The following is a 115343-nucleotide window of genomic DNA, read 5'->3' as shown; positions in this document are numbered from 1 at the left end:
CACGAGATGTGAGTGACACCAGTAGTGAAAGCGCTCTTATTATTTTTTTGTGAAGTTGCATTTTATTTACTTGCTTTTTTAAAAAAACTATATAAAATAATCTTGTAACTTCATAAAAGGGAGCAGCCAAGGCAAGTTCGAACAACGAAGCCAGAAGTATGCTTTCGTTACAACTATTCTTCAGCGGTCTGAAATAGGAGGAGGAATGTAAAGGTGCTCAAATTTCGTGAGCTTACCGACTGCGCGGAGTTGTTCGAACTGATGCAACACCCAGATGTCTTTCCATATGTCCGTCAAAAGACGGTCCACTTTGACGAGTTTTTATTTAGCACGAAGCAAATCATCGAGCTAGAAGAGCAAGGAAACATCATCTCACGTACCATCACGAACGAGTTTGGTACCCCAATCGGGACAATCAGCTTGTTCGATGTGGAATCCGGCTATGGATTCCTCGGGACGTGGCTTGGCAAACCGTATCACGGCAAAGGTTACAATCAAGTCGCGAAAGAAGCGTTTTTCTCAGAACTTTTCTTCGAACTTGACATTGAAAGTGTATTTTTGAAAATCCGTCAATCGAATGAGCGTTCAATCGCGGCGGCGGAAAAACTGCCGTACGCTTTCTGCGCCAATGAGATTCGGTCTGAATTACTAACTGAAATCAATCAAGGTGATGTCGAATACGTGCTGTATGAAGTGTCGAAGTCGAGTTTCCAACTTTACTTGCACTCACTCCATGCGCCTGAATTCGACCATACGTACGAAGCCCAGCTCGAAGCATAAGCCAATTCTGACAAAGAATTGGCTTTTTTGTGGCGTTTTTGTGTGGATTTCATGAGGACAACTTTACGACAATGAATATTTCTGTTCTAATTCGGAGAGATAGGTATGATAGAAGTATGAGGGAATTATCACACGTCCTCGTTAACCGTTTTGTAAAGGAGAATGCCCAATGTCAGAACCAACGTTTCGCATCTTAGTGACCGATGATGAAGAGCAAATGCGGGATTTACTCGTTTCGAACTTAGAGAAGGAAGGATACGAGACCGTCACAGCAACGAACGGTCTCGAGGCAATCGACTTATTGAAAGAACAGTCGTTCCACCTCGTGCTGCTCGACGTGATGATGCCTGAACTCGACGGCCTCACGGCATGCATGCGCATCCGTGAGTTCTCGAACGTGCCGATCATTATGCTAACGGCCCGCTCAGAAGAACTCGATCGCATCCACGGCTTGAAGATTGGCGCGGACGACTATATCACGAAGCCGTTCAGCCCCCGCGAGTTGCTCGCTCGAATCGAAGCGACGCTTCGTCGGACGCATAATTTCTCGAAAGAACAAGAAGCGACGTTCGATACCGGAGTCTTGTCCATCGATATCGATGGCCGTGCGGTCAGCGTGAAAGGCAAAACGGTCAACTTGACCCGGAAAGAGTTCGATTTGCTCTACTTGTTCATCACGAACGAAGAGAAAGTGTTCTCGCGTGAACAATTGCTCGACCAAATTTGGGGTACCGAGTATCACGGTAACCTCCGAACGGTCGACACCCATATCAAGACACTTCGTCTCAAGCTCGGCGAAGCGGGTGGCTACATCCAAACCGTCTGGGGGATCGGCTATAAGTTCGAGGCGACCGTATGAAGCAATACACGATCCGGAAGCGGATTTGGATCACCATCTGGACCGCAAGCCTCTTCTCCGCGTTCGTGTTCATCATCATGACGTTTTACTTGTATGACAAGTTTTATATTCAGACGCAAGAAGAACTGCTCATCAACCGCGGAGAGAAGCTCGTCACCATCTATAAGGCGGACGGCTTCTCTGACGCGTTTTCCGACAGTATGACGTACACGAACGAACTGACCGAGACGAAAGTGTTTCTCTCGTCCGTCCGGGAAGACAGTCTCGGATCGGGCAAGACGTTTTTACGGGAGCAGGACCTCGCCAAGTTGCAAGACGGCTATGCGATTTCTGTTACCCGCAAACACCCGACCGAAGACGTCGACATCCTCATGTCCGCCTTCCCGCTCATCCGAGACGGCGAACTCGATAATGCGCTCATCCTGTATATGGAGCTGAGTAAAATCAGTGAACCGTTCCAACCGATTCGGCTCATGATCACGTTCTTGCTCATCTTGATGATCGTGAACTTACTCATTTTCGGCACTCAGATTATCGATACAATCATCCAACCGCTGATTCAAATGAAACGAGCGTCCCAAGTGTATGCCAAAGGTGATTTCTCGCACCGCATCCCCATCTATTACGATGATGAGATTGGTGAGCTTGCCGAGACACTGAACCGGATGGCCGAATCGCTCGGTCTCGTCGAAGAACAACGGAAAGAGTTCTTGGCGAACGTGAGCCACGAATTGCGGACGCCACTGTCGTATATTCGTGGTTATACCGAGATGCTCCAAGACCCGTCGCTCGATGAGAAAACGAAAAATCAATATTATGAGATTATCGAGAACGAGACCGAACGGTTGCAACGACTCGTCAACGATTTGCTCGACTTGGCCCAACTCGAGCGTGATTCGTATCCGATGACGAAAGAACCAGTCGTCTATTCGCAAGTGCTCGAAGACGTTCTCTATCGCTTCGAGCCGATCGCGCGGGCGAAAGGCGTCACCATCGAGACGGACCTCGACTTCGACTTGATTATTCTCGGGGACCACGATCGACTCGAGCAAGTCGTCGGGAATTTGCTCGATAACGCGCTCCGCTATACGGAAGCCGGCAAATCGATTCATGTGAAGACGTATGCGACCGCGAACAATGCCGTCACCGAGATTCATGACGAAGGCCGGGGCATCCCGAAAGAAGACCTCGATCAGCTGACGAAACGATTCTATCGCGTCAATAAGTCACGGACACGCGAAGACGGCGGGACCGGACTCGGGCTCGCCATCGCCAAACATATTATGGAGCGCCACGGCGGCTCGATGCACTTCGCCTCAGAAGTCGGCAACGGGACGACCGTCACACTCACGCTCCCCCTTTTACCGGACGAAGATATTTAAAAAACAGACAGCCGCGATGGCTGTCTGTTTTTAGATGTCCTTCCCTTTATAGGCATCATCTGATTCATTCATGAGACGCTCCCGCTCAGCGTGCGTCTGCGGAAAGCCGTTCGCTTGCCACTCGGCCCGATAGTTCGAATCGAGCTGAGTGAGTCCAGCCTCCGCCTCATCTTTATCCGAGTCGACACTTTCCATGCGATCCATTTTGCTCCATGTATCCTCATCGCGGTCTTGCGTCAAGAGCGCTGCCACTTTTGGCGCGACGAGCGCAGCTCCGGCTACCCCGAGTACGATGCCCATCAATACTTTCTTATCCATCCGAATACCCCTCCTTAGTCACTATGTACCGATAATTCCACTGTTCCGCAAAATCGAAACCCATTTTCTAAAGCGTTTACACAATTTAACAGAGTGGAATAACAATCAACACAAGGAGGCGATGAGGATGAAGAAATCACAGAACCCGTCAAAGCGACCGTTCGATAATCCGGATGCTGTCGATACCGACAAGGAGAGCATCTTCGACCAGGAGGGCATGGAGACCGTCGACCCGATTCCGGTGGAAGAGCTGAACCAAAAAGTGAAGGATGAAAAACAGAAACGACACTCGAAGGACGACTCAGCCAGCGAGAAAAAATATGACGGCAACAAATAAAGATGCGGACGAATTCGTCCGCATCTTTATTTCACGTTAAATCTTTTGGCGAGAAGCCGTATGGTAGCATCTCTTCTTTTGTCATCACTTTCGTCTCTCCGGCCATGTTCGCGAGAATCAACGTAAAGTCGTCACTCGCAAACTCGGCAATGACTTGACGGCAAGCGCCACACGGCGAGATTGGGCCCGCTGTGTCTCCAACGACAACGACCGTCTCGATTGCCTTGCTGCCTTCCGATACCGCTTTAAAGATGGCGGTCCGTTCTGCACACATCGACAACCCGTACGAAGCGTTTTCGACGTTGCAACCTAAAATTTCTTTGCCGGTCTCATCAATGACGACGGCCCCGACATTGAATTTCGAATACGGTGTATAGGCACGCGAGCGTGCATCAATTGCTTTATGGACAAGCTCGTTCACTTTTTCTTGTGGGATCATCTGATGTTCCTCCGCTTCTTAACGTTTATCAAAAGAAGTCTGACATCTGAACTATAGTGTGAAAACACTGTTTTTGCAAGCGTTTTCACAACCCCGTCAATACTTTTTCTTTTTCTTCTTCTCGAAGACGACGATTGACTCGACGTGCGCCGTCTGTGGGAACATATCGTACGGCTGGATATAGTTGATTTTATAGTCGGCTTTCATGAGTTGGTCCGCATCCCGTGCGAGTGTCTGCGGGTTACATGACACGTAGACGATGCGTTTCGCTTTCGATGAGATCATTGCGTTAAGGAGCTGATGATCCACACCTGTGCGCGGCGGATCGACGACGATAACATCTGGAATCCAACCGTCCTTGACCCAGCGCGGAATCCAGTGCTCGGCCCGGCCTTCAACATAGGTTGCATGGCTGAACCCGTTCTCGCGCATGTGCGCATTCGCATCTTCGACTGCTTCTGGGACGACTTCCATCCCGCGAATCTCTTTTGCATGTGGCGCTAGCCATAGCCCGATTGAACCGACACCAGCGTACGCATCGATGACCCGTTCTTCACCCGTCAGTCCAGCCGCCTCGACGACTTCCCGATACATGACTTCCGTCTGGGCCGGATTGAGTTGGAAGAACGCACGCGGTGACAAGTGGTAATGGACGTCGTCAAGCTGTTCGTCCATCTTGTCTTGCCCGGCGATATGAACCGTGCGGTACCCGAAGATGACGCCTGAACGGTTCGAGTTAATATTCAAGTGGAACGACACGACGTTCGGCAACGCCATGATGCGGTCACTCAGTTCGTCCAAACGCGGGACATCTTCATTCCCGACGACGAGTACGACTTGAACGTCATCCGTCTTATAGCCCGAGCGGACGATGACGGTACGGGCAAAACCGACGTCACGGCGCGCATCGTATACTGGGATATCAAGTTCATTTAAAATACGGACGATGGCGTTGTTGATGTTCGTCGTGTCGCGTTGCTGCACCATGCAGTGTTCGATTGGCACGAGCTCATTCGTGTTCGGCTTGTAGAGCCCTGACACGATTTCACCGCGGCGCGTCGAGAGCGGGAATTGCGATTTGTTGCGGTAATACCAAGGTTTGTCCATCCCTTTCGTACCACGGATATCCGACTTGTCGACGTTCAATTTCGTCTTTTGACGGAACGCGTTGCGGACGATTTCTTCTTTATAATCCATCTGCAGGCTCGGACTCATATGTTGAATCTGGCAACCGCCACACTCGTCATAAATTGGACATGGTGGCTTGACCCGGTCCGGTGAATCATTGTCGCGCTTGATGACGCGTGCCTCGGCGTAGTTCCGCTCGACGCGCGTGATTTCAACTTTCGCCTTCTCTCCTGGCAATAAGTTCGGGATGAAGATGACCATACGATCAATCGTCGCGATGCCCTCTCCGTTAATGCCTAGCCGCTCGGCTTGGGCGCTTGTGTATTCTCCTACGATCAGTTTCAATGTGTTTCATCCTTTCGAGATACTTGTTCTAAATCTTTGGCGTAACGTACGACTTTCGCACGTAAGGAATCAATATCAGCTAACAATCGATGCAAATCCTCTGGCGTCGTGAATTCGTCCAACGTATTGACTGATAAGCACAGCAATTCCGTTCTCGATTTTAACACGTTCATTTTTCCTGCCGTATCTGTTCGTGATTTACCCATCTCGTGATCGCTCCTTTGGTTCGTGACAAAGAGTTGTTATTATAGCATACTATTTCGTGTGACTTGATGAAAAGGTGGAATTGATATGCAAAACATCTCGACAACGTTTGATCCGTGGGAAGCATACCTCGATCAAACCGAGTTCGGTCGCCTCGTCCTTTCGAATGTCGAAGTGACGACGACCAAGCTATGCAACATGCGCTGCGAACATTGCGCGGTCGGCTATATGCTCGACCAGACGGAAGAGCCCGAAGTCCCGCTCGAGCTACTCATCTCGCGTCTCGACGAGATCGAGCACTTGCGCGCGTTCTCGATTACGGGTGGCGAACCGATGCTGTCGATGAAGTCGGTGCGGAACTATGTCGTCCCTCTTCTGAAATACGCGAAGGAACGGGGAGCCCGCACGCAAATTAACTCGAACTTGACACTCCCGCTCGCTCGCTACCATCTTATTACCCCTTACCTCGACGTTTTGCACATTTCGCATAACTGGGGGACTGACGCCGACTTCTTAGAGGGCGGTTTCGCGATGATGGACCGGAAACCGAGCGCGGAGGCACGTTTGAAGATGCTTCAGGCGATGAAAGACAACGCCCGTGCGCTCACGGCCGAGGGTGTGATCGTATCGGCCGAGACGATGCTCAACAAACGGACGATTCCGCACTTGAAGGAAATCCATGAAGAAATCGTCGCACTCGGCTGTCAACGTCATGAAGTGCACCCCATGTACCCTGCCGATTTCGCAAGTGCGCTCGAGTCGGCATCACTCCCTGACACCCGCCAGGCCATTCACGACCTGCTCGACGTCCGGGACGAGAACGTGTGGATGCTGTTCGGGACGTTACCGTTTTATGCTTGCTCCGACTTGCCGGAAGACCGCGCTTTATTGAAGCGGCTCCACGAGGCGAAGAACGTCACCGTACGAAATGACCCGGATGGCCGCTCGCGCCTCAACACGAACATCTTCGACGGCCAAATCATCGTCACCGACTTCGGTGATGAGCTCGGCACGCTCGGGACGTTGTATGACACTTCGTTCCAGGACGCGTATGAAGCATGGACGAACAGCAGTTTGAACGCCACGCTGTCCTGCCACTGCCCGGCCGTGAAATGTCTCGGTCCGAACGCGCTCGTCAAGCAAGCGTATTATCCTGACGTGAACTTCCGAGAACGCGTGGCCGAACCGTTTTAATTGCTTCGATTCGGGAAATATTCATTATATAAACCGAATCGAGGTGTTTGAAGATGACTGCCATCTATGTATTTATGATCACCGTCATGGCCATCATCATTTTCGGTGGTGTGCTCAGCATCTTATTGACAGCCGCATTCGTTTCAGACAAAGTAGACCGTGATGAAGTATTCAGTCAAGGCAGTTGGGACGATGAACTCTTACACTTGAACCATGTACCCCAACCGATTGACGAGCCAAAAAGCTGAGACTCTTCTCAGCTTTTTACTATGCAATCAATGATGAGGTGAACTATGCAACGCTTTCGATTTTCGATTTTATTACTTGTCGTCTTTATCTCCGGCTTGATTCAAGGTGCGCTCATCCCGCTTTTGTCGACACTTATCGAACGGGATGGCAACCCGGCCTGGTTGAACGGGTTGAACGCGACCATGCTCTATCTCGGGGTCATCGTCTCCGCCCCGCTACTCGAACGGTTCGTCCGCAAGTACGGGTTTCGTCCGACCATCGTCCTTGGCATCATCTTGACGGCGCTCGCTACGTTCTTCTTGCCGCTCTGGCCGTCACTGCTCATGTGGGCGCTCATGCGTTTCGTCATCGGCTTCGGTGATTCAGCGCTCCATTACGGATCCCAAGTGTGGGTCACATCCGCGAGCGACAAGCGGAGCCTGGGTCGGGCAATGGCGTATTACGGGATGGCGTTCAGCCTCGGTTTCGCGGTCGGTCCGCTTATCGCGCCGCTCGTCGACCTTCACTTTTGGCTGCCGTTCCTCGTCTTAATCATCTTTTGTCTCGCATCCTTGTTCTTGATCTTCAAGGTTGACAATGAGTATCCTGAGGCCGAGAAAGTGAAGACCGACTCGAAAGGACGCATCCGACTCGTCCTCATCGGCGGCGGGTATACGCTCTTACCTGCTTTTACATATGGGTTCCTTGAAGCGAGCTTGAATGCCAACTTACCGATTTTCACAGTCCGCAACGATATCGGGCTCACGCAGACGAGTACGCTTATCACGACGTTCATCGTCACCTCGATTATCGTGCAATTACCGCTCGGTCGGCTCGCCGATCACTTCGGGAAAAAGCGGATCCTTCAAATCGTTTTAACACTCGGTACACTCGTCTTCGCGATCGCCAACCTGGCCGTCGATCATTATGCCTGGCTCCTCGTCTTGTTCGCACTCGCCGGCGCCGGGCTCGGCTCGACATATTCGCTCGGACTGGCCCATATGACGGAAGTATTGCCACGTTCGTTGTTACCGACCGGCAATATGCTCTATAGTATCTCCTTCAGCGTCGGTTCGATTAGCGGACCGATGATTGGCGCGTTTTGGATCGCATTACCAAAAGAAGTGTATTTCTTGATGTACGCGCTCATTCTTGGAATTTTGGCCGTCAGTTTGTTCACGGCGAAAGCCAAGCCAATTGACGTCTAAAAGGGAGGGTCTCGGCGGAGACCCTCCCTTTTTCACGTTATTCTTTCACCGGACCGAGCCTGACATCGTTTCGTTCGAACGCCCGCATGAACACCTCATCGAGCGCGAACGGTTCCGTCTCGAGCGAGGCCAACACGTCGGACTTGATTGTGACTTCAATGACTCGGTCATTGATTTGCCATTTCGTCTGAATGTCTTCGCCATGCCTCATAGCACGCGCGTCCACTTGCTCATGATGTTCCTTCAACCCGCGACTTACGCACTTCATCACGTATTTGACATACTCGTCTCGCGGTTGGCGAGAGATGAGTATGTTTCGGACGATTGGATTTCTTGCCACGGTAGCACCCTCCTTTCTTTTCGATTCGCACGCAAGTCTTTACAACGAAGACCGATTTCAACTGAAAGAATTCAGAATTTTTAATATATTTTGCCATGGGAACAAGATTCCGTCAACCATGCCTCTCCCTCACTTTGTCATCGCACTCCTCGATTCGCTCGTCCTTGAAAATATGTGGAGAGATAAATCCCAGCGATGACGAACAACAACCCGACGAGCGCGTTCCATGGAATCGTCTCCCCGAGTAACACGCTCGATAGGACGACACCGAATAAGGGAACAAAGAACATATAGAGCGATACCCGGCTGACCGGATTATATTTCATCAGCGTATTCCATAATGTGAACCCGACCGCCGACAAGAGGGCGAGATACAACAAGAAGAAGAGGGTCGTCACGGTGTAAGGCAGGAACACATCCCCTGGCGCAAGCACGTAACCGACGATGAGTAGTCCGAGCGAGCCAATTACCATCGCCCAAGCCGTCATCGGAGCGACGTCATGCGAGCGCGAATAATCTTTTGCAACCAAATTCCCGAACGCACCTGAGATCATCGCCAGAATCAGCAGAATCTCTCCAATCCCAAACCCGACTTCCGTGCTTGCCGTCGGCCAGTTGGCGATGACGATTCCGGAGAATCCGAGCGTAAGGGCAATCCCTTTCAAGCGATTCAAGCGATCATCCTCATAACGAAAATGAGCGAGTGCCATCTGGAAAAATGACGTCGATCCCGCGATAATCGAGCCCTGCACCCCCGTCGAGATGGAAAGTCCGACATAGAAGAACAAATATTGTAAGAACGTCAGAAATGCCCCTAAATGCGCATACGCCTTTAGCTTTTCAGCAGTTAAGCGAATCGGGCGCTTGAAGACGAGTCGACTGATGACGAGTAAGAGCAGACCGGCCAATAAAAAGCGCTCCCCGGCAAAGAACAGCTGTTGGCCGTATTCGTGTTCCTGGATATCGAGCGCTTCGTAGCTCAGTTTGATGAACGGAAAGGCGCTCCCCCATAAAAACGTGTTGAACAGGGCTAAGAACGTGACCGTCCAAGGACGTTGAAATACATTCGGCATGACACAAAAACTCCTTAATCTTTTAGTTTGAGAGTGCTTACGTTTGGTGCTAAAATAGACTTACACGATAATCATTATAAATAAGGTATTCACCTTTAAATCACGTTAAACCTAATAATATCAACAACGGATAATGATAATCATCCTCATTCATTATCATTTAAATGATATATATTCTCAATTAGAAAGAGGTGCTCACATGAACACATCAACCGTCACACACGAAAAAAGCCACGTCTTCAAACGGGCCAGCTGGGTCGAACATATCGAGCTCATCATGGCGCTCATCAGTGGTGTATTGATTGTACTCGCATATATCGCGGAAAGACAAGACGGAGCTCCTGCGCTCTACGTCACTCTGTATTTGACTGCCTTTTTAATCGGCGGATATGCCAAAGCCAAGGAAGGCTTGACCGATACATGGGAGACGCGCTCCTTGAACGTCGAGCTACTCATGATTATCGCCGCCATCGGTGCCGCTTCAATCGGGTACTGGATGGAAGGCGCCATCCTTATCTTCATCTTCGCGTTATCAGGCGCTCTTGAGACGTATACGATGAATAAAAATGAGCGTGCTCTTGAATCGCTCATGGAACTCCAACCTGAGCAAGCGACCCGATTGAACAGCTCGGGCGGCCTCGAGGTCGTCCATATCGACGAACTGCGCGTCGGTGACCACATCTACGTAAGACCCGGCGAGCGCATCCCGGTCGACGGTCGGATTTTGAAAGGTAGCGCCTCGATTGAGGAAGCCGCCATCACCGGTGAATCGATTCCAGTCGACCGAAACGTCGGCGATGAGGTATATGGATCAAGTGTAAACTTGAACGGTGTCTTGACGCTTGAAGTGACAAAGCTCGCCACAGAGACATTGTTCCAAAAAATCATTCAAATGGTCCAGCAAGCTCAAGAAGAAAAATCACCGTCCGCCCAGTTCATCGACCGGTACGAGGGACGCTACGTTCAAGTCGTGCTCGCTTCCGTCACGGCAATCATCTTGCTCGGCCCGGTATTGACGTCATGGTCGCTCGAGACGAGCATTTACCGCGGGATGATCCTTCTCGTTGTCGCTTCGCCGTGTGCCCTCGTTGCCGCCATCACGCCGGCCGCACTCGCAGCCATTGCCTCGTCTGCTAAACACGGGATTTTATTCAAAGGCGGCGTCCATATCGAAAATATGGGACGTTTGAAAGCCGTCGCGTTCGATAAGACCGGTACGCTCACAATCGGTAAACCAGAAGTCCAAGCGGCGTTGATTCATCCCAATACGACACAAGAACACGTGTATCGCATTGTCAGCTTGATTGAAGAACATTCGATGCATCCGCTCGCCGAGGCGCTCGTTCAGTACACGGGCAGTTATACGGGGGCGATGGAACACTTTAAAGACGTGACCGGGTCTGGGATTGAAGCGACCATCGACGGTGTCGCTTACCGGGTCGGTAAACAGAAATTCGCCGATCGCAGCCACGACTTTTTCAGCGACGAAGTCGAACGTTTGAAAGCGGCCGGCCATACACTCGTATTCATCAGTGACGAAGAGAAGACAATTGGGGCGTTCGCGCTTCGAGACACGTTGCGTCCCGAGGCCAAGCAAGCGATCGAGCGACTCAACCACCTCGGCATCGCCACCATCATGATCACGGGTGACAACGAGGCAACAGCACGCGCCATCGCCTCCGAGGCCGGCTTGACCCGCTATATCGCCGAGTGTCTTCCGGAAGAGAAAGTCGAGCACATTAAACGATTGAAACAAGAGTATGGCAGCATCGGCATGATTGGTGACGGGATTAACGACGCCCCTGCCCTCGCGACGGCCGATGTCGGGATTGCGATGGGAGAAGGGACGGACGCCGCTCTCGAGACGGCCGACGTCGTCTTGATGAAGAACGACTTGAACCGCCTAAGCTCGGCCATCAAACAGTCGCGTAAGTTGAATCGGGTCGTCCTCCAAAACGTCGTGTTCGCATTAGGGGTCATCCTCATATTGATTGCGACGAACATCTTCGAATTGCTCGTCATGCCATTCGCCGTCGTCGGGCACGAAGGATCGACCATCCTCGTCATTTTGAACGGCCTGCGCTTGCTCAGCACATCATGGGACTGACAAAATTCGACATTTTCCGAAACCGTCATTGAAAGCCGTTGGCGATTTCGCTATAATTGAAACAATGTGTCTAATTAGACCGGAACTGATTAGGAAGATTGGCTAAAGGTGGTACAGTGTATGAATACGATAGCAGTAATCGGCAAAGTGTTTGTCGATATTAAAGGAACCTCGTTCGCCCCGCTCCATAAAGATGCCAAGAACGTCGGTGACATCGCGTTCTCAAACGGCGGAACCGGCCGTAACGTCGCTCAAAATTTAGGTGTCCTCGGCAATGATGTCCGTTTCGTGTCGACCGTGACGAACGATCAAATCGGGATGGGTGTCCTCGAGGAACTCCGCGGTTTGAATGTGAACGTCGATCACGTCGATTTGCTCGACGACAACGGCATGGGCATGTGGCTGGCCGTCATGGATAACAACGGCGATCTTCAAACGTCAATCTCGAAGCAACCGGACGAGGCGATGATGGAAGAATGTATCCTTCGTCGCATCGATACGGTGTTCGCCGAAAGTCAGGCGGTCGCCATAGACCTCGACTTGTCGGTCAACGTGCTGAACGAGACGATTGAACTGTGCCGCGAGATGAAACTCCCGCTTTACGGCGTGTGCGGCCATTTGTCTGTCATCGAACGGAACCGCCACTTGCTTCAAGGCTTCACCGGCTTCATCTGCAGCCGTGAAGAGGCGGAGATTTTGTCTGATATGTCGATTGTCACGGTGGACGATGCGTTACGCGTCGCTGAAGTGCTCGCCATGAAAGGTGCCCCGCTCACAATCGTCACGATGAGTGAACTCGGTGCGGTCTATGTCGATTTGCGCACGAACGAACAAGGACACGTCCCGACGACGAAAGTGAAAGTCGCCGACTCGACCGGTGCCGGTGACTCGTTCTTCTCCGCTGTCATTTCCGAATTGATGAAACGTCATCCGATTGAGGATGCGCTCCGACTCGGAATGCGCGTCGCCGGGAAAGTCATCGCCTCACACGATAATGGCCTGACGCCTGATATGTATGCATCACTCGAACAACCAGCAGCAGATTAACCAAAACGCATCGGCCGCGAGTCGATGCGTTTTGTTCACGATTCGAAATCGAAAGGAACGATTCCATTGGTCAGAACGAAATTACGCAGTGCCATCATCCTCGTGAATGAACATGACGAAGTCGCGCTCATTCGCCGAGAAAAAGAGAACCTCTTGTATTATGTCTTCCCAGGTGGCGGAGTCGAATTCGGCCATACCGCGGAAGAGACGGCCGTCCGTGAGGCGTTCGAAGAGCTCGGCGTCCACGTCGAACTCGAAGGGGTCGCCGCTCACGTCGCTTTTAACGGTGAGTTGAACCCGTATTATTGGGCCCGCGTGACCGGTGGCGAATTCGGGACCGGCACAGGCGAAGAGTTTCAAGCCGAACAGACGAACGGTTCATACACACCGATGTGGGTGAAACGCAGCGCGCTCAGCCATTTGCCGGTACGACCGCCGTCACTCGCCGACTTGCTCGCGAACGAGACCGAGCGCTTTTTCAATAAAACGCTGGCCGAAGACTGATTTTATGTGTAGCCTCCTGACATTTCGGGAAAGAAAGTTTCTAACGATAACATTCAGGAGGCTCATACATGGATACTACAGAAGTGAAAGAAAAAAAGAATTGGTTCGCCTTCGGGAAGGAACTGCTTCGTCGCTTCAAAGAACATGATGTTCAAGATTACGGCGCGACGCTCGCTTTTTTTTGGTTCTTATCGATTTTCCCGGGCATCATCTTCATTCTCGCGTTGCTGTCGTTCTTCGACATCTCGCAGGCGTCGTTCCAAGAACAGTTGAACAACTTGGCGCCTGGGGCGGCTGCGACTGAATTTTTGACCGGGATTTTTGACGCGATTGGCGAACCGCGCGGCGGACTCCTCTCAATCGGTGCGATTTTGGCGATTTGGTCAGCCGCTAAAGGGGTCGAACGTTTGATTAACATGGCGATTCACGCATACGGGGAAGACAACGAACGAAACTTCTTCGTCAGCAAAGGCATCGCGCTCGGCATGACGCTCTTGCTCGGTGTCGGCGTACTGTTGCTCATCGTCTCGAACGTGTTCGGTTCACAAATCATCGACTTTTTGATGCGCTTCATCCCCATCTCAGGGGCTGACGTCATCTTGATTAACGTGTTCCGCTACGTGTTGACGACACTCATCTTGATTTTGACGCTCTCGATCTTTTATAAGATTGCTCCTCAACAACACGTGTTTTGGAAGAGCACGATTCCAGGCGCGATCTTCGGCGTCATCGCCTGGCAGCTCGTCTCGCTCGGATTCAGCTTGTACGTCTCGAACTTCGGCAACTACGATTCGACGTACGGTTCACTCGGGGGGATTATCGTCACGTTGCTCTGGTTACAATTGACCGGCATGATCATTTTGATTGGGTCAGAAATCAACGCCACATGGCAACGTTTCTTCAAAACGCCGAGCGAGCGTGAGTACGAGAAAAACTTTAAGAAAAACAAAAAGTCCAAATCGAAAGATTCGGACGAGGACGAGTATAAAGACATTCCCGTCAACACATACGGGTAACCAAAAAAGGCGGTCTCTGCAGAGACCGCCTTTTGCGTTATGCTTCGACGACATCGAGACGTCCCGTCGCCGGATCGATAACGAATCCGTGGACGTTCGTGCCCGGTGGCAAGAGTGGATGGTTTTTGATGAGACTGACCGAGTTGACGACGTTCGCTTCGACCGAGTCAAACCCGTGTAACCACTTCTCCAAATCCATACCCGACGATTTGAGCGTCTGGAGCGTTTGCGGTTCGATTCCGCGACGCTCCATTTCGCCGATGACCGCGTTCGGGTCGATGGCCGCCATCCCGCAATCATAGTGCCCGATGACGATGACTTCTTCCGCTCCGAGCGCATACAGCGCGACAAGAATGGAACGCATGACCGAACCGAACGGATGCGATAGGACAGCACCCGCATTTTTTATGATTTTAGCATCCCCGTTTTTCAAACCGAGAGCTTTCGGCAGTAACGCCGTCAGACGTGTATCCATACATGTTAAAATGACAATTTTCTTATCGGGGAACTTGTCCGAGACGAACTCTTCGTATTGTTTCTCCGAGACGAATTTTTCATTGAACGCTAACATTTCTTGAACGACTGACATATGGTTCCCTCCTTTTATTTACGCGTTGAATCGCGCGACCATCAAACCGATGACCATCCAAGCACCGAACAACGTGTTCACTTTTGCGGTCATCGCCATCGCTGGCATCAATTGAGCCGGTTCCTGTTTGACCCAAAAGCGTTTCACCGCCCGAATCATAATCGGAATGGTCAAGAGTGACAACAGCACCCAAGGCGTCACGCCAAACCCGACGACAGCGACGATAATGCCAATCAACGCCGCGATAAAGAATCCGGCTAAGACGAGAACCGCACGTCGATGTCCGACGAGACAGGCAATCGTTTTGCGCCCGTTCACTTTGTCGTTATCTAAGTCGCGAATATTGTTCGCGAGCAAGATGGCCCCGATTAAAATCGCCATCGGGAACGACACGAGCAACAGCTCCGTCGTCACCGTTCCGATTTGGAGGTATCCTGAAATCCCGATAATGACATACCCCATGAACAGACCGGCGACGAGTTCACCGAACGGCGTATAGGCGATGGGAAGCGGACCTCCTGTATAGAGGAACCCGACGACCATCGACAACACACCGATCCAAATCAAGTGCCAGCTCGTCGAAGCGGCGATATAAAGACCGAGCACGGCCGCTACCCCGTACATCCCAAGGGCAATCCCGAGCACTTGGCCCGATGTGAATCCATCGCGTACGATTGAACCGCCGATTCCAATCGACCCTTCATGGTCGAGCCCGCGCTTATAATCGTAATACTCATTGAATAAATTCGTCGCGATTTGAATCAAGACCGAGGCGATGAGCATCGCCAGGAACAGTCCCCATTTCAATTCGACTTGCCCGAGGACGATGAACGTCCCTAACAGCACCGGTATGAAGCTCGCCGTCAATGTGTGCGGACGAATCATGCGCCAATAGGCACCTTTCTCTCTCTTCTTCATGCACTTCCCTCCCTTCGTTAGTTTACGTCTCTTTAAAAAAATCTGTCAATGCCCGTCGCTCGAACGGTTCCCTTCACTTTCCCGAGCATTTGACGGCCAGTTCTGCCGTGAAGTCATGATACACTAAAGAATGAGAATTCCATTGGATTGAGGAGGCTTTTCTTACATGCCAGATACTCAAACACACATTAAACAACGAATCGAGCAAGCCCATAAACGGGCACGTGCTTGGCAACGGCCGGTCTTGGCCTCTTACACGTGGGAGATCCCTTCGTTCGATGCGTTTCATATCATTCAAAACACGGAAACATCCCATTATTATTTTTCGACACCCGACCGCTCCCTCGAGATGCTCGGATGTGCCGATGCGCTCGTGTTGACGGCTTCTGGCCCGGAACGGTTCCAACGGTTGCAATATGATTGGAGCCTGCACCGCCGGGACGTCGATGCGGTCATTTATGCGTTCTCGGGCTTCTCGTTCGACACGTTCATCCGCCCCCAGAAAAATATGTGGGAAGCGTTCGGTGAAGCGTCATTGGTCGTGCCTAAATTTTTATATCGCCGTTCGGGTGACAAACATACGTTGACCGTCTCGACGCTCGTCTCCGCGAAACGTTCGGTCGAACAATATTTGATTCAATTGGCCGATCAGCTCGCCCAGTTCAACGCGTTGCACGCTCCCGACGAGCAGGCACCGACCTACTCTCAAGTGAAAGATGGCGTCGACCACTTCAAGTCGAGCTTCCAACAAGCCAAACTGAACATCTCGGAAGAACGCGTCGAGAAAATCGTCATCGCCCGTGAAGAGATTTATCAAACATCAGAAGAGCCGTTCCCGTTCGCGACGACGTTACGCCATTTGTCAGAACATCAAACGGGCAGTTACGTCTTCTTATATCAACCGAAGCGAGAAATCGGCTTTTTCGGGGCGACCCCGGAGCGCCTCGTCAAAAAACAAGGGCCGTACATCGAAACGGCAGCCATCGCCGGAACGATTAAACGACCGGACACAGAAATCGAGGCGGATGTAGCCAAACAGACGCTGTTGCACGATGCCAAGAATTTAGATGAGCATCAAATCGTCGTGAAGGACATTAAAAACGCCCTCACTCCATACGCGGCTACTATCAAAGCACCCGAAACGCCGCGTATATTAGAAAATCGCTCGGTGTTCCATCTGCATACACCGATTCAAGCGACACTCGATACGAACGCGTCCTTGCTGTCCATCATCGAGTCGCTTCACCCGACCCCTGCGCTCGGCGGTTCACCGAAACGGACGTCTGTCCGCTTATTGCGTGAGATTGAGCGGTTCGACCGCGGATGGTACGGTTCGCCGTTCGGTTGGTTGAATACAGAAGGAGAAGGCGAGTTCGTCGTCTCGATCCGGTCCGCCCTCGTGCATCACCAATTCGTGGCGCTATACGCAGGCTGTGGAATCGTCCAAGAGTCTGAACTCGAAGCGGAACTCGCCGAGACGGAAATCAAGCTCAGTCCAATCAAGCAAGCACTCGGATTGGACAAAGTAAGCGCAGGAGGCAATCAAGCATGAATGAAACGTTAACGGATTGGGTCGCCCAGATGATGAACCGGCTCGTCGAACAAGGCGTCGAGGATATCGTCATCAGTCCCGGTTCGCGCTCGACCCCGCTGGCCATGGCCGCTTATCTTCATCCGAGCGTCCGTCATCATATCATCGTCGATGAACGTTCGGCCGCCTTCTTCGCTCTCGGCTTGACCCGCTCCACCTCATCGTTACGACCGGTCGCGCTCATCTGCACGAGTGGCACCGCCGCGACCAACTACTTTTCCGCGGTGGCCGAGGCGAACATCTCGCAGTTGCCGCTCATCGTATTGACGACAGACCGTCCGCACGAGCTCCGGAACGTCGGCGCTCCTCAAGCAATCGATCAAGTCCGACTATACGGGGAGCACGTCAAAGCGAGCATCGATCTCCCAGTTCCTGAAGTCACCAGCCAACGCTATATGGAACAAGCGGTGACCCGGCTCGTCCGGACGAGCCTGCATGCACCGTTCGGACCGGTCCACATGAACATCCCGTTCCGTGAGCCGTTAGTGCCGGATATCGAATGCTTAACATCACTGCTTGAGGGGAAGGCCGCCTTGTCTGAACCGACTTATCTCAAGCCGACAGCCGGTGATGTAAACCTGTTCAAACGAAACATTTCTGTCGAACGTCTCGCTTTCGTCGTCGGTCCCGGCACACCGGCGTCATGGCTTGAGCCGATTTATGAGACAGCACGGACGTATCACATCCCGATTTTTGCCGACCCGTTGAGCGGGATGCGACGGTTTGACCACGTGCTAACGAACTACGACACGTGGCTCGCGAGCGAGCATCGGACGGAATGGACGCCTGACACGGTCGTCCGCTTCGGTGCCGCTCCCGTCTCGAAACGATTGAATCAGTGGCTCCAGGATGTCCCGTGCGTCTTGATTGAGCAACCGGGTTCGTTCCGCGACCCGTCAAATCATGCTACGGTCGTGTATGGCGATGCGATTGATTATGTAGCCGCCATCAACAAAAACTATGACGCCGACTTATTCGATCGGTTCGTGTTGTTCGAACAGATCACTGAATCCGCGAAACCTGCTTTGAGCGGAGAAAGTGCATTGACGCGTCATTTGCTAGCGTCACGTCTCGAACGCATCTTCGTCAGCAATAGCATGCCGATTCGTGATATCGATACGACACTTTCAGCCGGTCAGTCGATTGACGTCGTCGCCAACCGCGGGGCGAATGGGATTGACGGCATCATCTCGAGCGCGCTCGGTGCCTGCCACGATACGGACAAGGCCGCCCTGTTGATTGGCGACTTGGCATTTTATCATGACAGCAACGCGCTCCAGCTCGTCAAATCGCATCCAGGTTCGTTCTCCATCGTCGTCGTCAACAACGACGGGGGCGGCATCTTCTCCTTCTTGCCCCAAGCTTCGATCGCACCGCAAATGTTCGAGGACTTGTTCGGGACGCCGCTGCAGTTGAATCTACGTGGATTCGCTGACACATACGGGCTCAGCTATCAACGGCTCGAGCAGCCTGAAGACGTCACGGCCGCCATCGAGGCGGGCGTCCAACTCATCGAATTCCCATCCGACCGTACGACGAACGTGGCGGAGCACCGTCGTTGGACTGCTTCGCTCACGGACCGCTTGGCGACGGGGAATGAGTCGTGATGCGTTCGCTGCGAGGCGTCTCATACGAGGTGCTCGAACGCGGCAACGGCCGGCCGGTCTTGCTGTTGCACGGCTTCACAGGAAACGCGGGATGGCTTTCCCGCTTCCCAGAACTACCCGTCCGACTCGTCGCCCCGACACTGTTGCAACATGGTGAAACGGGCCATCAGCCGATCAAGCGTGCCAAGATGAGTCAACAGGTGAGGGACTTGTCGACGCTACTCGATACGGACAAAGGTCCGTGGACGGTCGTCGGTTACTCGCTCGGCGGACGTATCGGCATGACACTCGCCGCCCATGATGATCGGGTCACCCATTTCATTGGGATCAGCACGACGCCCGGGCTCAGTGCGGCCGAACGTCGACAACGCCGGCTTCAAGACGAACAACTCGCCGAATTCATCGAGCGAGCAGGACTGGAGGCTTTCGTCGACCGTTGGGAACAGCTTCCACTTTGGCATCAGACTGATGAGATGCGTGCCGCCCTTCGTCCTGAGCGGTTGGCCCAACATCCAGCCGCACTCGCGGACAGCCTCCGCTCTATCGGGACGGGTAGCATGCCGTCGCTTTGGTCGTGCCTTGACCGTTTGCCCCGCACCGATTTAATCGTCGGGGAACATGACATTAAATTTCAACAGATCGCCCGGAATATGAGAGTCATTCGTCCCGATATTGAAATTCATGAAATTTCGGACGCATCTCATGCTCCACATGTCGAGAATGCCCAAAAATTTGGTACAATGATAGAGAAATTGATTTTAGGGGGAATTTAAATGGAATCAGTAGCAAACTGGACATCGGTCCGCACGTACGAAGATATCAAGTACGAGAAGTGGAACGGCATCGCCAAAATCACCATCAACCGCCCGGAAGTACGGAACGCGTTCCGTCCACTCACAGTCAACGAGCTCATCGACGCGTTCGCACGCGCCCGTGACGATAAAGAAGTCGGTGCCATCATCTTGACTGGTGAAGGCGATCAAGCCTTCTGCTCAGGCGGCGACCAAAAAGTACGCGGCCACGGCGGCTACGTCGGTGACGACGAGATTCCACGCTTGAACGTCCTCGACCTTCAACGCTTGATTCGCGTCATCCCGAAACCCGTCATCGCCATGGTAGCCGGTTATGCGATTGGTGGCGGACACGTCTTGCACGTCGTCTGTGACTTGACGATTGCAGCCGACAACGCCCGTTTCGGTCAAACCGGACCAAAAGTGGGCTCGTTCGATGCCGGTTACGGTTCAGGTTACTTGGCTCGCATCATCGGCCACAAGAAAGCACGCGAAATCTGGTACCTCTGCCGTCAATACGACGCACAGCAAGCACTTGACATGGGACTCGTCAACACGGTCGTCCCACTCGAGCAACTTGAAGCCGAGACGATTCAATGGTGCCAAGAGATCTTGCAACACTCTCCGACGGCACTTCGCTTCTTGAAGGCAGCGATGAACGCCGACACGGACGGACTTGCAGGACTTCAACAGCTTGCCGGCGACGCGACGCTTCTCTACTACACGACAGACGAAGCGAAAGAAGGACGCGACGCTTTCAAAGAAAAACGCGACCCAGACTTCGGTCAGTTCCCGCGTTTCCCGTAAATCGACAAAGAGTAGCGACTTCGCTACTCTTTTTTTGGAGGTCCTGATGATGAATCGTTATGTGACACAACATCGACGTGACGCCATGGCACTCGTCACCGCGTCCGTCAGTTTGACCTGGGCCGAGTTAAGCGCGGAGAGCGCCCGTTTGGCCCACTTCCTCGAACGGGTCGCACCCGAAGCCCGCCATATCGGATTACGCGCTGCGAACAGCGCTGATTATGTCATCGCTGTCCATGCCATCCATTTACTCGGAAAAGTGCTCATTCCGCTTAACACACGGTTGACGATGAGCGAACTGTCAGGACAAATCGAGACGGCCGATATTGATGTATTGCTCGTCGATGAACCGATTGACCTGTCAATCACCCAATTCGAGTTGACGTCACGAGATGAGGCGTCACTCGCCACACCACACGAATGGGCAGACGATGAAGTCATGTCGCTCATGTTCACCTCGGGCACGACCGGACGAGCCAAGGCCGTAAAGCAGACGTTCGGCAATCACATCGCGAGCGCCGATGCGGCCAAGACGCGCCTCGGATATGGGATGAGTGATCAGATGCTCATCGTCACGCCACTCTTCCATATGAGCGGACTCGCCCAAGTGTATCGGAGCGCCCGTTTCGGTTCGACATTATACGTCGAACCGAAGTTCGATGTCGTCCGGACACTCGAGTTGATTGAGACGGCACGAATCACCCACATCTCGCTTGTCGCCGTCATGCTTCAGCGTCTCCTCGACGCAGGTCTTTCCCGCCAGCAGCTACGACTTCTGCTCGTCGGCGGCGGTCCCGTACCGCGCCCGTTGCTCGAAGAAGCCGAGCGGCGGCAGTTACCGGTCGCCCAGACGTATGGGATGACGGAGACGTGTTCGCAAGTCGCGACACTCTTGCCATCCGAGGCACTCGCCCACATCGGTTCGAGCGGTCAAGCAATCTCCCCGACCCAACTCCGCATCAATGCGAATGGGGAGATTGAAGTGAACGGACCGACGGTGACCCCTGGTTACTATAAGCAGCCAGAGGCCGATGCCTGGACGCCCGACGGCTATTGGCGGACGGGCGACCTCGGCACAATCAAGGATGGTTACTTGTACGTCCATGACCGTCGCAGTGATTTGATTATCTCTGGCGGCGAGAACATTTATCCGGCCGAAATCGAGAGCGTGTTATTGCGTTGCCCTGGCATTCAAGACGTAGGGGTCGTCGGTCGTCCCGACCCTACTTGGGGAGCGATACCTGTCGCCTTCACGGTCGGTACGTTCGATTTCGATGAGGCGATTCAGCTGTTGCACGACCATCTGGCGTCTTATAAACATCCGAAAGCATGGATTGCCGTCGACGAGTTGCCTCGTAACGCCAACGGTAAATTGATGCGTCATCGCTTAAAGGAGGCTGACCATGATTCGTCGCGCTGAACTGTATATCGTCCCCCTCACGTTCAAACATCCGATTGTCACCGCCCACGCCGTGTTGACGACGAGACGGACGGTCATTCTCCGTCTGGAGACGGTCGACGGCGTTGTCGGCTACGGGGAAGGTGTCGCGTTCGAGACGCCATGGTATACGGCTGAGACCGTCCGCTCCGTCATCGATACGTCCGCTTTGATTATCCAACTATTGAAAGGGAGGACGTTGTCCGCCGCCTCGTTCGGTACCCATGTCAGCTCCATCATCGGCCACCCGATGGCGAAAGCGATGTGGGAGAGCGCTCTATGGGAGGTGGAAGCGGCCCGCGCGAATCAGACATTAAAACAATACGTCCAAGCCGGCGACGCCGTGGCCTGTGGCCGGACCATCGGCATCGGTCTTCTCAGTCAAACGTTGAACGCCATCGAGTCTGCGCTCGCGTCTGGATTCGATCGAATCAAGTTAAAAGCGTCCCCGCATGAACTGCTTCCAGCGCTCAGCGAGATTCGGAACAATTTTCCGGACGCCCCGCTCATGATTGATTTGAACGGAAGTGGCTCCGAGCAACCGCTTGACTGGTTCGAGGCATTAGATACCTACCGTCTCTTGATGATCGAGCAGCCTTATCCGAGCACACATTGGGTCGAGACAGCAGACTTGCAGGCACGGCTCACCACACCGATTTGTCTCGATGAATCGATCAGTTCGGCTCAAGACGTGGCGACGATGCATCGACTTCGAGCCGGTCGCATCGTCAATATCAAACCGGCCCGCGTCGGCGGCTTGAGCGCGGCACTCGCGATTCGCGATAGCGGCACCCCCTACTGGGTCGGTGGTATGTATGAGTCCTCCATCGGCCGTTATCACACACTCTTATTCGCCTCAATGAGTGGAGCCGCCTACCCGGCCGATATGGCCGGGACGAGCGCTTACTTCGAGACCGATTTGCTCGATACTCCGCTCGAGGTCGAGAATGGACAGTTGATCCTTCCCGACCAAGTCGCACCAGATTGGACGACCATCGAGCAACTGAGCGAACAGACAGTTCGACTCCTGTAAAAACTCCGCAAAAAAAGCGGCAGACCTCGCGTCTGCCGCCTTTTCATCGTTAACGGAATGTGCCCGTCAACACTTCATAGCCGTCTTTCGTGACGACGACCGTGTGCTCGAATTGAGAGACGAGGCTGTTGTTCGGGGTGAACAACGACCAGCCGTCTTCTTCCGATTGATAGACGATTTCGTCTTGCGTCGAGATGAATGTCTCGACGGCAATGACTTGACCTTCCTTCAAAATGTCGTTCTCTTCACGACTATAGTAGTTCGAGATCGTCTCCGGCTCCCCATGAAGGGTGCGCCCAAGACCATGGCCCGCTAAGTTGCGGATGACCGTGAAGCCGTTCTTCCGGGCATCGGCATAAATCGCCTTGCCGATTTGGTTGACCTTGACGCCCGCCTTCACTTTGCTGAGACCCGCTTCGAGCGAGGTCAATGACACTTCGACCAAACGTTCGTGTTTAGCCGATTTCGGTGTGCCCGCGATGACCGTACGCCCAGTGTCGGCATAGTAACCATCCTTCACGGCCGAGACGTCGACGTTGACCACGTCCCCGTCTTGGATGACAAGCTCGCCCGGAATCCCGTGGGCTGCGACTTCATTGATAGAGATGCACGTGTAGCCTGGGAACTCGTACATCGTGATTGGGGCCGAGGCGGCCCCTTCCGCTTCCAAAATACGTTGTCCAATCTCATCCAACTGTTTCGTCGTCATGCCCGGTTCGACCGCTTTCGCCATCTCGTCGCGTGCCAAAGCGACGATTCGCCCAATCTCACGTAAGGCATCGTAATCATAATCTAACATCGTTTTCCCTCTCAATCTAATAATCGATTTTGATATAAGAACTCTTCTGATAAATCCGCAAACAAGAACATGCCGTCCGGTAACGGATAACTGAACGTCCGCGTCACTTCGTTCGAGCTGAAGTCACGATAATCCTCAGACAAGTAGCCGCGTCCACGCACGTCCATTGCCGCCATCGTTCGAATGAAGTACGGTCGGAAACTCCAGTTATAACCGCGATACGTATTGTCGACCGCCCAATCCGACTGCGCCTGATACACGTTCGCGCTCGTCTGGAACCCGGTTTGGTCCGTCAAATAGTAGCGGACGAACGTGCCTTCGAGTTTCGGCGCGATATGGAGCAACCATTCATCTTTCTTATCGCGCGACCACTTCCCGCTTTGGACGAGGTCGTGGATTTGTTTATGGAGTTCGAACTCCAATTCATATAATCGCTTTAATCGCTCTTGATCGTGTAAGAAGAACGACGGTACTTCTTGCGTCAATACGCTCATACCTTTCGCTTCGCGCGGCGGCATCGCATCGCTTTGCCCGAGGAGACTTCCCATATAATAACGTCCGCCATGACGCCACGCATAACGCAACTGTCCGAGATGGTCGATCGATTTATAGAGGAGCGGAGCCCCGAGACGGGAAGCGATATATTCCATCGTCTGAAGCATTTGCGGATACGTGACCGATAACGTCTTCTTCTCGACCATCGTCGCCAAATCGACGAGCAACATCTCAGGCGCCACCGTCATGATGTCTTCGATGCTCGTTGATTCTGCGAAGTCGAGCGCGACTTTAACACCAGATGAACGATAATATTGGACGACTCGTGACAAGCGTGACACGTCAACGAGATCCGTCCCTTGAAGCGTCACATAAATGCGATGGAGCGGGAAGTTCAATTCTCGAAGCGGGGCCAAAAACGCCTCGCCTCCTTGTTCGAGAATCCACTCTGACCGACATCGGAACGTGACGAATTGCGTCGCATCCCTTAACTGTTCGGCCGCTAAACGCTCCATCCGTTTGGCGATATCGAGCTGATACTCGAGCGGAACGTCATCGTCGTAAAAGAATGGGGTGAGCGACTCGCCCCTGAACTGTCCATGGACCATATAACCTTCTACTTGGAAGGTGGCGGCTCCCAGGATTGGTTCAAATGTCACTTCGACTTCTTCTGGATTCATCATCACATCCACTGCGTCCAACTTGATCACCTCGTCTTTTTTCTAAACACGAAAGCGAGCTGGGTTCAGCTCGCTCGTGTATGCACATACATATAGGCACCGAAACAAGCAATGAAATATACGATACTCATCACACCGTAGCCGATTCCCATCTTCCCGCCCACGCCGATGGCCATCACAAGCCAAATCATCGCGCCGAACAGGAGCGTGGCGACCGGGATATATCGGAAATTCGGACGCTCGGTCCGCGTTATAATCGGTTTCAAAGCCAGGACGCACGCCACTAGTATGACGAGACCAAAACCTAGTTCAATCATCCGTTGACACCTCATTTTTCTGTCTCTACTCGTTTAGTGTAGCATGACACCAAAAAAAAAACCGCAAATCCACTTAAGGAGATGCGGTTTTAGTTATTGATTAGTCACGCGGACGGCGTGGGCCACGGTCGTCTGAACGACGACGGTCGTCTCCACCCGTGCGTTTGCCACGGTATCCACCGCCGCCACCGCTGCGTCCACCACGGTCACCGCCGCCACGACGTTCGCCGCCGCCGCTGCGATTTCCACGGTATCCACCACGGTCGTTACGTCCGCCTTGACGTTTGACGCGTACTGGTTCTGCATACGAGATTTCAACCGGAGTTGAATCTGGCTCTTTCGTCAATCCACGAAGTGCCGCTGCAAGAAGCTCGACTGCTTCGTATTCTTCAAGAAGCTCAGTCGCAAGTTGCGTGTAAGCTTTGAAGTCGCCCGCTTGAACACGTTCGATCAATTCTTCAGCTGATTGCTTTTGGTTGCCCTCGAGCACTTCTGCGATTGTCGGTACGTGACGACGGTTCATTTTCTTGTTCGTTACGCGTTCGATTGCTTTGACTTGACCGAATTCACGTGGCGTGATGAACGTAAGGGCTGTACCTGTTTTACCAGCGCGGCCTGTACGTCCGATGCGGTGCACGTAGCTTTCCGGATCTTGTGGGACGTCAAAGTTGTAAACGTGAGTAACACCTGAGATATCAAGACCACGGGCTGCAACGTCTGTCGCGACCAAGATGTCGATCGTGCCGTTTTTGAAACGACGGATGACTTGGTCACGTTTGGATTGCGTTAAGTCACCGTGAAGACCATCAGCCGTGTAACCACGTTTGATGAGTGCTTCTGTCACTTCGTCAACACGTTTCTTCGTACGAGCGAAGATGATGCTGAGTTCTGGCGAGTCGATGTCGATCAAACGGCAAAGCGTATCGAATTTTTGACCTTCGCGCAATTCAAGGAATTGTTGGTTGATATTCTCAACTGTCATTTCCTTCGCTTTTACTTTGATGATCGTCGGCGACTTCATGAAGCGCTCAGCAATCTTCTTGATTTGTGGTGGCATTGTTGCAGAGAAGAGAAGCGTTTGACGTTCAGCCGGAAGGCCTTTCAAAATCATCTCGATATCTTCAACGAAGCCCATGTTGAGCATTTCATCTGCCTCGTCCAAGATCACAGTTTGGATCTCGTCGAGTTTGATCGTCTTACGCTTCATGTGGTCCATGAGGCGGCCCGGTGTGGCAACGACGATTTGTGGGTTCTTTTTCAAACCACGGATTTGGCGGTCGATTTGTTGGCCACCGTATACTGGAAGTGCGTAAACGCGCTTCGCTTCACCGATTTTGTTCAATTCTTCTGCAACTTGAATCGCAAGTTCACGTGTCGGTGCAAGAACAAGTGCTTGGACTTGACGTGCCTTTGTGTCGATTCGCTCAATTGTCGGAATACCGAAAGCTGCTGTTTTCCCTGTACCTGTTTGCGCTTGACCTAATACGTCCACTCCTGTGAGTGCGACAGGAATTGTCTCAGCTTGGATCGGTGTAGCTTCTTCGAAGCCCATTTTGAGTACACCTTTTACTAATGCTTCACTTAACTGTAAATCTTGGAATTTTGTCAAATTATATTCTCCTTTTTTCATACAAAAAACGTCTGAGGTTTTGTTCTACAGACGTTTTTCCAATGTTTCCTCGTAGTCAACTTTACTAACTATAACGTATTTGTTTCTAAAATGAAAGAAATACATTCTAAAACTTTTCATAGCCACCTGGACATGAGTTATCTTATTTCAATTTATAGCCGTTGTCGAGTTTTTCAACTTGCTTTTCTTTCAGCAGTTTCCCGAGTGCGCGTTTGAACGCCGCTTTACTCATCCCGAACTCACGATCGATCACGTCCGGCGCCGTCTTGTCGCCATAAGGCATTTGGCCGCCGCGTTCTTCAATATAAGCACGGATACTTTCCGCGTCCGGGTCGATCGCTTCATATGCCCGTGGTTTCATCGAAACGAGTACCGTCCCGTCTTGTTTCACTTGCGTCACACGCACGGTCAATTGCTCACCGAGACGTGGCCAACGTGTCATCTCTGCTTCATGTAAGAAACCGAGTGATTCATTTTCGACCCAGACGTTCACACCGACGTCGCGTCGATTGACGACGATTGCCTGCACATCTTGGTTGCCCCACTCTTCTTTGGCGGGACGCGCCAATAAGTTCAAGTACGCATAATGAGCCGGTTCGCCGAGGAGGCGGCTCTTTTGATCGTACTTGAGACGAATGCACAACTTGTCTCCTTCTTTCGGCCAATACGACCGGTTCTCAGGAAGATCATCTAATGAGACGAGTACATCTTTTTGAATCCCGATATTGACGAACACACCCGTGTTATACCGGACCCCTGTCACTTCATACCATTCATAGTCATCGAACGTGACACTAGGAATCGTCATCGTCGAAGCGAGACGTCCTTCCGAGTCGTGATAAAGGAAGACGCGTACCGTCTGTCCGACCGCAACTTCTTCTGTTTGTTCTTTTCGATGAAGGAGTACCTCTTCGCGACCGTTTCCGATAAACACTCCAAAATCAGCTGAACGTTCCGCGACCAAGTCTACTACTTCTCCTGCACGTAATGCCATACAATCCACATCCTTTTTCATCTATTACTGTCAGTATACCTACCTACACACGTTCCTAATCATATCATGTTCGATTTCATTGCTCCGCTTAATTGTGTCTAAATTGTGAACGAGGGACGAAGACGCATATGACCGATTGGCGAGCATTCTAACGTCTTTATTTCAAATTTTGTGACAATTTTGTGAACGTGCATTTTCCATCTAGTATCCACATTTTGAAAACGTTATTATTAAGGAAGTGTTGTTTAACGAATTAGGTTTCAGCCATGGCCGAACGGGGGATAATAAATGTTTGATGTTCAATCTCGATCATTTGCGAAGCGCTTTATGAAAGGCTTATTGATTGCTTTCTTCGCGCTACTCGCTTCACTTAGCTTCATTTTCTCAAACGGAGTCGATACAAACGTATCTTCATCCGTCACGATGGTCCAAGAGTAAACGCCCTCTCCTGACAGAAGGCGTTTTTTTGTTTTGTTCCGACAAAAAAAGGGATTTTTTGTGCAGCTGTCGAACGAACATAACGTTCGGCTTTTACTATTGAATCATCTGGGAAGGGAGAGCCACTCATGCTATTTTATTTTCTCACCACGATTCTTTCGGTCGTCGGTTTGTCCGTCTCGCTCCAAACCGGTTTTTTCAAAGACCCGATCGGTACATTCCTGTTCGCCGTATTGCTCGCCATGGGCTTATCTTCATTTAAACAGTTAGTCGCACAAACGAACGTCTTATTGATTGAACGCCGCAACCAGAAAAAAATCAAACGCATCGTGGCACGTATGCATTCAAGTACACGTAAACGTTCTACATAACACTCGTCTTCACCCTCCACTTTTGTTATTCTATTGTAGACAGAGAGCAAAACGGACTCAACCCGTAGGAGGCACAAACACGTATGAATGAAATCCCTTTATCGAACGAATGGCTATTACGTTATTCACCTGTCATGGAGCTATGGCTGAAAGAAGACGGCATCTTGCTCGTCGACGATGACAACCGGATTCGACTCACCCTCGAAATCGGCACTGACCACGTCATGCAGTTCAAGAGCATCGATCAAGACGGGGCTTACTTTGCCGTGGACCCGGTGAATAAACGAATCACGTTCGAACTCGAGGAAGAAGAAGAGGAAAGCGAATCTCGCTTCTGGGAATAAGGATTCATGCCGAAGAGTCGGATTCTCGCTTAGAGAAGAAGACTCTTTCTTCGTGTCCAAACCAACAGTTGTACGATTGAAAGGAGAATGACTCATGATCCGCACCGCCATCTGGTTTATCACCTTTTTTGCCGTCTTACCGCTGACGCTTCCGTTCTATCCGAAAGCGAAACGGCTGACGCCGCCCGAACGTTACGCATACGTTCAAACCGTCGCCTATACATGGGCAAGCTTTCTACTCCGGATTGCCGGCGCTCGCGTCCGCGTTCACGGGCAAGAGAACATTCCGAATGAACCGGTCGTCTACGTCGCGAACCACCAAGGGAACTTTGATGTCCCGATCATGATCACGGCGACGAAACATCCGAAAGCGTTCATCTCAAAAATCGAAGTTCAAAAGTTCCCAATCATCCCACGTTGGATGGAACTGATGGGTTGTATCTTCATCGACCGCAGCGACCGCCGCCAGTCGATTAAAGCGATCCGCTCCGGCGTTGAGACGATTCAATCCGGCCAATCGATTATCGTCTTCCCGGAAGGCACTCGTTCGAAAGGCGGGCCGATTAAAGAGTTTAAAGCCGGCAGTTTGACGCTCGCCACATCAAGTGGCGCCAAGATTGTCCCGGTTGCCATTAAAGGCAGCCATCATTTGCTCGAGACGAAAAACCGCATCACCCCTGGGACGGTCGACGTCACCTTTTTACCGGTCATCGATCCTGCCGACGTCCCGAACAAAGAAATCGCCGCGCTTGCGGAGACGATGATTCGCCGCGTTGTTGAAGGAGAAGAGTCATGAGCTTATTAACGATTGAAGGTATCCATAAAGAATTTGCAGATAAAGTGTTATTCGATGACGTCACGATGACGATTCATCCAGGCAATCGCATCGGTGTGATTGGAGTCAACGGCTCTGGAAAATCGACGTTTTTAAAAATCGTCGCTGGCGTCGAGACGGCAGACCGCGGTTCGATGCAACACCCGAACGACTATCGGATTCGCTATTTGACGCAAACGGTCGATTTCGACTCGGGTCAAACAATTTTGGACGCCTTGTTCACAAGTGACACCCCATCCGTTCAAGCGTTGAAGCAATATGAACTGGCCCGCCAAGCACTCGAGGCGAACCCGACAAGTGAACAGTGGTTGGAACGCTTTATGAAAGCCCAACAAGCGGTTGATGCCGCCGATGCATGGGAGACCGAAGCCAAGTTGAAATCGATTTTGAACCGGCTCGGCCTTCCGGATGTGACGGCAGAAATCAGCTCACTCTCCGGGGGACAACAAAAACGGGTCGCCTTGGCCGCCGCCTTACTCGACGAAGCCGACCTGTTATTACTCGATGAGCCGACGAACGAACTCGACGCCGATACGATTGCTTGGCTCGAGACGGTCCTGGCCGATTATCGAGGTGCCATCTTACTCATCACCCACGATCGCTATTTCTTGAATCGGGTCACGAACCACATTCTTGAAATCGCCGACGGGACGAGTTATTTTTATGACGGCAACTATGAACTCTTCCTCGAGAAACGGGCCGAGCGTAAGGCCCGGTCGCATTCGATGGAGCAGAAGCGCCAAAACATTTTGCGCCGCGAGCTCGCTTGGTTGCGCCGCGGCGCCAAAGCCCGGACGACGAAACAGAAGGCGCGCATCCAACGCGTCGAAGAGTTGAAACATCAAGAGACACTCGCCGAGGATGAGGCGCTCGAAGTGTCTGTCGGGTCACGTCGTCTCGGGAAGAAAGTGATTGAAGTGGAGAACTTATCATTCGGCTACGACGACAAGTTGCTCATCCAAGACTTCACGTGGTTGTTCGGACGACGTGAGCGATACGGCATTGTCGGACCAAACGGTAGCGGGAAATCGACGCTCATGAACTTGCTCGCCCATCGCCTTCAACCGACGCAAGGGACGGTCGTCCATGGCGAGACGGTCCATCTCGGGTATTACGGGCAACAAGTCGAGTTTGAGGACACATCGCGCCGCGTCATTGACGAGATTGAACGGATTGCCCAAGTCATCTATACACCGGACGGCGAGACGATCACGGCCAGTCAGATGCTCGAACGGTTCCTGTTCACCCCGGACGCGCAATACAAACCGATTGCCAAACTATCCGGTGGCGAGAAACGTCGCCTCGTCTTGCTCCGGATTTTAATGGACGAGCCGAACGTACTGTTTTTGGATGAACCGACGAACGATCTAGATACGGAGACGCTGTCTGTTCTTGAAGACTATTTGGAGTCGTTCCCAGGTACGGTCATCGCCGTCAGTCACGATCGCTATTTCTTAGATCGGATTGCTGAGCAGCTCATCGCCTTTGAAGATGGGACGATAAACGTCTATCACGCCGAGTACAGTGATTATTTGGCCACACTCCAAGAACAGACGAAGCAACAAGTGAAGAAAGAATCGAAAGAGAAGAAAGAGCGCGTCAAAGTCGACGTCGTCAAATTCACTTTCAAAGAGCAGAAGGAATGGGAGACGATTGAGGAAGATATCGCTTCTCTCGAGTCCGAGATTGAAGCAGCGGAGGCTCGGCTCGCTATAGCCGGAAGCGACCTCGGCAAAGTGAATGAACTGTACGCCGATATTGCCGCGTTGAAAGAAGCACTCGATGCGAAGATGGAGCGTTGGGAATATTTATCGGAGATTGATGAACAAATTCAAGCACAGAAGAAATAAAAACAAGGATCACGCGTCGGCGTGATCCTTGTTTGTCGTATAACCATATACATGCACATCGTGCGCGCGTTCGCCTTGTCGCACATAGTGACGGAGCGTCCCTTCCCGCGAGAATCCGTTCTTTTCAAGCATTTGTTGCGACGCGACGTTCTCGGTGAAGACGATGGCCCCGACCCGTTCGATTTCGCCTGTCTGCCCGGCATAGCTTAACGCAGCGTGGAGCGCTTCGGTCGCATATCCGTGACGCCAATAGTTAGGGTGAATTTCGTAACCGACTTCGGCACGTCGATGCCGCGGCGCTCGGTTATGGAATCCAATCGTCCCAATCAAGTTGGACGACTCTTTCGTCACGATGCCCCAACGCATCACCGCACCGGATTCAATCCCTTCGAGCATCCCAGTAAGCATTTGTTCCGTCTCGGAAAGCGATGCATGAGGCTCCATTCCGTAGTAGCGCAAGACGTTTGGGTCTGAAAAGATGGTGAACAGCCGCTCGCTGTCTTTCAAATCGATCTGTCTTAACCGGAGTCGTTCCGTTTCAATCGTTGGAAGCATCCCGTTCACCCTTTACTGACGATATTATGTTGAAATGCATAGACGACAGCTTGCGTCCGGTCATAGACGTCGAGCTTCGTCAAAATGTTGGAGACGTGCGTCTTTACCGTCTTCAACGAGATGTATAGTTCATCGGCGATGACTTGGTTCGACTTTCCTTCTGCCATCAACTGCAAAATCTCACGTTCCCGGGCCGTCAGACTCTCGTGCAACGTCTTTTCCGGATGACGGAGCCGCTCGAGCATCTTGCCCGTCACTTGGGCGGCCATGACGGGATTGCCCGCTGCCGTTTGACGAATCGCATCAGCGATCTCATTGGCGTTTGCCGTTTTTAAGACGTAACTCATCGCCCCGGCCTCGATGACGGGATACACTTTCTCATCATCTAAGAAGCTCGTCACGACCAAGATTTTAGCGTCTTTCCAACTCGACTTGATCCGTTTTGTCGACTCGACCCCATCGACAGGTTCCATTACTAAATCCATCAAGACCACATCCGGCTTTTCTTGGATCGCGAGTTCCGCTCCAGTCGCGCCGTCCGATGCCTCTCCGACGACTTCGATGTCAGGCTGCGTCGACAAGAACGCCGAGACACCGGCCCGCACCATCTCATGGTCATCAATCAATACGACTCGAATCATTGTAACCCCTCCACTTGTTGTTTCACACGCACTTCAATCTGAGTACCGACGCCGGGCACACTGACGAGTCGTAACGTCCCGCCGACCTCAGCCGTCCTCTCTCTTATCGATTGTAAGCCATATGAGGCGACTTGTGTATCATCGACATTAAAGCCGATGCCATCGTCGTTTATTTTTAAGATGACCGTTTGTTGTACGGTCCGCATTTCAATTTCGAGTCGCTTCGCTTTCGCATGTCGAAGCGTATTGCTGATCGCTTCTTGAACGATACGGAACAGTTCATTTTCGGTGTGACGCGACAACTCGACTTCTTCGAGACGCCAGATGAGTTCGGTCGACTGTTTGCGCGACAGCTCTTCTAACAGTCGCTCGATGCCCGTCTTGAGCGTCATCCCTTCAAGCTCGACCGGACGAAGTTGCAATAAGAGCGAGCGCATTTCGGCCTGAGCCGTTTGCGCCATCACTTCGACTTGTTCGATTTGTTTGGCAGCCACGTCCGGCTTCGCCTCGATCGTCTGCTTGGCTGCCGTCGTCATCATCGAAATGGCGTACAGTTGCTGGCTGACCGAATCATGTAACTCTCGGGCGACACGGCGCCGCTCCTCAACGACGGCTTCACTGCGCGCTTCCTCGACACTGACAGGCCGGTCACCGACCCGTTTCGCCATCTCGACCATTTCTGCGCGCTGTTTCGAGATGCGTGCAATCCGTTCGAGTGTGTCGCGATAAGGCGACAGCGGACGGAACGTGATTTCTTTTTGATTCTCGAGCTTCCATAAGGCAATCGCCACTTCCCGGAAGTCACGGCGCAAATAAAAGTACGAACCGACCCCGAACACGCTGCCGATCAAGACGGCGATGACGAGGATAGACACACCGAAAGGCAACCCTTCTTCACGTGTGAACAAATCTCGGAGTGAAGTCGAGTCACCTATTAAAAATGCAATCGTGACGAACAGTGCCGTCAAGAGGCTGCTGAACAATTGATGCCAGACGACGGTCCGTGGATACGAATCCTTCTTCATACGGTCATCACCTCGACACTTCCGCTCATGAGCACGATATGAATCCGGACTTTTCGTGTCGCCGATGCGTAATCGTCCGATGCCGTATAGAAGCGACGGTTGAACACAGGCGAATAATTCGATTCGTCGACTTGAATCTTACCGAACCCGATTGAGGCGTCAATCGAGTAGTCGTAACCGGCCGGAATGAGAATCCGGATGTCTCCAGCGAGTCCATTCAATAGTAAGAACGTCTCTCCTTCCGGGATAATCGCGCGTGACAAGTCGAGTTCGACGTCACGCAACAAGAAAAATTCATTCGTGTCTTGGAGCACGTAGTGACCACTTTCTTTCGTCCCGAACGTAAACGCCTGTTCTTGCCGAATATGTGACTTAAATCGGCTCGATTCGAGCGGACGGTTCTTATACAACCGATAGCCGAACATGAGCAGTAAGCCCGACAACACAAAACCAAATGCCGCCGACGAAAAGATGAGTCCGACGAGCATGATGCCGCCAATCCCGTAAAAGATATAGCTGACCGGCTGATTGCCTTTGCGGCTGAAGCGCCGTCCGATATAAAGCAACAATAACGGGACGACCATGCTGAAGAGGACGCTGTTTCCACCCGTCACGATATCGATAAATAGTCCAATGGCAAACAAAATAATCATGAATCCGATGATTTGGCGTGTGTTCCAACGTTCCACGTTGCTTCCCCCTCTCTGACAGTATGTACAATGAAGCAAAGAAGCGATGGCCCAACTCATTCGCCGGACCATCGCTGAACCGTTGCGTCAGTCTTGTTTGAAACGACGCTCAAGTTCTTTTAGTTTTGCTTCGAAATCATCTTCATCCGCTGCATCGATTTTCTCTTCAGCGGCCGGTTCTTGCTTCTTCTCTTCTTCCGTGAACGGATGAGTCTTCGACGTCTCCGCTCCGAAGATTTGATCGAGCGCACCTTTCAATAAATCCAGGTTTTCTCGCATCGCGAACTCATAGCGTTTGTTTTGCATCTCATCGAGTTTCAGTCGCATCTCGAGGGCACGGCGCTCGAGGGCGTCGAGTTCACGCGCTCCTTCGTCGAGCAACCCTTCAAAGTAACGATACTGCTCACCGTAATGCTTCGACTCGAGTGCGGCCCGCTCCGCGAGTTTTTCTTCGCCCGCTTGTTTGGCGAGCTCGGTCTGCTCGTAACGCTTATCCGCCATCAGTTTAGCGTCATCACGTTTTGTCGCCAGCTCATCGAGGAGCGCTTTTTGACGTTCGACGAGACGTTCGACAGACATCGCTTCTTTTTCAGCACCACGGATGTGACGGTTCAACTCGGCCTCCCCGCTTGAACGCGGTGCCGAACGTGGACCCTCTTTATCTTGGAACTTCTTCATCTCTTTCGACAATTCTTTCGTCAACTCGTTAGCTAAATCACGAAACTGGTCAAATGGTGTTTTCATCATAATATCCTCCTTGTGAAGCTTAGCGACGGTTTACAAACTTCTGCCACACTTGATCAAACGATTGAAAGCTGCTCCGGTTCGCACGCGAGCCGTCCGCATTCAAAATCTCGACGTCTTGTTTTTGGTTGGCATACATCATATACCCTTTAAACAATACCCATGCCACCACAATCCCGATTAACGCCCAAATATTCGATAAAATTGTGATGATCCCGATCAAGGCAAGCGCGCCGTAACCGATTTTTGCGCCGACATGTGTCACGGCCATGAATCTGACTCCAGCCCACAGTGCTAAGAGCGCCCCCAAACCGAACATGATCATATTCGGTAAAAAGCCGATTAGAACGAGAACTAAAGAGATCGCGGCCACGATGAACAACACTTGTTTCACCTGGCGATTCATCTATCATCCCTCCTCGTTAAGTACACTCTTATCATAATACGTTATTTTTTATAGCGCGACGAGCGCAAGGCCCGTTTTCCCTCGGTCTGTAGACTGAGATGATAGCGTTCTCAAATCCTGTGCTATACTAGAGGCATCGAACAATGAAAGGATGATGTTTTATGAGTACCGTATTCAACGCAGTATATACCTTGTCAGCTAATCGGAGGGCGACTGTCCTCCATCACTAAGAGGAGGATTCTATTTGAATCAAACAACAATCACAACGGGGCGTGTCACGGCACAGTTCCAACATATGTACACGGTCACGACCGAAAATGCAGCTTACACGTGCAGCGTCACCGGGAAATTTCGACATGAGGCCGAAAGCGAGCGCGACTACCCGGTCATCGGTGACTTCGTCGAGTTCACCGTTCGCGAACACGGTCAAGGCGTAATTCGACGTCTCCTTGAACGGCGTACTGTCCTATCACGGGCAGCCGCCGGCAACGAGACGCGCGAACAGCTGATCTGTGCGAACGTCGACTTCATCTTAATCACGATGGCGTGCGGACACGATTTCAATCTGCGTCGGCTCGAGCGTTACTCGCTCGCCGCGTGGGAAACCGGCGCCACGCCGTTCATCGTCTTGACGAAATCGGACCAAGTCGACAACGCAGATGCACTTGTCGACGAACTTACGTTGACAGTGCCTGGGGTCGACGTCTTCCCTGTCAGTTCAGTCACTGGTGACGGCGTCGAGGCGTTGCGATCCGCACTGCCGAGCGGAAGCACCATCGTGCTCGTCGGCTCATCTGGTGTCGGGAAATCAACGCTGACGAACGCGCTCGCCGGGACGACCGTCGCCGAGACACAGGCCGTCCGCGAGAGCGATGAACGCGGCAAGCATACGACGACGCATCGCGAACTTTTCCGGATTGACGATTTGTTCGTCATCGATACACCCGGGATGCGTGAATTTGGCCTTTGGGACGGTGCCGATCATCTCGACGATACGTTTCGGGATATCGAGGCGCTCGCCGAGACGTGTCGGTTCCGGGACTGTTCGCACGGCAACGAACCGGGTTGTGCCGTCCGAGCCGCCATCACATCCGGAACGCTCGATGCGAAACGCTATCAAAGCTTCGTCAAACTCGAGCGCGAACTCCGCTACGCCGAAAAACGACAAGCGGAAGCGGCTCGTCTCGCCGAGAAGAAGAAACGAAAAACGAAAGCTTAATCTACAAAGGGAGTCACAGAAATATTGTGGCTCCTTTGTCATTTCCCGAAATTTAGCATCAACTCCTATCAGCAATCCGACATTTGTGAACAATCGTTCAGAAATAGTTCGTCCGAATGCAGGTAAAACCCTCGAAAGTAAGCGGTTTCTCCGTTACAATGGACTCGTATTGTCACAGATTAAAATCGCTAATTATAGGGAGAGACTTATGAAAACATTGAACGAACGCGCACTCGAGATGCATGCCTTCCATCACGGAAAATTGGAAACGACACCGAAAGTCGATGTCGACACGAAAGAAGCGCTCAGCCTCGCCTACTCGCCTGGCGTCGCCGAACCGTGCCGTCGCATCGCTGAAGATAAAGAGCTCTCGTATGACTACACACTCCGCGCCAACACGGTCGCCGTCGTCTCGGACGGGAGCGCCGTGCTCGGTCTCGGCAATATCGGTCCAGAAGCCGCACTGCCGGTCATGGAAGGAAAAGCCGTCTTGTTCAAAAGCTTCGCCGGCGTCGATGCGTTTCCCATCTGTCTCGATACGCATAACGTCGATGAAATCGTCCGGACGGTCGAACTGCTCGCACCGACGTTTGGTGCCGTCAACTTAGAAGACATTAAAGCACCCGAGTGCTTTGAAATCGAGGCCCGGTTGAAACAATCGCTCCCGATTCCTGTCTTCCATGACGACCAGCACGGGACGGCCATCGTCGTCTTGGCCGGTCTCGTCAACGCGTTGCGCCTCGTCGATAAAACGATGCCTGAACTCCGTGTCGTCATGAACGGCGCCGGAGCCGCGGGCATCGCCATCGCCAAACTGTTGAAGCGTTTCGGTGTCGAGGACCTCGTCATCTGTGATACGAAAGGCGCGATTTACGAAGGACGCGTCGAGGGGATGAACCCGTTCAAAGATCAAATCGCCAAAGCGACGAATCGGAAGCAACACGAAGGATTGCTCGCCGACGTGCTTCAAGGTGCCGACGTCTTTATCGGTGTCTCGGCGGCCGGGGCCGTCACGGAAGACATGGTCCGCTCGATGGCCGTCGATCCAATCATCTTCGCTCTGGCGAACCCGATTCCGGAGATTACGCCAGACCTCGCGACAAAAGCCGGGGCGCGTGTCGTCGCGACCGGCCGTTCCGATTTCGCCAACCAAGTGAACAACGTCCTCGCCTTCCCAGGTATTTTCCGGGGCGCACTTGACGTTCGCGCCAGCGAAATCAATGAGGAGATGAAGGAAGCGGCCGTCCACGCGATTGCCGATTTATTGACCGAAGAAGATTTGGCGAACGGGGTCGTCATCCCAAGCCCATTCGATGAACGAATCGCACCGGCCGTGGCGGTCGCGGTTGCCAAAGCTGCCGTCGAGACCGGCGTCGCCAAACGTCCGCTCGATGAGGCCGCCATCCGTCAGCACGTCAGTCAAAAACATTTGTAATCCAAAAACTGCGCAGACCATGACGGTCTGCGCAGTTTTTTAAACGGTTCCTTGTAAAATCCCTTCCGCCCATTCGACTTCTTCCGTCGTCGGGGGTTTAATTCCTTTGAGCGGATAGTCGAGACCAAGCGCCTCCCATTTATAGACGCCCATCTCATGGTACGGCAAAATTTCGACTTTCTCGACGTGGTCGAGCTTTTGAATGAACGCTGCCGTGCGGCGGAGCGCTCCTTCATCAAGTGTCCATTCCGGGACGAGGACGTGGCGAATCCACATTTTCGTTCCGCGCTCGGATAAATGTTCAGCGAGCGCGAGCGTGTTGACGTTGCTCCGTCCTGTCAGTTTCTTACACATGTCATCGTCGATATGTTTGATATCAAGCAACACGAGATCCGTATGGTCTAAAATTGCATCCAAGTTAGGGGGACGAAGTGCACCGGACGTGTCGAGTGTCGTATGAAGCCCGTGTTTCTTCGCTTCACGCAAGAGCGCCTCTAAAAACTCTGGCTGCGCGAGCGGGTCGCCCCCAGAAATCGTGATGCCGCCTTTTGACGCTTCCATGAACGGACGATAGCTGAGCGCTTCTTGAATGACGTCCTCGGCCGAACGATGGTTATTCTTTTTGAAATCCCACGTGTCAGCATTGTGGCAATACAAGCAACGAAGCGCACAACCTTGTAAAAAGACGATAAAACGAATTCCCGGGCCGTCAACGGTTCCAAACGATTCGACCGAGTGTACATATCCCATTGTCATCGAAATGACCTCCTAACGAATGAGCGGCCCTCGAGTGAAGGCTGCCAAGCCTTTGTTTACAATGAACCGTGGAACGTCCGGTTGATGACGTCGATTTGTTGTTCGCGCGTCAACTTGATGAAGTTGACCGCATAGCCAGAGACGCGGATGGTGAGCTGTGGATATTCTTCCGGATGCTCCATCGCATCGAGCAACGTTTCACGGTTGAAGACGTTGACGTTCAAGTGATGTCCTTTATGCTCGCCGCCCATATAACCGTCAAGGAGCGCCGCCAAGTTGAGTTCACGGGCCACTTCTTCTTTACCGAGCGCTTTCGGTACGATTGAGAACGTGTATGAAATTCCGTCTTGCGCGTGTTCGAACGGGAGTTTCGCGACTGATGAGAGCGACGCAGCTGCCCCTTTCGTATCGCGGCCATGCATCGGGTTCGCACCTGGTGCGAACGGTTCGCCGGCGCGACGTCCGTCCGGTGTGTTCCCTGTCTTTTTGCCGTAGACGACGTTTGATGTGATCGTCAAGACCGATTGCGTATGGAGCGCGTCGCGGTATGTTTTATGCTTACGCACTTTTTCCATGAACGACTCAACGAGTTCGACGGCGATTGAATCGACACGGTCATCGTTGTTTCCGAATTTAGGGAAGTCGCCTTCTGTCTCGAAGTCGACAGCAATGCCTTGCTCGTTTCGGACCGGTTTCACGGTCGCATATTTGATGGCTGACAGACTATCTGCTGTGACCGAGAGACCGGCGATTCCGCATGCCATCGTCCGTAGGATTTCTGGGTCATGAAGTGCCATCTCGATCCGTTCGTACGCATATTTATCGTGCATGAAGTGGATGACGTTGAGCGTGTTGACGTAGAGCTCGGCGAGCCAATCGAGCGTCCGATCGAAGTCGGCATACACTTTGTCGTACGTGAGCACGTCTTCGGTGTTCATCTCCCAAACCGGTGCGATTTGGTCGCCGCTCTTCTCATCGCGGCCTCCGTTCATGCTGTAAAGGAGTGCTTTTGCCATGTTGGCGCGGGCACCGAAGAACTGCATCTGTTTCCCGATCTTCATCGGTGACACACAGCAGGCGATGCCGTAGTCGTCGCCAAACTCTGGAAGCATGAGGTCGTCGTTCTCATATTGGATCGCAGACGTCTCAATCGACATCTTCGCGCAATATTGTTTAAATCCTTCTGGCAATTTCGTCGACCAAAGCACCGTCAAGTTCGGTTCTGGTGCTGGCCCGAGGTTTGAGAGTGAGTGCAAGAAGCGGAATGAGCTCTTCGTCACGTTCGAGCGACCATCCTCACTCATCCCACCGATTGACTCGGTCACCCACGTTGGGTCACCCGAGAACAATTCGTTGTAGTCAGGCGTGCGCAAGAATTTGACGATTCGGAGCTTCATGATGAAGTGGTCGACGATTTCTTGAACGTCTGACTCGGTCAAACGACCTGCTTCGATATCACGTTCTGCGTAAACATCGAGGAATGTCGAGACACGTCCAAGTGACATCGCGGCGCCGTTCTGTTCTTTGACGGCTGCGAGATATGCAAGGTATACCCATTGGTACGCCTCTTGTGTATTTTCCGCCGGACGGCCGAGGTCAAACCCGTACGCCGCACCGAGTTGTTTCAACTCTTGGAGGGCCCGGAGCTGCTCAGACATTTCTTCCCGTGTCCGAATATCTGACTCTGATAAGAAACCGCCACGGTTCGCCAAGTCTTTTTTACGTTCTGCAATCAAGAAGTCTAACCCGTACAAGGCAACACGACGGTAGTCGCCGATAATCCGTCCCCGGCCGTAAGCGTCAGGAAGACCTGTGATGATCCCTGACTTCCGCGCCGCCCGCATCTCAGGTGTGTACGCATCGAAGACACCTTGGTTATGCGTTTTGCGAATTTCCGAATAAATCTTTGTGATTTCGGGGTTCGGCTCGAAACCGTATGACTCAAGGGCAGCGTCGACCATCCGGATCCCGCCGTTTGGATGAATCGAACGTTTGAACGGCTCGTCCGTTTGAACGCCGACCACTTTCTCCAGCTCTTTGTTTAAGTATCCTGGTCCGTGCGAGACGATTGTCGATGGGTTGTTTTGATCGACTGCCCAAACACCACCGCGTTCGCGCTCTTCTTTCGTCAATTCCATCACTTGTGCCCAAAGACGATTCGTCGCTTCGGTCGGTCCGACGAGGAAACGGTCGTCTCCTGTGTACTCATGTCGGTTCAAACGGATAAACTCACCGACGTTCACTTCATTCGTCCACTGCCCAGGTACAAATCCTGACCAGGCTGATTTAATTTCGGTTGCCATTGTGGGTCACTCCTCATAGTTGAGATAACTGCGTGCTTTCTATAAGTTGAGTGTACGTGAAAACGTGAACATTATGTTTTACATTCTTGTGAAAGTTGTAACAATCTCATGAACGTTGGCGTGAAGCCGTTTTTGTAAGCGCTTTAAATTCTGTTATAACGTATTTCTAATTAACTATGAAACAGATAAATCACGTCACGACGCGATTCAAGTCGATTCTGTATCATCTGAATTCGGATGTGACGATTTGTACAGTTTTTAGTGTGATGTATATCACGACTCAGGGATAGAACTTGAATTTTTGCCTTACATCGGACACAATGAAGGCAGAACATTGTAGAAGAGGAAGGGGTTCTTCCCATGACGTACGAATTATTGACAGCTGATCACGACTTGAAAGCCGGTGACCGCATCTCCCTTAAAGTAGAAGCGAACGGTGAACAACGTGATGGATTTATCACAGAATTTGAAGACGCAGGTTTTTGGATTCGGTTTGACGACGACATCGAAAACGAGGATTTTATCGATTACCGCGATAACTTGCTCGCTGCGCTCATCTCGCGCCCGATTGACGTGGCAGCGACATATCCAGAGCTCGCCTCATACGAACGGTTGACGAAAGAATTGCAGTATCGTGTCTATCAAGGCTTCACCGTTGAAGGCGTTGAGGCGTCGGCTGACCAAATCGATGTGCATATCAAACTCATCGAGGACGGACAGACGTTCACACAGACACTTCGCTCTTCATTCGACCAAGACACGGAACATGTTCGCTATATTTAAAACAGGGAGCACTTATGCTTCCTTTGTTTTTGCCCCACGATAAGGAGAAATGATATGAACTTTACAAAACCATTTATTAACGAAGCCTGGGATCGCCTTGGCTTCACTGAACCAATGCCGGTCCAAGCAGAAGCGTTCCCGCTTCTGTTGGACGGTAAAGACGTCACGATTGAAGCGCCGACAGGTACCGGGAAGACGCTTGCTTATTTGTTACCCGCCATTGAAAAAATCGACGCATCGAACGACCGAATTCAAGTCGTCATCGTCGCGCCGACGCGTGAACTCGTCATGCAGATTCAAACAGTCGCGCAACGATTTACCGAGAAAGGTGATGTCCGCATCGCTTCATTTATTGGCGGTGTCGAATTGAAACGTCAAATCGATCGCTTAAAGAAAAAGCCGCATTTGATCGTCGGGACACCAGGCCGACTCGTCGAACTGATCGACAAGAAAAAATTGAAGCTTCATGAGACGCACACGATCGTCCTCGATGAAGCCGACCAAATCATCGACAGCGGATTGACAGAAGCCGCCGAACGCATCATCAAGCACACGGCGCACGAACATCAAATCGCCCTCGTATCGGCAACGCTCACAGACACGCTTCAAGCATGGGCGGCCCCGTTCTTGAAGGAGCCGGCACACGTGAAAATCGAACGAGCCGTGAGCAGTCAAGTGACGTACGGCTACATGTTGACGACACGCCGCTACAAGCCGGAATTGCTTCGTCGTTTGTCACACGTCAACGGTGTCAAAGCGCTCGCTTTCATCAACAACCGCTCATTCTTGCCACCACTCAGAGGCGAACTCGATAAAATGAAAGTGAACTACCGGATGCTCGACAGTCTAAAAGGGAAACGTGAACGTGTCGAAACGCTTCGCGAATTCCGTAAAGGCGACTATCCGCTCCTCATCACGACAGGTCTCGCGGCCCGTGGTCTCGACATCGAAGAAGTGACGCACGTCGTCCACTTCGATTTGCCAGAATCGATTGACGACTTCATTCACCGCTCGGGCCGGACGGCACGCGGGAATGCGGCCGGGACCGTGCTCTCGCTCGTGACGGATGAAGACTTGACGCACTTGAAATCGTTCGCCCGCCAACTCGGCGTCGAATTGAAAGAACTCGAGATTTATCGTGGCGACGTCATCGAGAAACGGATCGAGGATAAACCGCCGGTCGTGAAGCGTCCTGCGAACAAACGAGGACCGCGCCGATGAAAAAAGAGCGGAAAGTAATTCCATTCCCTTTGCTTGTAGAAGAGTCCGAATTGCTGGCCGAGCTGAAAAAGTTGTATGAGCAAGCCGCGCTCGCGCGCAGCACACATTGGACGAACTATATTCAAGAGATCGCCTCGGAAGGCACCTGGCAGTTGAAAGACGCCGAGCTATTCCGCGACCTGTTCATCGACTGGGCCGTCTTCTTCGAGACGGACGAGGACGGGATGACACCGCACGGCCGCTACTTGGCAGATCAAAAAGCCGACATGTCCCCTGCCTTGTATCACGCGCTCCGTGGCTTGGCGGTCCCGCGTTGCTCGGTGTTTGAAGTGACCGAGGAAGGACTGCGCGACTGGGAGACGAAAGAGACGTATCGCGTCAATCTCCCGGAAAAACGTGAGGTCGGTGACATCATGCTCGGCAAGCTGCTCGATATCCGAGGTAGCTGGCGTTTCGGGTCGGCGTTCCTCGCTCTTCCGGCGAAAATGGCCGGTAACGTATCGGACCTGTATATCGACTTCACCGATGAGGTCGGTCCGGGTGCGTTCCTCGATCAGTTCCCAGAGTTCTGTGCGGAACTAATTGACATGTTGCTCGATTTAGAAGACGGGGTCATCGTCCCGAAACCATCAAAATAACCGAGAGGCGGTCGCCTCTCGGTTATTTGTTATTGTAGATAATATTTCGTGTTGGACACCAACGCTTTCGCCGCATCGTTCGTCGCCTTCACGACAGCGCTCGAGATGGCTTTTCCATCTTGATAGACGTCAATGACGGCCCCTTCTTTCGTCGGGCGAATATGATACAGTTGGTTATCGACATACCAAGTCGTGCCGACCGAACCATCGATGACTTGTCGCGTCGATTGCTTTCCAGTCTTCAAGTCGACAACGAATTCGGTCCCATCTTCCTGCAAGACGATTAATTGATCCTCATAGACGGTTGCGCCCCACATATCCCCTTCAGCTTTTAACTCGACGACACGCTTCTCTTCGGTGTCATAGGCATACACGCCTGGACGTTCCGTATCGTTCGTGTACGTCTGACCATCTTCGGTTATCGTTTCGTATGTCCCAAGACGTACCGGGAGGAAACGATTATCGGCTGCGATGGTCATCCGGTTCTCATCGTAAAACCTGGATGTTCCGACAACACTAGAAATAAAGCCGTCTTCTATTGAGATTTCTTCAAGGGTGATTTCAACCGCCCCTTCATCAAACACGGCGATTTTTGTTGCTGCTTGTCTATCATAACCGTCACGATAAATCAAATGAACACGACCATCTTGAACGGATATGCCGTGCCAGTTCCCTTCCATGACTTCCACTGCACCGCTAACATTTGACGGGAACGTCGTCGTGGCAATGTCGTTGCCTTCGGTTCGGAAAAGAATGATTTCATCGTTTCCTTTTTGTCCGATGCCGACATACTCCTCTTTCGTGCGTAACGATTGGGTGAAACTAAGGTTTGTCATTTGACGATAGAACTTTCGCATCGTAGGATTGACCCGTTCGCGTTGTTTAAGCGCTTCTTCGACGTAATTTAAATGGGTCGTCACTTCACTACCAGACCGGGTGATTTCAAACCGTTCCTGGACCTCCTCCTCGGTTTCATAAAAGGCTTGTATTTTTTGATTTTCCCATACACTTTCATTCGTTTTGACATCGAGCACCCACTCCGCCGTTGATGCTTTCGAATCAATGGCGAACGTACCGAGCCCGATGATGACGACCGCACCGAGCGCGGCCACATTCCACATTCGTTTCATCTGCTCACCTCACACACTTAATTTCTTCGTCAACTGACGATGTCCAATCCAAACGACCCCAATAAACCAAATCACTAAAATAAGAGTGAAGACGGCCAGCGTCTCTTCCATGAACAGATAGTTCTCAATGATAAAGAACCCAATCATCGGCACAACTACGACAACCCCAATCATCAATAAGGCGAGGAACGGCGCCCACACCGTCCGTTGCCACAGGCTCCGTTCAATCAACACAAATGCGAAGATGAATAAGACGGCGATGGCAATTAATACTTGATGGACAAAGAAGTTGAACAGTGACGCCGGGAACATGACCGAGAGCCCCCCATCGTAGCCGATGGCCTGTTCGAAGGAGCCACTCATCGGAATCATTTGCGAGTCCAACCAACTCGAAAACGCTATGTACTGGAGTTTGAGCGCAATCCACTGGACGGAGAACAAGCCAAGGATCATCAACGTCATCGTCACTAGCTTCGCACTGAAGACGAGCATCCGTTGTTGCGGCATGAGCAATAGGCGCATCATGAACGTCCCACGGCCTTGGAAGTCACGGTACCAAATCCAAAAACTGAAGAATACCATCGCCGTGACAGCCACCCCAATCGACAAGATGAACGGTGTGCCACCAAGATAATTCCCGAACGTCAAAGTGTAATCCGGCGTTCCAGCACGACGCATTTCTTCATACATATTCGTTTCGCTCCATAGGAAGACGCCGAGCCAGGCGAACTGGGTGACGACGAGTAACGTGATTAAGATGAGATACGGTTTCGTCAACCGCTCGACTTCCCATCCGAGTAGTTTCAACAAATTCATGCGCCATACTCCTCTCTCATGACATCGACAATAGACTTCCCATGAATGAAGCGGACGTCCTCGACGTCGAACTCACGAACGATCCGGCCGCGGTTCAACATGACGGCCTTGTCGACCAAGTATTCGATATCTTCAATCTCGTGCGTCGTAATCAAAACGCCGCGGTCTTCCATAATGTCACTCGAGAACAACTCGACAATTTGTTCTTTCGAGAACACGTCGATGCCCGAGAACGGTTCGTCGAGCAATAGATAGTCCGGATCTTGGGCAATCCCGAGCGCCAAATTCACTTTGGCGAGCGTCCCTTTCGACAGCTCATTCAACTTGTCCTCTGGGAACAATTTAAACTCATCGACAAGACGGGCGAACAATTTCGGGTCGAACTTTGGATAAAAGTCTCGCATGAACGCCTCGCACTGCTCAATCGTGAAGTGAATCGGGAATGTCGAGTGGTCCGGTACGAACGCAACGCGATTCAAATCAATCGGTTTGCCGTCGACGAGCACCGTTCCCTTGTCGAACGGCGTCAGTCCCATGATGCCTTTTAAAATCGTCGATTTCCCAGTACCGTTCAATCCGATCAAACACGTGATTTCCCCTTTTTGGGCCGTAAACGACACGTCTTCGATGACTTGTTTTTTGCGGTAACGTTTCTTAACTCCCAGTACTTCGATCATCGAGATTCCCCTCTCCGTATTGTCGTTTGATTTTATCGACGAGCTCATCCATCGTGACGTCAAGTTCTTGAATCGATTCGACGAAGACAGCGACCGCCTCATCGACAAGTTCCGTGCGGATGCGTTTCAAGACATGTTCATCGGTCGTCACGCGGCTCGGACGGTTCCGTTCGGTCGTAATCAATTGTTGTTCCTCCATTTCCTTGAACGCCTTTTGGACGGTGTTCGGATTGATTTTCAGTTCGGTCGCGAGCTCGCGTCGCGACGGCATCTCTTCGCCCGCCTGCAGTTCGCCAAGCGCCATCTTCTTTTTGAAGTAATCGACGACTTGAATGTAAACCGGGGCTCTCGTGTTGAATTGTATGATCATGTTGTCACCTCTCTAAGTGTATGATGCGACTAATACACTACCTAACTGTATTATCACCATAGTACACTAACGGAGTCAACAGTTTTTTCCAAAACAAAAACGCATCCCCTATAAATGGATGCGTCAACTAGATGGAACGATTCGATCGGCCTGGGCTTGCGGGTTGATCGTTTTGATGTAATGCGCTTCTCCCGGCCAATACCGGCGTTCGTACTTAGCAAGTCGCTCCGATAAGTCGCCGATATACGTATCACGATTCAAGACCCGTTCATACCGGACTTCCCGCGGACAGTCGAGATAGACGATGTAGTCAAAATAAGGACGCCACTCGTCCCGCAATAAGAAGATCCCTTCGATCAAGACAAGTGTGTTCGGAGCAATCTCAATTGTTCGCATGTTGACCGCGTCCTGGTCTCGCTCATAATACGGCAACGTCAGATTCGCCTGTTCTTCCCGAAGCGGTTTGAACAAGGTCTCCACGAGCAACTCGACGTCCCATTGGAGCGCATAATATTCCATCGCCTCTGACTGTCCCGTCGCGTAACGTCGGTGCCGCTCGACGATAAAGTCGTCAATATGTAACACCACTTCATTCGTTGCAATCCCGCGTAGTTGTTCGACCATCGTCGTCTTCCCTGCCCCGCTCAACCCGTCGATCGCGACGAGGAACGGCCGATCCGGCTCGCGTCTAACATATTCACGGTGAATATCTGCACGAAGTAGCTCCATCTTTCCATCTCCCCACATGAAAAAGTCAGCCCCGCTATCGAGGCTGACTTCAGTTTACCAGAGCACCCAACCTTTCGCTCCCGGCGGCGCACTTTCAATCAAGTGCCAAATCGGAATCGTATAGGCGAAGGCAATTAAAACGAACGTGACCGTAATCCAAAGCTTCCAATTCTCGAAGAAACGCGGTGTCTCCATCGCCGCCTCTTCGGTCTCGGCGAGCGGGAACTCCTCTTCTCCCTTCGGAGCGAGGAACGACAAGTTGAACATTGAATAGACGAAGATGAGGACCGAAATCAAGAGGATCGTCCCACCAATCGCCATCGCGATGTGGTATGGAATCCACTCGCGCGTAAGCGCATCCGAGAAGTACGTTGCCGGACCGGTCCGACGCGGATTACCTTGCAGTCCTGAGATGTGCATTGCGTAAGACATGATCGACATTCCGAACGCCCACGTGCCTGCTTGAATTAATCCGATTCGATTCATCTTTTTCGTTAGAATACGACCGCGCAATACCGGCACGAGCCAATATGCCGTTCCGAAGAACGTCAAGGCGACGGCCGTACCGACCGTGATATGGAAATGACCTGTGACCCAAAGTGTGTTGTGGACCATCGCGTTCAATTGGTGCGAGGCGTTGATGATACCGCCGGCTCCGGCCGGAATGAAGAACAACATGCCGACGAACGGAGCGAGGAAACGGACATCCCCATATGGCATCTTCTTGACCCAACCAAATAGACCACGAGCTCCGAGTGCGCGGCCGCGCAGCTCGAACGTCGCAAACAGCGAGAACGCCGTCATAAACGACGGGATGACGACGAGGAACGTCAAGATGACTTGAACGAACTTCCAGAACGGTTCAATCCCTGGTTCCGTCAACTGGTGGTGGAAGCCGACCGGGAACGAGAATAGCAGGAACAACAGGAACGCCATCCGGGCGAGCGCATCGGAGAAAATCTTTCCGCCGATGACTTTCGGCACGACCGTATACCAGACAATATAGGCCGGCATGAGCCAGAAATAGACGAGCGGATGACCGAAATACCAGAAGAGCGTCCGTGACAACTCGATTCCGACCGTGTCTTTCCAACCAAGCGAGAGCGGGAGCAGTTGGAATAAAATCGTCCCGGCGACACCGAGCGTGGCGATGACCCACAAGAGCATCGTCATGATACTCATATACGCCGGAAGCGGCGGATGAATACCTGGGTTCTCCCGTTTGTAGTCCGCATACATCCGGAACATGGCGAACGCCGATAACCACGTACCGACGACGAACAAGACGAGACCGATATAAAACACTGGATCGGCCATGAGTGGTGCGTAGAACGTATACAGAACAGTCGCTTTATTGGCGAGCACCATGATCGTGACGAGCACGGCGCCGGCGATAATCATCCAAAACCCGAGCCAAGCGACCCGCGTTGGGAACGACTCAAAGCGTCCGAACGACTTAGCGAGCAGCGCGTAAAGCAGACCGATGATGAACATTGTCGTGAAAACGAGACCGAGCATGATGCCGTGCGCCGTCAACAGTTGATAATAGCCGAACACTTCCGGGATGACACCAGTCCGAATGAGCGTCTGCATGAGGCCGGCTAGTCCACCGATTAAGACGGCGAGGACCGAGATGACGACGTGGGCATAGGCGAGGCGTGCTTCTTTGACACCGATACTCGGTACTGGTACGCCGCGTTCCATTTCCCACTGCTTTAGTTTTGAGGATACGTCATTCATTTAGTCCACCACCTTAATTTTTGTCGACATCATGTGATGTCCGGTACCACAATATTCGTTACAAAGGATTAAAAATTCGCCCGCCTCGTCGAACGTATACGTGAGCGAGTTGATATGACCAGGTACGACCATCATATTGACCGGTGTGCCCGTCAACTGGAAACCGTGAACGACATCAGGTGAGGTGACGAGAAACGTGACTTTCGCTCCTTTTGGAATCTCGACGTTGCCCGGCGTGAACGTGAACGCTTGCGCGACCATGACAAGTTCATATTCGTTGTCGTCAATTTTATGAAGTCCCGGTTTGTCGAACGGTGCGGTTTGATGTACTTTCGCCGGATCGATCAAATCCGCGTCCGAAGCCGGTTGATTTCCTGCCGCAAAGGCAGAGATGCCAAGAACGGTTAAAAACACGCCTAATAAAATGATGCCGAATACAAGCCAATATTTCTCAAGTTTATGAATATGCATATGCTGCTCTCCCCCTGCTCGTTATCGCGTCATAAATAAGTAAAACACTGACGACCACATGGCAATGATGACGCCCGCGACAATCATGACCGATGTGAACGTGCCTTTTAAGTTCGGTTCTTGTCCATCGTTTTTCTCCACGTGAAGGACCCCTTTCCCTGTGATTTCCACTTTTATTGTATGAAATGGGATGAGGATTAATATGTGACATTTATCACTCCAAAAGTGACAATCACATCAAATTTGCGTAGTTTTCACACATAAAGTTCACATTTGGTATAAAGGCATACAAAAAAAGTGATTGTCCCGACACGAATCGAGTCAACCACCTGTTCGGTTTCACGCGCTTTGATAAGGCAAAATGCTGCACCTCTCTTGAAAGATTAAAGCCGACAGATGCCGGCGGGACAGCCTTCACAATAACAGAGCTCTTTCAAGAAATCGATGTCATGCAAAATCATCTCTGTTCCCGTCGTCGTCAACATGCCTTCCTTCCGCCACTGGTTCATCATCCGATTCACCGTCTCGCGAGGTGCACCAATCAGCTGACCGAGCTCCCCGTCTGACGGATGTTTTGGCACGACAATCCCTTCTGCTGACTCGACGCCGTCCATCGCCGCCATGCGTAATAATGTGGAGGCGAGGGCACCTGGTTTCCCGTATAGCAGCAAGTCACGGAGTTTCATCTCGGACTGCTTGCGCATCATCGACGTCCACCGCAATACTTCAGTGGCCAACTGCGCATCGCGCCGAACAAGTTCATCCATCTCTTGCTTCGAGATCCAACCGATGACACTGTCCGATGTCGTCTCGATGCTATACGAACTCGGAAACACCTCGTCGATATCGAACTCCCCGAAGAAGTCGTCCGCCCCATACATGAACATGATGAGTGCGCTCCCTTTTTTCGTCAGCTTCGTGAATTTGACGGAACCGCTCTTCAAATAAAAGAACTTGTTGCACTTCTCGCCTTCCCAACAAACGATACTCCCTTTCGAATGATCTTGAAACGTCATCATCTCGAGCAAGAGCTGTTTCGTCTCTTGCGAAAAGACAAAGCTGTTCGGTTTGGTCGTTCCGCATTTCATAGTCATGTTGTCTGCTCCCTCCACTAATCGTATATCTGATTAAGTCTCGTACGTCATGTGTATGGCTATATTATACAAGAGGTATGCAGCTCATTTTATAAAAGTATGTGACATTTCAAACAATCTTCTTATTCTTTGTCCACAAAAAAAAGACTGCAGGCTCCCTGCAGTCTAGTCTGGTCAGCGGTAGACGAGTCGAATCAACTTCTCGGCTGCTTTAAAGTTTGGGTAACGAATCGGTAAATCGAACTTCGTTGTGTTTCGCAAAATCGATTTGGCGTGGCTGAACGTCTCAAAACTGTAACGTCCGTGATATGAGCCCATCCCGCTCTCGCCGACTCCACCGAACGGCAGGTTCGGGTTCGTCAAATGCATGAGTACGTCATTGACGCAACCCCCGCCGAACGTAAGGTGTTTCATCACGGTCTGCTCCACCGCTTTCGTCTCAGTGAACAAATAGAGCGCGAGCGGATGTGGACGCGATGACACAAACTCAATCACTTCGTCGAGTTGACGGTACGTAAGGACTGGTAGAATCGGTCCAAAAATCTCGTCTTTCATAACGTTCGCGTCTTCTTCGATGTCCGTCAACACGGTCGGGGCAATCTTCAATTGGTCCCGGTCCGTCTGGCCTCCGAAGAAAACGTCTCCTTCTGTCAAATATCCGGTCAAACGATTGAAGTGGGTCTCATTGACAATTCGTGTGAACCGTTTCGTCCCGACGCCGTTCCCGAACATCGTGAACGCTTCCCGTTTAATGGCCTCGAGGAACGCCTCTCGTTTGGATTCGTGGACGAGGACATAGTCCGGTGCGACGCATGTCTGCCCGGCGTTCATCCATTTGCCCCAGGCGATGCGCTTGGCCGCAATCTCGATATTAGCATCCTCATGGACGATGGCCGGTGATTTCCCACCGAGCTCGAGCGTGACCGGCGTCAAATGCTTCGCTGCCGCCTCCATGACGATTTTCCCGACTGGCGTCGACCCTGTGAAGAAGATATGGTCCCATTTCTGGGCAAGCAACTCGGTCGCAACGTCCTTATCCCCTTCGACGCTGACGACGTAGCGGTCGGTGAACGCCCGTTCGAGCACTTTCGTGATCATTTGGGCGACGTTCGGTGTCAATTCCGAAGGTTTCACGACAGCCGTGTTGCCTGCGGCAATCGCTCCGATGAGCGGCGCCATCGCCAATTGAAACGGATAGTTCCACGGAGCGATCACGAGTACCGTTCCGTAAGGTTCATACATGACCTCACTTTGCGTCCCCAGATGGATTGAGGCTCCACGGACACGTTTCGGGCGCATCCAACGCTTCAACTCACGTGTCGTCCGTGTGATTTCGTCATAGACGAAACCGATCTCCGTCGTGAACGCGTCGAGTTCTGATTTGTTCAAATCCTGCTCCAACGCTTGAAGAATCTCTGCTTCATGATGCTTGATTGACTCTTTTAAAAACGTCAACATGCTGAGACGGAATGCGAGCGACTTGGTCGCTTGCGTCCGAAAGAAGCGACGCTGTTTACGAATGAGCTCTTCAATGGTCAACTGTTCGATTGGTGCGAGCATAAATCTGCCTCCCTTGGATGATAACGCTAGCTTCATCTTATCATCTTCACTCGGTCAGCGACCATTTTGAACCTTCGATATGCGTCCGTCCTATCTGACAGGCACGTCCCGTTTCTTCGTTTGTTGCATGACGACAAATATCAAACCGGCGACGAGCAGGATGCCACCTGTCAGCGCGAATTTTTGTGTCAGCGTAATCGAGAGCCAGCCTAACAATGCCGAACCCGTCACTGTGCCGAGCGAGAAGAACGCATAAAAATAGCCGTACGACTTACCACGATTGGCCTGATTCGTCGCTTTAATCAACATCGTATTGATGGCTGGGAATAAGATGGCGAACCCGACGCCATACAAGGCGAGGACAGCGTACAAGAGGAGCGACGTCTCAGATCGGCCAATCAACAGTTGGCTCACACCGAGAATGCCGACACCGAGTGCCGCGAGCTTCGCTGGTTCGATTTGGTCGAACAAGCGATTCGTCGGCAACACAAACACGAGCACCGCCATGATACCGAACGTGCTGAGCAATGTCCCGCTCAGACGAGAGTCATACCCGAGCGCCTGCACGTAAAGGGGAAGCAAGTACGCGATTGCCCCTTGCGAGAACATCAAGAGGAAGGCGCCGATATACGCTTTCACTACGTCTCGTTCCAGGCGCGACGTCCCTTCATCTGTACGATGGGAAGGTTCAAGCGTTAACTTCGACGGGCGCAAAAAGACGAGTGCGAGGAGCGCGACGGCTACCCCGAACAGCGCGACGTATGTGAAGACGATCGGCACGGTCGTCTGGCTGGCCATGATGCCGCTGAACGCCGGACCGACGATGGCTGCCAAACCAACAAAACTGCCGGTCAATGCTACTTTTTTACCTTGTCGGTTCGCGGCGGTCAGATTGGCGGACAACGTGAACGCGGCTGGGACAATCAAACCCGCTACAAAGCCGTGCACGATCCGGACAATCAATAGCGTCGTCGCTGTGTCGACGAGATGATACGACAAGAGACTGAGGCTCGACAGCGCAAGACCAACGAGCAGGATGACGATCGGACCAATCCGGTCGGTCCAAATGCCGGATAAAATGTTGCCGAACGTATTCGACAAGGAGTAGATGGCGATGACGAGCCCTGCGATGAACGGTGTCGCACCAACCGATGTCGCAAACGTGCTCATGACCGGAAGCTGGGCGAATAAATCAAAGAAGGCAAAAAAGACGATACTATAAATGACAAAAGCGGACGCTTTATTCATGATGACAACTCCTTGATCCAGCCCGATACGGGAACTGTTCGTTTCAGCTTCAGTCTAGCCTGCCAGTTTCACTTTGTATACAAGACAAGGCGCGCGGACACAAAAACGCCTTACAAACCAGTGGTCTGTAAGGCGTGTTCATTAGTTTGTGACTTCGACCGCTGTATCGAGTGCGACACGAATCATTTCGTCAAACGTCGATTGACGCTCTTCCGATGTCGTCTCTTCACCTGTCAACAAGTGGTCTGAGATTGTGAGGATCGTCAACGCGTTCACTTTGTGTTTCGCAGCGAGTGTGTAGAGACCTGCCGCTTCCATCTCGATGGCGAGGCAACCGAAATCGGCCCACTTCTTGAAATGGTGGAAATCATCCTGGTAGAACTGGTCGGCTGTGAAAATTTGACCGACTTTGACCGGAATACCAGCTTTTTCAGCGTTCATATACGCGCGATGTAGGAGGTCGAACGTCGCTGTCGGCGCATAGTCCATCCCGTTGAAACGAACCCGGTTTTGGGCCATCTCACTCGATGCACTCATCGCGATGACGACGTCACGTACTTTGACGTCTTCTTGAATTCCGCCGGCCGTACCGACACGAATCAAGTTTTTTACGCCGTATGACATAATCAATTCGTTCACGTAAATCGACATCGATGGAACACCCATCCCAGTCCCTTGAACGGAAATACGTTTTCCTTTATATGTTCCTGTGAAGCCATACATGCCGCGGACTTCGTTGTATAACTCAACATCCTCGAGGAACGTCTCCGCGATATATTTCGCACGCAACGGATCTCCTGGCAATAATACCGTTTCTGCGATTTGTCCTGCTTCTGCCCCAATGTGTACACTCATGATTAAATTCCTCCTTCAAGATAGTCGTTGGCACTGCTCCCGATATTCATTCGGGGTGATGCCAATCTGTTTTTTGAAGACTTTCCGGAAATACTTATCATCCGAAAAGCCGACCGCTTGGGCGACTTCATAAATACGTTGTCTACTCGTCTCAAGGAGACGTTTCGCCTCGAGCATCCGGATCGACAGCAAGTATTCGGATAAGTTGACGCCGTACTGCTGTTTGAAGCGACGCGATATGTATTCGCGGCTCAAGTAAAAGCGCTCGCTCATCCCTTGTAAGCTGAGTTCTTCCGCATAATGGCGTTCAATGAACGCGCCAATCTGTAGAATCGGATCGTCTTCGTCAGGAGTGACGTCGGCGAGGGCACGTGCGAGCGTCTCGTTCAAGACGTCCGGGTCAATCGGTTTCAGCAAGTAGTCGAAACTGCCGAGCTGAATCGCGCGCCGCATGTACGAATATTCGTCATAGCCCGTCAAGACAATCAGTTTGGCCGTCTCCGCCTCCGTATGGACCCACTCCATCAACTCGATGCCGTTACATCGAGGCATTTGCAGGTCCGATAAAATCAGCGCCGGCCGTTCTTTGACGATAATCCGTTTCGCTTCTTCCCCGTCTTGTGCCTCAATCACTTTCGTGACGCCGAGCCGTTCCCACTCCCCGAGCAGTTTCACCGCTTCCCGTACCGGCGACTCATCATCAACGATCAACACTTTCGTCATGACGCATCCGCCTCCGTTACGGCCGGGAAACGCATGACAATACGAAATCCGCCTGTCTCTGGTGTAGCCAACATAAACTGAGCCTCCCGATTATAGTTTAACATGAGTCGATCTCGAATGTTCTTTAAACCGGTACCTTCCGCCCCATTCAATGGCTCGGTCGATACCTCGATCCGTTCTTTCAATAGCGTCAACTCTTCATCCGAGAGATCGCGTCCGCTATTCTCACAATGAATCACAAGATTTGATCCCGATTGATGAATTCGCACTGAGAAACGGTTGGCCGCTGTCGCACCGTCGCGCTCAAACCCATGCTTGAAAAAGTTCTCGGCGAGCGGCTGCAAAATCATCTTCGGCACAATTAAATCGAGGAGCGGCTCCGGCACATCGACCTCAATCTCAAATTGATCCGGGAACCGGACTTGTTGCAAGCGAATGTAGGACGTGAGGTGATCGACTTCTCGCTTGAGCGTCACGAGCGACTCATCGGGATGCATCGTATAGCGCATCATCGAGGAGAGCTGCGTGATGAGACGGTACACCGTCTTGCCATCGCCTTTCAATGCGAGCGTCCCGATCGACTGCAAGGCGTTGAACAGGAAGTGTGGGTTCGTCTGAGCTTGGAGCGCCCTCAGCTCATTCGTCCGATTCTCGAGCGCCAACCGATATTCCCGTTGAATCAAATCATCGATTCGTTCAATCATCCGCTTGAATTGCCGTCCGAGCACACCGAACTCATCATTTCCGAGGGAATCGAATGAGACGGTCATGTCCCCTTGCTCGATTCGCCAAATGTTCGAGGTGAGCGTCTTGATTGGAGTCGTCAAACGCATCGAAGCGTATGTCGCCCCAATCAATGCCAATACGAGCGACACCATCCCGACGACAAAGATGATGAATGACGTCCGTGACGCCGGCTCGGTCAACAATCGATCTGGTATCGATTTTCCGACGTAAAACGTCTGGTTCTCAAACTCGAACGATTTGACGATGCGGTGATGCTTCCCATCGCTCGACAGCGAGTTCGTCGACACGTTTTGCGGGATTTCATCGTCACCGAGTTGTGCGAACACTTGATTGCCGCCCCCGACGAACCAGAGGCTCTCGCTCGGGTTGTTCTGTAGCGAGGCGAGCTGGCCGATGAAGACGTCCTCCGGGATATCGATCGACAAAATCGCGAGCGGCTGATCCGTCTCGATTTTGTCGAGTCGGAAATGGAGCGTCACGACTTCTTCTTCTGAGACGAGCGGACCGAAATCATGATACGGCACGAGCGGATGCGAAGCCTCGAGCAGGACGCGGCTCTCCTCATACTTCAATAGCTGTTGCTGAATCTCACTCGGTTGCCGTTTCGAGCGCGGGGATACTTTCATCTTATAGGCGGCGAACGAATCCATATCCTCAAGCATGAGCAACTGGATTTGGGCCACATCTTCACGGGATAGGTACATGCCGAGCAGTGCCCGTCGCACCTCTAGTTCGGTCTGTTCGAGCGACAGACCTGGGCCATACTCGAGAATATCGAGCACGTCCCGATTCGCATATAGACTTGTCGGCAAGCGACTCAAGTCTGAGACATACCGTTCCATTTGAAGCGTGCCTCGCTCAAGCGACCATTCGGTGAGCTGAAGCCCCCGTTCCCGCTCCCGGTCTTTGACGTACCAAAAGGAAATGACCGTCGCCAAAATGACGGGAACGATAATCGTCAATGCGATCATTCCCGTCAGCTTCGTCCGAATGCTCATCCGCACATCGCCTCCTCGCTGTCATTATATCACGGCTTATGCAAGCGTTTGCAAGACTTGAAAATAAAAAGGTTTATGACCTTTGTTCCGGTCATAAACCTCGTTGTTTATTCGTATGATTGAATCAAGTCGATGATGCCTTGCGGTTGCCCGGAGTCAGCTGCGAGTTCAGCCGGCGTCATGCCGTCCTTATTCTCGAGCGAGACGTCGGCGCCGCTCTCAAGCAACAATTCGACCGTATCGATGTCGACGCCTTCATTGTAGAGCAAATTGTGAAGTGGCGTGTCGTCGTACAAGTCTTGCGTATTGACGTCGGCCCCATCTGCCAATAGAGTTTCAAACTCTTCATACGTTGCGGCGTTGTAGGCAAGTTCTTGAATCGGCTCTTCCGCCATCGCATCAAGCGAGCCGAACCCTTCTGAGAAGCCCGTCAAGCCGTCGCTCGTGAACAGCCAGGCGACGATGGCCACGTTGACAATGACGCTCAACACGATCGTCCCGATAATCGACCCTTTGACATACCCTGCCGTCTTGAAGACCGGAACGTTCGTCTCACCGGCGTTCGTCGCGATGGCCGCAATCCGTTTCGGGAGCGGCGGATGCGTCGATAACAGCTCGCTCAATTTGGCAATAAATCCGTTCTCACGGCTCGCTTCATATAAGTAGTCAAACTCGCTCACTTCTTTCGCCAACTTCCCACCGATGGCAAGAATCGTGAGGGCGCGTTTTGATGCCGTCTCGTCTTGAATATGATGGGCCGCCATGCGGTCACACGTGAACTCGCACGCACGCGAATAAGCCGATCCTAAAAACGGGATCCAGCCGCCGAGCATCATCGCCCATTGTTTTTGGACATGGTTGCGGCGAATATGTGCCAACTCGTGCGCGATCACAAACTCGACTTCTTTGGCGTACCCTTCACGTGACAACTCGACGACATCCGAATACAGGATGACCATATTCTTTTGGAAGAAACGGGTCGCGAAAGCGTTCAAGACGCCTCCGGCTTGAAGAATGTACACATCCGGGAGTAAGCGAATTCCCATTTCTTGTCCGACACGCTGATACGTCTGATACAGGTCGGCGAATTGACGCTCTGTGACTTTAACGCCGTTCGTGCGAATATATCCGATTTGGAGCCAGTGTGTGAATAAAGACAGTGCTAAAATTGATCCGATCACCCATAAAAAGATGCCGAGCGAGGCAATCGTGAAGACGATTCCTAGCACCACCGTCAACATGCTGGCGGCGACGAGCAGTCCAAAATACAATGTTTCGTTCTTATGTACCAATTGCGATTGTTTCATGTAAAAATCCCCTTCATTTTCCATATGAAGTCCATTATACCGGATAAATGGATGTATTCAACAAAAAAATAGAAACTGACACGTACGTCAGTTTCTATTCGATCGTGAGGCGATACAGCTGATCGTCCCCACTTCCAGGGTTGCCACGTCCGTCCGTATTGTTCGTGATAAAGTAAAGTCCTTCGTCCTCCAACCAGACGTCACGGATGCGACCTTTATCCTCGACGAGCGGGATGACCTCACGTGATTCCCGATCGATGGCGACGAGACGATTTCCACGAAGCGTCGCCATATACACGTAACGGTCGTCGGCAACGATGCCCGACGGTGCCCATGACGTCTCCCCGACCTCGAACCATGGTGTCTCGAGCCCATCTCGTGCTTGATCCGCCTCGATGAGCGGCCAGCCGTAATTGTTACCCTCTTCGAGGATATTCACTTCATCATGCCCCGAAGCTCCGTGCTCACTCGCGTAAAGCGTATCTTCGATCTTCGTCAAGCCTTGAGGATTGCGGTGACCGGACGAATAAATCCAATCGGTCGGTTCGCCCTCTCCGGATAAGGGCACTCGTAACACTTTTCCGGCGATCGATGTTTCATCTTGGGCCAGTTCCGGCACGAGCGCATCTCCGGTCGTGACCCACAGCACGTCCCCATCGAGCAACAACCGTCCGCCGTTATGGAACTGGTCCCCTGGAATCTCATCGAGCACGACGTCCGTCTCTTCAAACTGATTGCCATCCCACGTCAACTCGACGACCCGGTTTTGGACGTTACCAGGTGTCCCGTACGTATGGTAAGCGTACAGTTGGCGTGACGTCGCAAAATCTGCGGTCAACGCGAGTCCGAGGAGACCGCCTTCCCCGATTTCAAGCACGTCCTCGTTCAAGACGACCGGTTGTCGGTCGAGATTCCCGTCTGCATCGATGACGGCAATCGTGCCGCCGCGTTCCGAGATGAGCCATCCGTCATCGGTTTTTGCAATCGACCACGGTGCCTCTAACTGTTCGACAATCGATTCGGTTGCACCGGTCGACTCCTGGACTGGTGCCTGTTCAGGTTCCGGCGTCTCGGTCGATTCCGAGGCACAACCGGCAACAAATACGAGCGACAAGATGAACATCCATCGTTTCAACGTGATCGCCTCCTTTTCACCATCATACCGTGTCTTTAGTTGTCACGTGAAGGTGCCGGTGGGCTAACCGGTAATCGCAGCGCAATCAAGAGCGCGATGAACGCGGCGAGGGCTGCGCCGATGAAGACGGTGTTCAATCCGCTGGCGATGAGTTGCTCGCCTTGGAGCCGGACGGTCGCGTCTAGCGCCTCGGTCATACTCCGATTGAAGAACGATTCGAGTGACACACCGCTTAACCCGGCCTCCTCACGGAAGCCGCTCAGGACGATGAAGTTGAACACGGCACCGAACACGGCGACACCGAGCGTCTGACCGACAGTGCTCAAGAATGAGTTCGCCGCTGTCGCGGTCCCCCGTTGACGATACGACACGACCGTCTGTAAGACGACGATGAACATCGGTTGCGACAAGCCGAACCCGACGCCGATTATGGCGACAGCGAGGTAGACGAACAGGTCTGGGCTCGATTGCGTGAGCAACGTCAAGATGATTGTCCCAATCAACAAGAGACTCATTCCCATCACGGCCCGACGTCGTGGCGAGGCCGCGCCAAGTGTACGGCCGCCGATAATCGACGTGAACGTCCAAGCGACCGAGAGCGGCATCAGCATGAAGCCGGCTTCCGTCGCCGATTTACCAAGGACGGCCTGGGCCCAGATCGGGATATAGGCCGACATCGAGACGAGCACCCATGCTGCGAAGAAGACGGCACCATTGATGGACGCGATAATCGGTTGTTTCAACAGATCGAGCGGCAACAACGGTGTTTTCGCACGCCGTTCCGATAAAAAGAAACTCGTGAGCAGCACGACACTGAACACGGCACTGACGATAATCGATGGCGTCCAGACGTTCGTCTCGCTGAAGGTGATCAATCCATATAAGAACGCCGTCGTTCCGAACGCGAACAACAGCGCCCCTTTGACGTCGATTCGCTCCGTCGTCTCTGTCACCGTCTCTTTATAGAAGACAATGATCATGATGAATGATAACAGTGCGAACGGGACGTTCAGCAAGAAGACGTAGCGCCAAGACAACGTCTCGACCAAGAACCCGCCGATGACCGGCCCGAGCACGCCCGAGACACCCCAGACCGCGCTCAAGATGCCTTGAATCTTGCCGCGCTCCTCATACTTGTACAAGTCGCCGATGATGGTCATTGAAATCGGCAATACCGCCCCGGCGCCAAGCCCTTGGAGCGCCCGGAAGATAATCAATTGTTCCATCGATGTGGCGAGGCCACATAGGAGCGAGGCAAGTGTGAACAATCCAATCCCGAACAATAGGACCCGCTTGCGCCCGAACAAGTCGGCCACTTTCCCATAAATCGGTGTCGACACCGCCGTGAACAGCAGGAAGGCGGCGAACACCCAACTCACGAGGGCGGCCCCATTCAACTCGCTCGCGATGACCGGTGTCGCGACCGAGACGACCGTCCCTTCAATCGCCGCTAAAAAAGTCGCCAATAACAATGCGACCGTGACATTCTTTCTCATATCTGTCATCTCCCCAATAAAATAGCGGTGCCGGAAGGTTCCGAGCACCACTTCAACTGTCTATTATTTTGTGCGAGCGACGCCCGTTTGACAAGCCTCAACTTCTGCCCGGCTTTGCCCGCACTAAAAAACACAAGCGGCGAAGGGGTCATTTCGCCGCTTGTGTTGCTGTTATTTTGCCTTATCCGCCCATACTTTCGTGAAGTCTTGGAGCATCTCGTCCCCGGTCTTTTGACCGCCGACATACGCTTGCATCAACGCGCCGTACTCGTTGACCGCGCCGTCCGGATACTTGAACCAGTTCCATGAGATCGTCTTGCCTTCGTTCGAATAGGCCAAGATGTCGTCTGCAAGCGGACCGAGATCGTTCGCTTCAATCGACTTGAACGCCGGGATGAATTTGAATTTGTTGACCATGTAGTCTTTACCCGTGTCGGATGTTGCCATCCATTCGAGGAAGTCTTTCGCTTCTTCTTTATACTTCGAGTTTTTATTGACGACCCAGTTGTTCGGGACGCCGACCGGGAGACGGTCCATCTTCTCTTTGTCATCGTTGATCGGGATCGGGACGAAGCCCATCTCAATGTCCGGATTCACGTCGAGAATCATCTGTTGCGCCCAGTTCCCTTGTTGCAACATCGCCGTCTCACCTTGAGCGAACTGTGTGACTTGCGTGTTATAGTCCGTCGTGAGCGGGTTTTTGTTGCCGTATTTGATCGTGAGATCGAACAGCTTCAAGAACTGTTGGAACTGCTCATTGTCCTCGAATTTTTCTTTATTCTCATTGAGCGCCTGGATGAACGCATCCGGGTCGTCTTGTTGTGCCATCGGGATGTTAAGCAAGTGGATCCCGAGAATCCAGAATTCGGCGTAACCGACCGAGAACGGTGTGATGCCTGCTTTATCCAACTTCTCTGCCGCATCCGTTAACTCGGACAACGTCTTCGGCAACTCACTGATGCCCGCCTTCTCGAATAGCTCCTTGTTATAGATGAAGCCGTACCCTTCCAAGTTCATCGGCATGCCGTACAATTTCCCGTCCATCGTCATCGGTTCCTTGGCCACTTCCGTCAAATCACCGACCCACTTCTCGCCAGACAAATCTTCCAATTTGTCTTTCCAAGTCTGGGCTTCGGTGAAACCACCGTTATTGAAGATGTCCGGCTCATTGCCCGACGCGAACTGTGACTTGAGCGCGGCCCCGTAATCGGCTCCGCCGCCGACCGTTTGAACGGTCACTTTGACGCCGGTCTCTTCCTCGTATTCTTTCGCCATCGCTTCAAGGTCTTTGGCGATTTCCGCTTTGAACTGGAAGACGTTCAACGTGACGTCTTGCTTGTCCCCGTCATCCGCGTTCGCATCGTTCGATCCTTCATTTTCCGTAAGCGACCCGCCGCCACAGGCCGCAAGTGTCAATACCATCCCCGCCGTCATGACGGCGGTTGATAATCTCCATTTACGTTTCATTTCGCTTCCTCCTAAGTATAGAGTCGATATTCCTTCAACATTCGGTACACCCTAACTTTAGATGAAAACGCTTCCATTATGTAGGTGTCAAAATTGACGTGTAGGGTGGAAAATGTTGCACAGAAAACCAGGACTTTCTTATTGAAAAGAAAGTCCTGGTTTTAGTTTCTTCTATATAATTACAACAGGCTGATTCCAGCTTCTTCACATGCTGTGATCATCTCACTCGGCCAGACCGACGATTGGACTTCACCGATATGGCGGGCACGTAGCAAATACATGGCGACACGTGACTGCCCGATGCCGCCCCCGATTGTAAGCGGGAGACGTCCTTCAAGGACCGCTTGATGGAACGGGAACTTGCGTTTGTCTTCAGCTCCAGCTGTCACCAATTGCTCGGCAAGCGCTGTCTCGTCGACACGGATTCCCATCGACGACAGTTCGAACGCCGATTCGAGTTCCGGGTGCCAGACGAGGATATCGCCGTTGAGCGACCAATCGTCATAGTCAGCCGCGCGACCGTCGTGCTTATCGCCCGAAGCGAGTGCGCCGCCGATTTGCGAGAGGAAGACCGCACCGTACGCTTTACAAATCGCGTGCTCACGCTCTTTTGGTGTAAGATTCGGGTAAAGGTCTTCTAGCTCTTGGCTCGTCAAGAAGTGAATCGACTCTGGCAAGATCGCCTCAATCCCGTACATCGTTTCGACCGTCTGTTCCGTCTCGCGGAGTGCCGCGTAAATCGTTTCGACCGTCGCCTTCAAGTACTCCGTCGTCCGGTGTTCCCGAGCGATGACACGTTCCCAGTCCCATTGATCGACGTGGAGTGAGTGTGTCGCGTCGAGTTCTTCATCCCGACGGATGGCGCGCATCTGTGTGTACAACCCTTCACCGACTTCGAATCCGTAGCGGCCGAGCGCTTCACGTTTCCACTTCGCGAGCGACTGAACGATTTCGAGTTCATGCCCTGGATACTGCGTATCGAACTGGATGATTCGTTCGACACCGTTCAAGTGGTCGTTGACACCGCTCGCCGATGTGACGAACAGTGGGGCCTGAACTTGTGTGAGTCCGAGCGCCGTGCTGAACTTGTCTTCGAATGTCGCCTTCACTACTGTAATCGCCTGTTGTTTTTCCTTCATCTTGCTCATTGCTGTTGTTGTCATGTTTTCTTCCTCCAATTGTGGGATTTCGGGATGGAGCAATAGAAAAAAGCCCTCCAATCCCATGGACTATGGGACGGAAGGCTTCAAGCTCCGCGGTGCCACCCAAATTAGTAGACGAATCTACTCACTTTTTCGAGACGAACATCTCGTAGTTCCGATAACGGGGAACGGTCCGGCTACGTCTACTTGCAAAGCGTTCGGGTAGCGACTCCAGGAGGTTCTTCGACAGAGATTTCAGTCCGGGCTCTCACCTTCCCCGGCTCGCTTTGCTTACGTCTTCTGTGTACTCGTCCTTTCAATGTCGTTCACAATTGAATTGACCCAATTATTATCAATATTCAGACGAATGTCAACTACTTTTTAAAAAAAATTCTCCCCCGTGTAGCGGACGGGGGAGATCCCTTGGGAAGGGTTATTTGATCGAGCCGCTCGTAATCCCTTTGATAATATGCTTTTGCATACCGAAGAAAAAGACGAGGAGCGGAACGATCCCAAGGACTAAACCAGCAAGTGCCAAATCCCATTGTTTTGTATATTGTCCGAAGAAATAGAACGTCGCGAGCGGAATCGTCCGCAGCTCGATGTCTCGGAGGACAAGTGAAGGTAAGAGAAAGTCGTTCCAAATCCAAAGGCTGTTCAAGATGACAATCGTCACCGTGATCGGCTTGAGGAGCGGGAAGACGATGCGCCAAAACACGCCCCATGTCGAACAGCCGTCAATGATGGCCGCTTCTTCAATCTCTTCCGGAATCGACTTCATGAAGCCGTGATATAAGAATACTGAAATGCCAGACCCGAAGCCGAGATACATGACCATCAGTCCCCAATGGCTGTTCAACAGACCGAGGATGCTCGACACTTTGACGAGCGGAATCATGATGGATTGGAACGGGATAACCATCGCCGCGACGAACAAGAAGAAGATGACGGTCGAGATCCAATGTTTCGTCCGGACGAGCTTCCACGCCGCCATCGAAGTGAACAATACGATGAGAAGGTTCGCCCCCGCCGTGATGAGAAGCGAGTTCAAGAAGACGCGTCCGTAGTTCATCGCCTCCCAGGCTTCTGTATAGTTCGACGCGAGCCAGACGCTCGGCAAGGCAGACGTGTTCGTGTAAATCTCGGCAATTGATTTGAACGAGTTGACGATGACGTAATAGAACGGGACGAGATATAACAGTCCAAGTAGAATCGCCACCAGTTCGACGAGACCGAGACCGGCCGTATATCCACCCGCCCGCAGCGGTTTTTGCGGTAGCAATCGCTGTGGAGATGAATCGACCTTCGCTTCGATGCGTTCAATTTTTTCTGTCGTCATGCCTCCACCTCCCGCTTTTTCGTCAAATAGACTTGAGTGACGGTAATCGCCGCGACGACAAGGAAGAAGATGACCGCTTTCGCCGAGCCGAGCCCGTAATTATTATTCACGAACGATTCTGTATAGATGTTCAAGGCGAGCATCTCTGTCGATTTGAACGGCCCACCGTTCGTGAGCGACAAGTTCGTGTCGAACACTTTGAACGACCAGGAGATCGTCAAAAACAGACAGATGGTGATCGACGGCATAATCATCGGTAACGTGATGTGACGCAACATCTTCAATCGATTTGCCCCATCGATTTTGGCCGCTTCCAGCAAATCCGTCGGCACGTTTTGAAGCGCTGCGATGTAGATGACCATGACGTAGCCTCCGCCTTGCCAGATGGCGACGATGACGATGCCCCAAAAGGCTGTCTGGGCGTCACCGAGCCACGGCAGTTCGAACAAACTCCATCCGGTCAGTGCCCCAATTGATTCAAAGCCCTTCACATAGATAAACTGCCAAATGAATCCGAGAATGAGCCCGCCAATCAAGTTTGGCATGAAAAAGACGGTGCGCAGGATATTGCGTGTCTTAATGTTCATCGTCAACAGTAAGGCCAGTAAGAAACCGACGATGTTCGTCAAGATGACGGCCACAATCGTGTATTTCGTCGTAATCCAGAACGAGGCGCGGAACTGTTCATCCTCGAATAGAATCCGCTGATAATTGTCCCACCCGACTACGTTCAACTGACCCGTCACACCGTTCCAATCCGTGAAGCTGTAATAAATCCCGTTTATGAACGGTATGAGCACAATCGCCACAAACGCCAAAAAGGCCGGACCGACGAATGCAATAAAACTCGCTGGTTTCTTCCAATTTCGTCTTCGCTTGTGTTGTTTTGGTGTTTCTGTCATGTTCATCGCCTCCACTATCAACTTACCTCCCTCAAGACAAAATGAAAACGGATACATTTGACGGAAAGGGTGGAATATATTGCACTCAATGGGTGAATTATACGAGACGATGCGTTATGATAAACTCAATGACAACACGAACGAGTCTTCCTGAATGAAGAATTAAACCTTGATTCTAAGTCGATTCACGAATGAAATGAAATAAACCGATTACAATGTTCGAAAGTGGAGGGATTTTATACATGACGACGATTAAACCGTTATCCGACCTAACGATTGCCCAACAAGCCGAGATGTTGCCCGTCAAAGAGATTGCGGAAAAGCTAGGTTTACAAGAAGATGACCTCGACCTATACGGGAAATATAAAGCCAAGTTATCCTTCGACGTCATCGATCGGATGGCGACTCGCGAAGACGGGAAGCTCATTCTCGTCACGGCAATCAATCCGACTCCAGCCGGTGAAGGAAAGTCGACCGTGACCGTCGGGCTCGGCCAAGCGCTCAACCAACTCGACAAACAAGCGATCGTCTGTTTGCGAGAACCGTCGCTCGGGCCGACAATGGGCTTAAAAGGCGGTGCCGCCGGCGGAGGATTCAGCCAAGTGTTGCCGATGGAAGACATCAACCTTCACTTTACAGGCGACATGCACGCTATCACCGCGGCCCACAACACGATTAGCGCCATGCTCGACAATCATCTCCATCAAGGGAACGACCTTGGCATCGATGTCCGGAAAATCGTCTGGAAACGTGTGCTCGACTTGAATGACCGGGCGCTCCGTCACGTGACGATTGGCCTTGGCGGCAGTGCCCATGGCGTACCTCGTGAAGACGGCTTTGATATCACGGTCGCGTCTGAAATCATGGCCATCCTCTGTCTCGCCGATTCGTTGACTGACCTCGAGGCACGCATCAAGCGAATCGTCGTCGCATACGATCGGGACAATGAGCCGATCACGGCCGAACAAATCGGTGCGGCCGGTGCCGCGACACTGCTATTGAAAGAAGCGTTCAAGCCGAACTTGGTGCAAACACTTGAACAGACACCAGCCCTCGTTCATGGTGGTCCGTTCGCCAATATCGCGCACGGATGCAACTCATTGATTGCGACGAAAACCGCGCTCAAGCTCGGTGAATATGTCGTCACCGAAGCTGGTTTCGGAGCCGATCTTGGCGCCGAGAAATTCTGTCATATCAAGTCACGCATCGGAAAATTGAACCCGGACGCCGTCGTTCTCGTGGCGACAGTCCGTGCTTTGAAAATGCATGGCGGTGTCGCCAAAGACCAACTCCACGTCGAGAACGTCGGAGCTGTCGGAAACGGGTTAAAACTTCTCGCCAAACATGTCGAGACGATGGGGAAACTCGGTTTGCCGACCGTCGTCGCCCTCAATCGATTCAATTCGGATACAGCCGAAGAGTTGGCGGCCGTCCTCGATTGGTGTGAAGCGAACCACATTCGAGTGGCGCTCAGTGAAGTGTGGTCGAATGGAGGACAAGGCGGTCGTGCCCTCGCCGAGGCCGTCATCGACACGATTGAGTCGAACGAGAGTTCGTTTACCCCGCTCTATGCGTTAACCGATTCCATCGAACAGAAAATTTTGACGATCGCCCGTGAAGTGTATGGAGCGGCCGACGTCACCTTTACCGCAACCGCGAAAAAACAGATGGCACAAATCGAAGCGAACGGCTGGCAGCACTTGCCGATTTGTATGGCGAAGACGCCGTTCTCGCTCTCGGATGACCCGACGAAACTCGGCTACCAACACGGGTTCACCGTGACAGTGCGAGAGTTGAAACCGTCGGTCGGCGCTGGCTTCCTCGTCGCCTTGACAGGTAACGTCTTGACGATGCCGGGTCTGCCGAAACAACCGGCCGCCTTGAATATGGGGATTGATGAGACTGGGAAAGCGATTGGCTTATTCTAATCAAGACAACGGAGGGATCAGGATGGACGTCACGGAACATACGTATGCAGACGGATACCGGACACAACTATTGCACGTCAAGGCCAGACAACCGATTGGAAATTGTTTCATTTTCCATGGAATGCTTGAGCATCATCAGCGTTATGTCGAATTTGCTGATTTTTTGTCAGAAATTGGTTTTAATGTGTTTCTATGCGACCTTCGCGGTGCCGGTTCCTTGGCCCGGACCCAGTCCACTTACGCTCATCTATCTCCACACGAAGGATTTGATCAAATGGTCGACGACGCCATCTCGCTCCTCGATCACTATCAAGATGAATCGCCGACCGTCGTCCTCGGCCATAGTTTCGGCTCATTGCTCGCGCGTCGACTCGGTCAACAGCTAGGTCATCGCTTGGCGGGTGTCATCGCCGTCTCCCCACCCCCGCATTCGGGATTGATCGGACGTGCCGGACTGTATGCGATCGATTTGGCCATTCGGTTCAAAGGGAGCACCCATGAATCCCGTTTATTCGAACGCTTATTGTTCGGACGATATAACTTGAAATTCTTACCCGCCACGACCGAGAGCGATTGGATTTCTAGTGTTCCCGAGGAAGTGACCGCCTATTTGGACGACCCGGACTGTGGTGGGATTCCGACGCTCGGATATTTACACGAGGTAGCAAAAGCGTCACTCGATGTGACCTCTGCCGCCCGGATACAAGAACATCCGAAAACACTACCGATTTTGTTCGTCGTAGGTGCTGATGACCCCGTCGTACATGACGGAGAAGGACTCTCCGGAATCGTCCGCAAACATCAGGCCGCCGACATCGAATTGACCGTGCTGTCTTATGATCAGGCTCGCCATGAAGTGCTTCGTGAGCGCCAACACCAAGACATCTGGACGGATATCGGCGACTGGATGCATCAAACGATACGAATCGCAAAAAGAACCTCCTAGGAAATGGAGGTTCTTTTTTATCAAAATAATGCAATAGTATTCTAATTCATTTACTTTTTTTGTAATTTAGATTCTTCTTTCCAATTTTCAAGTGCGCTATACTTAGACCGCAGACTAAAAGAATACTCATATTTTGATACGTATTCACCGAAAGGGGTAACACATTGAAGCCAACGATCACACGATTGAGCACGGCCGTCCTCATCTCTAGCACAGTGTTGAGTACGCTTTCCCCGCTCACTCATATGCAGTAACATACGAAGGAACAGTAAATACATCGATTTTAAATGTTCGTTCCGCCACATCTACCACTTCGGATATTGTCGGGAAATTAACTGAAGGCAAAACCGTTCAGGTGTATACGACGAACGACAACTGGGCTCAAATTGAATTCGAAGGCGAAAAGCGCTACGTATCGTCGACTTATTTGACACTCAAATCGACCGTCACGAAAACGGCGACGACCGCCTCGACGACAGCGACGTCTGCTTACAAGGCTGATGCGAACGTCAACTTACGCTCATCGACATCGACGTCTGCTACCGTCTTGACGACCATCCCGAAAGGCGCGACCGTCACCTATATCTCTTCGCACGGTACCGCCGGTTCATGGATGAAAGTGACGTACGGCAAGTATACCGGTTATGTCGTGGCTCAGTACTTTACACCGTCGGCCCCTGTCGAAATACCGTATTACGCGAACAAGACAGCGGTGTTATACAACTCGACCGGTTCGGGCGCGACGAAACTCGCGACGATTCCGGCTGGTGCCAAAGTGACGCATCTTGCTTCACTCGGCGCGACCGGCTCATGGTTTAAAATCCAATATGGCACGAAAGTCGGCTACGCTCCATCCCGTAACTTCTCGACGTCACTATTGACTCCAGATACGTCGATGCCCGAAACGACGACACCTTATTTTTCAATCACAAACGTCGCCTTGTATAACAGTTCGGCCTCAGGCGCGACAAAAATCGCGACCATCCCTTCGGGTGCCCAAGTCGAACAAATCGCAATGGCTGGACTCAGTTCGTCGTGGTTCAAGATTCGTTACAATGGCGTCACCGGCTATGCCGCCGTCCGTAACTTCTCGAAGACGAAGCCGGAAGTCGTCGTACGAACGCCTTATTACGCCGCTCGCGATCTCGTCTTGTATAAATCGTCTGCCTCGGGTGCAGATCGTCTCCGGACCATCCGCGCCGGCAGTAAAGTGACACAAGTATCGGATGCTGGACTCGCGAGCTCATGGTTTAAAATCGAGTATGACGGTGTCACCGGCTATGCCGCAGCTCGCAACTTCTCGACGACACCACCAGAAGTGATTGTCATCAAGCCTTATTACGCGATTCGGAACGTAGCGATGTACAGTTCGTCCGCCTCGGGCGCAACGAAAATCGATACGATTCCATTCGGTGCGAAAATCGAACAAATCTCTCAAAGCGGATTATCGAGCTCATGGTTCAAAGTCCGCTATGACGGGAAAACCGGTTATGCCGCTTCACGTCACTTCTCAGTCGAAAAACCGGAGGTGATTGTCGTGACAGATTACTACACGACGCAACGAGTCGTCCTCTATGACCGGTCGGCATCACCGAAAACAAAAATCGCAGTCATTCCGACAGGGACAAAAGTTCAGCAAATTTCTGAGGCCGGATTGACCAGCTCGTTGTATAAAATCAAGTACGGCTCGCTCACAGGCTATGCGACCGCGAGTTACTTTGCGGACAAACCGCCAGTGCCAGAAGAACAGCTCGAGGCCGAACGTGAAATCGAGGTCGTCGTCGCGAACAACGGGACGCTGAACGTGCGCAATAAAGCAGTTGATGGCGCCGTCATCGGGACGCTCGCGAACGGGACGGTCGTCAAAGTGAAGCCAATCGTCGGTAGCGACTGGGGGGTCATCTCATATCTCGTCAACGGCTCGCTCGTGAAAGGGTACATCTCCCTCACGTATACGAAACCGTACACACCGCCTGTCGCCGGCAGTAAGGAAATGGTCATCACCGAAACGGCCTATCCATACACGCTCGCATCGATGGTGACGACGCAACGCAACGTGTTCGCCCAGTCGGACGCCTTCCGGGCTGCGAACGCCTATGTACCGAAAGCGTATATCACTCGCGCGACACCGACCGCCACGACAGGGACGATCAGTTCAACGGAACTCATGACGACTTCATTCCAATATTTGAAGGCAACCGCTTCAACAGCCGCAGCAAACTTGGGCGGCTTGTCGACGAATACGAAACTTGAGTACCTCGGCACACAAAAAGTCGGTTCGACGACTTGGTATAAAGTAAAATCGGGTCTACTGACCGGATACGTCAGCGCCGCCAACGTCGCTGGTAATGTCAAGGTATTGAAAGATGCTTCTATGACAGCTCACTCGTTCGGGGTGCTCAACCCAGGTGAGACGGTGAGCATCACTGGTGAGCTCGGTCAATATTACACAATCAGCTATTACCGACCGAGCGGATACCATATTCGTGTCTATGACCAAACTTGGCGTCTTGCGACGGATGAGGAAATCACACGTCACGTGTCACCGTCTTCGTTCGCCACGACGTCACGGGAATATTTCCAGTTCCTCGATTTGTCGAAGGGGGCCGATTTGACGGCGCCTGTCTTGAACAAGTCGCTCGTCGGTAAAGGGATTTTAGATGGACGCGGTCAAGCGTTCATCGATGCGTCACGTACGCACAACGTCAACGAAATTTACCTATTGTCGCATGCATTGCTTGAAACCGGTCATGGGACGTCCGCCCTCGCCACCGGGACAGTTGTCTCGAGCGTCGACGGCAAGGCCGTCACACCGAAGACCGTCTACAATATGTACGGAATCGGTGCGATTGACGGGAACGCCCACGTCAAAGGAGCTGAGCGCGCTTATAAAGAAGGTTGGTTCACACCGGAAGCCGCCATCATCGGCGGTGCCAAGTTCATCGGGGATTCGTATATTAACAACCCGAGCCGGAAACAGAACACGCTCTATAAAATGCGCTTTAATCCATCAAATCCTGGGACGATGCAATATGCCACGGATATCGCCTGGGCGACGAAACAGACCACCAACATTTACAACATGTACCAACAGCTCGAATCCTATACACTTTACTTCGACGTTCCAAAATTCCAGTAAGACACAAAGAGACACGCAGCCGACGATGGCGCGTGTCTCTTGTTATGTCCATTCGATTGAGTCGACGATTGCTTCAATCTCTACTTTCTCATTCGTCACTTCATCGGTGACGTACGTCAAAAATAAAAGTCGTTTCCCGTCTGTAAGTGACCAGACGTCAAGATGCATCCCATCTTCGATTCCGCTCGCATAGGCCGTCGTCATACCACCTGCGTCTGTCGTGACACTCGGTGCGACTTTGACGTCAATCGGGAACTCGCCTAAAAACGTGTTCAACTCTTGGAGAGCCGCGTCGCTCGGCGCTTGTGCTTCCTCGGCTTCATAGATGGACATCTGAAGCGTCCCTTGGGCGTCGGCTTCTACCGAATAAAAGCTGACATGGTCTTCTTCTTCATTGTATTCAAAGTGTTCTGGGTAGGATAGACGGATCCAACCGTCAATCTCGTATTCCTTCATGCTGTTTGCTCCTTCGTCTTCTTAAATGCTAGACCTGTCACCATCTTCGCTTGGAGCGCATATTTGAGGCGCTCGGTCACGTAAAGACGTTGACTGTTTTGGTCTTGGGCAATCATGTGCCCGAATAAGTTCAATCGTACGGTTTGATGTGATAAAAAATAGAGTCGGTCCGGGTCTAACGGTCGATATTCGCCTGAATCTTCGAGATGCTCAATTTCGAAGCGACGCAATACGTTGAGTGCGCAATATTGATCCGTCTTCCCAGTGCTCGTGTGCAACTCGACTCGAACAAACTGAATATCGTATGGGCATAGATTCATAAAAATTGGACCGATTCGTTCATGGATGAGCAACACCCCCATATCCGTCTCAATCAAATCGGGGAGTGCCTGCTTGTCTTGTGAGATGCTCAAGACGACATAAGGACGTTCAGTCGGTGCGAGCAATTCCCCTTTAAAAAAGCGGAATCGTTGGATGCCGGTCAATACACGGGCCCGCCAGGCACTGCCCCGGGCTTCCGCTTCAATCCGATATAGCCTTTCTCGACTCACGACTACTCCCCCTTCAATTGTTTGAGCGATGCGACGAATCGTTCCCACTCTTGGTCGTCACAGACGACCTTACTTTCAATTCCCCATTCTTCCTCGATCTTCAAACGTACTTCGTTCGTCTCGAGATGACGCGTGAGCTGTAGCGGCCCGATTTGAACGGTCAGCGGTTCGACGATGAACTCGTTCGTCGCCGGGCCGACCCATTTCAAACGTTCCGTTCGAAGAATCACTTGCCAGTCCGACTCGTGGCGAATCGAGAACGTCCATTGACGGAGCTTCGTCTCCTGGTCGATTTGTTTGGCTTGTTTCATCATCCGAAACCCTTCGCTCATCATCCGTAAATAGGATTTACGCTCACTCATGCCCCATCCACTCCTCTCCTCTATTATCTTAGCAAGACAACCTAGCCGCAACAACCAATGTTTTTTCAAAAAAGGGTTTGCAAAGCTAAAATCCTGTGCTATTATATTACCGTAACGTTAAGCGTTTCGCGGGTGTAGTTTAATGGTAAAACCTCAGCCTTCCAAGCTGATGACGAGAGTTCGATTCTCTTCACCCGCTCCATTTTAAAATTTCATATGCGGGTGTAGTTTAATGGTAAAACCTCAGCCTTCCAAGCTGATGACGAGAGTTCGATTCTCTTCACCCGCTCCAATTACCGACATATACGCGAGAATTTGCTCGCACACATAACCGCACGGTGTCCCGTGCACCAAGCAGAACGTCATTCGACGTTCTGCTTTTTTGTTTTTCAGCATAATAGCACCGATTTCGACAACGCTTAAATGACGGTAATTCGGGAAAAGGATGGGAGATAAAAAGGAGGGATTCCTGTGATTCAAGTACGTCTTCAACCGTTCACCGTCTACGAGAGTGCTTTGATGCGCACGACTTCAACATTGATTGAAACGAACGAGAGCTTGATTGTGATCGATCCGACCTGGTTGCCCGAAGAAATCGCCACGATTCGCCGGGATGTCGAATTGCGACGCCAGGGGAAAAAGCTGTATGTCATCTATACGCATCAGCACTACGACCATATCATCGGAGCTTATGCATTTCCTGATGCCACCGTCATCGCGTCTCAAGCGTTCGTCGAGACGGATGCGAGTTCTCAGCTCGATGAGATTCAATCGTTCTACGAACAGTATTACATCGATCGTCCCATCATCAAACCTGCTGTTGATATTATGATTTCGGAAGATGGTACCCTCGCCCTCGGTTCTACGCCCATCACGTTCCTATTGACGCCTGGTCATGAGTCGACCCACATGTCTTTAATCATCGAACCGTTACGTCTGCTCGTATGTGGCGATTATGCCTCCAACATCGAGCCGCCGTTCATCGAACACGATGCCGAGGCATATTTGACGTCGTTGCAGAAACTCCAAGCAGCCATTTACGAGTATGAGATTCGGTGGCTCATTCCTGGCCACGGCGACTTGTGTGACGACCGAAGCAAAATGATGGAGCGACTGAGCGCCGCCGAAGAATATATTCTCGCCTTGCCAGAAGAACGCGTCTGGTCTCCGCATTGGCCCGAACACGCTTTCTTCCAGCGCGTCCATGAACGTAATCGGAAGCACGTCGAGCAAAAAGCAAAAGATCGCGAGTCGCGGCAACAAGATTATTGACGCAAAAAAATCGCAACGTCTCCCCAAGACGTTGCGATCCCCCCCTATTATGTAGACCTATTTCTTTGTGACGCGTTCTGAACGGACCGTGAACATACGGTCAATCCCATAAATGGTCACGCCGGTGACAGCGAGCAATCCAATCATAGCTGATGAAAACATTGACCATACCCCCATTGTTCACAAATTCGTCATAATCACCCCGTGCCTTCATTATAGAAGAAAACAAATCAAAAAGAAAGCGTTTTCTTCTAACTTTCTTCACAATTTTGTCACGCTTCTGTTTTTACTTTCGCTTGTCTAGCCTTGCGCAAATATGTGTAGGTTTTGTGGAATGTGGGAATACACTCTATAAGAATAAAAGAGACAGAAAGCTGTTCGTTGAGGAGGAAGAGGCATGATCAAGTACGGCACGTTGGTGCGGGTCGAAGGGAAGTATGCCGTGTTACGTTGGAACAACGGCTCGAGCTTTATCCCAAGACGATTCTTGCCATCAGAAGCACGTGTTGGCGATACCATCATTCGAGATAACCACCATTACTATCTCGAAGAAGACATGACACCCAATTTCGATGCGCTGATTAAACAACATTATAAAAAGTAGACAAAGACAGACCGGTTTCTTTCCAGTCTGTCTTTGTCCGTTCATTTCGTTCGGTCATGCAGCCAGTCGAAATCGACCGGTCCGACTTGTTTGGCCGTGATGATGCCGTCTGGCCCAATTAAGTAGGTGGTCGGGAGCGCGACGACACGATACGTCTTCTCCACCGTCCCCGTCTCGTCCAATAGGATTGGGAAACTGACCGGCACTTCCTGTAAAAACGCATCGACGTCTCGTTTACCGAGCCGCTCGTTTTTCGTCGCATTCACCCCGAGCACAGGGATGCCTGTATCTTCGCCGAATTCAATCAACTCTGGCAACTCTTCCCGACACGGTGGACACCACGTCGCCCAAAAGTTCAGGATGACTTGTTGCCCTTCATAGTCGGCGAGGGACACCGACTGCCCTTCCGTCGTCTCGAGCTCGAACTGTGGCGCCCGCTGTCCGACTTCAAGACCGCCGAGCACGCCGTCGTCCGTGGCGACTTCGACCGTCAGCTCACTCGCTTGGCTCGTCTTGTACTCGTCGTAACCTTTATAAGCCAATCCTCCAATGAGGCCGGCCATGATGAGACTGATTGCTAGTTTATGAAATCGCATGATTTACCCCTTGTTCTGTGGACTGTTCACTCCTAAACTTAACTTATCACATCATTCAAAGGAGAGTAACTATCTTGCAACTTCACAATGAGAAAGTTAGCCTCACCCTAAAAGCGCACGGCGCCGAAATGACAAGTTGGAAAGTCGAAGGAACGGAGCTCCTTTGGCAAGGCGACCCGACGTATTGGGGGCGGCAAGCCCCAATCCTATTCCCTTTCGTCGGAAGGATGCTTGACGACCGCTACTTATATGAAGGACTGACATACACGATGAGCCAACACGGATTTGCACGAGACGAACTGTTCGAGGTCGCCGAGGCTTCGGACACACACGTCCGGTTCATTCTTCGTGATTCGATCGAGACCCGTAAACACTATCCGTTCTCATTCGAACTGAACGTCATCTATCGCTTGATCGGCGAAGAGTTGAATGTGACGTACCACGTTTTCAATCGGGATGATGTCGTACTCCCATTCAGCATCGGCGGACATCCGGCCTTCAACATTCCGTTTGCCGGGGGCACGTTCGAAGACTATACGATTGACTTTGGGGAGACACGAACACTCGACCGTCTCTTGCTCGAAGGACCTTACTTGACGGGTGCTTATCAACCGCTTGGGGAACGTCGTTATATCCCGTTGACGCATCATTTGTTCGACCAGGACGCCCTTATCTTTGAACAAATCGAATACGCGGCGCTCCGGCATCAGCCGAGCGGCCGGGCCATCGTCATGGAATCCCCCCAGTTCACCCACTTCGGCATCTGGTCACCTCCACATTCCGACGCCCCGTTCGCCTGTCTCGAGCCGTGGTTCGGACATGCCGACTATAAAGGGCACCGGAAAGACATCCTCCATAAGGAAGACATGCAACTGCTCGAACCAGGCGAGTCGTTCGAAGCGACTTACACCTTGTATATGGAATAAAAAACGTGCTGACCGCTATGGTCAGCACGTTTTGTTAAAAGCGACTGTCTTGCTCCGCCTCATACTCTGAAGGCGGTTTTTTCATGACGATGGCGAGGACGATATAAATCAGAAGACCTGGACCTCCAAATAGGGCGAGAACGACGAAGATGATTCGCATCAATGTCACATCGACACCTAAGTAGTTCCCGAGTCCCGAACAAACACCAGCAATCATTTGATTCGACGGATCTTTATACAGTTTTCGTTCCATCAAGACACCTTCTCCTCCAGTTTTTCGTTAACGCTGTGGTCGACGGAGCGTCGTTCTGCCACCTGTCGCCACTTCTCCACGACTGTCAAAATCGAGTGCTTCATTGATTGGGGTACTGCCGGATTTCACTTCGATCCGACGGCCATACAACCCACGATTATCGAGCGAAGCGGTGATGATCGTCGCGACATCCGTTTCGGAAATGGTCGCACCATCCGCATCACTCAAGTCCTCTGATGCTTCGATTGAACCTTTACCCGGTTCATCGACAATGGTCACTGGGCAAATAATCGTATAGTTCAAACCGCTCTGTTCGATATACTCCTCAGCGGCATTGTTAGCTGACAGAAAGTTGAAGAGTTCTTTCGGTGCAGCGTTCGGTTGATCGGCGCCATAGGCACTGAGTAAGATGACATGACGTACTCGTTCCTTCTTGGCGGCATCGATGGCATTCATCGCAACGTTTCGGTCAAGTAGTTCAATTTCAGCGATCGAACCATCCGCGCCGGCAGTTGCCGCGATAATAACGGCATCTTGTCCGTTTGTCGCCTCATGTACTTTTTTCTCGAGTTCTGTCTCGACATCAACCGTCAATACGCGTGCACCCATTTTCTCGTACTCTGCTTGTAGTTCAGGATAACGAATTAAAGCGGTCACTTGATGGGTTTTCGCCAGGTTTTTCAATACACGTTTCCCGATCTCTCCTGTTGCTCCAATGACTAAAACTTTCATTCAAATTTCCCTCCTCAAAAGAGTAGTTCATTTGATTAAATTTCCTCTTTCGGAACGGAATCAAACCCTTTTCGCGAAATTATCTCACCGTTCCCCACATCGTCAAGTCGAGGGCGTCACGAATGGCTTGAACACTCGCTTCGGTCGGTTGATAGTAATAGACGTTATCGATGTTGGCGTCTTCTCCTTCGATTTGAAGTTTATCCACCTGCGGCTGTAATACCATCGTCATTCCGATCGATGCCATCTGCAACGGATTCATTTCGAGTCCCATCTCGTCTTTCATGAAACGATACGTCGCCGGGATTTTTGTCCAGCCTGTTGGACTGGCCAATTTATCGGCGACGGCTGACATGACCTCGGTCTGTCGATTCGATCGCGCCCCATCCGTATCTGTTTTCCGATGACGAGCATAGGCGAGCGCCATATCTCCGTCCATGGCGTACGAGACACCTTCCGTGTATTCATACGTCTGATTGAAGCCTTTCTCACTGAACGAGTGGGTCGCCGTCACGTTGACGCCGCCAACCAAATCAATCAGTTCCATGAACGTTTCGAACGTGATGACGACTTGACCGTCGACAGACGCTTCGGTCAATCCCTCTACCGCTCCAACGGTACAGTCAGCACCGCCATAGGCGAAGGCATGGGTGATTTTATCGCCTTCTCGCTCTGGTTCACAAGGAATCGCCGTATACGTGTCACGTGGAATCGAGACGTTTTGGACAGTGCGGGAACGCGGCACGAATTCCATCAGCTGTAACGAGTCGGTCCGTGATCCTGATAACGATTCTCCGACCCGGGCATCACTGCCCATGACGAGGAACGTGACCGGACGTGTCGCCATATAGCCGGCCCCAATCATCAAGAGCAACAGAACGAGAAGCAATTTCCCTTTCCATTTGCGACGGCGTGGTTTTTCCTTCGGAGCGGCCGTCTCCCGTTTGACGTGCGTCCGTTCCGGCTCTCGTGTTTTCTGTCTAGGCTCACGTCGTTCATCTCGGCGCGGCTTCGACTTACGCTTCTTACCGAAGGGAAGACTTAGTTTCGGTTTTTTGACGTTGAGCGATTTTTTCTTTCGTTCCGACGAGGGTTCGTCCGAACGATTTAAAAACGGATGCTCGCCTTGTCCTGGATCTGTCGGCCGATTCGAATCATTGTTTAACTTGTCTGCTTCATGCCCTTGGTGCTGATGCGTCTCGTGTCGAGCCTCTTCATCTAGTCGAGCTTGTTCGTCTAGCCGGGCTTGTTCGGTTAATCGTTCGCGTTCAAGCTCCCGTTTCCGTCGTTCGACACGTGATAAGTGTTGATCGTCATTCATGTGCTGTACCTCTAGTATGGTTAGATTTTTCTACATTATCATCGACAAACGCTATTCTGACAACGGTTAGCGCAAAAATCCGTCTTAAGCATGAGACGGAATGGTTGTTTTGAATCGAAACCGGGAAAGGAATAATAATTGGTGTCTGCCCATCTGTGGATGGATAGATTGTTCGACGTCCTCTCGAAAGGAGGGAGAGCTAATGCGTATCGGGAAGTTACGGATGTTGCTGGAACAATACGGTGAAGCCACGCTTCGCGATGTAATTGTCGAGATGTATCGCAACATCCCAAAAACCGTGATTGAAGAGAAAGATATCGACTTTATGGTCAGCCAGTTCACGCGCTATAAAGAACAAAAGTCGTCAGACGAACGTCATTCGCTCTCACAGACCATCATCCTCGCTGAGCGCTTTGTCGAATTGGCATATGACCATTTATATTTAGTGCCCAATCAAGTGATGAGTGAACGGGATCAAAAAAACTGGTACATTCACGCTAAAAAGATTATTCGCGACCTCGTCCATTACGCTGACGATGAGCCCGAGGCTCGGACGATGTATGAAGAAATGTTTTTGTTGCTGTCGTCTTCAGCGGGAGAAGAACCTCTATTCACGACAAGTGACCCGTTTCGACTATTAAAATTGTCTCAAACCACGATGTTATCCCAACTGATTCAATATTATCAACTCGACGCCCCCGCCCCTGCCGTTTGGATTGATCGGTCTTTGTATACCGCGCTCCACGTCCCAAAAGATGTCGATTCCACCCGGGTCGATTTGCTCTCGACCCTCCTCGAGCAATCGTATAGTATAGCTGAATGGAACTTGCTCCACGAACGCCTCACCGCGTTGTGCGACCGTACGTTAGCGAAAGCCCAGACAGACGATAATGCGCTCGCCGATTATCAAGCTTTAAAAATGCTCGAGCTAGAATTGCTCGTCGAACGTGGCTTGTTATCTGAGGCCGAACAAAAATTGTTCGCCGAATATATCCCGTTCTTCTCGCATCGTTCTGAACCGTTCAAAGTGTATGTCAATATGCTTGAAAGTCATGGACATACGAATGAAACGAAACGATTGCGTCGTCTCGCCAAAGAAAAGCGCATCCAGTTGTAACCTCATGCTGCATACGAAAAAAAGGGAGTCAATCGACATCGTCGGTTGACTCCAATACATGATATGAACGAGGGGTGTTCATCTGAAAAGGAGGGGAAGTTGGTGCAGAACTTCCTTCCTACACGTTTAGTATAAATCAGATTTGAAACCGCTTCCGTTTTAGATATTGCATTTTTGTGAACGTTTTCACGTTATTCGATGGCATTAATGATTCCAAGACCGATGACGGACAGTAGCACGATCAGCACAAAAATAAAGACCATCTCATTCGGGGAGCGAAACCCCTCATATAGTTCTACCGCCTCGTCGACGATGACATTCTCGTGGACCACAATCGGTTCTTCTGTATCCGCTTGAGCCACGAGCGGCGTCCCCGCCAACAGCACTACTATCAACCACAAGCCTGTCAAATATCGCATAGTCGTCTCCTCGGTTCGTTTCTTTACATCAATTATAGCATGTCGATTTCAAAGTCATGACACGGTTTTCTTCGTTCCCCCCCCAGTTAAATAATTCTCACACCCATTTCCGTTTAAAAGATCTAGTTTTGTTTTTTTCGATTCAGTTTGATACAAACCTATTTCTGAAGCCATTCTCCTGTTCTTTTCAAACGGGACTCTCAGGAAAACGCCTTAAATTCATCCCTATTTTAACCAAATAATGTTCATCATTTTAATACGAGCATTTTAAAGTGGTAACGCTTACAATTTAAGGGTGTTCCAATAACTGTAGAAAGTAGGTTGCTTTCATGAAGCACACCTTTATCGTCAAAGAAAGCCGACAACTCAAGCCCCACGAACGGTCCATGCTCCACTCTCTCTATCCAGCAGGTCAACTTCCACATCTTTTCTGTCTGCCTGCTGACTGCTACCACTATACCGGGTGGTTTCGTAACAAGCCAGTCGCCGCTGTCACAGTTGACTGCAAGGATTTCAAAACCTCGCATTTGATTCGCTTGAGCGACACCACTTGCAAAAATCGCATGATGTTAAGTGGTTTAATCGATCAGGTCTTGTTCCAACTTCGATTAGAGGTTCGTCACAACACAACGGTTTCGGTAACTCTCCCAACTGACGCACCAGACAATTTGTTGAATGGTTTCAAGGACATTGAATTTCTTCCCCACCTCGAGGCGACGTCGTTTGAGTTCCCTTTCGTTCCGTACACAAAAACAACTTTTGACCAATGGCAATTTTGTATAGAGTATCCCGAGACGCATGGAGATTGGTTACGAAAACGAAATCAATATTTCTGGCTCTTGCCTGGAGCCGTCCCCCTTACGGCTCGGACACTTGATATGCTCCATCGAAGGCAAACAATCTTTTATTCGTTAAAATGGAAAGGCACTGTGGTCGGTACGATGTACGGCGAGATTAAGCAAGGTCGATTGTACCTCCACGAGTTGCATATCGTTGGCCAAAAAGAATTTACTCAAGAAGGCATCTCATTTTTTCAGCAATCATACTATGATAAATTTAAAAAGACAGAATTGATGAGTGTCACTGCCACTTCGATGCAGACACACGTCCTGCACGCTTTATACGAGCAAGGTGCCCGTCCAACGCCATCATCCACTTATACATTATTGAAGTATTTGACTCCAGCGCGAACGGATTAATAAAAAAAACACGAAACGTCCGCGGTCCGTCAATCAGACTCGTTCGTTTCGTGTTTTTATTCGGCAGCGTTTGTCGAATCCATCGCGAGCGGTGGCATCTTTTCAAAGAGATTGGTCCGAAGACCCGTATCACGTCGGTCCAACGATTCAATCCGGTCGAACTGAATTTCACGATCCGTCACACTGAACCAGTACGTGATGTGGGGCTCGTCTGTAAACCGCAGGGCGTAGTTCGAACCGTTCAAGTGAAAGTCCACTTCTGTGGATAGAAGTTCAGATGGACCAATTTTTTTATGGGTCGTCAAGCGTTCCAGAACGACTTGCTCTTCATTGATCCGATAGTCGACAAACGTCGCAAGTGAGAGTCCAAACACAAATGACACCAGCGCGAACGCGCTGACCAATCCAAGAGTGATCTTTCCGTTCATTTCGCCGTCCCTCCCTCTTTTAGTATATCGGATTCCGACAAAACGTTGTGAAGTGACAATTTGTTCAAGTTTCGTCAAACTAGAGCGAGAGGAGGGAACAACCATGCACATTGACCATACCGGAATCGCCGTCCGTGACTTAGACGAGGCGATCGCATTTTACACGACCGTTCTACAAGGAAAGTTGGTCGACCGTTATACGAACACAGCCATCGGCGTCGAGACGGAGATTGCCGTCATCCACGTGGGTGACGACGTAATTGAACTATTATTGCCGACGAGTCCGACCAGCCCAATCGCTCGCTTCATGAAAGCGCGTGGTAAAGGTGTTCACCATATCGCCTATCGCGTCGAGGATTTGGACGAGTCAATCGAGTCACTTAAACGTGACGGTGTAACTTTTTTAGAGGACACGTTGCGGACGACGGCCAAAGGCCGGCGCCTCATCTATATGGACCCCCGTCATTCCGGAGGCGTCATCGTCGAACTATGTGATTATCCAACAATAAAGCAGTGAGGGCTCCCCTCACTGCTTTTGTAATGCCTGTTCGATGATATCCCGGTTCTTCGTTTTCAATCGTTCGTTATGGGATGATACCATTGCGGTTTTCGTCGCATCCGGATCGATGAACGTTTTCGCTCGGTTGACAGCGTTGGCCGCATCTTGGAAAGCACCCGCAATCAGATGGACTTTCCCTTCATGCGTCAAAATGTCGCCCGCTGCGTATAGACCTGGCACCGACGACTCACTGCTCGCATTGCCTTTCACGTAAAAATCGTTCACCATCTCGACTTGAAGCTCACATTCCCCGAGAAGCGCTGTATCCTGCTCATACCCATGATTGATGACGACCTCGTCCACTTCCACAACCTCGCGGGCGCCTGTTCCGCAATCGACGAGAGCGACGGCATGAATCGTCGTCCCGTCCCGGGAAATCAAATCCTCGATTTGCGTATGCAATCGACAGTCGACACGCCCACAGAGGAGCTTATCGACTTGCGACTCATGTCCTTTAAGCGCCTCTTTTCGATACGTCAAAATGACACGCTCGGCAATCGGTTCAAGCTCGTTGGCCCAATCGATCGCACTGTTGCCGCCACCCGAAATCAACACCGTCTTCCCTTTGAACGCCATGAGCGATTTGACCGTATATTGTAAGTTGGAGACCTCGAAGCGCTCCGCTCCGCTAATATCAATTTTCTGCGGTTGCAGGATACCACTTCCTGTCGCGACAATGACCGTTTTCGATCGATGTTGCCCGTGCGTCGTATCCAATACGAAATGGCCATCGTGATCTTTCGTCATCGATTCGACCTTTTCTCCGAGCACGACGGTCGGGTCGAACGTCAAGCCTTGTTCTACCAGTTGTTCGATGAGTCGAGCCCCGGTCGTCGGCGTGACACCCCCGACATCCCAAATCATCTTCTCTGGATAGACATGGATTTTCCCGCCGAGATGCGGTTGAAACTCAATCAATTTCGTTTTCATCCCCCGCAATCCGCTGTAAAACGTCGCATATAGCCCGGCCGGTCCGCCTCCAATAATCGTTACATCATATAGGTCCTGTTCGCTCATCGTCCTCACCCTTCCTCAAAACTCCTGCGCCATTGATTCTCATTCTCATTCACTATACCGCGAATTAGACCGCTCGACAATCTATTTTGACATCAAACAAACATTGACACGATGTGTCGCACTTGCTATAGTAAACTCGATATTGAGAATCATTATCACGGGCGTCATTTACGGAAAGGGGAATCCAACATGTCACGGATACATACGACGGATATCGAGGTCGGATATGGGGACAAGACGATTGTAAAACAATTGAGCTTATCGATTCCCGACCATAAAATCACGACGATTATCGGACCGAACGGTTGTGGAAAATCGACGCTCTTAAAAGCGATGACACGGATTCTTTCTCCATCTGCTGGCGCTGTGCATTTAGACGGGGCCGATATCGCGAAATGTAATACGAAAGAGATTGCCCGTAAAATGGCCATCTTGCCGCAAACGCCGGAAGGTGCCGGCGGCTTGACCGTCGGCGAACTCGTCTCCTACGGTCGATTCCCTTATCAGTCCGGATTTGGACGCCTCTCGAAACATGACCATGAAGTCATCGATTGGGCACTCGATGTGACCGGGACGCTCGCTTATAAAGACCGCAGCGTCGACGCCCTGTCTGGGGGACAACGTCAACGCGTGTGGATTGCGATGGCACTCGCCCAAGAGACCGATTTAATCTTCTTGGATGAACCGACGACTTACCTTGATTTGGCCCATCAGCTCGAAGTGCTCGAACTGCTCGAAACGCTCAATCGAGAGCAAGGGCGGACCATCGTCATGGTGCTCCACGATTTGAACCAGGCCGCTCGCTTTGCCGATCATATCGTTGCGATGAAAGACGGCGAGGTGCTCGCGACCGGTTCGGCTGAGGAAGTCATTTGTCCGCTCGTGCTCAGACAAGTGTTCCATATCGATGCCATCATCGGGCGTGACCCCCGGACCGAAAAACCGATGTGTCTCACTTACCATTTGATTAAGGATGAGCTAAAAGAAGCGCCCCCTGCCCAGCAGGCCGCCGCAACCTTGCTTGCTAATGCCCGTTAGGCTTTCTTAGACGTCCCGCACATCGCGAGACGTTTTTTCGATTCCTGCACGTTAGTGAGGAGGAAGACACGGGTAATACATCGAAGGTATTGAAAAAGGAGGCACGTTATGGATTGGCTCGATGGATTATTTGTTCTCACCTCGGTCGCTTGGCTATATGAAATTTGGCGATACCGAAACCGGTCCGAACCGACCGATGGTGCCAGTGAGCACGCTAGTTTTTATATCGTCTCATTGATGATGGTTACCGTATTCGCTATCTCGATCGGACTTTCTGTTTGGACCGATACACGTCAGGCCACACTGCAACGCCTGCTCGGCCTTAGCGGGTTCATCGCCGGTGTCTCACTTCGCTATTGGGGCATCCGACAATTGCGCCATCAGTTCACCCGCCACGTCGTCGTCCGGCCCGCGGATGAGCTCGTCAGTTCGGGACCGTATCGTTATTTACGCCATCCCCTCTACACGGGGCTCTTATTTATCACGTTCGGATTTTCACTCTTTTTCGCGCCTTGGACGATTGCTCTCGTCGGTACATGTTTGATGAGTCTCGCTCTCTTATGGCGCATCCATATCGAGGAGAAAATGTTGACATCTCACTTCGGTGTGACGTATCAGACGTGGGCCAAGTCACGTAAACGCTTGATCCCGTTCATTTATTAAGCAAAAAACATGCACGCTCGTCTTCATTGACGGGCGTGCATGTTTGGTTAAACGGAGAAACGTCCAAGTAGACGGACGATGATAAATCCAGCGAAGAACGAGAGGACACTGAGTATCCACATGATTGTCGTGTCCGGCAGACCTGGGAATACGACCGCAAGCGAGCCGATGACCAACCCGATGATGACCGAAAACGTCATGCCCGGAAAATGACCGAGCAAATAGCGAATCACTTTACTGCTGACGATAAACCCGACGGCCACTCCAAGACCGACGATGCCGATAATGAGCAGGTTCAAGTTCGACAACGCGCTGATGACGGTCGGATACACCCCGATCAAAAGCAATACGAATGAGCCACTGATTCCCGGCAACAACATCGCCATACTGCCGAGCCATCCTGAGAAGAACAAGAGAATCGTCGTCCCTGTCGAGAGTTCCGTGATGATGACCGTATCTGCTGGTTTGATGATTGCCATGCTGGCCACAAGAATCGCCCCGATGACCATCGCGACGATATGTACCGGTCGCATGACGGCTCTCGTTCGAAATTCAAAGAAGAGCATCGGGATAATCCCGAGAATCAATCCGATGAAAAAGAACTGGGTCGGTTCATAATATTCGAGCAAGAGGAACTCAATCACGCGGCTGAGTCCTAAAATCGCCCCTGCCATCCCAATCCCGAGCGGAATCAAGAACAACAAGTGCTGTTTCCAATGCCGACTGAAGATACCGCTGATGGCTTCAATCAAACGATCATAAATTCCTAAAATAACTGCAATCGTCCCGCCGCTGACGCCAGGAATCAAATCACTCGTTCCCATCGCGATGCCGCGCAACATATTCTTCCACTCCATACACAATCTCCTTTTTCTCTCTCAATGTGATCAAGCCTATAGTATAGCCGAGTCCCGATCGGTTTGCATCGGTTTCGTGACGTGTTCAGGCGTTCTCGCTTACCGTAAACGTCATATAATCGAACCGTCCCCCGGATATCTCAATCTCTTTCTCTTTCATAAAGCCGAGACGTTCATACAATCGACCTGCTGCCGGGTTCGTCTGATCGACGTTGAGCGTGACGCGAGGAATGTTCATGGCACGCGCATGAGCAATCGCCTGTTGAATCAAGCCCGTCCCAATCCCGCGTCCGCCGAACGTCGCGTCGACGGCGACCGAGTCGATATACAGGACGTCGCCTTCCGTTTCGACATCCAACTCGCCAGACTGACCGTTTGTCCGGAGCCAAGCTTTAATCGGTTCATCGAGCATTGCCGCCTGCTCGCCATGATACGCAATCAGGATGCCTGCAATCGTCGCATCGGATTCGGCCACCCATATGTTCTCGTAGCTCAAGCGGTTGCCAGGCTGACCAATCCACATCGCGAGTCGAACGAGCACATGCTCTTGATCGGATGTGCCGGTCAATGAATAGGCGATTTCATGAATCGCCGTATAGACGAGCGGTGCAATCTGCAACTGATCGTCCGGTGTCGCTTTTCGAATATTCATCATTATCGCCTCCACTCAACAGTCTAGCATAAAGCTGTCCACAAAGGGTTTGTCAGTTCGTGAAGTGTGGGATGATAGAAACAAAAGGGAGGAATCCATGATGAAAGCAATTTTAACAGGTATGAACGGGACCGTCGCCCCCGTCGTCTCCGAGACGTTAACGCGGCATGGCATCGAGCCCGTGGCCTGGGACCGAACGAAAGTATCGACCACAGATGAGGCCGAGATGCGACGTTTTATCGAATCGGTGCGTCCGAACTACTTTCTTCATATCGGGATGGGTGCCGTCGAATGGGCCGACACGCTAGCTCGGCTATGCGGAGAATATAAGATTCCATTTCTCTTCACGAGCACCGTCTCGGTGTTCTCTGACAACGTGACAGGGCCAATCACACCGGACATGCCTCCTGACGCGACCGATGAATACGGGGCCTATAAGCGGGCCTGCGAAGAGACGATTGCCCGGACCAATCCTGGTGCCCAAATCGTACGGCTCGGTTGGCAAATCGGGCATCGTGCCGGTTCGAATAACATGATGGATTATTTCGAGAACGAGATGAAACGACATGGCGTCATCGTCGCGAGCGCTCACTGGTACCCGTCTTGCTCGTTTTTGGAAGACACGGCCGATGCCTTGTTCGAGATTTTGACGAAGCGAGGGCCCGGGTTGTACCAATTGAACGGCAATTCGAGTCACTCTCTGTATGACATCGCGATGGCGCTCAAAGAGTCACATGATACATCGTGGCAAATCGAACAGACTGATGAACCGAAACGTGATAATCGAATGGTCGATACGAATATCACGATTCAACCGATTACAAAATGGCTAGCGTTACACACGAAATGAGTCGCCCGCGGGCGACTCATTTATTTGTTCTTTCGAATCTGATTCAGCACGAAACGGCTCTTCGGTAAACTCGGCAAATCGACAAAGCTATAACTGAGGTCTTGCGGCGGCACCTCGTAACGGTAACGTGTTAGGAACACGTCAATCGTCTCACGCATGATTGCAATCGTCACATGCTCTCCCGCACAGCGGTGTCCGAAATCGACATCACCGCCGCCTTGCGGAATGAACGTGAACGGACTTTCCGTCCAGTCTTTGAACCGATCGGGGTTGAATGTATCCGGTTCCGTCCACAAGGAAGGGTCATGATTCGTCCCATATAAATCGAGCAAGACGAGCGTCCCTTCTTCGAACGTAAATCCGTTCCACTCGAAATCTTGCTTGACCCTCGCAGCAGTCACGGGGAAAAATGGATAAAAGCGTCTCACTTCTTGAACGAACCATGTCGGTTCGGTCTCACCACGCGCCAATCGGTCCCGCGCTTCCGGAAATTGGTGGAGCGCCAATACAGTGAACAACACATAAATCGAGACAGCCACGGTCGGGCGCAATATATTGATTACTTCGACAGCAACGACGTCGGCCGGAAGCAGATGACCCGCTTCATCCCGATGCCAAGAAAATTCGTATAACGCCGTTTGTTCGTTTGGGAGAAGCCGGTTCGTCCGCACTTCTTCGACCATGCCACGCACCCACGCCTCGGCCGAGGAGCGGGCCGCTCGCCCCCGAACATGTTTTGGTCCGAGGGCAGTCCCAGATTCAAATAACAATTTCATCTCGTCCGTCCGACGCGCTACTTCGCTTTCATGGAGCGGGACCCCGGCCCATTCACAGACGGCCCGCATGAGAACTTCTTGCGCCATATCATAGAGCACCGTCTCGTCAACTGCCGCGTCGAGCGCCCGTTCCCACTCCCGGCTGACCAGTTTCGTTAACCGTTCGATATTTTGGGGGAACATGAGTTTCATGAACATTCGTTTGCGATGTGTATGGGCCGCCCCGTCTAACGTCTGCACCCCGTCCTCACCGAACAATGTTTTCAGTAGCCGTTTCGGTGCCGCATCCTTGCGTACAAACTTCTCTGCGTCATAGAACAAGGCTGCCGCCTCGCCGCCTCCGAGACAGATGACGCGTTCGCCGAGCAAGCGTGTTTCAAACAGAGTGGATTGAAAGCTCTTCCGACGGTTCGGGACGTATAAATATCCTTCCCGTAGGAACGCCAGGCTATGATCGAGCCCTTCTTCTTTTGGAATCAGTCGTGTCATCATGATCATCCTCTCCAGTTTTGCTATAAAGGATGTTCCCCTGTTGCTAGCGAACAAACCTATAGGGAAAGGAGGAAATGAAATGCTATCTTTCATCTTGACGTTCCGGCGCATGTTCCGCGGGATTTGGCGTGGCTTGAAGGATGCGGAGTTTCAAGTCTTGTTCAGTCTCGCCTTCCTGACCATCCTCTCCGGGACACTGTTCTACTCACGCTTCGAAGACATGCGTTGGCTCGATGCCCTGTATTTCAGTGTCGTCACACTCACGACAATCGGCTATGGGGATTTTGTCCCGACGACCGATATCGGCAAAGTGTTCACGATCGGCTATGTCATCACGGGTGTCGGCATCATGGTCGGTTTCATCACGAAAGTGTTCGACCATCTTCAACAAGCACGGCTCGAAGAGGTTCGCAAACGAAATACGCCACCGTTCCCGTGAGGATGGTGGCGTATTGGTTTAAGAGGCTTTTCGATTTCGATTTTCGAGTTCGAGCTGTTGATTGAATCGCTTCGTCTCAGCAATGACGACACCCGACAAGAACAGTAAGCCAATCAAGTTCGGGATGGCCATCAAGCCGTTGAACACGTCCGAGAGCGCCCAAACCAAGTTGAGGTTCGTCGTCATCGCACCGAGACCGGCAACGAGAACGAACGCAATCCGATAAGGAAGAATCGATTTTTGACCGAACAAGTAATGAATCGACCGTTCCCCGTAGTATGACCACCCGAGCACCGTCGAATAGGCGAACATGACGAGTCCAATCGTCACGATATAACCGCCGGCCGGTCCAAGGAATTGCTCGAACGTCGCCGTCGTCAATTCGACCCCCTCGAGGCCCGAACCGATTTGACCGCCCATGACGAGCGTGATTCCCGTGACCGAACAGACGATGAGCGTATCGAGAAACACTTGCGTCATCGAGACGAGCGCCTGACGTCCCGGCATATCCGTTTTAGCAGCCGCTGCGGCAATCGGCGCCGAACCGAGACCTGCCTCGTTCGAGAAGACGCCGCGCGCCACACCGTAACGAATGGCGGCCCCGATGGCTCCGCCACCAATTGCTTCGGCACTGAACGTGCTGCTGAAGATGAGGGCGATGGCATCCGGAATGAGCGTATAGTTCATCACCATAATCAACAATCCGCTGCCGAGATAAAAGACGATCATGACTGGTACGAAGTAACTGACGACGCGACCGATTGATTTGACACCGCCCAAGATGACCGCGCCTGTGAAAATCATAATCAAGATACCAGAGACATACAACGGCACGTCAAAGGTCGTCTTGAGCGCCATCGCGACCGAGTTCGTCTGCACCCCGTTCCCGATCCCAAACGCGGCGAGCGAGGCGAATGCCGCGAATGCGACGGCGAGCCAACGTTGCTTTAAACCCCGTTCCAAGTAATACATCGGCCCCCCGGCCATTTGTCCGCGTTCATCGGTCACCCGATATTTAACGGCGAGCACGGCTTCGGCGTATTTCGTCGCCATACCGAAAAATCCGGATACCCACATCCAGACGATCGCCCCCGGTCCACCGAGCACGACCGCGGTCGCAACCCCGACGATATTCCCCGTACCGACGGTTGCTGCGAGCGCCGTCATGAGCGCTTGGAAGTGACTGATATCCCCTTTCGATGTTTTGTCTTGATTTTTAGAAAACGCGAGCTTCAATGCGTACGGCAACTTCGTGACTTGAAGTCCCCCGAGCCGTACCGTCAAGTAGATGCCTGTCCCCACAAGCAAAATCAATAACGGTGGTCCCCACACAAAGTTCGAAATCGTACCGATGAGTTCACTGAACGATTGACTCATTTTGAATTCCCCTTCCCCTTATGTAATCGTACATCTCTATTTTTTCAGAATACTTAGAAGATTGTCAAAAGTATTGTAATAAAACAAAGATGAGATTTAGCTTCTGTATCTAAAACAGCGAGACGCCGCTTAGACGTCTCGTTGAGATAGGGGCTTTTCACGTTGCAATGGCGCATGCCAATCGAATTCATCCGGCACGTAGTCGAGCCCACCCGAATGGAACGGTTGACAGCGCAATAGACGGCGCGCCGTCAAATATCCGCCTTTGAGGGCTCCATGTTTTTCAATCGCCTCGATTCCATAATGGGAACACGTGGGATAAAAGCGGCAAGTCGGTGGTTTCAACGGCGAGATGAACCGCTGATACCCTTGGATTCCCCGCACTAATACTCGTTTCACTTCCATCGCCTCCAGTTTGATTACTGCCATAATAGCTCGCTCGGGCCAGCTTGTCATCTATGACGAATGCGACAATCAAATGACAATCCGTTCATTTGTTTTTCCTTTGTTTTACAATTTGAGCACGATGGGCGCTATTTACCGGATCATTTGTTATGATAAACAACATATATATGACCGAATCTATATGAAGAGGTGACGAGAATGAATATTTTAATGGTAGGTGCAGGATCGATGAGTGAGTCACTCGTGCGCGGATGGCTTGCCTCAGGTGTGTCGCCTGAACAAATCACCATGACGAACCGGAGTGACCGGACCCGTTTGACAGCGCTCCAAGCTGAGCTCGGTGTGCAAATCGTCGACGAAGAGGATGTCAACGCGTATGACATCGTCGTCCTCGCGATGCAGCCGGACGGGGTCATGCCTTATGTGCAATCTAAAACGTGGAGCACACCGCTCCTCGTCTCCGTAGCAGCTCATATCGAACCGAGCGAGATTGAAGAGGCGTCAGGTCTCCCTGCCGTCTGCGCGATGCCGAATACCCCAGTCGCTTATCGGAGCGGGATGACCGGACTCTGGTTCGGCCCAGAGACCGATGATACGGTCCGTGAGACCACGACGGCGCTGTTTGAACGCGTCGGACGGACGGCCGTGACGGATGCGAAGACGATGTCCGCCTTCATGGCTGCCGCCGGATGCAGCCCCGCTTTCTTTTATGAAATCGTCGGTTCGATGACGCCCGTCTTGACCGATGCCGGTTTCGATGAAGCGACGGCGCGCCAAATCGTCGCCCAGGCGATGAAAGGATCGGCTGAACTGTTGCTTCACGAGACACGGCCGACGAACGACTTGATTGCGGACGTGGCCGCGCCAGACGGTCCGACCGACCGCGGTGTCGGTGTGCTCCGCTCGCGCGATTTAGCAGACGTCATGGCGTCGGCCCTTCGCGAAAGTGCGAGAGAAGAAGTCGAACAACCGAAGAATTGAAAAAATCCGAGAAACGCATCGCGTCTCTCGGATTTTTTTATTGGACGATATGTAAGATAGAGACGATGACCGCGACCATCAAGATTCCCGGCAATAAGTTCGCGACACGGATCCGCGTGATGCCGACCAAGTTCAACCCGATTGCGACAATCATGACACCACCGGTCGCCGTCATCTCTAAAATAAAGTCATCCATGAGCGACTCCGGGATGAACTTCATGATTTGAATGGCGAGCAAGGCGATTGCTCCTTGATATAAGAGCACAGGCACTGCCGAGAACATGACCCCGATGCCGAGCGTCGAGCTGAGGACGAGTGCCGTGAAACCGTCAATCAATCCTTTCGTATAGAGGACGTCATGATCCCCGCGCAACCCGCTGTCGAGCGCGCCGATTACAGCCATCGCCCCGATGACGAAGATGAGCGTCGCCGTGATGAACCCTTCGGCGATACTCGACTTGCTCTTGCCGCCGAGACGGCGTTCCAATTGATAGCCGACCTCGTTCAATTTTTCATCAAGCTTCCACCATTCGCCGAGGGCGGCCCCGATGACGAGACTGCCGATGACGATTAAAAAGTTCTCGCTCTTCATCCCCATTTGCACGCCAAGTAAGACGACGGCGAGACCGATGGCTGCGGTGACCGTCTCTTTCATTCGTTCGGGGATGCGGTGAAACAAGAGTCCAAGTAATGTACCAATCACGATCAACGCCGCGTTGACGATTGTTCTAGTTAAGACCATCGTATAATTCCCCGTTTCTGTATGTATTGAGAGGAATATACCAACTGTTTATGTAGGCTGTCAATTGAAAGAAAAACAAAAAAAAGCCACTTCTCGCAAGAAGTGGCGTCGCGGAAACCCACGTTCCTATGGGTTTCGCATCGGGTTTGGCACCCAAGTGATTCTGACTGGGCTCGAACCAGCGACCTCTACCCTGTCAAGGTAGCGCTCTCCCAGCTGAGCTACAGAATCAGGTCGTGTCCTCTCTTAAGGACACTATTAATATATCAAGAAACTAATGCCTTGGCAACTGTTTTTTAAAACTTTATTCACTTTTTTTTAACGCGTCATTTCTTCCCGTTTCATATGGCGGCACAACCGTTCTAAATCACCGGCATATACCGAGACGAGCATGCCTTGATATTCGGTATCCCGATCCCAATGCAGTCCGTTCGCTTTCGCGACCCGTTGCGATGGGACGTTATCCGGATGAATCAAGGAAATGATCTCTTTCTCACCTTCTTCGAACGCATGACGCATGAGACGAGCCGCTGCCTCGCGTCCGTAGCCCATATGCCAATGCTTCGGCGCCAGCCAATATCCGACTTCAAGTTCAATCGTGCCGTCGAGTTCATGGAGCAACGTGCCGGCATGACCGATTGGCTCGTCATTTTCATGCGACATCAATTTGAGCAACCCGGTTTGACGACCCGTCTGATAGCGGGCCAACTGGCGCTCGAACCATTCGATCGTCTGTTCATCCGTATATGGCTTCCCATCCGGGCTAATGAAACGCATCACGCGCGGATCTTGGAGTAGCGATTTCACGAAATAAAAATCAGCAATCGTGTAAGGTTCGAGTCGTAGACGCTCGGATTGCAGTTTGATATGACTCATCGTCCTCGCCCCTTTCGTTCACAGTCTGAACTATTCAATTCCCGTTTTTATTTCGATTCAATCCTAATTAGGCGACAACTTTCAATCCGATGACGCTCCCGATAATGAGCAAAAGAAAAAAGATGCGCCACCGGTCTCGAGATTCGTTCAAATACAGCATACCGAGCACGACGCCGCCGGCCGCCCCAATCCCGACCCAAATCGAATACGCAAGCCCGAGCGGGAGCGTCTCGAGAGAGCGCGACAACAAATAAAAACTTAAGGCAAACGTTCCGACGGACAAGATCGACCATTTAACAATCTGATAGCCTTTCGATTTTCCCATCCAAAAGACCGCCATCATCTCGGCAAGACCCGCGCCAATCAAAAATACCCAACTCATGCCGATTCCCCTCCTGTCACTTGTTTCAGTCCAATCACACCGATGAGGAGCGTCGCGATAAAGACGAGCTTCATGCCGGTCAGTGCCTCGTCGAACAAGACCGCACCGACGATGACCGTTCCAACGGCCCCGATGCCGGTGAACACTGCGTAACCGGTCCCAGCCGGTAACGTCCGGAACGACATCGCCAACAGCCCAAAGCTCACAACTAATAAGAGAACGGTCACCACGCTCGGACCGAGCACCGTGAAGCCGTTCGACAGTTTCATCGTCGTGGCCCAGACGATTTCAAGCAGGCCGGCTAGAATGAGCCAAACCCAGGCCATTTGATCTTGTTTCACGTCCATCCGACTCCTTTCTTATAGATGGTGAATGCGGCCTGTTGCCGCTTGACGCGATTCGTCTTGAGCGTGAAGAGTGAGATGAGCGCGCCGTCGAGAAAACAATAGTAGGCATCGTAAACGTCCTCGAGCGACTGTTCGGGTAACGCCCCTTGCTCCATCGCCAATCGAAACTGTTCTTTCTCAAACGCTTGCAAGTCCGTCTCGACCGACCCGAGCGTCGTCTCGATGAACGATCGCAATTCAGGCGGCGGGACGAGCAACATCCGCTTTGTCAGCATCCATGTCTCCTCTTCTTCAAAGAAGCGAATCAACGTCTCGACGATGGCCTCGATCCGTTCGAGCGGTGCCGCGCCCTCAGTGGCGTCCCGCGCTTCTCGCCAGACGCGATCGTAACGATCTGCCATGTCCTCGACGACTTGTTTGAACAATTGCTCTTTTCCTTCGATATGAGCGTATAACGATGCTTTCTTAATGCCGACGTCCTCGGCTAGTGCCGCTAATGATAGTCCTTCATACCCTTCAAGCGCAAAGCGCCGTCGTGCCGCGAGTTCAATCCGTTGTTTCGTGTTCATGCTCTGTCGTCCCCTTTCTTCTCTCATCACTTTACCTAACGAACGGTAGGTAGTCAAGTGTCGCGATTGTATTTCTCGTCCACACCCGGCAAACTAAAACCAGTTGACTGCGAAAGGAGCGCTTTATATGCTCGACCAATTCAGCTTCACCTTACCGACCGAGGCCATACGTGGCCGGAAGCGGATTGTCCGTGTCTATCGTCCCGACTTCGTGTCGGCTGACGAACGAATCCCGGTCCTCTATATGCACGACGGTCAAAACGTGTTCGACGGCAAGACCGCCACGATCGGCGAAGGTTGGTCAATCGACCGCCACATCGAGGACTTGCAATTGCCGCTCATGGTCGTCGCCATCGCGAGTGCCCCGGACTGGCTCGACCGCTACGATGAGTATTCGTTTTATGAAGACGAGATGCTATATCGCCGAATCGGACCAGAACTCGCCAAGACACGGCCCACGCTCGGCGGGAGAGGTCGGGCTTACGCCGACTGGCTCATGCAAGAGTTAAAGCCATGGATTGATGAACGCTACGCGACCGACCCGGACGACGTCGGCGTGATGGGCAGCTCGATGGGCGGGGTCATCTCGCTCTATATGATGACGGCCTATCCGTCCATCCGGCGCGTCGGCTCGCTCTCGACGGCCGCATGGGCCAATCTCGACTCACTCATTCGGGAAGTGAAGCAGGCCGATGTGACGGCGCGCCTCTATATGGACATCGGGACGAACGAGACGAGCGGACCGATCACGCCTGAGGATTACTTATATACGAACGCGCAACTCGTCGAGACGATCGCGCGAACAGGAATCGCCTTCCGCTATGAGGTCGAGCCCGGTGCCGTCCATAATGAAATCGCGTGGCGGCGACGGCTACCGAACGCTCTCGCCTTCCTCTATGAATTGACATGAAAAAAGAGACGAATTCCACGAAGGGATTCGTCTCTTGCTTGATTAGATGACCCAGTTGCCGTCACGCATGATGGCTTCGCGTGAACCGTCTTCGAGTTCGCCGTCGATGTTCATCTCGGCCGAGCCGATCATGAAGTCGACGTGTGTCATCGAGTCGTTCGCACCATTCTCGGCGAGCTCTTCGGCTGACATTTGTGGTCCGCCTTCGAGACATGTCGAGTAGGCGCGTCCGAGCGCCAAGTGACACGATGCGTTCTCGTCGAACAATGTGTTATAGAAAAGGAGACCCGAGTTCGAGATTGGTGAGTCGTCCGGCACCAGCGCGACTTCTCCGATGCGACGCGCCCCTTCATCGAGGTTCAACAACTCATCGAGTGCCTGTTGTCCTTGTTTCGCTTCCGCTTTCACGACTTTCCCGCCTTCGAACCAGAGCGTGAATCCATCGATCAAGTTGCCGCTATAGCTGAGCGGTTTCGTGCTCGAGACGTGTCCTTCGACCGAATCTTTATCGGCGAGCGTAAACACTTCTTCGGTCGGCATGTTGGCGATGAAATCGACACCGTCGATGTTCGGACCGCCGCCGCCAAGGAAGACGTGCTTCTTCGGCAAGCCGATCGTCAATTCCGTGCCCGGTGCTTTGTAATGGAGCTTCGTGTACTTCTTGTTCGTGAGTAACGTCGCGCGTTCACGGAGCGATGCGTCATGCGTATCCCACGCCGCGACGACATCCGGTTGGTCCATGCGCGTCGCTTCGAAAATCGCTTTCCAAAGGGCTGGTACGGCGTCTTCACGGTCTGGGAAGACTTTCTTCGCCCATGCTTCCGAAGCGCCAGCGACGATTGACCAGCTGACATTGTCGCTCATGACATATTTGCGCCATTTCGCGAGCGCTACGCCGGCAGCACGGTTCGAGTCCGCGATACGTGACGACTCGACGCCGTTCAGTGCGTCCGGGTCGTCGCTGACGATCGATAGGAACGCCGTCTTCTCTTCGGCCAATTGCTCAAAGCGTGCCTTGAGCCATTCCGGGTATTCTTTGAAGGCATCTGCTGGGGCGTTGAAGTAACGGACTTTCGTCGTCTCTTCGTCGCTCCAGTTCACATACACTTGTTTCGCGCCAGCCGCGTAAGCTGCTTTCACGATTTGACGGACGAGCGGTGCTTGGCTAATATCAGCTCGGACTTCAAGCTGTTGGCCCGGCTGAATGTTGACGCCTTTTTTGACGGCAAGCTCAGCGTAGCGGGCAAATTCTGCCTCAGTCGGCATGGTTACAGTAGACATATGTACAGTTCCTCCTTTTTCACTTATTTCTATTTTCTTAAATTTTCGGAAAAGTTGCAACCAAATCGCAAAAACGGGCATATTAGTAGATGAAGACAGAAGGAGGAATATACATGTCAGATTGGAAAACGACGTACACACACTTTTTAACAAGCGCGACCGAGGAATATACCAACAAAGAAAAATTGGGTGATCTCTTGGTCCAAGGTGAACTCGCTCTCGCTAAAGTGACAGTCGATGTCGCGTCAAGCGAGATTAGCAATATCGAACGGGAAGAAGAACTGACGCTCTACTTCCAAATGAAACAGTTGCTCAATATGTTGCGCGCCCTCTATAACGACCAGTTCGAGATGCAGGCGGACAAACAACACGCTCTTGTCGCTGCGATTCTATATTTCGTGTCCCCATTCGACGCGATTCCGGATGACGCTCCGCTCGGCTTATTCGATGACGCTCAAGTCATCGATTACGTTCATGAACAGCTCGCAAGTGATATCGACCGCTTCCATAATGAATTGTAATCATTCGACGCTTGAAATTCCGACATCGTCGGAGTACGCTTGAATGAGTTTATTTCAAAGGGGGCGTATGGCGCCTAGCCATTATCTATGTATGCAAAAACTAGAAAACGGATCGCCGTCGAGACGACCTTGTTCATCATCGCCGGAACGATTCTACAATCGATTTTTGTCGGTCTATTGCTCAAACCAAACGAAATCGGGTCCGGGGGTATCGTCGGAATCACGCTCATTATCAATGAACTGTTCGGCACGCCGATCGGGTTCAGCCAACTTCTATTAAATATCCCCCTTTTCATTATCGGGATTAAATATTTAGGCAAACGGTTCATTCTCATGACCGGACTCGTCGTCGTCTTATCATCCATTTTGATTGACACGTTGCCCGTACTCATCCCGCCGACACCGCTCGATGACCCACTCGTCGCCTCGGTGTTCAGTGGCATCGTCTCCGGACTCGGCCTCGCCCTGCTCTTGTTCGCAGGCGCTTCGACCGGCGGACTCGACATTCTCGGGAAAGTCATTTATACGAACAATCGGAACTTATCACTCCCGAAAATCTTTTTGACACAAGATATCATCGTCTATATCCTCGTGTTCATCACGTTCGACATTAAAGCCGTCATGTATGCGCTCGTGCTCAGTTTCGTCCGGTCGCGGACGTTGTTGACGATTCACCGGTTCTTCTCGGCGCAAAAGCAGTGTTTCATCATCTGTAAGAAAGCCGACGAAATCAACCTCGTCATCAAGCAAAACTTGAAACGCGGCGTCACGATTATGGACGCGACCGGCGGTTACTCGAACGACTCGAAGAAGATGTTGTATGTCGTCGTCCAGAATAACGAGATTCCAAAACTGCGTCAAATCGTCTCCGAGATTGATTCAGAAGCGTTCATCACCGTCTCTGAAATCGATTCGGTCGTCGGTAACTTCAAAGAACATTCGTATACACTTTAATCGACAGCAACTTGCTGTCGATTTTTTTGTGTAACAAACGCATGAACAATCCGATAATAATGGTGAGTCTCTTAGACATATACAGAAGGAGGTGCATGAGTTGACCAACCACTCGTTGCGCCAAACAGTCCCCGCTTTGCTCGTCGGGACCTTTTTTCTCGGACTTTTATTGATTCTGTTCACCCCTTACGCCTTGAGGGAGACGAGTTTGTTCGTCTATTTCACGGCGGTCACACTCATCGCGACCGTCTTTAGCGCGACGGCCGTGTTTCAAAATCACGGGATGCGACGCTACATACATTTACTGATTAGCGCCGGCAATGTCTGCTTCATCGCTTATTTGGTCGGACACCATTTTGGCGCATCGACAACAATCAACCATATGCCGTTCATTCAGAACTTTTTTTATTTGATTATGTCGCTGATTGCCATCACGCAATCGATTGAAATTCGGACATTGAAACTGCGAACGTTCGACATTTTCGCCTTGTTCAGCTTCCTGTTGATTGGGGCGTTGCATCTGTTCGTTTATTCGAACGACGGAGCACGTTATGCGGCTCATTTGAACGGGTTTGAAGAACAGATGGTGTTGATTAGTCTCTACATGATGCTCGGCTTCCTGTACTTGAATCGCATCACCTCGGTCGGCCAAACTTTCCGGGTGCTCTTGTTGATCGGCATTCTCGGCTTCACGACCGCTTCGATTTTGAACCAATTGCTCATCTTTAACGGCATCGGTCATGAGTTGCTGCACCTGCTTCAAGTGAGTAGCATTTTCATCATTTCCATCAGCTACGTGTTTGATGAATCGAGAGAAGATGCCCTCGTCTATGACTCCGTGTTCGACTACGTCGTCTATAGCGCAATCGTCATGCTGTTCATGATCGCCTCGGACCGTTTGCTCGGCACGTCTGTACTCGACTCGATGACGGCGAACGCAGTCTTGTTGCTGCTCATCCGTCAGTTCGTCGTCGCCAAACAAAATGCATTGATCAGTCACCGTTTACATACCGTCAATACTGACCTCGAAGTCGCGGTGACAACAAAGGCGCATGAACTTGAGGTCCGTGAACAACAGTATCGCTCGCTATTCGCCTATCATGCCGAACCGATTTTCTTGTTCGACCTCCATGGCGAAGTGTTGTCTGTGAACGAGGCCGGCAGCTCGGTGCTTGGTCATGATACGGAAACGTTGATCGGCTCCAACATTTTAGACATTATCGAACAAAAAGACCGGTCCGCCTATGCGACCGTGTTGCACGATTTAACGAACGGTCGCCCCCGGACGCTCGACGTCGATGTCGTCACCGAAGACGGGGCGAAACGGGTGTGGCAGTTGATGAACATTCCGATGATTATCGACGGCGAAGTCGAAGGCATCTATGCAATCGTCAAGGACATCACTCAAATGATCGTCCAACAAGAACAGATTTATTATCAAGCGAACCATGACAGTCTGACCGGGCTTCATAACCGCTACGCCCTGCAAGAACAGATTGAACGGCTGATCGCGGAAGGACGTCCGTTCTCGCTCATGTTCTCCGACCTCGACGGTTTTAAAGAAATTAACGACCAATTCGGCCATCATATGGGTGACGAGTTGTTGCAACATATCGGTAAACGTCTGCGGGGCGCCCTGTTGCCGAACGAGTGTGCGGGCCGGCTCGGTGGTGACGAATTCATCGTTGTCGCCGAGCATGACGACGATGAGATGCTCGTCGAACGGTTACGACGCTCCGTCTATCGTCCGCCGTACTTCATGGGCGGGACGCTCGTCGAGATTCACGCGTCCATCGGTATCGTCCGCTATCCTGAACACGGCTCGACGCTCAAGCATTTGCTGTCGAACGCCGACCTTGCCATGTATAAGGCGAAGGACAAAGGACGCAACGAGACCGTTTTGTTCGCTCCTGAATTGCGGGCCCACAAAGAAGAGCGCAAACTGTTGATGGAAGGGCTTGATACCGCCCTCGAGAAAGGCGAGATCTCGCTTTATCTTCAGCCTCAAGTTGACGCTTCGACGAAAGCCATCATCGGGGCCGAGGCGCTCATGCGTTGGCAACGAGACGGCGTCTTCATCCCGCCAAGCCAGTTCATCCCGATTGCCGAAGAGACGGGGCATATCCATGATCTCGGCCGCTGGATGATTCATGAGACGTTCCAATTGATGTACGCTTTCGAGCAAGGCGATATCGATTTACCAAAACTATCGGTCAACCTATCCGTTCGCCAACTGTTCGATGAGCACTTAATCGAATATTTGACGACGTTATTCGAACGGTTCCCAATCGAACCCGGCCGACTCAACTTCGAGTTGACCGAGACGGTCGCGGCGCATCAGTCCGATCGCGTGTTGACTCGGATTCTCGAGTTGAAGGCGCTTGGCATCAAACTGTCGATCGACGATTTCGGTACCGGCTACAGCTCGCTCGCCTACCTCGTCCGCTATCCGATTGATGAGTTGAAAATCCCGCGCGAGTTCACGATGCAACTCGAAGAAAACCGAGAGTATCAGACCGTCACCGCGACCATCGTCGCGATGGCCCGGCAACTCGGGATGGCGCTCGTCGCCGAAGGTGTCGAGACCGAGTATCAAGAGAATTTCTTACGAAAAATCGGCTGTGATTCGATGCAAGGCTATCGCTATGCGAAACCGATGCCGCTCGATGAATTTGTCATCTACTACATGAAGCAGACGATGTAACCAAAATGCCCCGAACCGGTAAACCGGTTCGGGGCATTTGCTTATTTCATCTCATAAATCTTTACTTCGCCTGGCTTCAAATCGACCCACAGGTCCCAATTCTCATCGAACGAATGCTCGGCGTACGGCCATGACGTCGGTGAGTACACCATCTCGGCGAAACGGCTCGCGTTCCAGTTACGGCGTCGCACCCCGTCGAGCAGGACTTTCCCTTGCAGCGGTTGGTACATATCCGTATTGGCCACGACGAGAAGCGTCTCGTTCGTATCCGGACGCAACCAAGCGAGGCCGATGAACGGCGCATCCATATGTGCCATGGCGAGCGGTTCGAAATGACTCGGGTTGACGAGGACGTCCAACCAACGACGACGCACCTCGGCCACTTGATGCATCAGTTCGATCATCTCGTCTCGCTCTGGATGATCCCAATGGAACTGGTACGCATCGAAGAAAGCAAGCTTTCCAAAGTACGGATCGGTCGGGAACAGTTGATACGCTTCTTCCGGTCGGCAGTCGAGCCCGGTGTTCATCGGCTGTGTCTCATACAGTTCGAGTCCAGAGTTCGTCATCGGGACGCCGTTCGGTACGAAGCCGTTCAAGACGGTGAGCAAGCGACTCGCCTGCCGTCCCCCATCTCGTGTCGCGATACGGCGCGTGTCTGCCGTTTCTCCGGCCGCAAACACCGGTAACGGTAAGAAGCGCGAGTCATATACGAACTGGTGCGTCTCATGTGTATCAAAACGTGGCTCTTTATAGAACCCGTACCCGATAATCATGTTATAGCCCGCTTCTTTCGCCGCCCACGCACCGATTTCAATTAATTCTTCAGCGATGAAGCTGAAGTTGGCGTCGAGTTCACGCGGTTGCTGTAGAATCCGTTGCGCTAAATCGACCGGCAAGGCGTGCCCCATGTCGATGCGAGCTCCATCAATCCCATATTCACGCTGATAGTGCGGAATGATGTCGGCGAGCATCGCCCAGAGCGGCTCGTTGATTTGATTGCCTCGGAATTGATTCGATTTGATCGAGTCGAACAAGATATAAGGTGCCAAGTTCGCTTCGCTCACGTAAGGCGTTGCCGCTGTCGGGTGGTCCAAGAACAGGCGAAAATACGTCACATCCGACCATGGCGGCTGCGGATCATTGATGCAATCGGAGAAGGCTGGAGCGGTCGTCAAGCCGAACTCGCGCTCGATGACGGTAAGCAAGTTCTCTTCTGGATGCTCGAGCAAGTACGCCCTCACCGTCTCCCACTTGTCCGCATCGACGAGATTCGGCGCCATCGAGAAGCGACGTAAGTGCGCCCAGACATCTTCTGACCCATAAATCATAGGCAAGAAAGCGTGCTCTGGTTTCACGTTCTCTCCAATCCCTGGTACGTGCGGCGGATGATAGTAATCGAGTTCGGTCACCGGAATCCAATAAAACCATTCCGGATTTTCGAGAATGAGTCGGTTGTCACGGGCACATGTACGCGGGATTACATCGATGACGACACGAATCCCCACCATGTGACATGCTTCGACGAACGCCGCGAACTCTTCTTCGACCGTCAAGCCGTCTCCGGTCAACGTCTCTTTCAGTTCCTCATCGATTCCGAAAAAATCTTGCACGGCATAAGGAGAACCAAATTCGCCTTTTTTGTTTTTATGACTGTGTTGCGAGATTGGCAATAAGAACAACGTGTCGATTCCCATGTAAAGGAGATGCGGAATCAACGCGAGCGTTTTGACGAACGTCCCCGTGTCTTTCATGCCGATCGAGTTCTCCATTTCGACATAGCCTGATCCATCATGATCCCATGATGTCGACGTCCGGACTTGCATCGAGTAGACCGATGCCCGCTTGATCCAATCGCCGCCAGTTTGCAAATATCCGTCCGCTTGGGCGACCGATTGATGGTAACCCCGTCCGTCGACCGCATGGGGAAGAATCGCTTTTTCAATCGTATCGATCAAGAAATCATATGGATTGACCCGTTCGACCCCATCACGTACAGGCTCTGAAGCGAATTGCAGCCGGTTCCATAACGTCGGAATCTCATAATGGACGTTCGTTCGTTTTTCTTTCAAGACTTGGTGCAACTTGATTAACGATGAGTTCTCTGGCATGTGTATTCTCCTTATGAATAAAATCGTTCCTCTATCATTGTAAACGATATCAAGAAACGCATTACTATATATTTATACCTTTAATATTTATACCTTTACCCGATTTTTTCCTTTTCCAAAAAAATATTTTGCGGTGAAATCAGGAAGTATTGTACGATGTTTACAGAAGGAGGGATGACCATGTCCCAACGAAAATGGCTGACCGTACTCATTTCGTTATCTGTCTTATCCATACTCGTTCTCGCTAGTTTCGCCTTCCAACTTCGCGACACGACAAGGCAAATCGAATCGATTCACGGTCAACGTCTCGACTCGTATGACGCTATCGAGGATATCATGTATTTCAACATCGAACGAGCCAACGCCATCCGTGGTCTTCTCGCCTATGAAGACCGGCGCTTTTTAGAATCGTATTACAGTATGTCCCAGCAAGCAGAAGAATTGAAAACATCCATTGCGAATGATCCCGGCACTCCGAGCTCACTCATCGATTTGCTCCATCGCGACGGGATTTGGGAGCAAGGGGCCGATCAAGTGCTCGTCCTCTATGAAAGGGGCGACATCGAAGCCGCGACTGACCTCGCTGAAACGATGACTGATCAACGTCAAACGATTCTCGAAGATTTACGAGCCTTAAAAAAGATGCAGTATGACGACATCCGCAAACAATTGATTGCGACCGAGAATCAAATCGATGTGCTGATGCAAGCGCTCACGTCCATCGCCATCCTCCTCAGCGCTGTGATTATCGTCATTTTATTTTTGATTTTCAAAACACGCAAAAAGAACCGACCTCAATGAGTCGGTTCCCAGCCTCGAGCATGCTCGAGGTTTTTTATTTGGCGTGAATCAATCGGGTGGCGTTCCCAATGGCGAGTAAGGCGACCCCGACATCGGCAAACACGGCTTCCCACATTGAGGCGAGTCCGAATACGCCGAGTAAGAGGAAGAGCGCCTTCATCCCGAACGCGAACGTGATGTTTTGCCAGACGATTCGTCGTGTCTTTTTGCTCAAATCAATCGCCGCCACAACATCGTGTGGGGCATCATTCATGAGAACAAGGTCAGCTGCTGCGACCGCAGTATCACTACCGACACCACCCATCACGAGTCCGACATCAGCACGCGCAAGCGCCGCCGCATCGTTCAAGCCATCACCGACAAAAGCGACCTTGCCGGTTGTTGCCAACCGCTCGACTTCCGTTACTTTTTGATGTGGAAGCAACTCGCTGTACACTTCATCGATGCCAATCGCTGAACCGACGGCATTCGCGACTTCTTGCCGATCACCCGTCAGCATGACTGTCCGATATCCGTATTGTTTCAACGCACGAATCGTCTGTTCCGCATCCGCCTTCACTTCGTCCCTCAACTCGATTCGTCCGAGCCAGCGATCATTTTTCACGACATGCACAATCGTCCCCGATGTCTCAGTCGGGATCGAGCAGCCCAATTTTTTCATATAGCGGGCACTACCGACGTAAATGCGGTGTTCACCGTCTATAGCCATCAGTCCGTAACCCGGCTCTTCTTGGATTGTTGCGAACGGCGCGACCGGACCGGCTTGCTCGACGATTGCTTTTGCAAGCGGATGCGTCGAAGCCATCTCGACACGAGACGCAAGTTGGAGCAACTCGTTCTTCGTCAATTCACCATTCGTCGCGATATCCGTCACTTCAAAACGTCCCGTCGTGAGCGTTCCGGTCTTATCAAAGATAACCGTCTCAACTTCGGCGAGGACGTCCAAATACTCGCCGCCTTTCACTAAAATGCCACGCCGCGAGCCAGCACCAATTCCACCGAAATAACCGAGCGGAATTGAGATCACTAAGGCACACGGACAACTAATGACGAGGAAGATTAAAGCCCGGTACACCCACTCCTCCAAATTTCCGACAAACAATGGCGGGACAAACGCGACCACAGCCGCTAAAACGACGACGATCGGCGTGTACACTTTAGCTAACCTTGTAATCATCTGTTCCGTCTTCGCCTTGTTCATGCTCGCCTGTTCAACGAGGGCAATCATCTTTTGAAGACTCGACTCCGCAGCCGGTCGCTCGACCCGAACTTCGAGCCGTCCTTCGAGGTTGATCATGCCGGCCAATACGTCTTCACCAGGCCCGACTTGGCGTGGCAACGACTCTCCTGTCAGAGAAGCCGTATCCAGTGAGCTGTCCCCTTGTAACACCTGACCATCCATCGGCACTTGTTCACCAGCCCGCACTATGATGACGGAGCCGACCGTTACGTCCTCAGGTCGTTTCTCAACTTCTCGCCCCTTAACAAGAACGCGTGCGCGTGTCGGTTTCAAATTCAATAGCGATTGAATCGACCGCCGTGAAGCGTGGACCGCTTTCGCTTGGAAATACTCACCGAGTTGATAAAACAGCATGACGGCGACCGCTTCCGGATACTCCGAAATCGCAATCGCACCGACCGTCGCAATCGTCATTAAAAATTTCTCATCAAACCATTCCCGATGCCATACGTTACGAAATGCGGCATAGACGACATCATAACCCGCAACCACGTAGGCGATTCCGTACACGACAAGCGAATCGGTATACAGACCGACGAGCAGAAATGCGAATGCAATCCCGAACCGCCATAACAAGCGACTCGACATCGGTACTTCCTCATCATCTTTCACAAAATGAGCACCCGGTTCAATTCGCGCCATCGACGCTTCGATAGCCCGTAGCGTCTCCGTATGATCTTTCGAATCATTCCATTCGATAATCATTCGACTTGTCGCAAAATCAATCTGACAAGCGGCGACACTGTCCTCTCCCGTCACACTCTTCTCGATTTTGGCGGCGCAGTTCGTACATGTAATCCCTTCGACGGGCAATACATCTCGTTTCATCGTTAATTTCGCCCCTTTTATATTCAAACGTTCATTTGAATATATCGTAACGCGATCGCCTCACAATTACAACCGAAAAAAAAGCCGACTGGAATCCCAGCTGGCTCTTTGTCACGCATCAATTTGTTCGGCACTGTGGGCCATCGCGATCTCGACGAGTAGCCGGACGTGATCATCGTCGAGTGAGTAGTAGACGACTTTTCCTTCTTTTCGATATTTGACAAGCCCTTGCTCGAGCAACGTCCGTAAATGATGCGACGCCGTCGCGTTTGAATGTCCGATCACGGCCGCCACGTCACAGACGCACAGTTCCCGTTCTAACGTCAGGACGTACAACACTTTGAGCCGGGTCGGATCGGCGAACGCCTTGAACAATCGGCTGACTCGAACCGCATCTAGGTCTGTCAGTGCCCGTTGTAACACCGTCACATCTTCACTTTGAATGGCGATTGTTTCACACTGGGGTGCTTTCATCCTTCTCACCTCGTTTTCTGTACTCTCATTCTAACAAAATCCGATTTATAAATCTGTTATATATTATTATTGACTTATACACCACTGTTATAATACAATCAAAACAACATAACAGCTACGTTACTTAAATAAAGGGGGCAGTTACAATGAATGAATGGGCAAGCCGACTTGAATCTTCCGTCGAATTTTATCGGAAGTTACCGGACAAGACGTGTCAAGAATGCGGGAAACAGATGGATGAGCAGTGCGAGTCTTACGAGAACACGTGCCCATCCTGTGCTGAAAAACTGCAACTTAGCGAATAAAGCAAATCCCTCGGAACAAGTTTCCGAGGGATTTTTCATGGCAGATGATAACCGAGATAGGCCGCCAACAGACCAAGTACATAGGTCGCAAGCAAATACATCCCGAAACGAAGCCAGTCTTTGGCGACGAACCGCATCACTTCGAGCTTGAACGTCGAGAACGTCGTGAACGAACCGAGAAAGCCGACACCGAGTCCAAGCATGAGCGACGGGCCGGCACTCGACGCATATAAATAGCCGAGACAAAACGACCCACTCACATTGACGAACAGCGTCGCCCACGGGAACATAGATGTCGTCCATGTTTTGACGAGCTGACCAATGCCAAACCGTGCCATCGCTCCAAAGAACGCCCCCAGCATAATGATGGCGATCGTCATCGCACCACCTCTTCTCGCCTGAACTGTTTGAACCGACGCCGTCCGAACCAAAACCCGAGCCACGAACTGAACAGACCGAGCATAAGGCTTAGTGTCACGTAGAGCAAGGCCATGCCAACTGCGCCGGACTCCAGCAACTCAATCGTCTCTACACTGAACGTCGAGAACGTCGTGAACGAGCCGATAAACCCGGTTCCGACCGCGGTGACGACACTCGGGGAGAGTCGTCCGGACTGAAACAGGAAATGTGTCAGCCAACCGAGAGCGAAACTGCCTGATAAATTGATGAGCAGCGTCCCGAGCGGAAACATACCGACCCAAAACGTCTCGATGCCTGTGCCGATCCCATAACGTGCCAAGGCACCTAGCGCTCCTGCCAAACCGACGTATGCATATAGCATCGCCAGGCCTCCCTTCAAAAAAACACCTGCCGCGAGCACGTCGCGAGACAGGTGTTGAGTCTGTAACCATTATACCAAGCGATGAGTGATCACGAAATAGCTGCTGGTGCGAACACGGCCGAGATGGCCTCGAACGCCTCATCGAGCTCCTCTTTCGTGATGACGAGCGGTGGTGCCAATCGAATCACCGTCTCATGTGTCTCTTTGCAGAGCAGGCCGCGTTCTTTAAGCGCCTCACAGTATGGACGGGCTGCTTCCGTCAATTCGATCCCGATGAACAGACCGCGACCGCGCACATCTTTAATGAGTGGATTGTCGATTGATTTCAAACGATCCATGAAATATGTGCCGAGTTCGAGGGAACGTTCTGGCAACTGCTCCTCTTCTAACACTTCGAGTGACGCGATCGACACGGCCGCCGCGAGAGGATTCCCCCCGAACGTCGAACCGTGTGATCCTGGATTGAATACGCTCAAGACGTTTTCATTGGCCGCCACACACGATACCGGGAACACGCCGCCCCCGAGCGCTTTTCCGAGAATATACATATCTGGCTCCACATCTTCCCATTCGATGGCGAACCATTTACCTGAGCGACCGAGCCCTGATTGAATCTCATCGGCCACAAACAACACGTTATGCTGCTGGCACAACTCGCTAGCACGCTTCAAGTAACCAACCGGTGGGATGATGATGCCGGCTTCGCCTTGAATCGGTTCGACAATGAACGCCGCCGTATTTTCAGTGATGGCCGCCTCGAACGCATCGATGTCACCGTACGGCACGACTTTAAACCCTGGCAATAGCGGCCCGAATCCACGTTGATATTCCGCTTCTGTCGACATCGACACCGCCGCCATCGTACGGCCGTGGAAGTTGCCCGAGCAGACGATGATTTCCGCTTGACCTGGGATTTGTTTCACTTCATACGCCCAGCGCCGCGACGCTTTGACAGCCGTTTCGACCGCTTCCGCACCCGTGTTCATCGGCAACACCATCTCTTTGTTTGTAAGCGCTGCCACTTTTTTGTAGAAACGACCGAGTTGATCATTGTAAAACGCACGTGACGTCAGCGTGATTTTATCGGCTTGGTCCTTAAGTGCTTGAATGATTTTCGGATGGCAATGACCTTGGTTGACGGCCGAATAGGCACTCAACATATCCATGTAGCGGTTCCCCTCTGGGTCTGTCACCCAGATCCCTTTCGCTTCCGAGATGACGATTGGAAGTGGATGATAATTGTGCGCCCCGAATTTCTCTGTCAATTCAATCACTTCTTGTGTCTTTGACATTTGATTTCCCCCTTATCAAAAAACTATCTTACTCCTTCAGTATATGATGACCGTCTTTCTTTTGACAACGACCAACTTGCCCATTCCTCGGTTTGGCAAAATAAGGTACACTGAACGTAGATTATGATTCATTTGATGTAGATTGGAGGAAACGACGTGGCTTCATTGCGTGATTTGCCGATTGACGAGTTTATCGATGCTTTATCTGTTCCATGCTGTTACATCAATCTCGATGGCAACGTCCTGCTGTGGAACGAATATGCGGAAACGCTGTTCGGATGGGGACGAGACGAGGTGCTTCACCATCCGCTCCCTGTTGTCCAACACTTACAGGATGCGCTTGAATCCTGGTCACCGATGCTCCTTCAATATCCGTTCTCGACGACGGCGATGACGCCGTTCAAACATAAAAACGGATCAGTCGTCTATGCGACTGCTTATTTACAATCTTTTTCCATCAACAACTATACGGGCTACTTCCTTGCGTTCCTGCCGAAAGGGTTTGGGCCGCTCATCAGTACAGAACAGTTCAATCTGCTTCACCACTTTCAAGCGATGATTGAACAATCGACGTATTATTTGGCAACAAACGCTTACGGCGAGATTACAGAAATCAATCCGTTGCTCTGCGGGTTAATCGGCGCACCCGATCATCAATTCATCGGTCGTAACTGGTTCGAGCTCATCCATCCGTCATTTGAGAATCATCCGCTTGCCGAGGACGTGCTTCAAGCACTTACGACCGACCGCATCTGGAACGGTGAAATGCCTGTCCGTTCCGAGCGGCATGTCCGCAACATGTGTTGGCTCAATTTGACGGTCGTCCCGATTTTGAGTGATGAAGGCGAAATCGTACAATATACCGCCTTCGGCTTTGACGTCTCAGATAAAAAGCGACTCGAGCAAGAGGTCAATTATCTCGCGTACCATAACGACTTGACCGGACTCTTGAACAAGAAAGGATGGCTCCGTCAGTACAGCCACGTGTTGACGGATGTCGATCAAGGAGATGGCTTGGTTCACGTTGCCTTGTTCGATATCGATCGCTTCAAAATCATCAATGAATCGTTCGGTTCACGCGTCGGCAACGAATTGCTCCTTCAAATCAAGGACCGGGCCGCGCAGTTCTTGCCTGAGACGAGCGTCATGTTCCATCCGTCGGGTGGCTTGTTCGGGTTGATTTTCTTTGAACAGTCGAAAGAAGAAGTGTTCCAGTTGCTACGTCAATTACAACATGAACTGCAGCGTCCGTTCCGGATTTATCATCACTCCATCATGGTGTCGATTTCCATCGGGTGCGTCTTCTATCCGTCCGCCACGTCTTCATTAGAAGAACTGTACACACGCGCCGAGAGCGCCTTGTTCAAAGGCAAGCGAATCGGTGTCGGGACAATCCAGTTCGTCACGAAAGATATGGACGATGCGTTCTCACGTCAAATCCATATCGAGAAGGCGCTTTATCAAGCGCTTGAAGAAAAACATTTTTATTTAGAATATCAACCAAAGTATGAGTTAAAGACTGACACGCTCATCGGCTTCGAGGCGCTCCTCCGTTGGCACCATGAAGAGCTCGGTCAAATCCCGCCGTCAGAGTTCATCCCGCTCGCCGAAGAGATGGCGCTCATCGTCCCGATCAACAACTGGGTCATTCTCGAGGCGGCCAAACAGTTGAAAGCCTGGCAACAACTCGTCGATCACCCGTTGTCGATGGCCGTCAACATTTCGCCGAACCAATTCCGGAGCGACAGCTTCATCAATACGCTTCGCAACATCAAGCAACAGCTCAATTTGAATCCGTCCGATATCATCCTCGAGATTACCGAAAGTCTCGTCATGCAGCAGACGGACGAGATTATCGCCCGGATGGATCAAATCAAACGTCTCGATTATCGCCTATCCATCGACGACTTCGGGACCGGCTTCTCGTCACTGCAATACTTGAAGTCGTTCCCGGTCGACGAGCTAAAAATCGATAAAGTCTTCCTCGATGATTGGTTGACGTCGAAGTCACACTTACTCGATGTCATCGTCCACCTCGGCAAGAGCCTGAATCTGCACGTCGTGGCCGAGGGTGTCGAGGACCAAGAGATGCTCGACCACTTGAAGCAAACCGCTTGCGACTCGTTCCAAGGGTTTTTGTACGCCAAGCCGCTTCCTCCAATTGAAGTCGTTCGCTTATTGACGGACAACAGTCAATGAAAAAAGTCATCGCGCGTCTCACGACGTACGATGACTCTTTGTTATAGGCTGATTGTCGCCGTCCATAGTCCATAGACACCGTAAGTGGCCGCCAACAGGATGACAACCGCAATCATATATTGCAACCGGCTGAGGTACGGCCGGCCTTGTTCACGTTCGGCCAACATGAAGACGAACACGCCCGGCGCGTACAAAATCATGGCGATGAGCATATACTCGACACCTGACGCATAGAGGAGCCAGGCCGCATAAACGGTCGCAATCCCCGATATGACGAGCATCGGGCGTGTTCCGGTCCGCCGTGCCTCTTTCCAACCGAACAAGGCCGAGAACAAGTATGGGACGAGCGCCGCGATGCCGGCGATACTCGAGAGCACCAAGTACGTCTGTTCCGAAAAGAGAGCGATGATCGTGACGAGTTGTGTGAACGCCTGTGTGATGAACAAGGCGCTCACCGGCGTCTCATTTCGATTGAGTCGATTGAACAGTTTCGGGAACACGCCGTCACGACTCGCGACGTACGAAATCTCCGTCGCGAGAATCGTCCACCCGAGCAGGGCACCCGAGAGCGAGACGAGGAGTCCGATGTTGATGATGGTCGCACCGACTGGTCCGACGACGGCCTCGAGCACGTACGCCATCGACGGTTCCGAAAGTGCCGCGAGTTGTTCCTGGGTCATCACCCCAAACGATAAAATCGAGATCATCATATAAATGACAAGCGTTCCGACGAGTCCGATCACCGTCGCCCGACCGACGTCCCGTTTATGACGAGCCCGTGATGACAAGACGACTGCTCCTTCAATCCCGACGAACGCCCAAAGCGTCACGAGCATCGTCGACTTCACTTGCGGGAACACCTGTGACCAGCTAAATCCCGATTGTCCCCAGAAGTCGATTTGGAACGTGTCAATCCGAAACGCAAACAAGATGAGGACAATAAATAAAAAGATTGGGACGAGTTTGGCGATTGTCGTGACAATATTAAGAAGCGCCGCTTCTCTCATCCCGCGTGAGATAATCCAAAACAACCCCCAAATGACGACCGCGCTCATGATTAAGCGGAACGTCCGATGTTCTGACGAGAAAATCGGAAAGAAGTAGCTGAGCGTGCTGAAGATTAACGTGATGTTCGCTACCGTCCCAATCCACGCCGACATCCAGTAGCCCCACCCGCTATTGAATCCGACAAACTTGCCGAATCCTTCTTTCGCATAGGCGTAAATCCCACCTTCAAGTTCAGGACGTGTATTGGCTAAAAACTGAAACACGAACGCGAGCATGACCATCCCGATACCGGTAATCGTCCATCCGATTAACACCGAACCGACTCCAGCACCTTGTGCCATCGCTCCCGGTAAATTAAATGCGCCTCCGCCAATCATCGTTCCAACGACCATGGCAGCGAGCCCAAAAAAGCCGATTCCGGCTGACTGTGACTTCATTTAAAACCCTCCACAAAAAGTTGACGTCTGACGAATAACTATACATCGATAATGTATAATCATTCGATGATTTCCTTATTCTACTGAAACTAATGGTGTTTAGATAGGTATTTTGCTAATGTTTATATTTTCGAATAATTTAAAAAATTTTATTGCGCATTCATCTTGTTTGTAGTTTAATTGCAATATATTCGAAACAATCAGAATTTTCGGGAGGTAACACAATGCGCAACAAAAAATGGTTAGCTTTATCGGGTGTCGCTTTGCTTGCAACGGCAGCATGTGGCGGCGGAGAAGAAACAACAGATTCGTCTGAAGGCTCTTCATCAAGTGATGCGAAAAAGGAAATCACGCTCGTCTCGGCGACAGATTTGCCACAGCTCGATCCGACGCTCACAACGGACTCGACGTCAGTCATCGTGACGAACAACGTCTTCGAGGGACTGTATCGTCTGGATGAAAATAACCAACCGGTACCGGGAATTGCTGAAGACGTAGAAATTTCAGAAGATGGACTTACATACACCTTCAAATTGCGTGATGCGAACTGGTCAGACGGTTCACCGGTCACAGCTGAAGATTTCGTCTACTCATGGAAACGCGCCCTCAATCCTGAGACAGGTGCTGAGTACGCCTATATCCTCCAAGATTTGAAAAACGCCAATAAAATTCTCGCAGGCGAAGAAGAACTTGATACGCTTGGCGCGAAAGCGCTCGATGAGAAGACACTCGAAGTACAATTGGAGGCACCTGCCCCTTACTTCCTCGGGTTGACAGGATTCCCGACGTACATGCCGCAAAAGCAAGAGTTCGTCGAAGAACAAGGCGAGTCGTTTGCGACAGCTGTCGATAAGACACTTTACAACGGACCATACGTGTTAGATAGCTGGCAAGACAATGAAGGTTGGGTCTATAAAAAGAACCCTGAGTATTGGGACGCTGAAAACGTCAAGATGGATACAATCAACGTCAAGGTCGTTAAAGAAGTCGCGACGGGCGTCAACTTGTTCGAATCGGGCGAAGTCGATTACACGCTCTTGTCATCTGAATTCGTTCCACAATTCCAAGACTCGGATGAGTTCAAGACACGTGCCGACGCACGAATCAACTTCCTTCGTTTCAACCAGAAGAACGAATCACTTCAAAACGTCAACATTCGTGAGGCACTCGCAAAAGGCTTCGATAAGCAAGGCGTCACAGACGTCATCTTGACGGACGGTTCACAGCCGGCCAACTATATCGTCGCGAAAGACTTCACGTTCACAGAAGATGGAGCTGACTTCCGCGAGAAGTATCCAGACCTTCAAAGCTATAACGTCGACGAGGCGAAAGCGGCATGGGAGAAAGGTCTTGCCGAACTCGGTGTCGAGACAATCGAACTTGAGTTCCTCTCACGTGACGAAGAAGCGTTCAAGAAAGTCAACGAGTATATCAAAGGTGAGCTCGAGAAGAACCTTCCTGGCCTCACACTTAACATTAAGCAACAGCCGTTCAAAAACTTCCTTGAACTTGAAGGCGCTGGCGACTATGACGTCTCCGCTGCCGGTTGGGGCCCTGACTATCAAGATCCGATGACGTACCTCGACATGTGGGTCACAGACGGTCCGTTCAACCGTATGGCTTACTCGAACGACGAGTACGACAAGTTGATTCAAGGCGCGAAACAAGAAGCCGATCAAATGAAACGTTGGGAAGCGATGCAAGAAGCCGAACGCATCTTGCTCGAAGATGATTTCGCGATCGCACCGATTTACCAAAAAGGTGAGGCTTACCTTGAGCGTTCAAACATCGAAAACATGTACCGCCACCCGTTCGGAGCTGACGCTAGC

The 115343-nt window shown here is 51.7% G+C and carries 120 protein-coding genes, 3 tRNA genes and 1 other annotated feature (2 of these 124 cut by a window edge); of the genes, 52 read left to right on the top strand and 71 right to left on the bottom strand.

The window, feature by feature from the left end; genetic code table 11:
• The 4 genes from KNP72_RS10925 to KNP72_RS10910 form a co-directional block, all read left to right on the top strand.
• On the top strand, positions 1-12 hold the final stretch of the coding sequence (locus KNP72_RS10925; RefSeq protein WP_021067762.1) for an amidohydrolase. Its footprint begins 1140 nt before the window's first position; only the last 12 of its 1152 coding nucleotides appear in the window; the start codon falls outside the window, past its left edge; its stop codon occupies positions 10-12.
• A 201-nt stretch (positions 13-213) separates the two neighbouring features.
• Positions 214-780 (top strand): GNAT family N-acetyltransferase, encoded by a 567-nt coding sequence (locus KNP72_RS10920; protein ID WP_021067763.1) that lies wholly within the window; start codon positions 214-216, stop codon positions 778-780.
• Between the two features lie 169 nt (positions 781-949).
• Positions 950-1639: a response regulator transcription factor gene (locus tag KNP72_RS10915; protein ID WP_021067764.1), complete on the top strand. Its 690-nt coding sequence runs from the start codon at positions 950-952 to the stop codon at positions 1637-1639.
• Positions 1636-3021, top strand: coding sequence for a sensor histidine kinase (locus KNP72_RS10910; protein ID WP_214715458.1), 1386 nt, complete (start codon positions 1636-1638; stop codon positions 3019-3021). Before KNP72_RS10915 ends, KNP72_RS10910 begins: the two co-directional genes overlap by 4 nt.
• Positions 3022-3051: 30 nt before the next feature.
• Here the strand turns inward: KNP72_RS10910 and KNP72_RS10905 are convergent, their stop codons facing one another.
• Positions 3052-3339: a hypothetical protein gene (locus KNP72_RS10905; RefSeq protein ID WP_214719892.1), complete on the bottom strand. Its 288-nt coding sequence runs from the start codon at positions 3337-3339 to the stop codon at positions 3052-3054.
• Positions 3340-3460: 121 nt separating this feature from the next.
• On the opposite strand from KNP72_RS10905, the gene KNP72_RS10900 reads away from it, so the two are divergent.
• Entirely contained in the window at positions 3461-3676 is a 216-nt protein-coding gene (locus tag KNP72_RS10900; RefSeq protein ID WP_031200364.1) for a hypothetical protein, read from the top strand.
• A gap of 31 nt (positions 3677-3707) precedes the next feature.
• On the opposite strand, the gene KNP72_RS10895 is transcribed toward KNP72_RS10900, so the two are convergent.
• From KNP72_RS10895 to KNP72_RS10885, 3 genes are all read right to left on the bottom strand, one after another.
• Positions 3708-4115 carry a cytidine deaminase gene (locus KNP72_RS10895; protein WP_021067768.1) on the bottom strand — a complete coding sequence of 136 codons (408 nt, stop codon included), beginning with the start codon at positions 4113-4115 and terminating at the stop codon, positions 3708-3710.
• Positions 4116-4211: 96 nt separating this feature from the next.
• Positions 4212-5588, bottom strand: coding sequence for a 23S rRNA (uracil(1939)-C(5))-methyltransferase RlmD (gene rlmD, locus KNP72_RS10890; RefSeq protein ID WP_214833245.1), 1377 nt, complete (start codon positions 5586-5588; stop codon positions 4212-4214).
• A complete protein-coding gene (locus KNP72_RS10885; protein WP_016510454.1) occupies positions 5585-5794 on the bottom strand; it encodes a hypothetical protein in 210 nt (69 codons plus the stop codon). The genes rlmD and KNP72_RS10885 overlap by 4 nt, the downstream gene beginning before the upstream one ends.
• Before the next feature lie 85 nt (positions 5795-5879).
• Between KNP72_RS10885 and yfkAB the strand changes: the two genes are divergently transcribed.
• Genes yfkAB through KNP72_RS10870 form a run of 3 tightly spaced genes read left to right on the top strand, consistent with a single transcriptional unit; the run spans position 5880 to position 8422 of the window.
• Complete coding sequence (gene yfkAB / locus KNP72_RS10880) at positions 5880-6986, top strand: radical SAM/CxCxxxxC motif protein YfkAB (RefSeq protein WP_214833243.1); 1107 nt, start codon at positions 5880-5882, stop codon at positions 6984-6986.
• Between the two features lie 53 nt (positions 6987-7039).
• Positions 7040-7234 carry a hypothetical protein gene (locus KNP72_RS10875; RefSeq protein WP_021067771.1) on the top strand — a complete coding sequence of 65 codons (195 nt, stop codon included), beginning with the start codon at positions 7040-7042 and terminating at the stop codon, positions 7232-7234.
• Positions 7235-7279: 45 nt separating this feature from the next.
• A complete protein-coding gene (locus KNP72_RS10870; protein WP_214833241.1) occupies positions 7280-8422 on the top strand; it encodes an MFS transporter in 1143 nt (380 codons plus the stop codon).
• A 37-nt stretch (positions 8423-8459) separates the two neighbouring features.
• Here the strand turns inward: KNP72_RS10870 and KNP72_RS10865 are convergent, their stop codons facing one another.
• A complete protein-coding gene (locus KNP72_RS10865; protein WP_214719886.1) occupies positions 8460-8762 on the bottom strand; it encodes a hypothetical protein in 303 nt (100 codons plus the stop codon).
• A 137-nt stretch (positions 8763-8899) separates the two neighbouring features.
• Positions 8900-9835 carry a DMT family transporter gene (locus tag KNP72_RS10860; protein WP_214833239.1) on the bottom strand — a complete coding sequence of 312 codons (936 nt, stop codon included), beginning with the start codon at positions 9833-9835 and terminating at the stop codon, positions 8900-8902.
• Between the two features lie 199 nt (positions 9836-10034).
• Here KNP72_RS10860 and KNP72_RS10855 point away from each other — a divergent pair, with 199 nt between their 5' ends.
• From KNP72_RS10855 to KNP72_RS10840, 4 genes are all read left to right on the top strand, one after another.
• Positions 10035-11942 (top strand): heavy metal translocating P-type ATPase, encoded by a 1908-nt coding sequence (locus KNP72_RS10855; RefSeq protein WP_214833237.1) that lies wholly within the window; start codon positions 10035-10037, stop codon positions 11940-11942.
• A gap of 120 nt (positions 11943-12062) precedes the next feature.
• Positions 12063-12989 carry a carbohydrate kinase family protein gene (locus KNP72_RS10850; RefSeq protein WP_021067776.1) on the top strand — a complete coding sequence of 309 codons (927 nt, stop codon included), beginning with the start codon at positions 12063-12065 and terminating at the stop codon, positions 12987-12989.
• Between the two features lie 66 nt (positions 12990-13055).
• On the top strand, positions 13056-13493 hold the full coding sequence (locus KNP72_RS10845; RefSeq protein ID WP_214719883.1) for an NUDIX domain-containing protein: 438 nt from the start codon (positions 13056-13058) through the stop codon (positions 13491-13493).
• A gap of 68 nt (positions 13494-13561) precedes the next feature.
• Entirely contained in the window at positions 13562-14509 is a 948-nt protein-coding gene (locus KNP72_RS10840) for a YihY/virulence factor BrkB family protein (protein ID WP_214719882.1), read from the top strand.
• A 37-nt stretch (positions 14510-14546) separates the two neighbouring features.
• Here the strand turns inward: KNP72_RS10840 and KNP72_RS10835 are convergent, their stop codons facing one another.
• Positions 14547-15098, bottom strand: a complete 552-nt coding sequence (locus KNP72_RS10835; RefSeq protein WP_021067779.1) for a beta-class carbonic anhydrase — start codon at positions 15096-15098, stop codon at positions 14547-14549.
• A gap of 18 nt (positions 15099-15116) precedes the next feature.
• The gene (locus tag KNP72_RS10830) at positions 15117-16016 is read right to left on the bottom strand and encodes a 1,4-dihydroxy-2-naphthoate polyprenyltransferase (protein ID WP_214833235.1); all 900 of its coding nucleotides are present in this window, start codon (positions 16014-16016) and stop codon (positions 15117-15119) included.
• A 166-nt stretch (positions 16017-16182) separates the two neighbouring features.
• Between KNP72_RS10830 and KNP72_RS10825 the strand changes: the two genes are divergently transcribed.
• From KNP72_RS10825 to menC, 6 genes are read left to right on the top strand one after another with little or no spacing between them, the layout of a single operon-like run.
• Positions 16183-17568, top strand: a complete 1386-nt coding sequence (locus KNP72_RS10825) for an isochorismate synthase (protein ID WP_058765741.1) — start codon at positions 16183-16185, stop codon at positions 17566-17568.
• Entirely contained in the window at positions 17565-19214 is a 1650-nt protein-coding gene (gene menD / locus KNP72_RS10820; RefSeq protein WP_214719879.1) for a 2-succinyl-5-enolpyruvyl-6-hydroxy-3-cyclohexene-1-carboxylic-acid synthase, read from the top strand. The genes KNP72_RS10825 and menD overlap by 4 nt, the downstream gene beginning before the upstream one ends.
• The gene (locus tag KNP72_RS10815) at positions 19214-19987 is read left to right on the top strand and encodes an alpha/beta fold hydrolase (protein WP_214719923.1); all 774 of its coding nucleotides are present in this window, start codon (positions 19214-19216) and stop codon (positions 19985-19987) included. Before menD ends, KNP72_RS10815 begins: the two co-directional genes overlap by 1 nt.
• Complete coding sequence (gene menB, locus KNP72_RS10810; protein WP_021067784.1) at positions 19988-20812, top strand: 1,4-dihydroxy-2-naphthoyl-CoA synthase; 825 nt, start codon at positions 19988-19990, stop codon at positions 20810-20812. It begins immediately after the preceding gene.
• 49 nt (positions 20813-20861) lie between these two features.
• Positions 20862-22232 carry an o-succinylbenzoate--CoA ligase gene (gene menE, locus KNP72_RS10805; protein ID WP_214833233.1) on the top strand — a complete coding sequence of 457 codons (1371 nt, stop codon included), beginning with the start codon at positions 20862-20864 and terminating at the stop codon, positions 22230-22232.
• On the top strand, positions 22216-23283 hold the full coding sequence (gene menC / locus KNP72_RS10800; protein ID WP_214719877.1) for an o-succinylbenzoate synthase: 1068 nt from the start codon (positions 22216-22218) through the stop codon (positions 23281-23283). The genes menE and menC overlap by 17 nt, the downstream gene beginning before the upstream one ends.
• A 49-nt stretch (positions 23284-23332) precedes the next feature.
• Here the strand turns inward: menC and map are convergent, their stop codons facing one another.
• From map to KNP72_RS10775, 5 genes are all read right to left on the bottom strand, one after another.
• Complete coding sequence (gene map, locus KNP72_RS10795; RefSeq protein ID WP_214833231.1) at positions 23333-24082, bottom strand: type I methionyl aminopeptidase; 750 nt, start codon at positions 24080-24082, stop codon at positions 23333-23335.
• A gap of 11 nt (positions 24083-24093) precedes the next feature.
• A complete protein-coding gene (locus KNP72_RS10790; RefSeq protein ID WP_353048451.1) occupies positions 24094-25269 on the bottom strand; it encodes an EAL-associated domain-containing protein in 1176 nt (391 codons plus the stop codon).
• A gap of 53 nt (positions 25270-25322) precedes the next feature.
• Positions 25323-25574, bottom strand: a complete 252-nt coding sequence (locus tag KNP72_RS10785; RefSeq protein ID WP_034781064.1) for a hypothetical protein — start codon at positions 25572-25574, stop codon at positions 25323-25325.
• Between the two features lie 100 nt (positions 25575-25674).
• Complete coding sequence (gene cshA / locus KNP72_RS10780) at positions 25675-27183, bottom strand: degradosome RNA helicase CshA (RefSeq protein WP_131485905.1); 1509 nt, start codon at positions 27181-27183, stop codon at positions 25675-25677.
• Between the two features lie 163 nt (positions 27184-27346).
• A complete protein-coding gene (locus KNP72_RS10775; RefSeq protein WP_029596042.1) occupies positions 27347-28198 on the bottom strand; it encodes a CvfB family protein in 852 nt (283 codons plus the stop codon).
• A gap of 288 nt (positions 28199-28486) precedes the next feature.
• On the opposite strand from KNP72_RS10775, the gene KNP72_RS10770 reads away from it, so the two are divergent.
• The 5 genes from KNP72_RS10770 to KNP72_RS10750 all read left to right on the top strand — a co-directional run bounded on the left by KNP72_RS10770 (position 28487) and on the right by KNP72_RS10750 (position 32036).
• Complete coding sequence (locus KNP72_RS10770; RefSeq protein WP_021067792.1) at positions 28487-28636, top strand: hypothetical protein; 150 nt, start codon at positions 28487-28489, stop codon at positions 28634-28636.
• 128 nt (positions 28637-28764) lie between these two features.
• On the top strand, positions 28765-29007 hold the full coding sequence (locus KNP72_RS10765; RefSeq protein WP_021067793.1) for a hypothetical protein: 243 nt from the start codon (positions 28765-28767) through the stop codon (positions 29005-29007).
• A gap of 83 nt (positions 29008-29090) precedes the next feature.
• Positions 29091-29351, top strand: a complete 261-nt coding sequence (locus KNP72_RS10760) for a hypothetical protein (protein WP_029596043.1) — start codon at positions 29091-29093, stop codon at positions 29349-29351.
• Positions 29352-29445: 94 nt separating this feature from the next.
• Positions 29446-30147 (top strand): lysophospholipid acyltransferase family protein, encoded by a 702-nt coding sequence (locus tag KNP72_RS10755; RefSeq protein WP_021067795.1) that lies wholly within the window; start codon positions 29446-29448, stop codon positions 30145-30147.
• Complete coding sequence (locus KNP72_RS10750) at positions 30144-32036, top strand: ABC-F family ATP-binding cassette domain-containing protein (RefSeq protein ID WP_214833230.1); 1893 nt, start codon at positions 30144-30146, stop codon at positions 32034-32036. The genes KNP72_RS10755 and KNP72_RS10750 overlap by 4 nt, the downstream gene beginning before the upstream one ends.
• Positions 32037-32045: 9 nt before the next feature.
• Here the strand turns inward: KNP72_RS10750 and KNP72_RS10745 are convergent, their stop codons facing one another.
• The 6 genes from KNP72_RS10745 to KNP72_RS10720 all read right to left on the bottom strand — a co-directional run bounded on the left by KNP72_RS10745 (position 32046) and on the right by KNP72_RS10720 (position 36096).
• Positions 32046-32591, bottom strand: coding sequence for a GNAT family N-acetyltransferase (locus tag KNP72_RS10745; RefSeq protein ID WP_214719872.1), 546 nt, complete (start codon positions 32589-32591; stop codon positions 32046-32048).
• 5 nt (positions 32592-32596) lie between these two features.
• Positions 32597-33232 carry a response regulator gene (locus KNP72_RS10740; RefSeq protein ID WP_214719871.1) on the bottom strand — a complete coding sequence of 212 codons (636 nt, stop codon included), beginning with the start codon at positions 33230-33232 and terminating at the stop codon, positions 32597-32599.
• Positions 33229-34257, bottom strand: a complete 1029-nt coding sequence (locus tag KNP72_RS10735) for a sensor histidine kinase (RefSeq protein ID WP_021067799.1) — start codon at positions 34255-34257, stop codon at positions 33229-33231. The genes KNP72_RS10740 and KNP72_RS10735 overlap by 4 nt, the downstream gene beginning before the upstream one ends.
• Complete coding sequence (gene liaF / locus KNP72_RS10730) at positions 34254-34946, bottom strand: cell wall-active antibiotics response protein LiaF (RefSeq protein ID WP_021067800.1); 693 nt, start codon at positions 34944-34946, stop codon at positions 34254-34256. Before liaF ends, KNP72_RS10735 begins: the two co-directional genes overlap by 4 nt.
• Positions 34947-35033: 87 nt before the next feature.
• Entirely contained in the window at positions 35034-35690 is a 657-nt protein-coding gene (locus KNP72_RS10725) for a PspA/IM30 family protein (RefSeq protein ID WP_021067801.1), read from the bottom strand.
• A gap of 22 nt (positions 35691-35712) precedes the next feature.
• Positions 35713-36096 carry a lmo0954 family membrane protein gene (locus KNP72_RS10720; protein ID WP_214719870.1) on the bottom strand — a complete coding sequence of 128 codons (384 nt, stop codon included), beginning with the start codon at positions 36094-36096 and terminating at the stop codon, positions 35713-35715.
• Between the two features lie 244 nt (positions 36097-36340).
• On the opposite strand from KNP72_RS10720, the gene rsgA reads away from it, so the two are divergent.
• Together rsgA and KNP72_RS10710 are read left to right on the top strand one after the other, a co-directional pair.
• Entirely contained in the window at positions 36341-37315 is a 975-nt protein-coding gene (gene rsgA / locus KNP72_RS10715) for a ribosome small subunit-dependent GTPase A (protein ID WP_214719869.1), read from the top strand.
• Between the two features lie 208 nt (positions 37316-37523).
• Positions 37524-38750, top strand: coding sequence for an NAD(P)-dependent malic enzyme (locus tag KNP72_RS10710; protein ID WP_214719868.1), 1227 nt, complete (start codon positions 37524-37526; stop codon positions 38748-38750).
• 39 nt (positions 38751-38789) lie between these two features.
• On the opposite strand, the gene pflA is transcribed toward KNP72_RS10710, so the two are convergent.
• Complete coding sequence (gene pflA, locus KNP72_RS10705) at positions 38790-39506, bottom strand: pyruvate formate-lyase-activating protein (RefSeq protein WP_021067805.1); 717 nt, start codon at positions 39504-39506, stop codon at positions 38790-38792.
• Positions 39507-39562: 56 nt separating this feature from the next.
• Positions 39563-41809, bottom strand: coding sequence for a formate C-acetyltransferase (gene pflB, locus KNP72_RS10700; RefSeq protein WP_214833229.1), 2247 nt, complete (start codon positions 41807-41809; stop codon positions 39563-39565).
• Positions 41810-42169: 360 nt separating this feature from the next.
• Here pflB and KNP72_RS10695 point away from each other — a divergent pair, with 360 nt between their 5' ends.
• Genes KNP72_RS10695 through KNP72_RS10685 form a run of 3 tightly spaced genes read left to right on the top strand, consistent with a single transcriptional unit; the run spans position 42170 to position 44451 of the window.
• Positions 42170-42592 (top strand): hypothetical protein, encoded by a 423-nt coding sequence (locus KNP72_RS10695; RefSeq protein ID WP_214719866.1) that lies wholly within the window; start codon positions 42170-42172, stop codon positions 42590-42592.
• Between the two features lie 54 nt (positions 42593-42646).
• Positions 42647-43813: a DEAD/DEAH box helicase gene (locus KNP72_RS10690; RefSeq protein ID WP_021067808.1), complete on the top strand. Its 1167-nt coding sequence runs from the start codon at positions 42647-42649 to the stop codon at positions 43811-43813.
• Positions 43810-44451, top strand: coding sequence for a hypothetical protein (locus KNP72_RS10685; protein ID WP_214719865.1), 642 nt, complete (start codon positions 43810-43812; stop codon positions 44449-44451). The genes KNP72_RS10690 and KNP72_RS10685 overlap by 4 nt, the downstream gene beginning before the upstream one ends.
• Positions 44452-44480: 29 nt before the next feature.
• Here KNP72_RS10685 and KNP72_RS10680 read toward each other — a convergent pair whose 3' ends face one another.
• From KNP72_RS10680 to KNP72_RS10580, 21 genes are all read right to left on the bottom strand, one after another.
• A complete protein-coding gene (locus KNP72_RS10680; protein ID WP_214833228.1) occupies positions 44481-45581 on the bottom strand; it encodes a hypothetical protein in 1101 nt (366 codons plus the stop codon).
• A 9-nt stretch (positions 45582-45590) separates the two neighbouring features.
• Positions 45591-46397: a hypothetical protein gene (locus tag KNP72_RS10675; RefSeq protein ID WP_214833226.1), complete on the bottom strand. Its 807-nt coding sequence runs from the start codon at positions 46395-46397 to the stop codon at positions 45591-45593.
• A complete protein-coding gene (locus KNP72_RS10670) occupies positions 46394-47074 on the bottom strand; it encodes an ABC transporter ATP-binding protein (protein WP_214719862.1) in 681 nt (226 codons plus the stop codon). Before KNP72_RS10670 ends, KNP72_RS10675 begins: the two co-directional genes overlap by 4 nt.
• On the bottom strand, positions 47052-47444 hold the full coding sequence (locus KNP72_RS10665) for a GntR family transcriptional regulator (RefSeq protein ID WP_034808399.1): 393 nt from the start codon (positions 47442-47444) through the stop codon (positions 47052-47054). The genes KNP72_RS10670 and KNP72_RS10665 overlap by 23 nt, the downstream gene beginning before the upstream one ends.
• A gap of 123 nt (positions 47445-47567) precedes the next feature.
• Positions 47568-48173, bottom strand: a complete 606-nt coding sequence (locus tag KNP72_RS10660) for a kinase (protein WP_214833224.1) — start codon at positions 48171-48173, stop codon at positions 47568-47570.
• Between the two features lie 54 nt (positions 48174-48227).
• Positions 48228-49913 (bottom strand): b(o/a)3-type cytochrome-c oxidase subunit 1, encoded by a 1686-nt coding sequence (locus tag KNP72_RS10655; protein WP_214833222.1) that lies wholly within the window; start codon positions 49911-49913, stop codon positions 48228-48230.
• Positions 49914-50384, bottom strand: coding sequence for a cytochrome c oxidase subunit II (locus tag KNP72_RS10650; RefSeq protein ID WP_021067816.1), 471 nt, complete (start codon positions 50382-50384; stop codon positions 49914-49916).
• Between the two features lie 21 nt (positions 50385-50405).
• A complete protein-coding gene (locus tag KNP72_RS10645) occupies positions 50406-50525 on the bottom strand; it encodes a hypothetical protein (protein WP_021067817.1) in 120 nt (39 codons plus the stop codon).
• A 242-nt stretch (positions 50526-50767) separates the two neighbouring features.
• A complete protein-coding gene (locus tag KNP72_RS10640) occupies positions 50768-51478 on the bottom strand; it encodes a Crp/Fnr family transcriptional regulator (protein WP_214719859.1) in 711 nt (236 codons plus the stop codon).
• A 174-nt stretch (positions 51479-51652) separates the two neighbouring features.
• Complete coding sequence (locus KNP72_RS10635) at positions 51653-53038, bottom strand: aldehyde dehydrogenase (protein ID WP_214719858.1); 1386 nt, start codon at positions 53036-53038, stop codon at positions 51653-51655.
• Positions 53039-53128: 90 nt separating this feature from the next.
• Positions 53129-54286 (bottom strand): MFS transporter, encoded by a 1158-nt coding sequence (locus KNP72_RS10630; protein WP_029596055.1) that lies wholly within the window; start codon positions 54284-54286, stop codon positions 53129-53131.
• A 141-nt stretch (positions 54287-54427) separates the two neighbouring features.
• Positions 54428-55141, bottom strand: coding sequence for a purine-nucleoside phosphorylase (gene deoD, locus KNP72_RS10625; RefSeq protein ID WP_029596056.1), 714 nt, complete (start codon positions 55139-55141; stop codon positions 54428-54430).
• 15 nt (positions 55142-55156) lie between these two features.
• Positions 55157-55864 carry a response regulator transcription factor gene (locus tag KNP72_RS10620; protein WP_214833220.1) on the bottom strand — a complete coding sequence of 236 codons (708 nt, stop codon included), beginning with the start codon at positions 55862-55864 and terminating at the stop codon, positions 55157-55159.
• A complete protein-coding gene (locus KNP72_RS10615; protein ID WP_214719855.1) occupies positions 55861-57609 on the bottom strand; it encodes a sensor histidine kinase in 1749 nt (582 codons plus the stop codon). The genes KNP72_RS10620 and KNP72_RS10615 overlap by 4 nt, the downstream gene beginning before the upstream one ends.
• Before the next feature lie 107 nt (positions 57610-57716).
• A complete protein-coding gene (locus KNP72_RS10610) occupies positions 57717-58916 on the bottom strand; it encodes a M48 family metallopeptidase (protein ID WP_214719854.1) in 1200 nt (399 codons plus the stop codon).
• Between the two features lie 94 nt (positions 58917-59010).
• The gene (locus KNP72_RS10605; RefSeq protein ID WP_251128970.1) at positions 59011-60051 is read right to left on the bottom strand and encodes a PQQ-dependent sugar dehydrogenase; all 1041 of its coding nucleotides are present in this window, start codon (positions 60049-60051) and stop codon (positions 59011-59013) included.
• A 35-nt stretch (positions 60052-60086) separates the two neighbouring features.
• A complete protein-coding gene (locus tag KNP72_RS10600; protein ID WP_214719853.1) occupies positions 60087-61547 on the bottom strand; it encodes an MDR family MFS transporter in 1461 nt (486 codons plus the stop codon).
• Positions 61548-61718: 171 nt separating this feature from the next.
• Positions 61719-63014: an ABC transporter substrate-binding protein gene (locus KNP72_RS10595; protein ID WP_214719852.1), complete on the bottom strand. Its 1296-nt coding sequence runs from the start codon at positions 63012-63014 to the stop codon at positions 61719-61721.
• A 179-nt stretch (positions 63015-63193) separates the two neighbouring features.
• Positions 63194-64177 (bottom strand): aspartate--ammonia ligase, encoded by a 984-nt coding sequence (gene asnA / locus KNP72_RS10590; RefSeq protein WP_214719851.1) that lies wholly within the window; start codon positions 64175-64177, stop codon positions 63194-63196.
• Between the two features lie 66 nt (positions 64178-64243).
• Positions 64244-64485, bottom strand: a binding site (T-box leader).
• Between the two features lie 104 nt (positions 64486-64589).
• The gene (locus KNP72_RS10585) at positions 64590-65495 is read right to left on the bottom strand and encodes a carbohydrate ABC transporter permease (protein WP_251128969.1); all 906 of its coding nucleotides are present in this window, start codon (positions 65493-65495) and stop codon (positions 64590-64592) included.
• Positions 65492-66397: a carbohydrate ABC transporter permease gene (locus KNP72_RS10580; RefSeq protein ID WP_058765715.1), complete on the bottom strand. Its 906-nt coding sequence runs from the start codon at positions 66395-66397 to the stop codon at positions 65492-65494. Before KNP72_RS10580 ends, KNP72_RS10585 begins: the two co-directional genes overlap by 4 nt.
• A gap of 242 nt (positions 66398-66639) precedes the next feature.
• Here KNP72_RS10580 and KNP72_RS10575 point away from each other — a divergent pair, with 242 nt between their 5' ends.
• From KNP72_RS10575 to KNP72_RS16035, 3 genes are all read left to right on the top strand, one after another.
• Positions 66640-68325 carry a formate--tetrahydrofolate ligase gene (locus KNP72_RS10575; RefSeq protein WP_214719850.1) on the top strand — a complete coding sequence of 562 codons (1686 nt, stop codon included), beginning with the start codon at positions 66640-66642 and terminating at the stop codon, positions 68323-68325.
• 22 nt (positions 68326-68347) lie between these two features.
• The gene (locus KNP72_RS10570; protein WP_214833219.1) at positions 68348-69271 is read left to right on the top strand and encodes an alpha/beta fold hydrolase; all 924 of its coding nucleotides are present in this window, start codon (positions 68348-68350) and stop codon (positions 69269-69271) included.
• A gap of 280 nt (positions 69272-69551) precedes the next feature.
• Positions 69552-72410 (top strand): SH3 domain-containing protein, encoded by a 2859-nt coding sequence (locus KNP72_RS16035; RefSeq protein ID WP_353048450.1) that lies wholly within the window; start codon positions 69552-69554, stop codon positions 72408-72410.
• A gap of 42 nt (positions 72411-72452) precedes the next feature.
• Here KNP72_RS16035 and KNP72_RS10555 read toward each other — a convergent pair whose 3' ends face one another.
• Genes KNP72_RS10555 through KNP72_RS10545 form a run of 3 tightly spaced genes read right to left on the bottom strand, consistent with a single transcriptional unit; the run spans position 72453 to position 73779 of the window.
• Positions 72453-72866, bottom strand: a complete 414-nt coding sequence (locus KNP72_RS10555; RefSeq protein ID WP_214719847.1) for a hypothetical protein — start codon at positions 72864-72866, stop codon at positions 72453-72455.
• The gene (locus KNP72_RS10550) at positions 72863-73417 is read right to left on the bottom strand and encodes a hypothetical protein (RefSeq protein ID WP_214719846.1); all 555 of its coding nucleotides are present in this window, start codon (positions 73415-73417) and stop codon (positions 72863-72865) included. Before KNP72_RS10550 ends, KNP72_RS10555 begins: the two co-directional genes overlap by 4 nt.
• Before the next feature lie 2 nt (positions 73418-73419).
• Complete coding sequence (locus KNP72_RS10545; RefSeq protein WP_214719845.1) at positions 73420-73779, bottom strand: hypothetical protein; 360 nt, start codon at positions 73777-73779, stop codon at positions 73420-73422.
• A gap of 128 nt (positions 73780-73907) precedes the next feature.
• Here KNP72_RS10545 and KNP72_RS10540 point away from each other — a divergent pair.
• The 4 genes from KNP72_RS10540 (at position 73908) to KNP72_RS10525 (ending at position 75655) form a co-directional block, all read left to right on the top strand.
• Positions 73908-73981: transfer RNA gene (locus tag KNP72_RS10540), tRNA-Gly, on the top strand.
• Between the two features lie 16 nt (positions 73982-73997).
• Positions 73998-74071, top strand: a tRNA-Gly gene (locus KNP72_RS10535).
• A gap of 179 nt (positions 74072-74250) precedes the next feature.
• Positions 74251-75051 carry an MBL fold metallo-hydrolase gene (locus KNP72_RS10530; RefSeq protein ID WP_214719844.1) on the top strand — a complete coding sequence of 267 codons (801 nt, stop codon included), beginning with the start codon at positions 74251-74253 and terminating at the stop codon, positions 75049-75051.
• A 397-nt stretch (positions 75052-75448) separates the two neighbouring features.
• Positions 75449-75655 carry a DUF3006 domain-containing protein gene (locus tag KNP72_RS10525; protein ID WP_016508383.1) on the top strand — a complete coding sequence of 69 codons (207 nt, stop codon included), beginning with the start codon at positions 75449-75451 and terminating at the stop codon, positions 75653-75655.
• A 41-nt stretch (positions 75656-75696) separates the two neighbouring features.
• Here the strand turns inward: KNP72_RS10525 and KNP72_RS10520 are convergent, their stop codons facing one another.
• A complete protein-coding gene (locus KNP72_RS10520) occupies positions 75697-76251 on the bottom strand; it encodes a TlpA disulfide reductase family protein (protein WP_214719843.1) in 555 nt (184 codons plus the stop codon).
• Positions 76252-76268: 17 nt separating this feature from the next.
• Here KNP72_RS10520 and KNP72_RS10515 point away from each other — a divergent pair, with 17 nt between their 5' ends.
• Positions 76269-77177 (top strand): aldose 1-epimerase family protein, encoded by a 909-nt coding sequence (locus KNP72_RS10515; RefSeq protein ID WP_286038433.1) that lies wholly within the window; start codon positions 76269-76271, stop codon positions 77175-77177.
• A 34-nt stretch (positions 77178-77211) separates the two neighbouring features.
• On the opposite strand, the gene KNP72_RS10510 is transcribed toward KNP72_RS10515, so the two are convergent.
• The 3 genes from KNP72_RS10510 to KNP72_RS10500 form a co-directional block, all read right to left on the bottom strand.
• Complete coding sequence (locus KNP72_RS10510) at positions 77212-77430, bottom strand: PspC domain-containing protein (RefSeq protein WP_021065279.1); 219 nt, start codon at positions 77428-77430, stop codon at positions 77212-77214.
• A 27-nt stretch (positions 77431-77457) separates the two neighbouring features.
• On the bottom strand, positions 77458-78162 hold the full coding sequence (locus tag KNP72_RS10505; protein WP_214719842.1) for an SDR family oxidoreductase: 705 nt from the start codon (positions 78160-78162) through the stop codon (positions 77458-77460).
• Positions 78163-78241: 79 nt separating this feature from the next.
• A complete protein-coding gene (locus KNP72_RS10500; protein ID WP_214833216.1) occupies positions 78242-79483 on the bottom strand; it encodes an LCP family protein in 1242 nt (413 codons plus the stop codon).
• Between the two features lie 202 nt (positions 79484-79685).
• On the opposite strand from KNP72_RS10500, the gene KNP72_RS10495 reads away from it, so the two are divergent.
• A complete protein-coding gene (locus KNP72_RS10495; RefSeq protein WP_214833214.1) occupies positions 79686-80600 on the top strand; it encodes a hypothetical protein in 915 nt (304 codons plus the stop codon).
• Between the two features lie 191 nt (positions 80601-80791).
• Here the strand turns inward: KNP72_RS10495 and KNP72_RS10490 are convergent, their stop codons facing one another.
• Positions 80792-81001 carry a hypothetical protein gene (locus tag KNP72_RS10490; protein ID WP_242686691.1) on the bottom strand — a complete coding sequence of 70 codons (210 nt, stop codon included), beginning with the start codon at positions 80999-81001 and terminating at the stop codon, positions 80792-80794.
• 347 nt (positions 81002-81348) lie between these two features.
• Between KNP72_RS10490 and KNP72_RS10485 the strand changes: the two genes are divergently transcribed.
• Positions 81349-82218 (top strand): hypothetical protein, encoded by an 870-nt coding sequence (locus tag KNP72_RS10485; protein ID WP_214833212.1) that lies wholly within the window; start codon positions 81349-81351, stop codon positions 82216-82218.
• A gap of 56 nt (positions 82219-82274) precedes the next feature.
• Here the strand turns inward: KNP72_RS10485 and KNP72_RS10480 are convergent, their stop codons facing one another.
• Positions 82275-82646 carry a hypothetical protein gene (locus tag KNP72_RS10480; RefSeq protein WP_029596068.1) on the bottom strand — a complete coding sequence of 124 codons (372 nt, stop codon included), beginning with the start codon at positions 82644-82646 and terminating at the stop codon, positions 82275-82277.
• 103 nt (positions 82647-82749) lie between these two features.
• Here KNP72_RS10480 and KNP72_RS10475 point away from each other — a divergent pair, with 103 nt between their 5' ends.
• Positions 82750-83163, top strand: a complete 414-nt coding sequence (locus tag KNP72_RS10475) for a VOC family protein (RefSeq protein ID WP_029596069.1) — start codon at positions 82750-82752, stop codon at positions 83161-83163.
• Positions 83164-83172: 9 nt separating this feature from the next.
• On the opposite strand, the gene KNP72_RS10470 is transcribed toward KNP72_RS10475, so the two are convergent.
• Complete coding sequence (locus KNP72_RS10470) at positions 83173-84222, bottom strand: NAD(P)/FAD-dependent oxidoreductase (protein ID WP_214833210.1); 1050 nt, start codon at positions 84220-84222, stop codon at positions 83173-83175.
• Positions 84223-84411: 189 nt separating this feature from the next.
• Between KNP72_RS10470 and KNP72_RS10465 the strand changes: the two genes are divergently transcribed.
• Positions 84412-85260 carry an ABC transporter ATP-binding protein gene (locus KNP72_RS10465; protein WP_051627751.1) on the top strand — a complete coding sequence of 283 codons (849 nt, stop codon included), beginning with the start codon at positions 84412-84414 and terminating at the stop codon, positions 85258-85260.
• A gap of 108 nt (positions 85261-85368) precedes the next feature.
• Entirely contained in the window at positions 85369-85923 is a 555-nt protein-coding gene (locus KNP72_RS10460) for a methyltransferase family protein (RefSeq protein WP_021065269.1), read from the top strand.
• A gap of 47 nt (positions 85924-85970) precedes the next feature.
• Here KNP72_RS10460 and KNP72_RS10455 read toward each other — a convergent pair whose 3' ends face one another.
• Complete coding sequence (locus tag KNP72_RS10455) at positions 85971-86780, bottom strand: DUF368 domain-containing protein (protein WP_214719837.1); 810 nt, start codon at positions 86778-86780, stop codon at positions 85971-85973.
• A gap of 85 nt (positions 86781-86865) precedes the next feature.
• Complete coding sequence (locus tag KNP72_RS10450) at positions 86866-87432, bottom strand: GNAT family N-acetyltransferase (protein ID WP_251128967.1); 567 nt, start codon at positions 87430-87432, stop codon at positions 86866-86868.
• 100 nt (positions 87433-87532) lie between these two features.
• Here KNP72_RS10450 and KNP72_RS10445 point away from each other — a divergent pair, with 100 nt between their 5' ends.
• Positions 87533-88282, top strand: coding sequence for a sugar nucleotide-binding protein (locus KNP72_RS10445; RefSeq protein WP_214833208.1), 750 nt, complete (start codon positions 87533-87535; stop codon positions 88280-88282).
• 20 nt (positions 88283-88302) lie between these two features.
• On the opposite strand, the gene cypC is transcribed toward KNP72_RS10445, so the two are convergent.
• Entirely contained in the window at positions 88303-89550 is a 1248-nt protein-coding gene (gene cypC / locus KNP72_RS10440) for a CYP152 family fatty-acid peroxygenase CypC (RefSeq protein ID WP_353048449.1), read from the bottom strand.
• Positions 89551-89629: 79 nt separating this feature from the next.
• Between cypC and KNP72_RS10435 the strand changes: the two genes are divergently transcribed.
• Positions 89630-89989 carry a potassium channel family protein gene (locus KNP72_RS10435; protein WP_214833206.1) on the top strand — a complete coding sequence of 120 codons (360 nt, stop codon included), beginning with the start codon at positions 89630-89632 and terminating at the stop codon, positions 89987-89989.
• An 18-nt stretch (positions 89990-90007) separates the two neighbouring features.
• On the opposite strand, the gene KNP72_RS10430 is transcribed toward KNP72_RS10435, so the two are convergent.
• Together KNP72_RS10430 and yidD are read right to left on the bottom strand one after the other, a co-directional pair.
• Positions 90008-91366: an alanine/glycine:cation symporter family protein gene (locus KNP72_RS10430; RefSeq protein ID WP_214719834.1), complete on the bottom strand. Its 1359-nt coding sequence runs from the start codon at positions 91364-91366 to the stop codon at positions 90008-90010.
• A 129-nt stretch (positions 91367-91495) separates the two neighbouring features.
• Positions 91496-91771 carry a membrane protein insertion efficiency factor YidD gene (gene yidD / locus KNP72_RS10425; protein ID WP_251128977.1) on the bottom strand — a complete coding sequence of 92 codons (276 nt, stop codon included), beginning with the start codon at positions 91769-91771 and terminating at the stop codon, positions 91496-91498.
• A gap of 198 nt (positions 91772-91969) precedes the next feature.
• Between yidD and KNP72_RS10420 the strand changes: the two genes are divergently transcribed.
• Positions 91970-92752: a pyrroline-5-carboxylate reductase family protein gene (locus KNP72_RS10420; protein ID WP_214833204.1), complete on the top strand. Its 783-nt coding sequence runs from the start codon at positions 91970-91972 to the stop codon at positions 92750-92752.
• A 37-nt stretch (positions 92753-92789) separates the two neighbouring features.
• On the opposite strand, the gene KNP72_RS10415 is transcribed toward KNP72_RS10420, so the two are convergent.
• From KNP72_RS10415 to KNP72_RS10390, 6 genes are all read right to left on the bottom strand, one after another.
• Positions 92790-93494 (bottom strand): DUF554 domain-containing protein, encoded by a 705-nt coding sequence (locus KNP72_RS10415; protein WP_214833202.1) that lies wholly within the window; start codon positions 93492-93494, stop codon positions 92790-92792.
• A gap of 158 nt (positions 93495-93652) precedes the next feature.
• Positions 93653-93725 (bottom strand) — tRNA-Val (locus tag KNP72_RS10410).
• Between the two features lie 87 nt (positions 93726-93812).
• A complete protein-coding gene (locus KNP72_RS10405) occupies positions 93813-94370 on the bottom strand; it encodes a GNAT family N-acetyltransferase (protein WP_029596076.1) in 558 nt (185 codons plus the stop codon).
• Positions 94371-94437: 67 nt separating this feature from the next.
• On the bottom strand, positions 94438-94752 hold the full coding sequence (locus tag KNP72_RS10400; RefSeq protein WP_021065258.1) for a DMT family transporter: 315 nt from the start codon (positions 94750-94752) through the stop codon (positions 94438-94440).
• Entirely contained in the window at positions 94749-95078 is a 330-nt protein-coding gene (locus KNP72_RS10395) for a DMT family transporter (RefSeq protein WP_029596077.1), read from the bottom strand. The genes KNP72_RS10400 and KNP72_RS10395 overlap by 4 nt, the downstream gene beginning before the upstream one ends.
• Before the next feature lie 11 nt (positions 95079-95089).
• Positions 95090-95668, bottom strand: a complete 579-nt coding sequence (locus tag KNP72_RS10390) for a TetR/AcrR family transcriptional regulator (RefSeq protein ID WP_214719828.1) — start codon at positions 95666-95668, stop codon at positions 95090-95092.
• Between the two features lie 127 nt (positions 95669-95795).
• Here KNP72_RS10390 and KNP72_RS10385 point away from each other — a divergent pair, with 127 nt between their 5' ends.
• A complete protein-coding gene (locus KNP72_RS10385) occupies positions 95796-96578 on the top strand; it encodes an alpha/beta hydrolase (protein ID WP_214719827.1) in 783 nt (260 codons plus the stop codon).
• Between the two features lie 42 nt (positions 96579-96620).
• Here KNP72_RS10385 and KNP72_RS10380 read toward each other — a convergent pair whose 3' ends face one another.
• Entirely contained in the window at positions 96621-97859 is a 1239-nt protein-coding gene (locus KNP72_RS10380) for an aminopeptidase (RefSeq protein ID WP_200860057.1), read from the bottom strand.
• 113 nt (positions 97860-97972) lie between these two features.
• Here KNP72_RS10380 and KNP72_RS10375 point away from each other — a divergent pair, with 113 nt between their 5' ends.
• From KNP72_RS10375 to KNP72_RS10365, 3 genes are all read left to right on the top strand, one after another.
• The gene (locus KNP72_RS10375) at positions 97973-98380 is read left to right on the top strand and encodes a YkvA family protein (RefSeq protein ID WP_214719826.1); all 408 of its coding nucleotides are present in this window, start codon (positions 97973-97975) and stop codon (positions 98378-98380) included.
• 87 nt (positions 98381-98467) lie between these two features.
• Entirely contained in the window at positions 98468-99334 is an 867-nt protein-coding gene (locus KNP72_RS10370) for a YitT family protein (RefSeq protein WP_214833200.1), read from the top strand.
• 100 nt (positions 99335-99434) lie between these two features.
• A complete protein-coding gene (locus KNP72_RS10365) occupies positions 99435-102038 on the top strand; it encodes a putative bifunctional diguanylate cyclase/phosphodiesterase (protein WP_251128966.1) in 2604 nt (867 codons plus the stop codon).
• A 41-nt stretch (positions 102039-102079) separates the two neighbouring features.
• Here the strand turns inward: KNP72_RS10365 and KNP72_RS10360 are convergent, their stop codons facing one another.
• Positions 102080-104149 (bottom strand): alpha-amylase family protein, encoded by a 2070-nt coding sequence (locus tag KNP72_RS10360; RefSeq protein ID WP_251128965.1) that lies wholly within the window; start codon positions 104147-104149, stop codon positions 102080-102082.
• A 180-nt stretch (positions 104150-104329) separates the two neighbouring features.
• Here KNP72_RS10360 and KNP72_RS10355 point away from each other — a divergent pair, with 180 nt between their 5' ends.
• Positions 104330-104950 carry a CHASE3 domain-containing protein gene (locus KNP72_RS10355; protein ID WP_021065249.1) on the top strand — a complete coding sequence of 207 codons (621 nt, stop codon included), beginning with the start codon at positions 104330-104332 and terminating at the stop codon, positions 104948-104950.
• A 34-nt stretch (positions 104951-104984) separates the two neighbouring features.
• On the opposite strand, the gene KNP72_RS10350 is transcribed toward KNP72_RS10355, so the two are convergent.
• Entirely contained in the window at positions 104985-107018 is a 2034-nt protein-coding gene (locus KNP72_RS10350; protein WP_214719824.1) for a heavy metal translocating P-type ATPase, read from the bottom strand.
• 111 nt (positions 107019-107129) lie between these two features.
• Positions 107130-107492: an ArsR/SmtB family transcription factor gene (locus KNP72_RS10345; protein ID WP_214708921.1), complete on the bottom strand. Its 363-nt coding sequence runs from the start codon at positions 107490-107492 to the stop codon at positions 107130-107132.
• A 146-nt stretch (positions 107493-107638) separates the two neighbouring features.
• Between KNP72_RS10345 and yhfH the strand changes: the two genes are divergently transcribed.
• A complete protein-coding gene (gene yhfH / locus KNP72_RS10340; RefSeq protein ID WP_021065246.1) occupies positions 107639-107797 on the top strand; it encodes a protein YhfH in 159 nt (52 codons plus the stop codon).
• Between the two features lie 35 nt (positions 107798-107832).
• Here yhfH and KNP72_RS10335 read toward each other — a convergent pair whose 3' ends face one another.
• From KNP72_RS10335 to KNP72_RS10325, 3 genes are all read right to left on the bottom strand, one after another.
• Positions 107833-108177 (bottom strand): fluoride efflux transporter FluC, encoded by a 345-nt coding sequence (locus KNP72_RS10335; RefSeq protein WP_029596084.1) that lies wholly within the window; start codon positions 108175-108177, stop codon positions 107833-107835.
• Complete coding sequence (crcB, locus tag KNP72_RS10330; protein ID WP_214833198.1) at positions 108174-108578, bottom strand: fluoride efflux transporter CrcB; 405 nt, start codon at positions 108576-108578, stop codon at positions 108174-108176. The genes KNP72_RS10335 and crcB overlap by 4 nt, the downstream gene beginning before the upstream one ends.
• An 89-nt stretch (positions 108579-108667) precedes the next feature.
• Positions 108668-109870, bottom strand: a complete 1203-nt coding sequence (locus KNP72_RS10325) for an ornithine--oxo-acid transaminase (RefSeq protein ID WP_214833196.1) — start codon at positions 109868-109870, stop codon at positions 108668-108670.
• 156 nt (positions 109871-110026) lie between these two features.
• On the opposite strand from KNP72_RS10325, the gene KNP72_RS10320 reads away from it, so the two are divergent.
• Positions 110027-112069: an EAL domain-containing protein gene (locus KNP72_RS10320; RefSeq protein ID WP_214833194.1), complete on the top strand. Its 2043-nt coding sequence runs from the start codon at positions 110027-110029 to the stop codon at positions 112067-112069.
• Between the two features lie 41 nt (positions 112070-112110).
• On the opposite strand, the gene KNP72_RS10315 is transcribed toward KNP72_RS10320, so the two are convergent.
• Positions 112111-113514: a basic amino acid/polyamine antiporter gene (locus KNP72_RS10315; protein ID WP_214833192.1), complete on the bottom strand. Its 1404-nt coding sequence runs from the start codon at positions 113512-113514 to the stop codon at positions 112111-112113.
• A 224-nt stretch (positions 113515-113738) separates the two neighbouring features.
• Here KNP72_RS10315 and KNP72_RS10310 point away from each other — a divergent pair, with 224 nt between their 5' ends.
• On the top strand, positions 113739-115343 hold the 5' portion of the coding sequence (locus KNP72_RS10310) for a peptide ABC transporter substrate-binding protein (protein WP_214719819.1). Its footprint extends 24 nt past the window's final position; the window shows 1605 of its 1629 coding nt (coding positions 1-1605); it begins with the start codon at positions 113739-113741; its stop codon lies beyond the right edge, outside the window.

It is taken from the genome of Exiguobacterium sp. s152 (assembly GCF_018618335.1).
Classification (GTDB): domain Bacteria; phylum Bacillota; class Bacilli; order Exiguobacteriales; family Exiguobacteriaceae; genus Exiguobacterium; species Exiguobacterium chiriqhucha.
This window is presented reverse-complemented; position numbering and strand designations above follow the sequence as displayed.

What these genes read in the sequence shown, in the direction of transcription:
- KNP72_RS10915 (WP_021067764.1), top strand. Translation starts at nt 950, where the DNA reads ATGTCAGAACCAACGTTTCGCATCTTAGTGACCGATGATGAAGAGCAA.
- KNP72_RS10910 (WP_214715458.1), top strand. Translation starts at nt 1,636, where the DNA reads ATGAAGCAATACACGATCCGGAAGCGGATTTGGATCACCATCTGGACC.
- KNP72_RS10905 (WP_214719892.1), bottom strand. Translation starts at nt 3,339, where the DNA reads ATGGATAAGAAAGTATTGATGGGCATCGTACTCGGGGTAGCCGGAGCT.
- KNP72_RS10900 (WP_031200364.1), top strand. Translation starts at nt 3,461, where the DNA reads ATGAGGATGAAGAAATCACAGAACCCGTCAAAGCGACCGTTCGATAAT.
- KNP72_RS10895 (WP_021067768.1), bottom strand. Translation starts at nt 4,115, where the DNA reads ATGATCCCACAAGAAAAAGTGAACGAGCTTGTCCATAAAGCAATTGAT.
- KNP72_RS10885 (WP_016510454.1), bottom strand. Translation starts at nt 5,794, where the DNA reads ATGGGTAAATCACGAACAGATACGGCAGGAAAAATGAACGTGTTAAAA.
- yfkAB (WP_214833243.1), top strand. Translation starts at nt 5,880, where the DNA reads ATGCAAAACATCTCGACAACGTTTGATCCGTGGGAAGCATACCTCGAT.
- KNP72_RS10875 (WP_021067771.1), top strand. Translation starts at nt 7,040, where the DNA reads ATGACTGCCATCTATGTATTTATGATCACCGTCATGGCCATCATCATT.
- KNP72_RS10870 (WP_214833241.1), top strand. Translation starts at nt 7,280, where the DNA reads ATGCAACGCTTTCGATTTTCGATTTTATTACTTGTCGTCTTTATCTCC.
- KNP72_RS10860 (WP_214833239.1), bottom strand. Translation starts at nt 9,835, where the DNA reads ATGCCGAATGTATTTCAACGTCCTTGGACGGTCACGTTCTTAGCCCTG.
- KNP72_RS10855 (WP_214833237.1), top strand. Translation starts at nt 10,035, where the DNA reads ATGAACACATCAACCGTCACACACGAAAAAAGCCACGTCTTCAAACGG.
- KNP72_RS10850 (WP_021067776.1), top strand. Translation starts at nt 12,063, where the DNA reads ATGAATACGATAGCAGTAATCGGCAAAGTGTTTGTCGATATTAAAGGA.
- KNP72_RS10840 (WP_214719882.1), top strand. Translation starts at nt 13,562, where the DNA reads ATGGATACTACAGAAGTGAAAGAAAAAAAGAATTGGTTCGCCTTCGGG.
- KNP72_RS10835 (WP_021067779.1), bottom strand. Translation starts at nt 15,098, where the DNA reads ATGTCAGTCGTTCAAGAAATGTTAGCGTTCAATGAAAAATTCGTCTCG.
- KNP72_RS10830 (WP_214833235.1), bottom strand. Translation starts at nt 16,016, where the DNA reads ATGAAGAAGAGAGAGAAAGGTGCCTATTGGCGCATGATTCGTCCGCAC.
- KNP72_RS10825 (WP_058765741.1), top strand. Translation starts at nt 16,183, where the DNA reads ATGCCAGATACTCAAACACACATTAAACAACGAATCGAGCAAGCCCAT.
- menD (WP_214719879.1), top strand. Translation starts at nt 17,565, where the DNA reads ATGAATGAAACGTTAACGGATTGGGTCGCCCAGATGATGAACCGGCTC.
- KNP72_RS10815 (WP_214719923.1), top strand. Translation starts at nt 19,214, where the DNA reads ATGCGTTCGCTGCGAGGCGTCTCATACGAGGTGCTCGAACGCGGCAAC.
- menB (WP_021067784.1), top strand. Translation starts at nt 19,988, where the DNA reads ATGGAATCAGTAGCAAACTGGACATCGGTCCGCACGTACGAAGATATC.
- menE (WP_214833233.1), top strand. Translation starts at nt 20,862, where the DNA reads ATGAATCGTTATGTGACACAACATCGACGTGACGCCATGGCACTCGTC.
- menC (WP_214719877.1), top strand. Translation starts at nt 22,216, where the DNA reads ATGATTCGTCGCGCTGAACTGTATATCGTCCCCCTCACGTTCAAACAT.
- map (WP_214833231.1), bottom strand. Translation starts at nt 24,082, where the DNA reads ATGTTAGATTATGATTACGATGCCTTACGTGAGATTGGGCGAATCGTC.
- KNP72_RS10785 (WP_034781064.1), bottom strand. Translation starts at nt 25,574, where the DNA reads ATGATTGAACTAGGTTTTGGTCTCGTCATACTAGTGGCGTGCGTCCTG.
- KNP72_RS10775 (WP_029596042.1), bottom strand. Translation starts at nt 28,198, where the DNA reads ATGGCATTACGTGCAGGAGAAGTAGTAGACTTGGTCGCGGAACGTTCA.
- KNP72_RS10770 (WP_021067792.1), top strand. Translation starts at nt 28,487, where the DNA reads ATGTTTGATGTTCAATCTCGATCATTTGCGAAGCGCTTTATGAAAGGC.
- KNP72_RS10765 (WP_021067793.1), top strand. Translation starts at nt 28,765, where the DNA reads ATGCTATTTTATTTTCTCACCACGATTCTTTCGGTCGTCGGTTTGTCC.
- KNP72_RS10760 (WP_029596043.1), top strand. Translation starts at nt 29,091, where the DNA reads ATGAATGAAATCCCTTTATCGAACGAATGGCTATTACGTTATTCACCT.
- KNP72_RS10755 (WP_021067795.1), top strand. Translation starts at nt 29,446, where the DNA reads ATGATCCGCACCGCCATCTGGTTTATCACCTTTTTTGCCGTCTTACCG.
- KNP72_RS10750 (WP_214833230.1), top strand. Translation starts at nt 30,144, where the DNA reads ATGAGCTTATTAACGATTGAAGGTATCCATAAAGAATTTGCAGATAAA.
- KNP72_RS10745 (WP_214719872.1), bottom strand. Translation starts at nt 32,591, where the DNA reads ATGCTTCCAACGATTGAAACGGAACGACTCCGGTTAAGACAGATCGAT.
- KNP72_RS10740 (WP_214719871.1), bottom strand. Translation starts at nt 33,232, where the DNA reads ATGATTCGAGTCGTATTGATTGATGACCATGAGATGGTGCGGGCCGGT.
- KNP72_RS10735 (WP_021067799.1), bottom strand. Translation starts at nt 34,257, where the DNA reads ATGAAGAAGGATTCGTATCCACGGACCGTCGTCTGGCATCAATTGTTC.
- KNP72_RS10725 (WP_021067801.1), bottom strand. Translation starts at nt 35,690, where the DNA reads ATGAAAACACCATTTGACCAGTTTCGTGATTTAGCTAACGAGTTGACG.
- KNP72_RS10720 (WP_214719870.1), bottom strand. Translation starts at nt 36,096, where the DNA reads ATGAATCGCCAGGTGAAACAAGTGTTGTTCATCGTGGCCGCGATCTCT.
- KNP72_RS10710 (WP_214719868.1), top strand. Translation starts at nt 37,524, where the DNA reads ATGAAAACATTGAACGAACGCGCACTCGAGATGCATGCCTTCCATCAC.
- pflA (WP_021067805.1), bottom strand. Translation starts at nt 39,506, where the DNA reads ATGACAATGGGATATGTACACTCGGTCGAATCGTTTGGAACCGTTGAC.
- pflB (WP_214833229.1), bottom strand. Translation starts at nt 41,809, where the DNA reads ATGGCAACCGAAATTAAATCAGCCTGGTCAGGATTTGTACCTGGGCAG.
- KNP72_RS10695 (WP_214719866.1), top strand. Translation starts at nt 42,170, where the DNA reads ATGACGTACGAATTATTGACAGCTGATCACGACTTGAAAGCCGGTGAC.
- KNP72_RS10690 (WP_021067808.1), top strand. Translation starts at nt 42,647, where the DNA reads ATGAACTTTACAAAACCATTTATTAACGAAGCCTGGGATCGCCTTGGC.
- KNP72_RS10685 (WP_214719865.1), top strand. Translation starts at nt 43,810, where the DNA reads ATGAAAAAAGAGCGGAAAGTAATTCCATTCCCTTTGCTTGTAGAAGAG.
- KNP72_RS10680 (WP_214833228.1), bottom strand. Translation starts at nt 45,581, where the DNA reads ATGAAACGAATGTGGAATGTGGCCGCGCTCGGTGCGGTCGTCATCATC.
- KNP72_RS10675 (WP_214833226.1), bottom strand. Translation starts at nt 46,397, where the DNA reads ATGAATTTGTTGAAACTACTCGGATGGGAAGTCGAGCGGTTGACGAAA.
- KNP72_RS10670 (WP_214719862.1), bottom strand. Translation starts at nt 47,074, where the DNA reads ATGATCGAAGTACTGGGAGTTAAGAAACGTTACCGCAAAAAACAAGTC.
- KNP72_RS10665 (WP_034808399.1), bottom strand. Translation starts at nt 47,444, where the DNA reads ATGATCATACAATTCAACACGAGAGCCCCGGTTTACATTCAAGTCGTC.
- KNP72_RS10660 (WP_214833224.1), bottom strand. Translation starts at nt 48,173, where the DNA reads ATGGAGCTACTTCGTGCAGATATTCACCGTGAATATGTTAGACGCGAG.
- KNP72_RS10655 (WP_214833222.1), bottom strand. Translation starts at nt 49,913, where the DNA reads ATGAATGACGTATCCTCAAAACTAAAGCAGTGGGAAATGGAACGCGGC.
- KNP72_RS10650 (WP_021067816.1), bottom strand. Translation starts at nt 50,384, where the DNA reads ATGCATATTCATAAACTTGAGAAATATTGGCTTGTATTCGGCATCATT.
- KNP72_RS10640 (WP_214719859.1), bottom strand. Translation starts at nt 51,478, where the DNA reads ATGACTATGAAATGCGGAACGACCAAACCGAACAGCTTTGTCTTTTCG.
- KNP72_RS10635 (WP_214719858.1), bottom strand. Translation starts at nt 53,038, where the DNA reads ATGCTCGCACCAATCGAACAGTTGACCATTGAAGAGCTCATTCGTAAA.
- KNP72_RS10630 (WP_029596055.1), bottom strand. Translation starts at nt 54,286, where the DNA reads ATGAATAAAGCGTCCGCTTTTGTCATTTATAGTATCGTCTTTTTTGCC.
- deoD (WP_029596056.1), bottom strand. Translation starts at nt 55,141, where the DNA reads ATGAGTGTACACATTGGGGCAGAAGCAGGACAAATCGCAGAAACGGTA.
- KNP72_RS10620 (WP_214833220.1), bottom strand. Translation starts at nt 55,864, where the DNA reads ATGACGAAAGTGTTGATCGTTGATGATGAGTCGCCGGTACGGGAAGCG.
- KNP72_RS10615 (WP_214719855.1), bottom strand. Translation starts at nt 57,609, where the DNA reads ATGAGCATTCGGACGAAGCTGACGGGAATGATCGCATTGACGATTATC.
- KNP72_RS10610 (WP_214719854.1), bottom strand. Translation starts at nt 58,916, where the DNA reads ATGAAACAATCGCAATTGGTACATAAGAACGAAACATTGTATTTTGGA.
- KNP72_RS10600 (WP_214719853.1), bottom strand. Translation starts at nt 61,547, where the DNA reads ATGAGAAAGAATGTCACGGTCGCATTGTTATTGGCGACTTTTTTAGCG.
- KNP72_RS10595 (WP_214719852.1), bottom strand. Translation starts at nt 63,014, where the DNA reads ATGAAACGTAAATGGAGATTATCAACCGCCGTCATGACGGCGGGGATG.
- asnA (WP_214719851.1), bottom strand. Translation starts at nt 64,177, where the DNA reads ATGACAACAACAGCAATGAGCAAGATGAAGGAAAAACAACAGGCGATT.
- KNP72_RS10585 (WP_251128969.1), bottom strand. Translation starts at nt 65,495, where the DNA reads ATGACGACAGAAAAAATTGAACGCATCGAAGCGAAGGTCGATTCATCT.
- KNP72_RS10580 (WP_058765715.1), bottom strand. Translation starts at nt 66,397, where the DNA reads ATGACAGAAACACCAAAACAACACAAGCGAAGACGAAATTGGAAGAAA.
- KNP72_RS10575 (WP_214719850.1), top strand. Translation starts at nt 66,640, where the DNA reads ATGACGACGATTAAACCGTTATCCGACCTAACGATTGCCCAACAAGCC.
- KNP72_RS10570 (WP_214833219.1), top strand. Translation starts at nt 68,348, where the DNA reads ATGGACGTCACGGAACATACGTATGCAGACGGATACCGGACACAACTA.
- KNP72_RS10555 (WP_214719847.1), bottom strand. Translation starts at nt 72,866, where the DNA reads ATGAAGGAATACGAGATTGACGGTTGGATCCGTCTATCCTACCCAGAA.
- KNP72_RS10545 (WP_214719845.1), bottom strand. Translation starts at nt 73,779, where the DNA reads ATGAGTGAGCGTAAATCCTATTTACGGATGATGAGCGAAGGGTTTCGG.
- KNP72_RS10525 (WP_016508383.1), top strand. Translation starts at nt 75,449, where the DNA reads ATGATCAAGTACGGCACGTTGGTGCGGGTCGAAGGGAAGTATGCCGTG.
- KNP72_RS10520 (WP_214719843.1), bottom strand. Translation starts at nt 76,251, where the DNA reads ATGCGATTTCATAAACTAGCAATCAGTCTCATCATGGCCGGCCTCATT.
- KNP72_RS10510 (WP_021065279.1), bottom strand. Translation starts at nt 77,430, where the DNA reads ATGGAACGAAAACTGTATAAAGATCCGTCGAATCAAATGATTGCTGGT.
- KNP72_RS10505 (WP_214719842.1), bottom strand. Translation starts at nt 78,162, where the DNA reads ATGAAAGTTTTAGTCATTGGAGCAACAGGAGAGATCGGGAAACGTGTA.
- KNP72_RS10500 (WP_214833216.1), bottom strand. Translation starts at nt 79,483, where the DNA reads ATGAATGACGATCAACACTTATCACGTGTCGAACGACGGAAACGGGAG.
- KNP72_RS10495 (WP_214833214.1), top strand. Translation starts at nt 79,686, where the DNA reads ATGCGTATCGGGAAGTTACGGATGTTGCTGGAACAATACGGTGAAGCC.
- KNP72_RS10485 (WP_214833212.1), top strand. Translation starts at nt 81,349, where the DNA reads ATGAAGCACACCTTTATCGTCAAAGAAAGCCGACAACTCAAGCCCCAC.
- KNP72_RS10480 (WP_029596068.1), bottom strand. Translation starts at nt 82,646, where the DNA reads ATGAACGGAAAGATCACTCTTGGATTGGTCAGCGCGTTCGCGCTGGTG.
- KNP72_RS10475 (WP_029596069.1), top strand. Translation starts at nt 82,750, where the DNA reads ATGCACATTGACCATACCGGAATCGCCGTCCGTGACTTAGACGAGGCG.
- KNP72_RS10470 (WP_214833210.1), bottom strand. Translation starts at nt 84,222, where the DNA reads ATGAGCGAACAGGACCTATATGATGTAACGATTATTGGAGGCGGACCG.
- KNP72_RS10465 (WP_051627751.1), top strand. Translation starts at nt 84,412, where the DNA reads ATGTCACGGATACATACGACGGATATCGAGGTCGGATATGGGGACAAG.
- KNP72_RS10460 (WP_021065269.1), top strand. Translation starts at nt 85,369, where the DNA reads ATGGATTGGCTCGATGGATTATTTGTTCTCACCTCGGTCGCTTGGCTA.
- KNP72_RS10455 (WP_214719837.1), bottom strand. Translation starts at nt 86,780, where the DNA reads ATGGAGTGGAAGAATATGTTGCGCGGCATCGCGATGGGAACGAGTGAT.
- KNP72_RS10450 (WP_251128967.1), bottom strand. Translation starts at nt 87,432, where the DNA reads ATGAATATTCGAAAAGCGACACCGGACGATCAGTTGCAGATTGCACCG.
- KNP72_RS10445 (WP_214833208.1), top strand. Translation starts at nt 87,533, where the DNA reads ATGAAAGCAATTTTAACAGGTATGAACGGGACCGTCGCCCCCGTCGTC.
- cypC (WP_353048449.1), bottom strand. Translation starts at nt 89,550, where the DNA reads ATGATGACACGACTGATTCCAAAAGAAGAAGGGCTCGATCATAGCCTG.
- KNP72_RS10435 (WP_214833206.1), top strand. Translation starts at nt 89,630, where the DNA reads ATGCTATCTTTCATCTTGACGTTCCGGCGCATGTTCCGCGGGATTTGG.
- KNP72_RS10430 (WP_214719834.1), bottom strand. Translation starts at nt 91,366, where the DNA reads ATGAGTCAATCGTTCAGTGAACTCATCGGTACGATTTCGAACTTTGTG.
- yidD (WP_251128977.1), bottom strand. Translation starts at nt 91,771, where the DNA reads ATGGAAGTGAAACGAGTATTAGTGCGGGGAATCCAAGGGTATCAGCGG.
- KNP72_RS10420 (WP_214833204.1), top strand. Translation starts at nt 91,970, where the DNA reads ATGAATATTTTAATGGTAGGTGCAGGATCGATGAGTGAGTCACTCGTG.
- KNP72_RS10415 (WP_214833202.1), bottom strand. Translation starts at nt 93,494, where the DNA reads ATGGTCTTAACTAGAACAATCGTCAACGCGGCGTTGATCGTGATTGGT.
- KNP72_RS10405 (WP_029596076.1), bottom strand. Translation starts at nt 94,370, where the DNA reads ATGAGTCATATCAAACTGCAATCCGAGCGTCTACGACTCGAACCTTAC.
- KNP72_RS10400 (WP_021065258.1), bottom strand. Translation starts at nt 94,752, where the DNA reads ATGAGTTGGGTATTTTTGATTGGCGCGGGTCTTGCCGAGATGATGGCG.
- KNP72_RS10395 (WP_029596077.1), bottom strand. Translation starts at nt 95,078, where the DNA reads ATGGCCTGGGTTTGGCTCATTCTAGCCGGCCTGCTTGAAATCGTCTGG.
- KNP72_RS10390 (WP_214719828.1), bottom strand. Translation starts at nt 95,668, where the DNA reads ATGAACACGAAACAACGGATTGAACTCGCGGCACGACGGCGCTTTGCG.
- KNP72_RS10385 (WP_214719827.1), top strand. Translation starts at nt 95,796, where the DNA reads ATGCTCGACCAATTCAGCTTCACCTTACCGACCGAGGCCATACGTGGC.
- KNP72_RS10380 (WP_200860057.1), bottom strand. Translation starts at nt 97,859, where the DNA reads ATGTCTACTGTAACCATGCCGACTGAGGCAGAATTTGCCCGCTACGCT.
- KNP72_RS10375 (WP_214719826.1), top strand. Translation starts at nt 97,973, where the DNA reads ATGTCAGATTGGAAAACGACGTACACACACTTTTTAACAAGCGCGACC.
- KNP72_RS10370 (WP_214833200.1), top strand. Translation starts at nt 98,468, where the DNA reads ATGTATGCAAAAACTAGAAAACGGATCGCCGTCGAGACGACCTTGTTC.
- KNP72_RS10360 (WP_251128965.1), bottom strand. Translation starts at nt 104,149, where the DNA reads ATGCCAGAGAACTCATCGTTAATCAAGTTGCACCAAGTCTTGAAAGAA.
- KNP72_RS10355 (WP_021065249.1), top strand. Translation starts at nt 104,330, where the DNA reads ATGTCCCAACGAAAATGGCTGACCGTACTCATTTCGTTATCTGTCTTA.
- KNP72_RS10350 (WP_214719824.1), bottom strand. Translation starts at nt 107,018, where the DNA reads ATGAAACGAGATGTATTGCCCGTCGAAGGGATTACATGTACGAACTGC.
- KNP72_RS10345 (WP_214708921.1), bottom strand. Translation starts at nt 107,492, where the DNA reads ATGAAAGCACCCCAGTGTGAAACAATCGCCATTCAAAGTGAAGATGTG.
- yhfH (WP_021065246.1), top strand. Translation starts at nt 107,639, where the DNA reads ATGAATGAATGGGCAAGCCGACTTGAATCTTCCGTCGAATTTTATCGG.
- KNP72_RS10335 (WP_029596084.1), bottom strand. Translation starts at nt 108,177, where the DNA reads ATGACGATCGCCATCATTATGCTGGGGGCGTTCTTTGGAGCGATGGCA.
- crcB (WP_214833198.1), bottom strand. Translation starts at nt 108,578, where the DNA reads ATGCTATATGCATACGTCGGTTTGGCAGGAGCGCTAGGTGCCTTGGCA.
- KNP72_RS10325 (WP_214833196.1), bottom strand. Translation starts at nt 109,870, where the DNA reads ATGTCAAAGACACAAGAAGTGATTGAATTGACAGAGAAATTCGGGGCG.
- KNP72_RS10315 (WP_214833192.1), bottom strand. Translation starts at nt 113,514, where the DNA reads ATGAAGTCACAGTCAGCCGGAATCGGCTTTTTTGGGCTCGCTGCCATG.